The sequence below is a fragment of the Brevundimonas sp. NIBR10 genome (assembly GCF_027912515.1).
Classification (GTDB): domain Bacteria; phylum Pseudomonadota; class Alphaproteobacteria; order Caulobacterales; family Caulobacteraceae; genus Brevundimonas.
In genome coordinates this window covers 1683583-1792277 of sequence record NZ_CP115464.1, presented here as the reverse complement: position 1 = coordinate 1792277, position 108695 = coordinate 1683583, and the positions used below count along the sequence as shown (strand labels likewise).

The 108695-nt window shown below is 65.3% G+C and carries 116 protein-coding genes and 1 tRNA gene (2 of these 117 only partly in view); 60 read left to right on the top strand and 57 right to left on the bottom strand.

What is annotated here, in order from left to right; all coding sequences use genetic code 11:
- From rplB to O5K39_RS08760, 17 genes are all read right to left on the bottom strand, one after another.
- Positions 1-378, bottom strand: partial view of a 50S ribosomal protein L2 gene (gene rplB, locus O5K39_RS08840; protein ID WP_271146907.1) — the beginning only. It extends 456 nt beyond the left edge of the window; the window shows 378 of its 834 coding nt (coding positions 1-378); it begins with the start codon at positions 376-378; its stop codon lies beyond the left edge, outside the window.
- A 4-nt stretch (positions 379-382) separates the two neighbouring features.
- Positions 383-685, bottom strand: coding sequence for a 50S ribosomal protein L23 (locus O5K39_RS08835; RefSeq protein ID WP_271146906.1), 303 nt, complete (start codon positions 683-685; stop codon positions 383-385).
- Positions 685-1353 carry a 50S ribosomal protein L4 gene (rplD, locus tag O5K39_RS08830; RefSeq protein ID WP_271146905.1) on the bottom strand — a complete coding sequence of 223 codons (669 nt, stop codon included), beginning with the start codon at positions 1351-1353 and terminating at the stop codon, positions 685-687. The genes O5K39_RS08835 and rplD overlap by 1 nt, the downstream gene beginning before the upstream one ends.
- The gene (rplC, locus tag O5K39_RS08825) at positions 1353-2108 is read right to left on the bottom strand and encodes a 50S ribosomal protein L3 (RefSeq protein WP_271146904.1); all 756 of its coding nucleotides are present in this window, start codon (positions 2106-2108) and stop codon (positions 1353-1355) included. Before rplC ends, rplD begins: the two co-directional genes overlap by 1 nt.
- A 21-nt stretch (positions 2109-2129) precedes the next feature.
- Positions 2130-2435, bottom strand: a complete 306-nt coding sequence (gene rpsJ / locus O5K39_RS08820) for a 30S ribosomal protein S10 (RefSeq protein WP_003164367.1) — start codon at positions 2433-2435, stop codon at positions 2130-2132.
- A 317-nt stretch (positions 2436-2752) separates the two neighbouring features.
- Complete coding sequence (locus O5K39_RS08815) at positions 2753-3772, bottom strand: hypothetical protein (RefSeq protein ID WP_271146903.1); 1020 nt, start codon at positions 3770-3772, stop codon at positions 2753-2755.
- Positions 3773-3877: 105 nt separating this feature from the next.
- Entirely contained in the window at positions 3878-4765 is an 888-nt protein-coding gene (locus O5K39_RS08810) for a DUF2807 domain-containing protein (RefSeq protein ID WP_271146902.1), read from the bottom strand.
- A 68-nt stretch (positions 4766-4833) separates the two neighbouring features.
- Complete coding sequence (locus tag O5K39_RS08805; protein ID WP_271146901.1) at positions 4834-5232, bottom strand: TfoX/Sxy family protein; 399 nt, start codon at positions 5230-5232, stop codon at positions 4834-4836.
- A gap of 4 nt (positions 5233-5236) precedes the next feature.
- Positions 5237-5632: an iron-sulfur cluster assembly accessory protein gene (locus tag O5K39_RS08800; RefSeq protein ID WP_271146900.1), complete on the bottom strand. Its 396-nt coding sequence runs from the start codon at positions 5630-5632 to the stop codon at positions 5237-5239.
- Positions 5633-5642: 10 nt separating this feature from the next.
- A complete protein-coding gene (locus O5K39_RS08795; RefSeq protein ID WP_271146899.1) occupies positions 5643-6047 on the bottom strand; it encodes an SUF system Fe-S cluster assembly protein in 405 nt (134 codons plus the stop codon).
- Positions 6047-7291 carry a cysteine desulfurase gene (locus O5K39_RS08790; protein ID WP_271146898.1) on the bottom strand — a complete coding sequence of 415 codons (1245 nt, stop codon included), beginning with the start codon at positions 7289-7291 and terminating at the stop codon, positions 6047-6049. The genes O5K39_RS08795 and O5K39_RS08790 overlap by 1 nt, the downstream gene beginning before the upstream one ends.
- Positions 7270-8283 (bottom strand): Fe-S cluster assembly protein SufD, encoded by a 1014-nt coding sequence (sufD, locus tag O5K39_RS08785; RefSeq protein ID WP_271146897.1) that lies wholly within the window; start codon positions 8281-8283, stop codon positions 7270-7272. Before sufD ends, O5K39_RS08790 begins: the two co-directional genes overlap by 22 nt.
- Complete coding sequence (gene sufC, locus O5K39_RS08780) at positions 8280-9029, bottom strand: Fe-S cluster assembly ATPase SufC (RefSeq protein WP_271146896.1); 750 nt, start codon at positions 9027-9029, stop codon at positions 8280-8282. Before sufC ends, sufD begins: the two co-directional genes overlap by 4 nt.
- A gap of 376 nt (positions 9030-9405) precedes the next feature.
- Entirely contained in the window at positions 9406-10872 is a 1467-nt protein-coding gene (gene sufB / locus O5K39_RS08775; protein ID WP_271146895.1) for a Fe-S cluster assembly protein SufB, read from the bottom strand.
- Entirely contained in the window at positions 10872-12002 is a 1131-nt protein-coding gene (locus O5K39_RS08770; RefSeq protein WP_271146894.1) for a cysteine desulfurase family protein, read from the bottom strand. Before O5K39_RS08770 ends, sufB begins: the two co-directional genes overlap by 1 nt.
- Positions 11999-12397, bottom strand: a complete 399-nt coding sequence (locus tag O5K39_RS08765) for a hypothetical protein (protein ID WP_271146893.1) — start codon at positions 12395-12397, stop codon at positions 11999-12001. The genes O5K39_RS08770 and O5K39_RS08765 overlap by 4 nt, the downstream gene beginning before the upstream one ends.
- The gene (locus tag O5K39_RS08760; RefSeq protein ID WP_271146892.1) at positions 12394-12870 is read right to left on the bottom strand and encodes an Rrf2 family transcriptional regulator; all 477 of its coding nucleotides are present in this window, start codon (positions 12868-12870) and stop codon (positions 12394-12396) included. Before O5K39_RS08760 ends, O5K39_RS08765 begins: the two co-directional genes overlap by 4 nt.
- Before the next feature lie 159 nt (positions 12871-13029).
- Between O5K39_RS08760 and O5K39_RS08755 the strand changes: the two genes are divergently transcribed.
- On the top strand, positions 13030-13680 hold the full coding sequence (locus O5K39_RS08755; RefSeq protein ID WP_271146891.1) for an alpha/beta hydrolase: 651 nt from the start codon (positions 13030-13032) through the stop codon (positions 13678-13680).
- 284 nt (positions 13681-13964) lie between these two features.
- Here O5K39_RS08755 and O5K39_RS08750 read toward each other — a convergent pair whose 3' ends face one another.
- Both O5K39_RS08750 and O5K39_RS08745 read right to left on the bottom strand, forming a co-directional pair.
- On the bottom strand, positions 13965-15170 hold the full coding sequence (locus O5K39_RS08750; RefSeq protein ID WP_271146890.1) for a DUF1343 domain-containing protein: 1206 nt from the start codon (positions 15168-15170) through the stop codon (positions 13965-13967).
- On the bottom strand, positions 15167-15733 hold the full coding sequence (locus O5K39_RS08745; protein ID WP_271146889.1) for a DOMON-like domain-containing protein: 567 nt from the start codon (positions 15731-15733) through the stop codon (positions 15167-15169). Before O5K39_RS08745 ends, O5K39_RS08750 begins: the two co-directional genes overlap by 4 nt.
- A gap of 168 nt (positions 15734-15901) precedes the next feature.
- On the opposite strand from O5K39_RS08745, the gene tyrS reads away from it, so the two are divergent.
- From tyrS to O5K39_RS08715, 6 genes are all read left to right on the top strand, one after another.
- Complete coding sequence (gene tyrS, locus O5K39_RS08740) at positions 15902-17158, top strand: tyrosine--tRNA ligase (RefSeq protein WP_271146888.1); 1257 nt, start codon at positions 15902-15904, stop codon at positions 17156-17158.
- Between the two features lie 13 nt (positions 17159-17171).
- Positions 17172-17636, top strand: a complete 465-nt coding sequence (bcp, locus tag O5K39_RS08735) for a thioredoxin-dependent thiol peroxidase (protein WP_271146887.1) — start codon at positions 17172-17174, stop codon at positions 17634-17636.
- A 197-nt stretch (positions 17637-17833) separates the two neighbouring features.
- Positions 17834-18985 carry a M23 family metallopeptidase gene (locus O5K39_RS08730; protein ID WP_271146886.1) on the top strand — a complete coding sequence of 384 codons (1152 nt, stop codon included), beginning with the start codon at positions 17834-17836 and terminating at the stop codon, positions 18983-18985.
- Positions 18969-19493, top strand: a complete 525-nt coding sequence (locus tag O5K39_RS08725) for a polymer-forming cytoskeletal protein (protein WP_271146885.1) — start codon at positions 18969-18971, stop codon at positions 19491-19493. The genes O5K39_RS08730 and O5K39_RS08725 overlap by 17 nt, the downstream gene beginning before the upstream one ends.
- A 76-nt stretch (positions 19494-19569) precedes the next feature.
- Positions 19570-20055: a low affinity iron permease family protein gene (locus O5K39_RS08720; protein WP_271146884.1), complete on the top strand. Its 486-nt coding sequence runs from the start codon at positions 19570-19572 to the stop codon at positions 20053-20055.
- Positions 20052-20333 carry a SemiSWEET transporter gene (locus O5K39_RS08715; RefSeq protein ID WP_271146883.1) on the top strand — a complete coding sequence of 94 codons (282 nt, stop codon included), beginning with the start codon at positions 20052-20054 and terminating at the stop codon, positions 20331-20333. The genes O5K39_RS08720 and O5K39_RS08715 overlap by 4 nt, the downstream gene beginning before the upstream one ends.
- 214 nt (positions 20334-20547) lie before the next feature.
- Here O5K39_RS08715 and O5K39_RS08710 read toward each other — a convergent pair whose 3' ends face one another.
- Entirely contained in the window at positions 20548-21195 is a 648-nt protein-coding gene (locus O5K39_RS08710; protein ID WP_271146882.1) for a glutathione S-transferase family protein, read from the bottom strand.
- Between the two features lie 14 nt (positions 21196-21209).
- The gene (locus O5K39_RS08705; protein WP_271146881.1) at positions 21210-21788 is read right to left on the bottom strand and encodes an ATP-dependent Clp protease proteolytic subunit; all 579 of its coding nucleotides are present in this window, start codon (positions 21786-21788) and stop codon (positions 21210-21212) included.
- 473 nt (positions 21789-22261) lie between these two features.
- Here O5K39_RS08705 and O5K39_RS08700 point away from each other — a divergent pair, with 473 nt between their 5' ends.
- The 3 genes from O5K39_RS08700 to O5K39_RS08690 all read left to right on the top strand — a co-directional run bounded on the left by O5K39_RS08700 (position 22262) and on the right by O5K39_RS08690 (position 25002).
- Positions 22262-24175, top strand: coding sequence for a DUF3857 domain-containing transglutaminase family protein (locus tag O5K39_RS08700; protein ID WP_271146880.1), 1914 nt, complete (start codon positions 22262-22264; stop codon positions 24173-24175).
- Positions 24176-24360: 185 nt separating this feature from the next.
- Positions 24361-24576 carry a hypothetical protein gene (locus O5K39_RS08695; RefSeq protein WP_271146879.1) on the top strand — a complete coding sequence of 72 codons (216 nt, stop codon included), beginning with the start codon at positions 24361-24363 and terminating at the stop codon, positions 24574-24576.
- 78 nt (positions 24577-24654) lie between these two features.
- Positions 24655-25002 (top strand): arsenate reductase, encoded by a 348-nt coding sequence (locus O5K39_RS08690; RefSeq protein WP_271146878.1) that lies wholly within the window; start codon positions 24655-24657, stop codon positions 25000-25002.
- A gap of 30 nt (positions 25003-25032) precedes the next feature.
- On the opposite strand, the gene O5K39_RS08685 is transcribed toward O5K39_RS08690, so the two are convergent.
- Together O5K39_RS08685 and O5K39_RS08680 are read right to left on the bottom strand one after the other, a co-directional pair.
- Positions 25033-25542, bottom strand: a complete 510-nt coding sequence (locus O5K39_RS08685) for a DUF1465 family protein (RefSeq protein WP_271146877.1) — start codon at positions 25540-25542, stop codon at positions 25033-25035.
- A 119-nt stretch (positions 25543-25661) separates the two neighbouring features.
- Positions 25662-25868, bottom strand: a complete 207-nt coding sequence (locus tag O5K39_RS08680; RefSeq protein WP_271146876.1) for a DUF1192 domain-containing protein — start codon at positions 25866-25868, stop codon at positions 25662-25664.
- Between the two features lie 78 nt (positions 25869-25946).
- On the opposite strand from O5K39_RS08680, the gene O5K39_RS08675 reads away from it, so the two are divergent.
- Positions 25947-26933, top strand: coding sequence for an NAD(P)H-quinone oxidoreductase (locus O5K39_RS08675; protein WP_271146875.1), 987 nt, complete (start codon positions 25947-25949; stop codon positions 26931-26933).
- Between the two features lie 2 nt (positions 26934-26935).
- Here the strand turns inward: O5K39_RS08675 and O5K39_RS08670 are convergent, their stop codons facing one another.
- Entirely contained in the window at positions 26936-27643 is a 708-nt protein-coding gene (locus O5K39_RS08670; protein ID WP_271146874.1) for a beta/gamma crystallin-related protein, read from the bottom strand.
- Positions 27644-27869: 226 nt separating this feature from the next.
- On the opposite strand from O5K39_RS08670, the gene O5K39_RS08665 reads away from it, so the two are divergent.
- Positions 27870-28535 carry a cell cycle transcriptional regulator TrcR gene (locus O5K39_RS08665; RefSeq protein ID WP_271146873.1) on the top strand — a complete coding sequence of 222 codons (666 nt, stop codon included), beginning with the start codon at positions 27870-27872 and terminating at the stop codon, positions 28533-28535.
- A gap of 68 nt (positions 28536-28603) precedes the next feature.
- Here O5K39_RS08665 and O5K39_RS08660 read toward each other — a convergent pair whose 3' ends face one another.
- On the bottom strand, positions 28604-28777 hold the full coding sequence (locus O5K39_RS08660; protein ID WP_271146872.1) for a DUF465 domain-containing protein: 174 nt from the start codon (positions 28775-28777) through the stop codon (positions 28604-28606).
- Between the two features lie 125 nt (positions 28778-28902).
- On the opposite strand from O5K39_RS08660, the gene O5K39_RS08655 reads away from it, so the two are divergent.
- From O5K39_RS08655 to O5K39_RS08615, 9 genes are all read left to right on the top strand, one after another.
- On the top strand, positions 28903-29520 hold the full coding sequence (locus O5K39_RS08655) for a UbiX family flavin prenyltransferase (RefSeq protein WP_271146871.1): 618 nt from the start codon (positions 28903-28905) through the stop codon (positions 29518-29520).
- Positions 29517-29990: a TIGR02444 family protein gene (locus O5K39_RS08650; protein ID WP_271146870.1), complete on the top strand. Its 474-nt coding sequence runs from the start codon at positions 29517-29519 to the stop codon at positions 29988-29990. Before O5K39_RS08655 ends, O5K39_RS08650 begins: the two co-directional genes overlap by 4 nt.
- A 39-nt stretch (positions 29991-30029) precedes the next feature.
- A complete protein-coding gene (locus tag O5K39_RS08645; RefSeq protein ID WP_271146869.1) occupies positions 30030-30254 on the top strand; it encodes a DUF465 domain-containing protein in 225 nt (74 codons plus the stop codon).
- Between the two features lie 54 nt (positions 30255-30308).
- Positions 30309-30569, top strand: a complete 261-nt coding sequence (locus tag O5K39_RS08640) for a type II toxin-antitoxin system prevent-host-death family antitoxin (RefSeq protein WP_271146868.1) — start codon at positions 30309-30311, stop codon at positions 30567-30569.
- Entirely contained in the window at positions 30476-31006 is a 531-nt protein-coding gene (locus tag O5K39_RS08635) for a type II toxin-antitoxin system VapC family toxin (protein WP_271146867.1), read from the top strand. The genes O5K39_RS08640 and O5K39_RS08635 overlap by 94 nt, the downstream gene beginning before the upstream one ends.
- Positions 31007-31014: 8 nt before the next feature.
- Positions 31015-33360 (top strand): ribonuclease R, encoded by a 2346-nt coding sequence (gene rnr, locus O5K39_RS08630; RefSeq protein ID WP_271146866.1) that lies wholly within the window; start codon positions 31015-31017, stop codon positions 33358-33360.
- A 107-nt stretch (positions 33361-33467) separates the two neighbouring features.
- Positions 33468-33881, top strand: coding sequence for a hypothetical protein (locus tag O5K39_RS08625; RefSeq protein ID WP_271146865.1), 414 nt, complete (start codon positions 33468-33470; stop codon positions 33879-33881).
- A 64-nt stretch (positions 33882-33945) separates the two neighbouring features.
- Positions 33946-34662 (top strand): NUDIX hydrolase, encoded by a 717-nt coding sequence (locus tag O5K39_RS08620; RefSeq protein ID WP_271146864.1) that lies wholly within the window; start codon positions 33946-33948, stop codon positions 34660-34662.
- Between the two features lie 4 nt (positions 34663-34666).
- Positions 34667-35083 (top strand): DUF5990 family protein, encoded by a 417-nt coding sequence (locus O5K39_RS08615; RefSeq protein ID WP_271146863.1) that lies wholly within the window; start codon positions 34667-34669, stop codon positions 35081-35083.
- Here O5K39_RS08615 and O5K39_RS08610 read toward each other — a convergent pair.
- A complete protein-coding gene (locus O5K39_RS08610; protein ID WP_271146862.1) occupies positions 35073-35633 on the bottom strand; it encodes a hypothetical protein in 561 nt (186 codons plus the stop codon). The genes O5K39_RS08615 and O5K39_RS08610 overlap by 11 nt on opposite strands.
- A gap of 127 nt (positions 35634-35760) precedes the next feature.
- Here O5K39_RS08610 and rpmG point away from each other — a divergent pair, with 127 nt between their 5' ends.
- The 7 genes from rpmG (at position 35761) to O5K39_RS08575 (ending at position 42297) form a co-directional block, all read left to right on the top strand.
- A complete protein-coding gene (gene rpmG / locus O5K39_RS08605; protein WP_131252530.1) occupies positions 35761-35928 on the top strand; it encodes a 50S ribosomal protein L33 in 168 nt (55 codons plus the stop codon).
- 170 nt (positions 35929-36098) lie between these two features.
- Positions 36099-37106 (top strand): type I glyceraldehyde-3-phosphate dehydrogenase, encoded by a 1008-nt coding sequence (gene gap, locus O5K39_RS08600; RefSeq protein WP_271146861.1) that lies wholly within the window; start codon positions 36099-36101, stop codon positions 37104-37106.
- Positions 37106-37408 carry a hypothetical protein gene (locus O5K39_RS08595; RefSeq protein ID WP_271146860.1) on the top strand — a complete coding sequence of 101 codons (303 nt, stop codon included), beginning with the start codon at positions 37106-37108 and terminating at the stop codon, positions 37406-37408. Before gap ends, O5K39_RS08595 begins: the two co-directional genes overlap by 1 nt.
- Positions 37409-37439: 31 nt before the next feature.
- Complete coding sequence (locus O5K39_RS08590) at positions 37440-38636, top strand: phosphoglycerate kinase (protein WP_271146859.1); 1197 nt, start codon at positions 37440-37442, stop codon at positions 38634-38636.
- 45 nt (positions 38637-38681) lie between these two features.
- On the top strand, positions 38682-39854 hold the full coding sequence (gene crtY / locus O5K39_RS08585; RefSeq protein ID WP_271146858.1) for a lycopene beta-cyclase CrtY: 1173 nt from the start codon (positions 38682-38684) through the stop codon (positions 39852-39854).
- Positions 39851-41362: a phytoene desaturase gene (locus O5K39_RS08580; protein WP_271146857.1), complete on the top strand. Its 1512-nt coding sequence runs from the start codon at positions 39851-39853 to the stop codon at positions 41360-41362. The genes crtY and O5K39_RS08580 overlap by 4 nt, the downstream gene beginning before the upstream one ends.
- A complete protein-coding gene (locus tag O5K39_RS08575; RefSeq protein WP_271146856.1) occupies positions 41359-42297 on the top strand; it encodes a phytoene/squalene synthase family protein in 939 nt (312 codons plus the stop codon). The genes O5K39_RS08580 and O5K39_RS08575 overlap by 4 nt, the downstream gene beginning before the upstream one ends.
- Positions 42298-42301: 4 nt before the next feature.
- Here the strand turns inward: O5K39_RS08575 and O5K39_RS08570 are convergent, their stop codons facing one another.
- Both O5K39_RS08570 and O5K39_RS08565 read right to left on the bottom strand, forming a co-directional pair.
- Entirely contained in the window at positions 42302-43012 is a 711-nt protein-coding gene (locus O5K39_RS08570) for a fatty acid desaturase (RefSeq protein WP_271146855.1), read from the bottom strand.
- Positions 43009-43524: a sterol desaturase family protein gene (locus O5K39_RS08565; RefSeq protein ID WP_271146854.1), complete on the bottom strand. Its 516-nt coding sequence runs from the start codon at positions 43522-43524 to the stop codon at positions 43009-43011. Before O5K39_RS08565 ends, O5K39_RS08570 begins: the two co-directional genes overlap by 4 nt.
- Positions 43525-43589: 65 nt before the next feature.
- Here O5K39_RS08565 and fni point away from each other — a divergent pair, with 65 nt between their 5' ends.
- The 3 genes from fni to O5K39_RS08550 all read left to right on the top strand — a co-directional run bounded on the left by fni (position 43590) and on the right by O5K39_RS08550 (position 49674).
- Positions 43590-44615, top strand: coding sequence for a type 2 isopentenyl-diphosphate Delta-isomerase (fni, locus tag O5K39_RS08560; RefSeq protein WP_271146853.1), 1026 nt, complete (start codon positions 43590-43592; stop codon positions 44613-44615).
- A gap of 62 nt (positions 44616-44677) precedes the next feature.
- A complete protein-coding gene (locus O5K39_RS08555; RefSeq protein ID WP_271146852.1) occupies positions 44678-48037 on the top strand; it encodes a DNA methyltransferase in 3360 nt (1119 codons plus the stop codon).
- 38 nt (positions 48038-48075) lie between these two features.
- Positions 48076-49674, top strand: coding sequence for an NAD(P)/FAD-dependent oxidoreductase (locus O5K39_RS08550; RefSeq protein WP_271146851.1), 1599 nt, complete (start codon positions 48076-48078; stop codon positions 49672-49674).
- Here O5K39_RS08550 and O5K39_RS08545 read toward each other — a convergent pair.
- Both O5K39_RS08545 and O5K39_RS08540 read right to left on the bottom strand, forming a co-directional pair.
- Complete coding sequence (locus O5K39_RS08545; protein ID WP_271146850.1) at positions 49671-50054, bottom strand: response regulator; 384 nt, start codon at positions 50052-50054, stop codon at positions 49671-49673. The two genes, O5K39_RS08550 and O5K39_RS08545, sit on opposite strands and share 4 nt — an antisense overlap.
- Complete coding sequence (locus tag O5K39_RS08540) at positions 50051-51571, bottom strand: PAS domain-containing sensor histidine kinase (RefSeq protein WP_271146849.1); 1521 nt, start codon at positions 51569-51571, stop codon at positions 50051-50053. The genes O5K39_RS08545 and O5K39_RS08540 overlap by 4 nt, the downstream gene beginning before the upstream one ends.
- Before the next feature lie 119 nt (positions 51572-51690).
- Between O5K39_RS08540 and O5K39_RS08535 the strand changes: the two genes are divergently transcribed.
- Positions 51691-53220, top strand: a complete 1530-nt coding sequence (locus tag O5K39_RS08535; RefSeq protein WP_271146848.1) for a carboxylesterase family protein — start codon at positions 51691-51693, stop codon at positions 53218-53220.
- Positions 53221-53222: 2 nt separating this feature from the next.
- Here the strand turns inward: O5K39_RS08535 and O5K39_RS08530 are convergent, their stop codons facing one another.
- From O5K39_RS08530 to O5K39_RS08520, 3 genes are all read right to left on the bottom strand, one after another.
- Complete coding sequence (locus O5K39_RS08530) at positions 53223-54344, bottom strand: beta-ketoacyl-ACP synthase III (protein ID WP_271146847.1); 1122 nt, start codon at positions 54342-54344, stop codon at positions 53223-53225.
- A gap of 102 nt (positions 54345-54446) precedes the next feature.
- Entirely contained in the window at positions 54447-56450 is a 2004-nt protein-coding gene (locus O5K39_RS08525; protein ID WP_271146846.1) for a capsular polysaccharide biosynthesis protein, read from the bottom strand.
- Positions 56451-56732: 282 nt separating this feature from the next.
- On the bottom strand, positions 56733-57242 hold the full coding sequence (locus O5K39_RS08520) for a GAF domain-containing protein (protein WP_271146845.1): 510 nt from the start codon (positions 57240-57242) through the stop codon (positions 56733-56735).
- A gap of 244 nt (positions 57243-57486) precedes the next feature.
- On the opposite strand from O5K39_RS08520, the gene O5K39_RS08515 reads away from it, so the two are divergent.
- Entirely contained in the window at positions 57487-58992 is a 1506-nt protein-coding gene (locus tag O5K39_RS08515; RefSeq protein ID WP_271146844.1) for a tetratricopeptide repeat protein, read from the top strand.
- An 11-nt stretch (positions 58993-59003) separates the two neighbouring features.
- On the top strand, positions 59004-60587 hold the full coding sequence (locus tag O5K39_RS08510) for a hypothetical protein (protein ID WP_271146843.1): 1584 nt from the start codon (positions 59004-59006) through the stop codon (positions 60585-60587).
- 533 nt (positions 60588-61120) lie between these two features.
- On the opposite strand, the gene O5K39_RS08505 is transcribed toward O5K39_RS08510, so the two are convergent.
- The gene (locus tag O5K39_RS08505; protein WP_271146842.1) at positions 61121-61852 is read right to left on the bottom strand and encodes a hypothetical protein; all 732 of its coding nucleotides are present in this window, start codon (positions 61850-61852) and stop codon (positions 61121-61123) included.
- A gap of 77 nt (positions 61853-61929) precedes the next feature.
- On the opposite strand from O5K39_RS08505, the gene O5K39_RS08500 reads away from it, so the two are divergent.
- Together O5K39_RS08500 and O5K39_RS08495 are read left to right on the top strand one after the other, a co-directional pair.
- The gene (locus tag O5K39_RS08500) at positions 61930-62190 is read left to right on the top strand and encodes a helix-turn-helix transcriptional regulator (protein ID WP_271146841.1); all 261 of its coding nucleotides are present in this window, start codon (positions 61930-61932) and stop codon (positions 62188-62190) included.
- A 23-nt stretch (positions 62191-62213) separates the two neighbouring features.
- Complete coding sequence (locus O5K39_RS08495) at positions 62214-62420, top strand: helix-turn-helix transcriptional regulator (RefSeq protein ID WP_271146840.1); 207 nt, start codon at positions 62214-62216, stop codon at positions 62418-62420.
- A gap of 2181 nt (positions 62421-64601) precedes the next feature.
- Here O5K39_RS08495 and O5K39_RS08490 read toward each other — a convergent pair.
- Positions 64602-65186, bottom strand: coding sequence for a recombinase family protein (locus O5K39_RS08490; RefSeq protein ID WP_271146839.1), 585 nt, complete (start codon positions 65184-65186; stop codon positions 64602-64604).
- Between the two features lie 212 nt (positions 65187-65398).
- Here O5K39_RS08490 and O5K39_RS08485 point away from each other — a divergent pair, with 212 nt between their 5' ends.
- Both O5K39_RS08485 and O5K39_RS08480 read left to right on the top strand, forming a co-directional pair.
- A complete protein-coding gene (locus tag O5K39_RS08485) occupies positions 65399-65968 on the top strand; it encodes a hypothetical protein (protein WP_271146838.1) in 570 nt (189 codons plus the stop codon).
- Positions 65969-67094: 1126 nt separating this feature from the next.
- Positions 67095-67574 (top strand): MucR family transcriptional regulator, encoded by a 480-nt coding sequence (locus tag O5K39_RS08480; protein ID WP_271146837.1) that lies wholly within the window; start codon positions 67095-67097, stop codon positions 67572-67574.
- A 630-nt stretch (positions 67575-68204) separates the two neighbouring features.
- On the opposite strand, the gene O5K39_RS08475 is transcribed toward O5K39_RS08480, so the two are convergent.
- On the bottom strand, positions 68205-68399 hold the full coding sequence (locus tag O5K39_RS08475) for a hypothetical protein (protein WP_271146836.1): 195 nt from the start codon (positions 68397-68399) through the stop codon (positions 68205-68207).
- Positions 68400-69001: 602 nt separating this feature from the next.
- On the opposite strand from O5K39_RS08475, the gene O5K39_RS08470 reads away from it, so the two are divergent.
- The 5 genes from O5K39_RS08470 (at position 69002) to O5K39_RS08450 (ending at position 74215) form a co-directional block, all read left to right on the top strand.
- Positions 69002-69613 carry a hypothetical protein gene (locus O5K39_RS08470; RefSeq protein WP_271146835.1) on the top strand — a complete coding sequence of 204 codons (612 nt, stop codon included), beginning with the start codon at positions 69002-69004 and terminating at the stop codon, positions 69611-69613.
- A gap of 446 nt (positions 69614-70059) precedes the next feature.
- A complete protein-coding gene (locus tag O5K39_RS08465; protein WP_271146834.1) occupies positions 70060-70371 on the top strand; it encodes a hypothetical protein in 312 nt (103 codons plus the stop codon).
- 76 nt (positions 70372-70447) lie between these two features.
- Positions 70448-71959: an IS21 family transposase gene (gene istA, locus O5K39_RS08460; protein ID WP_271143525.1), complete on the top strand. Its 1512-nt coding sequence runs from the start codon at positions 70448-70450 to the stop codon at positions 71957-71959.
- Positions 71946-72674: an IS21-like element helper ATPase IstB gene (gene istB, locus O5K39_RS08455; RefSeq protein WP_271143524.1), complete on the top strand. Its 729-nt coding sequence runs from the start codon at positions 71946-71948 to the stop codon at positions 72672-72674. The genes istA and istB overlap by 14 nt, the downstream gene beginning before the upstream one ends.
- A 503-nt stretch (positions 72675-73177) precedes the next feature.
- The gene (locus tag O5K39_RS08450) at positions 73178-74215 is read left to right on the top strand and encodes a tyrosine-type recombinase/integrase (protein ID WP_271146833.1); all 1038 of its coding nucleotides are present in this window, start codon (positions 73178-73180) and stop codon (positions 74213-74215) included.
- Positions 74216-74328: 113 nt separating this feature from the next.
- On the opposite strand, the gene O5K39_RS08445 is transcribed toward O5K39_RS08450, so the two are convergent.
- A tRNA-Ile gene (locus O5K39_RS08445) sits at positions 74329-74404 on the bottom strand.
- Positions 74405-74609: 205 nt separating this feature from the next.
- On the opposite strand from O5K39_RS08445, the gene O5K39_RS08440 reads away from it, so the two are divergent.
- The 4 genes from O5K39_RS08440 (at position 74610) to O5K39_RS08425 (ending at position 77609) form a co-directional block, all read left to right on the top strand.
- On the top strand, positions 74610-75386 hold the full coding sequence (locus tag O5K39_RS08440) for an SIMPL domain-containing protein (RefSeq protein ID WP_271146832.1): 777 nt from the start codon (positions 74610-74612) through the stop codon (positions 75384-75386).
- A 94-nt stretch (positions 75387-75480) separates the two neighbouring features.
- Positions 75481-75648, top strand: coding sequence for a hypothetical protein (locus tag O5K39_RS08435; protein WP_271146831.1), 168 nt, complete (start codon positions 75481-75483; stop codon positions 75646-75648).
- A complete protein-coding gene (locus O5K39_RS08430) occupies positions 75645-76481 on the top strand; it encodes an SGNH/GDSL hydrolase family protein (RefSeq protein WP_271146830.1) in 837 nt (278 codons plus the stop codon). The genes O5K39_RS08435 and O5K39_RS08430 overlap by 4 nt, the downstream gene beginning before the upstream one ends.
- Before the next feature lie 39 nt (positions 76482-76520).
- Positions 76521-77609 carry a L,D-transpeptidase gene (locus O5K39_RS08425; protein ID WP_271146829.1) on the top strand — a complete coding sequence of 363 codons (1089 nt, stop codon included), beginning with the start codon at positions 76521-76523 and terminating at the stop codon, positions 77607-77609.
- Here the strand turns inward: O5K39_RS08425 and O5K39_RS08420 are convergent.
- Complete coding sequence (locus O5K39_RS08420; protein WP_271146828.1) at positions 77606-79132, bottom strand: carboxylesterase family protein; 1527 nt, start codon at positions 79130-79132, stop codon at positions 77606-77608. The two genes, O5K39_RS08425 and O5K39_RS08420, sit on opposite strands and share 4 nt — an antisense overlap.
- 278 nt (positions 79133-79410) lie before the next feature.
- Positions 79411-80688: a phosphoribosylamine--glycine ligase gene (gene purD / locus O5K39_RS08415; RefSeq protein ID WP_271146827.1), complete on the bottom strand. Its 1278-nt coding sequence runs from the start codon at positions 80686-80688 to the stop codon at positions 79411-79413.
- A 319-nt stretch (positions 80689-81007) separates the two neighbouring features.
- Between purD and O5K39_RS08410 the strand changes: the two genes are divergently transcribed.
- Positions 81008-81406, top strand: a complete 399-nt coding sequence (locus O5K39_RS08410; RefSeq protein WP_271146826.1) for a PAS domain-containing protein — start codon at positions 81008-81010, stop codon at positions 81404-81406.
- Positions 81403-82059, top strand: coding sequence for a DNA repair protein RadC (gene radC / locus O5K39_RS08405; RefSeq protein ID WP_271146825.1), 657 nt, complete (start codon positions 81403-81405; stop codon positions 82057-82059). Before O5K39_RS08410 ends, radC begins: the two co-directional genes overlap by 4 nt.
- 140 nt (positions 82060-82199) lie before the next feature.
- On the opposite strand, the gene O5K39_RS08400 is transcribed toward radC, so the two are convergent.
- Positions 82200-82349 (bottom strand): hypothetical protein, encoded by a 150-nt coding sequence (locus tag O5K39_RS08400; protein ID WP_271146824.1) that lies wholly within the window; start codon positions 82347-82349, stop codon positions 82200-82202.
- Positions 82350-82408: 59 nt separating this feature from the next.
- On the opposite strand from O5K39_RS08400, the gene xseA reads away from it, so the two are divergent.
- From xseA to O5K39_RS08380, 4 genes are all read left to right on the top strand, one after another.
- Entirely contained in the window at positions 82409-84025 is a 1617-nt protein-coding gene (gene xseA, locus O5K39_RS08395) for an exodeoxyribonuclease VII large subunit (RefSeq protein ID WP_271146823.1), read from the top strand.
- Between the two features lie 329 nt (positions 84026-84354).
- Positions 84355-84573 (top strand): DUF2093 domain-containing protein, encoded by a 219-nt coding sequence (locus O5K39_RS08390; protein WP_271146822.1) that lies wholly within the window; start codon positions 84355-84357, stop codon positions 84571-84573.
- Positions 84570-85460 carry a M23 family metallopeptidase gene (locus O5K39_RS08385; protein ID WP_271146821.1) on the top strand — a complete coding sequence of 297 codons (891 nt, stop codon included), beginning with the start codon at positions 84570-84572 and terminating at the stop codon, positions 85458-85460. Before O5K39_RS08390 ends, O5K39_RS08385 begins: the two co-directional genes overlap by 4 nt.
- A gap of 94 nt (positions 85461-85554) precedes the next feature.
- A complete protein-coding gene (locus O5K39_RS08380) occupies positions 85555-86073 on the top strand; it encodes a response regulator (protein ID WP_271146820.1) in 519 nt (172 codons plus the stop codon).
- Here the strand turns inward: O5K39_RS08380 and O5K39_RS08375 are convergent.
- Together O5K39_RS08375 and O5K39_RS08370 are read right to left on the bottom strand one after the other, a co-directional pair.
- Positions 86046-86888 (bottom strand): lipid A biosynthesis acyltransferase, encoded by an 843-nt coding sequence (locus O5K39_RS08375; protein ID WP_271147128.1) that lies wholly within the window; start codon positions 86886-86888, stop codon positions 86046-86048. The genes O5K39_RS08380 and O5K39_RS08375 overlap by 28 nt on opposite strands.
- A 70-nt stretch (positions 86889-86958) precedes the next feature.
- Positions 86959-87729: an SDR family oxidoreductase gene (locus tag O5K39_RS08370; protein ID WP_271146819.1), complete on the bottom strand. Its 771-nt coding sequence runs from the start codon at positions 87727-87729 to the stop codon at positions 86959-86961.
- Positions 87730-87921: 192 nt separating this feature from the next.
- On the opposite strand from O5K39_RS08370, the gene O5K39_RS08365 reads away from it, so the two are divergent.
- Entirely contained in the window at positions 87922-89196 is a 1275-nt protein-coding gene (locus tag O5K39_RS08365) for an EAL domain-containing protein (RefSeq protein WP_271146818.1), read from the top strand.
- A 222-nt stretch (positions 89197-89418) separates the two neighbouring features.
- On the opposite strand, the gene rpmB is transcribed toward O5K39_RS08365, so the two are convergent.
- Positions 89419-89715, bottom strand: coding sequence for a 50S ribosomal protein L28 (gene rpmB / locus O5K39_RS08360; protein ID WP_271146817.1), 297 nt, complete (start codon positions 89713-89715; stop codon positions 89419-89421).
- A 209-nt stretch (positions 89716-89924) separates the two neighbouring features.
- On the opposite strand from rpmB, the gene O5K39_RS08355 reads away from it, so the two are divergent.
- The gene (locus O5K39_RS08355) at positions 89925-90392 is read left to right on the top strand and encodes a DUF3617 family protein (protein ID WP_271146816.1); all 468 of its coding nucleotides are present in this window, start codon (positions 89925-89927) and stop codon (positions 90390-90392) included.
- Positions 90393-90397: 5 nt separating this feature from the next.
- Here O5K39_RS08355 and O5K39_RS08350 read toward each other — a convergent pair whose 3' ends face one another.
- The 4 genes from O5K39_RS08350 to fdxA form a co-directional block, all read right to left on the bottom strand.
- A complete protein-coding gene (locus tag O5K39_RS08350) occupies positions 90398-90952 on the bottom strand; it encodes a hypothetical protein (RefSeq protein WP_271146815.1) in 555 nt (184 codons plus the stop codon).
- Between the two features lie 226 nt (positions 90953-91178).
- On the bottom strand, positions 91179-93422 hold the full coding sequence (locus O5K39_RS08345) for a calcium-binding protein (protein ID WP_271146814.1): 2244 nt from the start codon (positions 93420-93422) through the stop codon (positions 91179-91181).
- A 209-nt stretch (positions 93423-93631) separates the two neighbouring features.
- Positions 93632-94186, bottom strand: coding sequence for a CarD family transcriptional regulator (locus O5K39_RS08340; RefSeq protein ID WP_271146813.1), 555 nt, complete (start codon positions 94184-94186; stop codon positions 93632-93634).
- Between the two features lie 299 nt (positions 94187-94485).
- Positions 94486-94827, bottom strand: a complete 342-nt coding sequence (fdxA, locus tag O5K39_RS08335) for a ferredoxin FdxA (protein WP_271146812.1) — start codon at positions 94825-94827, stop codon at positions 94486-94488.
- A 211-nt stretch (positions 94828-95038) separates the two neighbouring features.
- Between fdxA and O5K39_RS08330 the strand changes: the two genes are divergently transcribed.
- The gene (locus O5K39_RS08330) at positions 95039-95665 is read left to right on the top strand and encodes a YceI family protein (protein ID WP_271146811.1); all 627 of its coding nucleotides are present in this window, start codon (positions 95039-95041) and stop codon (positions 95663-95665) included.
- On the opposite strand, the gene O5K39_RS08325 is transcribed toward O5K39_RS08330, so the two are convergent.
- The 8 genes from O5K39_RS08325 to O5K39_RS08290 form a co-directional block, all read right to left on the bottom strand.
- Positions 95655-95948, bottom strand: coding sequence for an RNA-binding S4 domain-containing protein (locus tag O5K39_RS08325; protein ID WP_271146810.1), 294 nt, complete (start codon positions 95946-95948; stop codon positions 95655-95657). The two genes, O5K39_RS08330 and O5K39_RS08325, sit on opposite strands and share 11 nt — an antisense overlap.
- On the bottom strand, positions 95945-98431 hold the full coding sequence (locus O5K39_RS08320; RefSeq protein ID WP_271146809.1) for a helicase-related protein: 2487 nt from the start codon (positions 98429-98431) through the stop codon (positions 95945-95947). Before O5K39_RS08320 ends, O5K39_RS08325 begins: the two co-directional genes overlap by 4 nt.
- Positions 98432-98479: 48 nt before the next feature.
- Entirely contained in the window at positions 98480-99085 is a 606-nt protein-coding gene (locus O5K39_RS08315) for a 2-hydroxychromene-2-carboxylate isomerase (RefSeq protein WP_271146808.1), read from the bottom strand.
- The gene (locus O5K39_RS08310) at positions 99082-99816 is read right to left on the bottom strand and encodes an SDR family NAD(P)-dependent oxidoreductase (RefSeq protein WP_271146807.1); all 735 of its coding nucleotides are present in this window, start codon (positions 99814-99816) and stop codon (positions 99082-99084) included. Before O5K39_RS08310 ends, O5K39_RS08315 begins: the two co-directional genes overlap by 4 nt.
- A 39-nt stretch (positions 99817-99855) precedes the next feature.
- Positions 99856-100296, bottom strand: coding sequence for an ABA4-like family protein (locus O5K39_RS08305; RefSeq protein WP_271146806.1), 441 nt, complete (start codon positions 100294-100296; stop codon positions 99856-99858).
- A gap of 135 nt (positions 100297-100431) precedes the next feature.
- Positions 100432-100698, bottom strand: a complete 267-nt coding sequence (locus O5K39_RS08300) for a hypothetical protein (RefSeq protein WP_271146805.1) — start codon at positions 100696-100698, stop codon at positions 100432-100434.
- A 202-nt stretch (positions 100699-100900) separates the two neighbouring features.
- The gene (locus O5K39_RS08295; RefSeq protein ID WP_271146804.1) at positions 100901-101185 is read right to left on the bottom strand and encodes a transcriptional regulator; all 285 of its coding nucleotides are present in this window, start codon (positions 101183-101185) and stop codon (positions 100901-100903) included.
- Positions 101182-101838 (bottom strand): hypothetical protein, encoded by a 657-nt coding sequence (locus tag O5K39_RS08290; RefSeq protein WP_271146803.1) that lies wholly within the window; start codon positions 101836-101838, stop codon positions 101182-101184. The genes O5K39_RS08295 and O5K39_RS08290 overlap by 4 nt, the downstream gene beginning before the upstream one ends.
- Positions 101839-101947: 109 nt before the next feature.
- Between O5K39_RS08290 and dnaG the strand changes: the two genes are divergently transcribed.
- The 3 genes from dnaG (at position 101948) to rpoD (ending at position 107335) form a co-directional block, all read left to right on the top strand.
- On the top strand, positions 101948-103810 hold the full coding sequence (gene dnaG, locus O5K39_RS08285) for a DNA primase (protein WP_271146802.1): 1863 nt from the start codon (positions 101948-101950) through the stop codon (positions 103808-103810).
- Between the two features lie 135 nt (positions 103811-103945).
- Complete coding sequence (locus O5K39_RS08280; protein ID WP_271146801.1) at positions 103946-104983, top strand: FkbM family methyltransferase; 1038 nt, start codon at positions 103946-103948, stop codon at positions 104981-104983.
- 396 nt (positions 104984-105379) lie between these two features.
- On the top strand, positions 105380-107335 hold the full coding sequence (rpoD, locus tag O5K39_RS08275; protein WP_271146800.1) for an RNA polymerase sigma factor RpoD: 1956 nt from the start codon (positions 105380-105382) through the stop codon (positions 107333-107335).
- A gap of 97 nt (positions 107336-107432) precedes the next feature.
- Here the strand turns inward: rpoD and O5K39_RS08270 are convergent, their stop codons facing one another.
- Both O5K39_RS08270 and O5K39_RS08265 read right to left on the bottom strand, forming a co-directional pair.
- A complete protein-coding gene (locus tag O5K39_RS08270) occupies positions 107433-107780 on the bottom strand; it encodes a DUF1428 domain-containing protein (RefSeq protein ID WP_271146799.1) in 348 nt (115 codons plus the stop codon).
- 101 nt (positions 107781-107881) lie between these two features.
- A complete protein-coding gene (locus tag O5K39_RS08265) occupies positions 107882-108373 on the bottom strand; it encodes a VOC family protein (RefSeq protein WP_271146798.1) in 492 nt (163 codons plus the stop codon).
- A gap of 174 nt (positions 108374-108547) precedes the next feature.
- On the opposite strand from O5K39_RS08265, the gene O5K39_RS08260 reads away from it, so the two are divergent.
- Positions 108548-108695: the 5' end (the start) of a hypothetical protein gene (locus O5K39_RS08260; protein WP_271146797.1), read on the top strand. 380 nt of this gene lie beyond the right edge of the window; 148 of the gene's 528 nt are visible here — the first part of the coding sequence; it begins with the start codon at positions 108548-108550; its stop codon lies off the right edge, out of view.

Genomic DNA, 108695 nt, shown 5'->3' with positions numbered 1-108695 from the left:
GCCCGGCTTCACGTCGGTCTTCTCGCCGGCCACGATCGTGTCGCCCGCCTTCAGGCGTTGCGGCGCGACGATGTAGGCCTTTTCGCCGTCCTCATAGGTGATGAGGGCGATGAAGGCGGTCCGGTTCGGATCGTACTCCAGGCGCTCGACCGTCGCGGTCATGAACTTGCGACGCTTGAAGTCGATCTTGCGATACAGGCGCTTGGCGCCGCCGCCGCGGAAGCGGACGGCGATGCGACCGCCCTGACCACGTCCGCCCGACTTGGTCAGGCCTTCGGTCAGCGACTTCTCGGGACGGCCCTTGAAGAGCTCCGAGCGGTCGATCAGCACCAGGGCGCGACGGCCCGGCGATGTCGGATTGTATGTTTTCAAGGCCATCTGTTTAGAGCCCCGTCGTGACGTCGATCGACTGGCCTTCGGCCAGGGTCACGATCGCTTTTTTGATGTCGACCCGACGGCCCATGATGCCGCGGAAGCGCTTGGTCTTGCCCTTGGTCACCAGAGTGTTGACCTTCAGGACGTTGACCTTGAACAGGCTTTCGACCGCAGCGGCGATTTCGTCCTTGGTGGACGTGCCGGCGACGCGGAAGACGACCTTGTTCTGCTCCGACAGGATCGTGGCTTTCTCGGTGATCACCGGGGCCAGGATGGTGTCGTAGTGTTTGGCGGTGGGAGCGGCGGCCATTACGCGGCTTCCTTCTGGGCTTGCTCGCGACGCGAGGGCTTGTAGTCGGCGTAGGTCGCCTCGATCGCCTCGACGGCCGACTTCGACAACACCAGGGTGTCGGCGCGCAGGATGTCATAGACGTTCAGGCCGGCGTTCGGCAGGACGTTGATGTGCGGAATGTTCCGCGACGCCAGGGCGAAGTTGGTGTCGACTTCGGGGCCGGCGATGATCAGCGTCTTGGTCCAGCCGAGCTTGCCGAAGGTGTCGCGCAGGGCCGAGGTCTTGACCGCGTCCAGCGACAGGCTGTCGACGACGACGAGGCCGCCCGACTTCACCTTGGACGACAGGGCGTGACGCAGGGCCAAGGCGCGGACCTTCTTGGGAAGATCAAAGCCGTGATCGCGAACGACCGGGCCGAAAGCGCGCGAACCACCGACGAACTGCGGGGCACGGCGCGAACCGTGACGAGCGCCGCCGGTGCCCTTTTGCTTGTACATCTTCTTGCCGGTGCGAGAATTCTCGTTCCGGGTCTGGACCTTGTGGGTACCGGCGCGGCGTTTGGCCAGTTGCCAGTTGACGTAGCGGGCCAGCAGGTCGCCGCGGATGTCGGTGATGCCGAAAACGACATCGGACAGTTCCACGTCACCAGCGGCAGCGCCGTCGAGTTTGATGACTGAGAGTTTCATTACGCTTCACCGCCTTCGGCTGCTTCAGCGGCCGGAGCCTCTTCAGCGGGGGTTTCGGCGGCGGCCGGAGCAGCAGCGGCACCCTTGGTCTTGAACGAACCGGGGAACGGCAGGTCGGCGAACGGCTTCTTGTGCGCATCGCGGACCTTGACCCACGACCCTTCGTGGCCGGGGACAGCGCCCTTGACCAGGATCAGGCCGCGCTCGGCGTCGACACGGACGACCGTCAGGTTCTGGGTGGTGATCGTCTCGTTACCGAGCTGACCCGCCATCTTCTTGCCCTTGAAGGTCTTGCCGGGGTCTTGGCGTTGGCCGGTCGAACCCAGCGAACGGTGCGAGACCGAGACGCCGTGGGTGGCCCGCAGACCGCCGAAGTTCCAGCGCTTCATACCGCCGGCGAAGCCCTTGCCGATCGTCTCGCCCTGGATGTCGACCTTCTGGCCGGCGACGAAGTGGTCGGCCGTCAGGGTCGAACCGACGTCGATCATCGCGTTTTCCGACACGCGGAACTCGGTGACGACATGCTTGGGCTCGACTTCCGCGTTCGCGAAGGTCGTGCGTTGAGCCTTGTTGGTGTTCCTTGCCTTCTTGGCCCCGGCACCCAGCTGCAGGGCGACATAGCCGTCCCGCTCCTGAGTGCGTTGGCCGACGACCTGACAGTCGTCGAGCTGGAGCACAGTGACCGGAACGTGCGCGCCGTCATCGGCGAACACGCGGGTCATGCCCAGCTTCTTGGCGATCACGCCCGTGCGCATCGGATCCCGCCTCTTTCTTCGTTAAATCTTGATCTCGACGTCCACACCGGCGGACAGGTCGAGCTTCATGAGCGCGTCCACGGTCTGCGGGGTGGGGTCGACGATGTCGAGGACACGCTTGTGCGTGCGGATTTCAAACTGCTCGCGCGACTTCTTGTCGACGTGCGGCGAGCGGTTCACGGTGAACTTTTCGATCAGGGTGGGCAGCGGAATCGGACCGCGAACGGTCGCGCCGGTGCGCTTGGCCGTGTTGACGATTTCACGCGTCGAAAAGTCGAGGACGCGGTGATCGAAGGCCTTCAGCCTGATGCGGATGCTTTGATCCATATCGGTTGTATTTCCCAAGCAGGCGAACCTGCGTCCCTGTGAACCATTTCAAAGACCGAAGCCTTCAGGGGAAACCCCATCAGGGACGCACGTTTCGCAAAAACGATCGGCCCACGCAGTTCCCCGCGAAGGCCGTTGAAGTCCTAAGTCGCTACAAAGAACGGTAACTCAGGTCGTTCCTGCGAACCGCGTCTGCAGATTGCTCTGCACAGCCGGTCCAACAAGAGTTGGCGCTTATGACGATTGAGTCCCGTTTCGTCAAGCGGCGAAACTGAGGCGGGGTCGGGATTCTGACTCCTCCCCCTGCCCGGCTCTCCCTATCGCACCAGCCGCTTCGTCCCCGCGTCCCAGCGCAGGCTCACGCCCGTGCAGACCTTGCCGTACTCGCAGTCGGGCGCGTCGATCAGCCGGGCCGGCGTCGGCGCGACGTCGATGTTCACCCAGCGGCCGGGCGCGCCCTGATAGGCCATCACCGCGGGCCCTCCCCGCCCGTTCGGTCCATGACCCGGGCCGTCGGAGACCCAGACCTGGAAGCTGTATCCCTGTGAGTCGCCTGTGCAACTCGCGGGTGGTCCGATGACCCAGTCGCGGACGCCGTCACCGTTCAGGTCGGGAATTTCGCTGAGCGAGGGATAGACGAACATCGTCAGCGCCTCGTCCTCGGCGCTGGGGCAGACCTTCCGGCCCGCGGTGCGCAACTCCGACAGGGCTGCCGGAACCCAGTCCGGACCGTCCTCGCTGTCGTCCACGTCCACCGGCGACTGGCCGGCGCCGAGCAGGATGTGATTGCCGTCGCTTGACGGCCGCTCGACCAGCGCGCCCGCGCGCGGGTCCCAACCCCAGGCCAGGCGGCAGTCTTCGCGCGTGTCCTCGCAGTTCAGGTGGTGGAAGGACGATTCGACCCGGACCTCGCCGTTCACCTCGCGGATATCGAGGGTGCCGCCCTGGCGATCAAAGGCCCGGACGAAGCCATAGGCATGGACGCCGCCCTCGACATCGGTGACCGGGCCGTCCGCATACGCGGTGCTGACATAGAGGGTGCGCGCGCATCCCCCGGTCCCGCAGAACTGGCTCGAGTCGGGCCAGTTGATCAGCCAATCGGCATGGCCGTCCTTGCTGATGTCGACCGGGACCAGCACCCCCTCGGGCACCTCCGTTACCAGCGCGGGCCGATTCGTCGGGTCATCGCGGTCGAGGTAGAAGCTGTTGATCTCGTTCAGTACGAACCAGGTCAGGCCCTCCGGCGGCTTGGAAGGCGGTGCCTGGGTTGTGGCGGCGGCACCGGCGGCCGAGATCAGGGACACGGCGGCCAGCGAGGCCGCGAACAGTCGAGACATACGAAAAAGGTCCTGACCGGAAATGCCCAGTCAGGACCCATGGTGACGGTTTTGCCCGTCTTATCCACCTCTCCGATCCTGACGGATCGGCGGCGTGTGATTCCTTCAGGAGCCGACCCGGACCCGGCCCGAGCCGACCGAGTTCTGGGACACAGAACCGGCGACCGATCCGGCGCGGACGTCTCCCGATCCCATGATGCTGGAATCGATGCTGGCGACGCGGCCCCGCACGATGACACTGCCCGAGCCGGCGATACTGGCGTCCAGCCGACCGGCGTCGCCGCGAACGACCACGTCGCCCGATCCGGCGATGCTGGCGTCCACGGGCCCATCGACCTGGCGGGCCGTCACGCTGCCGGACCCGGCGATCGCCACCTCGAGCGAGCGCGTCGCCCCGGCCGAGACCCGTCCCGATCCGGCGAGCGAGACGTCAAGGCTGCCTGCGTCGCCTGCCCAGACGTCGCCCGATCCGGCGAGGGACACGTCGAGCTCACCGCTGGTGTTGGCCACGGTCCAATCGCCGCATCCCGAGTTGGACAGAGAGATGGATGTGGCACCCCGTCCGACGGCACCGAAGACGGCCGAACCATCACTGACCGACACCTCGACCTGGCGGGGCGTACGCACCACGATCAGCGGCGCTGCGCTGACCTGGACCCGTCCGTGGTTCCTGACCTCGACCGAAGACGTCTGGCCCGGCTGGCCACCGGGACCGCCGGCGCCGCCCTCGCAGTTCCGCACGGCATTTCTGCCCAGCTCGCCGTCGATACGGATCTCGTCGCCGCGGCGGGTCACGGTCGGGCGCGGCAGGCCTGCCGTGCCGCCCTCGATCTCGACCGCGACGTCGGTGCGGTCCTCGACGATGACGACCATCCGGGCCACGGCGTGGCGCACTTGGACCTCGGGAACTTCCTTGGCGCTGGCGGGCGGCGCGACGGCTATCAGCCCCAGGGCGGCGATGGATGCGGCGGTGGCGACGACGGCGAAATTCATGGCGGTTTCCTCTCCGGCTCTGAGGAGAAAATGCGCGCAGGCACCGCCCAAGTCATTTTAACTCGACGTCATGACCTCGATTTAATGTCGGCGTTCGCCGCGCCGCCCTTTCGCGATTTCGCAGTCTTTGCCGCCGCCTTGCGCAGCGCGACATCGATGGCCTCGCGGGCCCAGCGAACGGCCTCGTCCGGATCATCGACCGCGCTTTCAGGCAGGCTCCAGTAACCCAGGCCCATCACCGCCCCGTCCTTGCCGGGATAGGTGAACTGACGCGACCCTGCGGCCTCCAACGCCGGTACGGTCGTCTCGTCCGCCTTGAGCCAGATCAGGCCGTCGTCCAGCAGGGCGAAGATCAAGCCGTGCGAATAGACCGCCCCGGCCCCGAACATCCGCTTGAACTCCAGCGGACCGAGACCCGCCAGGTGCTCACGCACCCATTCCTCGAAATCGGGATCGCGCGCGGCCACGGGGTCAGGCGTCCAGCGCAGCGGCCGGGATGATCGTCACGCTCTCGCCGCAGCCGCAGGCGTCGGTCTGGTTCGGATTGCGGAACACGAATTTGGACGCCAGCTTGGTCGTCTCGTAGTCGATCTCGGACCCGATCAGGAACAGGATCGCCTTGGGGTCGATCAGGATGGTGACCCCCTTGTCCTCCACCACCTCGTCCATCGGCTCGATCGTCTCGGCATAGGCGAAGGTATATTCCTGACCCGCGCAGCCGCCGTTCTTCACCCCGACGCGCAGGGCGATGTAGGGCTTGTCCGCGTTGGTCATGATCTCCTGCACGCGCTCTGCGGCAGCGTCGGTCAGGGTCACGGCCTTGGGGCGGGGACGGCGGAGGCGGGTCGTGGTCTGGAGTTCGGTCATCGGCAGTGCCTCAGAACATGTTCAGGGCCAGCTTGGCCTCGTCGCTCATCTTGGAGGAGTCCCACGGCGGGTCGAACACCAGGTTGGCACGCGCCGACTTGACCGACGGCACCTTCATCACCGCGTCCTCGACCCAGCCCGGCATCTCGCCGGCGACGGGGCAACCGGGTGCCGTCAGAGTCATCTCGACGATCACGTCGCGGTCGTCGTTGACATCGACCTTGTAGATCAGGCCCAGCTCATAGATGTCGACCGGGATTTCCGGATCATAGACGGTCTTCAGCGCCTCGATCAGGTCGTCGGTCAGGGTATTGAGCTCGGCCTGCGACAGGGCGCTCGTCTGGGGCTCGTCCCAAGCGGCGGCGAAGGCGTCTGCGCCGGCAACGTCGGTCTTTGAAATCGTCTCGTCTGTCATCACACAAAGAACTCGCGCGCCCGGATCAGCGCATCCACGAAGGCGTCGGCGTCCTCCGTCGTATTATATAGGGCGAAGCTGGCGCGTGTGCTCGACGTCACGCCAAATCGCTTCGCCAGCGGCTCGCAGCAGTGGATCCCGGCCCGCACGGCGACACCATACCGGTCCATGATCTGGGCCAGGTCATGGGCGTGAACGCCCTCGACCGTAAAGGTGAACATCGCGCCCTTCCCATCCGCCGTGCCAAGCTCCCGCAACCAATTCAGGCCCTCGGTGCGGCTGCGGACGTGGTCGTACAAAGCGTGCTCATGCGCCGCGACCGCCACCCGGTCGAAGGCCGACAGCCACGTCAGCGCCGCCCCCAGACCGATCGCCTCCAGGATCGGTGGCGTCCCCGCCTCGAACCGGTGCGGCGGGGCGGCATAGGTGATCCGTTGCTTTTCGACAACGGCGATCATCTCGCCCCCGCCCTGATAGGGCGGCAGGCTCTCCAGCGCCTCGGCCGTGCCGTACAGCGCGCCGATCCCGGTCGGACCGAACAGCTTGTGCCCGGTCAAGACATACCAGTCGCAGCCGATCGCCTGCACGTCCGGCGAGGCGTGAACCGCCCCCTGGCACCCGTCGATCAGGACGCGGGCTCCGGCCGCATGGGCCAACCGCGTGATCTCCGCGACCGGATTGATTGTCCCCAGCACGTTCGACATATGGGTGACGGACACGACCCGGGTCTTCGGCCCCAGCATTTCGGCATAGGCCGCCATGTCCAGCGACCCGTCGTCCAGCACCGGGATCCATTTCAGCACTGCTCCATGCCGTTCGCGCAGGAAATGCCAGGGCACGATGTTGGAGTGGTGCTCCATCTCCGAGACGATGATCTCGTCGCCCGGCTGGATCGACAGGCCGATCCCGTTCGCGACCAGATTGATCGCCTCGGTGCCACCCTTGGTCCAGACGATGGTGTCGGGATGGGGCGCGTTCAGATACCGCGCCACGATTTCGCGCGCCGCCTCGAACGCCTCGGTCGCCTCGTTGGACAGGGTGTGCAGGCCGCGATGGACGTTGGCGTACGACCCCTCCATCTGCGCCACGAAGGCGTCGATCACCGCCTTCGGCTTCTGGGCCGAGGCGGCGTTGTCCAGATAGACCAGCGGCTTGCCGTTCACCGTCCGCGACAGGATCGGGAACTGGGCCCGCGCCGCATGGGGATCGAAGGTCTTGGTGATTAAAGCCGTTCCGTCAGCCATGACCGCACCACCTCCCGCGCCTGTTCGTGTTCGATCCGGTCGACGACCTCGATCAGGAAGGCCTGCGTCAGCAGGGCCCGCGCCTCGTCCACCGGAATGCCACGCTGCTGCATGTAGAACAGGGCGCTCTCGTCCAGATTGCCGACCGTATTGCCGTGCGCGCACTGGACGTCGTCGGCGTAGATGACCAGCTCAGGCTTGGCGTCCACCTCAGCCCGTTCGCCCAGGATCAGAGCGTGGTGCCCCATCCGCGCATCGGTCCCGTCCGCCCCGCGCTCGACCACGATCTTGCCCTGGAACACGCCGCGCGCGGCGTCGCGCACGACGCCCTTGGTCAGTTGCGAGGTCTCGCCGTTCAGCCCGCCGTGCGAGACCACACTGGTCAGGTCGGTGTGACGCGCGTCACCCAGCGCATAGAGGCCATCAAGGCGAACCTCGGCCGCCTCCCCGCCATGGGCCACGGTCGTCGCCTGACGCTGCAACTTGCCGCCCGTCGTCACCGTCGTCTGGCGATAGACCGCGCCCGGCGCGACCCTGACGTCGATGTCTGTGACCGAGATGGCCTCGGCCGGTTCCTCGACCAGCACGATGCGCGTGACCTCGGCCCCCGCCGCCACGTCGATGTCGATCCGGTTGTGGGCGACATAGTCCCCTGCGGCACCCTCATGGCTCTCCAGCAGCAGCAGCCTGGCCCCCGGCCGCGCGGCGATCTTCACCGAAGCGGTGTGGCCCGTTCCGACCGCCTCCGAAACGAACCTCAGCCGCAAGGTCTGCACCCCTGACGCGACGAAGGCCTCGGCCCCGACCGCTCGGCCGTTGCCGAACGCGATCTCGTCCCCGCCCAGCGCCTCGAACGGCCCGCCACCGGTGACGACCGCCTCGCCCGACGGCATCGGGGCTTCGCGCAGCACCCGGCGCAGGTCGGTGTATTTCCAAGCCTCGACCCGCCGCGACGGGAAGGTGGAAGCGTCGCGCAGGTTCAGTGCGGTCACGCCGCGACCGGCAGGTACTGATCGTACCCTTCCGCCTCCAGCTTCAGCGCCAGTTCAGGCCCGCCCGAGGCCACGATCCGGCCGGCGGCCAGCACATGGACCCGGTCGGGTTTGATGTAGTCCAGCAGCCGCTGATAGTGGGTGATCACCAGCATGGCGCGGTCGGGCGAGCGCAGGGCGTTCACCCCCTCCGACACGATCCGCAGGGCGTCGATATCGAGCCCGGAATCGGTCTCATCGAGGATCAGCAGCGACGGTTCCAGCAGGGCCATCTGCAGGATCTCCATCCGCTTCTTCTCACCGCCGGAGAAGCCGACGTTCAGCGGCCGCTTCAGCATGTCGAAGTCCATCTTCAGCGCGCTCGACGCCGCCTTGACCTGTTTCAGGAAGGCCGGAGCCGACACCTCCTCCTCCCCCCGCGCCCGCTTCTGCGCGTTCAGCGCCGTGCGCACGAAGGTCAGGGCCGGCACACCGGGAATCTCGATCGGATACTGGAACGACAGGAACACGCCCTTGGCCGCCCGCGCCGCCGGATCGAGGTCGAGCAGGCTCATCCCCCGCCACTCGACCGAACCCTCGATGGCCTCATAGCCAGGCCGCCCCGACAGGGCATAGCCCAGCGTCGACTTTCCGGCCCCGTTCGGCCCCATGATGGCGTGCACCTCGCCCGCCGGAACATCGAGCGTCAGCCCCTTGAGGATCGGCTTGTCGCCGACGGAGACGTGGAGGTTGGTGATGGAGAGCATGGTCAAATTTTCGGACTCGAATCTTCGGCTTCACACCGAAGAAGGACAAAGATGTTCTTGGGATTCAGATCGCCGAAGGGCTCTTCGCCGCATTCCCACTCACCGGCTCCGCTATGCCGATTGATGGTTGCTCGACATTCGCGACGCGCTTCGTTCGCCGGAAAGATCAGTCGATACTGGTGCTCGGACACCACTGAGTGACCCGCTGGCGCACTGGACCCGCTGGCAAAGATCGCTGAGCCAGCCGTTGGATCTAACCGGAACAGTAGGGCGCCTCCGCCTCGCTCCGGAACGCATCTCAATCCAACAACTGATGCCTCCTGCGCAGCGCAAGAGGACGTACTCATAAGCGCAACGGCAGCAATGAGAACGCCCCTCACCCCACGCTCCCTTCCAGCGAGATCGCCACCAGCTTCTGTGCCTCGACGGCGAACTCCATCGGCAGCTTCTGCATCACGTCGCGGACGAAGCCGTTGACCAGAAGGGCCACGGCCTCCTCCTGCGACAGCCCGCGCTGCTGGGCGTAGAACAGCTGGTCGTCCGACAGGCGCGTCGTCGTCGCCTCGTGCTCCAGCTGGGCCGAGCCATTGCGGGCCTCGATATAGGGGACGGTGTGAGAGCCGCACTCCGACCCGATCAGCAAGGAATCGCACTGTGTGAAGTTCCTCACCCCCGTCGCCTTCGGATGCACCGAGACCAGACCGCGATAGGTCGAGTCCGACTTGCCCGCCGAGACCGCCTTGGCGATGATCCGGCTCTTCGAGTTCTTGCCCAGATGGATCATCTTGGTGCCGGTGTCGGCCTGCTGATGTCCGTTGGTGATGGCGATCGAATAGAATTCGCCCGAGCTCTCCTCGCCGCGCAGGACGCAGGACGGGTATTTCCAGGTGACGGCCGAGCCGGTCTCGACCTGGGTCCACGACACCTTCGACCGATCGCCCCGGCAATCGGCGCGCTTGGTGACGAAGTTGTAGATGCCGCCCCGCCCTTCCGCGTCGCCGGGATACCAGTTCTGCACCGTCGAATATTTGATCTCGGCGTCGTCCAGCACGACCAGCTCGACCACCGCCGCATGCAGCTGGTTCTCGTCGCGCATCGGGGCGGTACAGCCCTCCAGATAGGAGCAATAGCTGCCCTTGTCGGCGATGATCAGGGTCCGCTCGAACTGACCCGTCTGGCTCGCGTTGATGCGGAAATAGGTCGACAGCTCCATCGGGCAGCGCACGCCCGGCGGGATGTAGACGAACGATCCGTCCGAAAACACCGCGCTGTTCAGCGCCGCGAAATAGTTGTCCGACACCGGCACCACCGACCCCAGATATTGCCGCACCAGATCGGGATATTCCCGCAGCGCCTCCGAGATCGGCATGAAGATCACGCCCACTTTCGCCAGCTCGGCCTTGAAGGTCGTGACCACCGACACGCTGTCGAACACCGCATCCACCGCGTATCGCGGCGCGCCCTCGACACCCGCCAGCACCGCCTGCTCACCCAGCGGAATGCCCAGCTTGGCATAGATGGCCAGGATCTCCGGATCGACCTCGTCCAGAGACTTCGGCCCATCCTTCTTCCTGGGCGCGGCGTAATAGAACAGCGACTGGTAATCGACCGGCTCGTATTTCACCGAGGCCCAGGTCGGCTCCTCCATCGCCAGCCAGCGTTCATAGGCGGCGAGGCGCCATTCCAGCATCCACTCCGGCTCGCCCTTCTTCTCCGAAATGAAACGCACGATATCGGCGTTCAGCCCGCGCGGCGCATATTCCGTGTCGATGTCGGACGTGAAGCCGTGCTCGTACTTTTCCAGCGCGGCGACGGCGTCGATGGTTTCCTGGACGGCGGCCATCAGGCGACCTGCCTTTCATTCTTACGCGCCCGCTGCGCGACATAGGCGGCGGCCCAGGCGTCGGCGAACCTGTGCCAGTCCTGTTCCGTCGTGCCCCAGCCCCCGGACGCCCTCAGCCCCCCGGACGCAAGGTCGATCCGCCCCGTCGCCAATATGGTCCGCGATGGCTTGGTCTTGCCCGAGTTACAGGCCGATCCGCCCGAAACCATCACGCCCGACAGATCGAGCGTGATCAGCTGACGCGGGCTGTCCCAGTCGCTGACAGCCAGAAACAGGGTGTTGGGCAGGCGCGGCGCGCCCTCCCCCACGATCGTCGCCCCGGCAGCCTTCACGACCGCCTCGGCAGCATCGCGCCAGACCCGATGCGCCTCGACGCCGGCCAGACCGCTGCGCGCGCTGTCCGCCGCCACGCCGAAGCCGACGATGCCGGGCGTGTTCTCGGTGCCGGCGCGCAGGCCGCGTTCCTGGCCGGCACCGTGCAGAATCTTCGCGGCCGCCAACCCCTCGCGCATCACCAGCGCGCCGACGCCTTGCGGTCCGCCCAGCTTGTGCGCGGACAGGGTCAGGCTATCGGCACCGAGCACGCGGATATCCACCGTGATCTTGCCCGCCGACTGGATCGCATCGACATGCAGCCAGCCCTTCGCCGCTCGGACCAGACGCGCCGCCTCGGCGATCGGCTGGATCACGCCGCTTTCGTTGTTCGCATGATGGATCGCCACCACAGCCCGGCCCGGTCTGGCCAGAAGCTCGGCCAGCGTCTTCAGGTCGATCACACCCCGCCCATCGACCGGCAGCACCTTGACCGGCTTGCCCGTGGCGATGGCCGCCTCGGCGATGCAGGGATGTTCGGTGGCGCAGACGATCATTCGCTCGCACCCGGCCGCCAGCGCACTGGCGAGGCCCTGCGCATTCGCTTCGGTCCCGCCGGAGGTAAAGACCACCGCCGTCGGATCGGCACCGACCAGATCGGCCACCAGCGCACGCGCCGTCTCGATCCGCGCCCGCGCCCGCCTGCCGGCCGCATGCACGGCCGACGGATTGCCGTTGTCGGCGAGGGCCTTGGCCATCACGTCCTGCACTTCAGGCCGGACGAGGGCGGAGGCGTTGTAGTCGAGATAGACGCTCATTGGCCGTGTCCTTCATCACCCGTGACGGCCAGCAGTTCTTCGACACGGATGAACGGCTGAGGCGGAAGCCCGAGATGCCCGTCGGCCTCCATTTCGAGCACCCCCTTAATTCGGAGGTTCACCCCGCCACTGTCTCTCCAAGGATAGGGTCGCTTCCGCCACGTCGCATCAAGGAACCGGTCAGCCAGAGGCCCCTCTGCCCTTGGCCCGAGCGCAATGGGCACCAAGCAATCAGGGGCGACTAAGCCTTCGCCGTGCATGAAATCAGTGAGGTATCGCCCCTCGACAATCACCGCTGTGCCGAGAGGAATTTCACGAAGATCATCGCACGGGGTGATGTTTCGGGCCGGGTCGCCCAACGCGGCCATAAGCATGAAGGTCAGGACCGCACTCACGCCGCCACTCCCACTTCAGCTTGAGTGGCCCGGCGGCGCGCGCCGGTGCGGTTCATCACCACGTCTTCCAGCGACACTCCCGCCAGATAGCGATGTATCTCGTCGCCCAGGTCTTCCCACAGATTGTGGGTGATGCACCGTTCGCCGGCCATCATGCAGCCCTTGGGCGAGGAGTGGGAAGCGCACCGCGTCGCCCGGATCGGCTCATCGACGGCCAGCACGATCTCGGACACCACGGTTTCCTGCGGCGCCTTGGCCAGACGGTAACCACCGCCCGGCCCGCGCACGCTCTTGACCAGCCCGCCCTTCCTCAGACGGGCAAAAAGCTGCTCCAGATAGCTCAGGGAAATCTCTTGGCGCGTGGCAATCTCGGCCAGCGACACCGCCCGTGCGGACCCGTCCGAGCCCAGCCCGTTCTTGGCCAGATCGGCCATCGCCATCACGGCGTATCGTCCCTTGGTCGACAGACGCATCGCACCTACTCAAAAATCTCGCGCTTTTCAGGGGCCCTGTGCTAAGAGCCGCGCCTTTAAGGAAGGCCGCTGTGCGCTGGCTGGACTTATAAAGTCCCACCGCCACGGTCAAGTATTGCCCGGCCGCGAAACGACGATTGAACGGATTATTCGAGCCCCATGCCTGAAGTCATCCTGCCCGGCGCCTCTGGTCGTATCGAGGGTCGCTACTCCCCCGGCAAGCGCGCCAACGCCCCCATCGCCCTGATCCTGCACCCCCACCCCAAGGCGGGCGGGCATATGAACAACCCGGTCGCGGTGACCCTGTACCAGCTGTTCCAGAAGCGCGGCTTCGCCACCCTGCGCTACAATTCGCGCGGTGTGGGCAAGTCCCAGGGTGAGTTCGACTCAGGAATCGGCGAGCTGGCCGACGCGGCCACCGCCCTGGACTGGCTCCAGTCCAACAACCCGGCGGCGACCCAGACCTGGGTCGGCGGCTATCAGTTCGGGGCCTATATCGGCATGCAGCTTCTGATGCGGCGCCCGGAAACGGACGGCTTCATCTCGGTCTCGCCACCGTCGAACATGTACGATTTCAGCTTCCTGGCCCCCTGCCCGGCCTCGGGCCTGTTCCTGCACGGCACCGCCGACACCATCGTCCCGCCGGTCGAGGTCGAGCGCGTCGTCAACAAGCTGCGGACCCAAAAAGGGATCGTCATCGATTACGAACTGGAAGAAGGTGCCAGCCACTTCTGGCAGAATCACATCGACGCCGTGGACCGCCGGGTCGGCCTGTATCTGGACAAGCGGCTGGAAGCCGAACCGGCCTGATTGGCGCGTTCGGCGCAAGGCTTGCGAGAAATAGGCTTATATTCCTCTCAACCCCCTGCGCTTGGGTGGCATCGCCACCAACTGCCCTTTCGAGTCTTTGAAAAGTGCAGGCTGCAACCCCGTGGTGTCGGCCAATGGAAACCACCGCGCTTGGCGGTGCCCGTTCCACCCCTGGCTCAAGTCATTGATTTTTCTTACACGGACTTGGCGGTTTGGCGGTTTGGCGGCCTGTTTTCAGAGCGTCACCGCCACGAAGCGGGAGCTGCGGCAACGGGCTGGGCGGCCTAATAGAGCAGGAAAGGCTTCCGGGTCTCGACCCATGCCGCCTCGTCAGGCGTCGCCAGCGCGTCCAGATCAGCCGCCGTTGCCGACCGGTCATCGACCCATTCCCGCAGGATCGGCGAGCCGTTGATCACGTCGATCGGCAGTTTCCCGAACGCATACTCATACGGAAAATCCCGCCACAGGTCGTAATCGGGATACAGGTTCCGGATCGCCTTGAACCCCGCCGCCTGCACCCGCCAGGGCCGGAAGGCGTCGTGGTCATAGAACGGCCCGTCCACATGGATCTGGACCCCGCTGCACAGCTGGCCGACGTGCTTGTGGAAGGTCGGCTGGAACCAGCAGTCGCGCAGGATACACCCTTTCAGCCAGTCCGGCGCGATCCGTTGCATCTCGGCGATCACGGCGCGGGCGTCGATGTCGGGGGCCCCGAACAGCTCCAGCGGCCGGGTCGTGCCCCGCCCCTCCGACAGGGTCGCCCCCTCCAGCATCACCGTTCCGGCATAGGCCCGCGTCATCGACACATTGGGGGCGTTCGGGCTGGGGTTGACCCAGGACCGTTCGTTCAACGGCCAGCCGAATCCCGGCCCGAAGTCGGGTGCCCAGCCCTCCATCTCGACGACCTTGTATTCGGGCACGTCCAGCTTGAAATGGTCGATGAACCAGTGCCCCAGCTCCCCCAGGGTCATCCCGTGCCGCATCGGCATCGGCCCCGCGCCGACGAAACTCTCCCAGCCGGGCCGCAGGGTCGTGCCCTCGACCGGTCGCCCCGCCGGATTGGGCCGGTCCAGCACCCAGACCGCCTTGTGGTGCTCGGCCGCCGCCTCCAGCACGTAAAGCAGGGTCGTGATGAAGGTGTAGATGCGGCAGCCCACGTCCTGGAGATCGATCAGGATGACGTCGAAGGTCTGCATCGAGGCGTCGGTCGGCCGACGCACCTCGCCGTACAGGCTGAAGACGGGGATGCCGTGAACCGGATCGGTTTCGTCGGGGCTCTCCATCATATTGTCCTGAAGGTCGCCCTTCATCCCGTGCTGGGGCCCGAAGGCGGCCGTGAGCCGGATGCCGGGAAGTGCCGCCAGCGCGTCCACGGCATGGGTCAGGTCCTCGGTCGCGGAGGCCGGATGGGCCAGCAAGGCGACGCGCCGTCCCTCGAGATCGGCGCGCAGGGCCGGGTCGGACAGCAGGCGATCGAGGCCGGTCTTCATGGAAGGTCCAGAACGAAGGAGTCGGGATGATGAAAGTCCGGCTTATCCGAAGGATGCGCCAACGCCCAATAGGTCTTCGCCCCGTCGATGGTTTCGATGACTGCCGAAAGGCCGATCCGATCGGCGGAGGGCGGCAGATCAACGACGAAGCCCAGATCTTGATAGCTGCCGCGACCTTCAAGGCAGACCAGCCAAGCCTCCTCTTTCGCCGGTATCATCCCCTGTCGATAGCCGCTGAAGCTGTAGGATGCCCACTGACCCGAAGTTGCGAAGTTGAATTCGCGATAGCCATCGTCGGTGCTGATGAACAGCTCGAAGCAGGTATGCTTCCAAAGCTCATCCCCTCGGCCCGCGCTGGACAAGCTCTCGATCATGACGGGGCCGACTTGACGGGGCCAACGGATCCGGGCCGTCTCGCCTCGGAGACGGTAGGTCAGCCGGAGCCGGTTGCCTTCGCGACGGAGATCTACGTCGATGTGCTCGACCGGAGACCCTGGCGTGCTGGGATGGTGGATCAAGGTAACGGCCATCCCCCTCGATACCCCGACCTTGACGCGGGTCAACGCCTGAAGCTACGCACTGACCATGATCGCAACCCGCGCCATCACCTGCCTGTACTACCGCTCGCTGAGCTAGCGAGCGGCTGCGAACTCACGCGCCGCCCACGCTGGCGGCGCGACCCACCCGGAAACGGATGACGCCCGCTGGCCTCCCTGCTAACGGAACGCCCCATGACCGACCCGACCTTCAAGTCCGACTTCCTGACAACGCTTCAGGCCCGCGGATACATCCACCAGATCACCCACCCGGCCGAGCTCGACGCGGCGGCCAAGGACGGGATCGTCTCGGGTTACGTCGGTTTCGACGCCACAGCGCCGAGCCTGCACGTCGGCAACCTGATTTCCGTGATGATGCTGCGCCGGCTCCAGCAGGCGGGCGGGCGGCCCGTCGTCATCATGGGCGGCGGCACGACCAAGGTCGGCGATCCGACCGGCAAGGACGCCTCGCGCCCCCAACTGACCGAGGAGACGATCCGGTCCAACATCGCCACCATCAGGACGGTGTTCGAGAAATTCCTGACCTTCGGCGACGGCCCGACAGACGCCATCCTGATCGACAACGACGAATGGCTGTCGAAATACGGCTACATCGAATTCCTGCGCGACTACGGCACTCATTTCACCGTGAATCGAATGCTGGCCTTCGACTCCGTCAAGCTGCGTCTGGAACGCGAACAGCCGATGAGCTTCCTCGAGTTCAACTACATGCTGATGCAGTCGGTGGACTTCCTGGAGCTCAACCGCCGCCAGAACGTGACCTTGCAGATGGGCGGCTCGGATCAGTGGGGCAATATCGTCTCGGGCGTCGACCTGGTCCGTCGCGTGGATCAGAAGGCCGCCTTCGGCCTGACCACCCCCCTGCTCACCACCGCGTCTGGCGGCAAGATGGGCAAGACCGCGCAAGGGGCCGTCTGGCTGAACGCCGAACAGCTGAGCCCCTACGACTACTGGCAGTTCTGGAGGAACGCCGAGGACGGCGACGTCGGCCGCTTCATGAAGCTGTTCACCGACCTGTCGCTGGACGAGATTGCCGTCTGGGAAGCGAAGCAGGGTGCCGAGATCAACGAGGCCAAGAAGGCGCTCGCCGACGCCGCGACCACGATGCTGCATGGCTCTGACGAGGCGGCCAAGGCCCGCGCGGCGGCGGAAGGCGCGTTCGAGCGCGGCACGGTATCCGCCGACCTGCCGACCGTCGAACTCCCGTCGGCCGAGGTCATCGGGGCCATGATCGCAGCCGTGACCACCAAAGCCGGCCTGACCGCCTCCAACGGCGAGGCCCGTCGTCTGGCTCAGGGCGGGGGCTTGCGCCTGAACGATGAGGCGATCTCCGACGGCGCACGGCTGATCGAGGCTGGCGACGTGAGCGCCGAGGGCGTCATCAAACTAGCCGCGGGCAAGAAGAAGATCGTACTCGTCAGGCCCGTCTGACCCGGAGGACAGAATGACCATCGTACCCGGCTCCCCAGCGCCCGCCTTCGACATGCCCACCGACGGCGGTGCGCGCATCAACAGCGCCGACCTGAAGGGCAAGACGGTCGTGCTCTATTTCTATCCCAAGGCCGACACCCCGGGCTGCACCACGGAAGCGCAGGATTTCACGGCACTGGCTGATGATTTCGCCGCCGCGAACACCGTCGTCATCGGCGTCTCCCGCGATGCGGTAAGGGCGCTGGACCGGTTCAAGACCAAACGCGAGCTGGGGGTGGTCCTCGCCTCCGACGACGAAGGCTCGGTCACCGAAGCCTTTGGAGTGTGGGGAGAAAAGAAGCTTTACGGTCGCGTCTATATGGGGATTGAGCGCGCCACCTTCCTGATCGATGCGACCGGGGTCGTTCGCGAAACCTGGCGCAAGGTCGCGGTCAAGGGCCACGCTCAGGCGGTGCTGGACGCCGCGCGAACGCTCTGACCACGCCGACCTCAGTATAAAGTTCGCCGGGATGCGACCTCGACAGACTTGTCATTACCCCTGTCAGGCGAAACTTTACCGTATCCAGATTCGTTTTTGGGTGTGCGGCGCACAATCATGATTAACAAAGCGTGAACGCCATTGCCGTAAGCGTCAGCGTACGGTTTAGTGCCTCTGGAACGTGGGGGCGTGTTCATATGCAAGACGAACAAGGGGCGGTCAGGCGGTCCCTTCTGGATCGCTTTTTTCCGGAGCGTCATCTCTATTTGCGTAGCCACGGCGAGGTCCGGGGCTATGTTTTGACCGGCGGCCGTCAGGCCCTGATCGCGGCTGTGGCCGTGGTTTTTGCGGCGTGGACCCTTGTGGCATCCGGCGGCTTCCTGTTCGATGTGATCGCCCGCAGCCAGGCCGACAGTGACGTCGCCCGCGCTCGCGCCGCGTCGGAACGCGTCAACGCAGACCTTCAGGCCCGCCTCGAAACCGCTGTCGTTCGGATGTCGGCCACCAACGGCTCACTCGACGAAATGGCCGAGATGGTCGAGCGCCGACATGCGGCCCTCACCGGGGTGATGAGCACCTTCCAGGGCGTCCCAGGTTCACAGGCGGCGCTGCGTCCTGCCAGGGCCCTGAATCCGGCGACCACCACTCCCGTTCAACGCATCATGGCCGTGCGGCTGGATCAGGACCGGCTGATCGCCCGGGCCCAGACTTTCGCCCAGAACCGCGCAGAACGGCTGCGCCTGGCCTTCCGGCTCGCGGGGCTGAACCCGGCGGCCTATGTCTCGCGCGGATCGTCCTTGGGGGGGCCGCTGGTCGAGGCCAAGGATCCCAGTGCCCTGGCCGCCATCCTGGACGTCGATGAGCCCTTCGCCATCCGCATCCGCAACGCCGCCGACAACCTCAGCGAAATGCGCCAGCTGGCCGATGTCGCGCAGAGCATGCCGTTCAACAAGCCGACCGGTGCGCGGACCACCTCGGGTTTCGGCGTACGGTTCGATCCGTTCAACGGCCGGCCCGCCCTGCATCAGGGTCAGGACTTTGCTGCGCCCTTGAACACGCCGATTTCGGCGACAGCACCGGGCGTCGTGTCTTTTACCGGCGTACGTTCAGGGTATGGCAACACCGTTGAAATAGACCACGGTCACGGCTTCAAGACCCGCTTCGCCCATCTGAACTCCATCGCCGTCGCCACCGGCCAGCCGATCGCGCTCGGCCAACGGATCGGCGGCATGGGGACCACGGGCCGTTCCACCGGCGTGCATCTGCACTATGAAGTGTGGGTGGACGGCCGCCCCCAGAATCCCGCCCGCTTCCTCAGAGCAGGAGACCAGCTTGTTCAACAAAACTAACACCCCCCGCCCCGCCGCCCAACCGATCCCGCCCCTGCCCGACCTGCCGAGCGCCGGCCGTTCGGCCAGCGCGCCGACCCCGGCCCCGTCGCCGGTGGCGTCGTCGCGCGGTCTGTCGACCCTGTCGTCGGACCTCAGCTTCGAGGGTGTCATTTCGGGTGCCGGCGATCTCCAGGTCGACGGCGCCATCAAGGGTGACGTCCGCGTCGGCCGTCTGATCGTCGGCGAGACCGGCGCGATCGAGGGCAATGTCTCGGCCGACTATCTCGAAGTCCGTGGCCGCATCGTCGGCGCTGTCACCGGCAAACAGGTCAAGCTGATCTCGACGGCCTATCTGGACGGCGACATCACGGCGGAGCAGCTGTCGATCGACGTCGGTGCCTATTTCCAGGGCCGCGTCCTGCAAAGCCGCCGCGACGTCCCCGCCTCGGCCCCGCCGGCCCGACCCGCACCGGCTCCCGTCGCGCCGGAGCCTGCGCCGCAGGTCATCGAGATGAAGCCGGTCTGAAACGAGGATCCTTGTCCCGCTCCGGGATAGGGAATTTCGGTCCGGAACCGTCGGCAAGCGGTGCCGTTAGGGCCGCATGGAAAAGCTGTTCGTCCGTTTCGCCACCCTGACGGCCAAGATCGCGGGCAAGCCGTGGACCTTCATCGCCTGTCTGGGGATCGTGGTGGTCTGGGCGGTGTCGGGGCCGATCTTCAAGTTCAGCGAGACCTGGCAACTGGTCATCAACACCGGCACGACCATAATCACCTTCCTGATGGTGTTCCTGATCCAGAACACCCAGAACCGCGACGGCGCGGCCATGCAGGCCAAGCTGGATGAGCTGGTCTATGCGGTGACGAAGGCCGACGCGCGGTTCATCGGCATCGAGCACCTGACCGAGCGCGAGCTCGACAAGATTCTGGAGGAGGTCGAGAAGCGCGGCCTGGACGTCCAGGCGGGCAAGCCGGCCCGGCCGATCAAGGGCAGGCCCGCCGTCCGCGCCGAGGACATCGAGGCGGCCCAGCCCAGGGCCGCGACCCCGGCCGCCGAACGCAAGACCCGCAAGCCCTCGGCCGCGAAATGAGCGACCTGATCGCCAACGTCGTCGGCACGGCCGCCGCCCTGTGCTCCATCGTCAGCTTCGCACCCCAGATGATCAAGATCTGGAAGGAGCGGGATGCATCCTCGGTCAGCTTGCGGACCTATTCCCTGACCGTGACCTGTTTCGTGCTGTGGGTGGCCTACGGGGTTCTGACCTCGGCCTGGCCGATCGTAGTCTCCAACGCCTGTGCCTTCGTCATGGCCCTGGGGGTGCTGATCATGAAGTGGCGGTTCAGGGACGGGGAACCGGACCCGAGTTGATCGGTGGCGGTAGCGGTCGAAAAACAGGCCGCCAAAGCTCCAAACCGCCAATCGCCGTACGTGAATTCAACAGCTTAGGTGACCTGCGCCGGACCGACCGCCAGGCTGCGCGGTTGCCGGGGCCAAGTGTGCTCATCTCGACATGTCAAAGACCGTGCGAGAGGTGGTGCGCCGGAACGCTTTGACAAGGCCCACTGAGGAATAAATTCCTTCCTCAATCCCGATCGGGCGCGCCGAGCGGAAAATAGTCGCGATAGGGCCGAGCTTCGTCCACCGCCCGCGCCATGGAAGGTCGGGCCAGCAACCGCGCGCGATAGGTCTTCAGGTGGATCAGATCGTCGGGGATCGCATGGGTCCAGTCGGCGTAGAACAGGGCCGGTGCCGCCGCGCAGTCGGCCAGGCTGAAACCGTAATCCGTCGCCCATTCCCGGCCCGCCACACGGGCGTCCAGCCAGGGATAGATCTGGTCCAGCGCCGTGCGGGCCTCGCTGTCGATCCGGGCGTCGCGCTCGGCCTCGGGGCGAATGGCGTTGTAGATGATCCGCTGCTGGGCGCTGGACACGTGGTTGTCGAAGATCCGGTCCATCATCCGCACCTCGACGGCGGCAGCCGGATCGGACGGGATCAGGGCCACCGGCCCCGGATGATGCACGGCCAGATGTTCGATGATCGAGGTGGCCTCGGGGATCACGCGCCCGCCGTCCTCGAGCACCGGAAACTGCCGACGCGGCCAGATCGCCTCCAGCGCCGCCATGGACTCCCCGTCCGACAGCAGCCGCGCCTCGTACGGGGTGTCGTTCTCGTACAGGGCGATGATCGCCTTCTGGCAGTAGGACGAGAAGGGGTGGGAATACAGGATCATGCGGCCGTCCGGGATCAGATGACGCCGTGGATGATCCCCAGCGCCTTGGCTTCCTGAGCCTCCAGATACCAGTTCGCCGGCGCGCGTTCGAGGACCTCGTCCATCGTGATCTGGGAGCCCCGCACCAGGTTCTCGAACCCCTCGTTCTGGATGGTGATCGAATGCTCGATCTCATGCAGTACGGCCTTGATGGAGGCGATGCAGGTGGTCAGGGGGCCCTGGACCTGGAGCGTCCGGTTCATCTTGCGCTCGTGAATCATCAGCCGGGTGCCACGCGTCAGATAGCGGTTCGGCGTGGCGAAGAAGCTCATGAAGGTCGCGCCCGCAGAATAGATCGCCGCCTTGCCCAGGAAGACCAGCCGGCGGCCGGGCGTGATCTCGGTATGGAACCGCACGTCCTCGCCCATCATCCGCGCCACCTCGGGATCGCCGCCCAGGGTCGACAGCTCGATGATCACCAGCCCCTCGTTGGGGACCATGGCGAACTGGCGGCGGAAGCTGTCGTACATGGCGTAGTCGACGGTGCCCGCCAGCTGGATCCGGGGCGCGTCAAAGGCCTTGGACGGGAGAGTCTCGGGATAGGGATAAGACATGATGGGCCGCTCGTGGACCCGCCAAAGCGCGGACGGGGTCGTTCGGTTCCCGAGCAGGAGCGTGGAGGCGGATTTGGACGTGGCCTTCGGAAACGGCCAATCCCTTCCCGGGGTGTCGAAAGACGCGTTCGTCTCCCGAAAGCGGACGCTCGAAAGGCCCGCTCTGGGGGGGGGGTAGCGGAAACCAGGTCGCCAGCCGAAACCAGTTATTCGACCTTAGGCTGGACAGCGGATATCGCGAGCGATCTGCGTCTCATCGAACCTACGCAACTACTTTTGCTTGCGCAGGCGGCAAGCGCCATTTGAAAGTGGTGGCGCTTGCGCCACAATGGCGCGAAGCGGAGCGGGGAAAAGCGGTGCGTGTTTCAGCAACAATCTTGGCGTCTATTTTTGTCGCAAGTTCTGCATACGCGCAGTCCGAACAAGTTCTTCGAGGCCCCGCTCCCGCATGGGCTACACCGTCGACACCCCTCTTGATACCAGAAAACGTCAGCGGCCCGGTGTTCATCCGTCGCCAGGACATGGAAATACACCTGAGCCAGCAAGGTCAGGCGCAGTACTTTGGATATCACGTCAAAATATTACAAGCGAGCGCGCTTCAGCTTGGTAACATATCGATAGCATGGAACCCTAGTTCCGATGCGCCGATCGTTCACGAGATCAAGCTGTTCCGCGATAATCAGGTCATCGATGTTCTGAAGGACTCATCCTTCGAGATATTACGACGCGAAGACCAGTTGGAAATGGCGAAGCTCGATGGGACGCTGACGGCGATCCTTCGCATCCCCGACCTTCGAGTGGGCGACGAGTTGGAGGTGAACCTCACCAGTTTCGCGAACGACCCCACGCTAGGGCGCTACGAAGCAGGTCTTCTAGCGCTCACGCCCAATCCGTCGCCGGGCCGGTACCGCCTTGGATTAAGCTGGGACCAGGGTCACGAGCCCAACTTGAAAATGACCGACGACATGACGGCGGCGATGACGGCGGGCGAACGCGCAATCGACTTTCGCTTCGACAATCCGGCCGGCCTGTCGCCGCCGAGAGACGCACCGGCGCGCTATCACTGGCAACGCGCTGTCGAATATACGGACTTCGCCGACTGGCCGGCTCTTTCGCGGCATTTCGCGCCCCTCTACGGGAGAGCCGCAACGCTTGACGCCGATTCTCCGATCAAGCGTGAGGCCGGCCGCATCGCTACCGCGCAAACGAGTCCTCTTGATCGCGCCGGCGCCGCACTGAAGTTGGTTCAGCAGGACGTGAGATACATCTATGTGGGTCTTGATGGCCGAAATCTGACACCGGCCCCGGCCGATGAAACCTGGCACCGCCGCTATGGTGACTGCAAGGGCAAGACCGCACTGCTGCTGGCGCTACTTCGCGAGTTGGGAATTGATGCGGAGCCCGTGCTTGTGAACTCGAGCGGTGCCGATGATGGCCTCGATCAGCGTCTCCCGGTCCCACAATACTTCGATCATGTGCTTGTGCGCGCGCACATCGAGGGGGTTGATTACTGGCTGGACGGCACGCTCCCGCCGGTGGCCTCGCCTAGCGCCCGACCGGTGTTCCCTGTTAGCTGGGTCCTGCCGCTCACTGAGCGGGGCAGTGAACTTCAGAACATTGCATGGCAACCTGCGACTACGCCCGACCAGATAAACCTGTACGAGATCGACGCGCGCTCCGGCTTTGATGAGCCGGCAAGGGTTGTGTCGACAGAAATCGTCCGTGGCGTGAAAGGCTTGCAAACCTACATGCAACTTTCCGCAGTATCGACCGGACAGTTGTTGGATGTTTTCCGTCAGCAGGCCGGCGGCGATGCCTGGGAGACGATCGAGGATGTTCAGTGGCGCTATGATCAAGGAGCGGGTGCCAGCATCCTCACGATCAGCGGCACCAGAACGATCGATTGGGACGATGACGGCAGTGGGGCGAAGTCGCTGTCGCTTCCAGGTGGCGGGTTCAGCCCACCAGAGCGAAGGGTGCGGGCGGCGGATCAGGACCAGACAGCGCCTTTTTATACGGCGCCGGAGTACACCTGCCACGTGACGACAGTTCGACTGCCAGACTCAACCCGGGCAAATCAGTGGTCATCGACAGAGAGCTTTAATACTCGTCTCTTCGGGCGAAACTACTACCGCGCATGGGAACTGCGCGATGGATCCATACGCATGGTCCGGGGATCGCGCATCGAACGGCCAGAGATCGATGCGAGCACCGCGCGGCGTGACAACGAACGGATTGCTGCGTTTGACAACAGCATGGGCTGGATCTCGTTCAATCCCTCTGCGCGAAGGGCGTCCGTTGGCAGCGGGGAGACCGTGCCGGCCACCTATGATTTCGACTGGACGGCCAGCGAAGTGCCTTGTGTGTCTCTAGCGAAGAACAGCTAAAGCAAAGCGAGCAAAGGTGCCCACCTCGGTCGTACCTTAGCGGTTCGTTCGCAGCTACGAGGAAGAACGGACCTTCTCTGCGTCCCCTCATGGTCGGAGTTCGTCAAAGACATCGGGCCGGATAGCGGAAATGCTGCTTGGCCGTCTGCGTTGGAAGTAGGACCCGCTGTGGGTTAAGCTAGGCCATGGCCGTTCGGGATTTCTTCGCCTACCTCCGGGCTCTTGGTTGGAAGGTGTGGATCAGCGCCGCAATCACCGTGACGGGCATCTTGGTGTTCTTCTGGCCGTTCGGCCCTCTGATTCTGGTCGTCGCCTGTCTTGCCATGGTCCCTGCGGTTCAAGTGGGAATGCGGATCGAGGCCGAGAAGCGGAGACGGGCTGAGGAGGACAAGGTCTCCTAGCCCCAGCGAAGCTCGAATAGACTGTGGGTCGAAAGCCGCTATGGGTGCATCCGCGCAAAGCAGACATTCGAGACTTCCATGACCCACACCCTCTACGGCATCCCCAACTGCGACACCGTCAAGAAGGCACGTGTCTGGCTGGACGGGCGCGGGGTGGCGTTCGTCTTCCATGACTACAAGAAGGCGGGCGTCGATCGGGCGGCGATCGAGGGTTGGGTGGCCGAGCATGGGTGGGAGACGGTGCTCAACCGGTCGGGCACGACATTTCGGGCGCTGCCGGAGGCGGACAAGGCGGGGATCGATGCGGCCAAGGCCGTCGATCTGATGCTGGCCCAGCCGTCGATGATCAAGCGGCCGATCCTGGACCTGGGCGACCGGCGGATCGTGGGGTTCAAGCCGGAAATCTACGAGGCGGCGCTGGGGTGAACGCCCTTCGCCCTTGCGGAAAAACGGGCGTTAAAGTCTGAACGCCGCTTCCAGCATGCCGTGCTGGCTCAGGACCGGGTTCACCGGCTCCTCCACCGGCGCGTCCAGATACATCCGGCGATCGAGGTAAAGCACCCGGTCGTGAAGCTTCTCGGCGCGGACCACATATTCGACCAGGGCGATCGGCAGGTCGGCATGGCTGGGCTCGGCATCCGCCGAGCGGGGGGTCAGGCGGTAGCGCGGATCACAGGCGGCGTCGGGCTCCATGTCGCCTTCGCGCACCGCGCGCTGGACCAGAAGCCAGGACGCGACCTGCATCAGCCGGGTCGTCAACTTCATGCTCTCGGCCGCATAGGCCAGGGCCGCCGCGCGCGACAGGAGCTTGGACTCGCGCCGCCCGTCACCGTCCAGATAGGCGGCGATATCCTCGACCAGCTCCATCCCCTCGGCAAAGGTGCGGTCGAACAGCTCCGAGCGCGCGAAGTCGCGGATCTCGGCCGCGCGGGACCGCATGTCGGGCAGGGCAGCGTCAGTCGTCATAAAGGCCATAATACTCATGAAACCGCGCGCGCGTCCGTATCGATTTTCGGCCCGTGACGGCCCCTGAGGTCCTGGGCTGCAACCCCCGTGCCAGCGTACCGGCGGTGTGCGAAGCTTCGTCAGGCACCGAAGTTGAACAGGGCGTCGGCGGCGCTCTTCTTGGCCTGCTTGCCCGCAATGGCCGACCGGGCCCGTTCGATCTCGGTGTTCAGGGCCTCGATCCGTTCGTCCAGTTCCTGAACCGAATACAGGTCGAGGTCTTCGCGGCCCAGCGCCGTCAGGGTCGCGCCGCGGCCGACGCGGGGCTCCAGATCTTCAAACGTCATCACCGGCTCCTGTGGCCATGCTCCGTGTGAGCCCCTATTTCAGCGCCTGTCGCGGCATGAATGCAAGGTAGCTCGCCCATGAAGGTCATCGAGATCAAGGGCGGCTCCGGCCCCGCCGAGGCGCTGACGCTCGCCGAACGTCCCGATCCGGAGCCCGGTCCGGGTCAGGTTCGCATCAGGGTTCGCGCCGCCGGGGTCAACCGCCCCGACCTGTTGCAGCGCCAGGGCCGTTACCCGCCGCCGGCCGGCGCACCGGACATCCTGGGTCTCGAGGTCGCCGGGGAGATCGACCGGATCGGCGCCGATGACGGCTCTGGCGGCGTGGGGTGCTGGCGGCTTGGCGACCGGGTCTGCGCGTTGCTGGGCGGAGGTGGCTATGCGGAGTATGCTGTCGTCGATGCCCGGCACGTCCTGCCGATCCCCGACGGCATGGATTTCGTCCAGGCCGCCGCCCTGCCGGAAACCGTCTTCACCGTCTTCGCCAATGTGTTCGAGGCGGGCGGGCTGAAGGCCGGCGAGACCCTGCTGATCCATGGGGCGACCAGCGGCATCGGGGTGACGGCGATCCAGATGGCCAGGGCCGCCGGTGCCCGGGTGATCGCCACCTCTCGGGGCCCGGACAAGACGGCCGCCGCTTTGGCCTTGGGGGCCGACATCAGCCTTGACGCCTCGGTCGACGACGTCGCGGCGGCGCTGGCCGAGGCCGGCGGGGTCGATGTGGTTCTAGACATGGTCGGAGCCGACTATGCGCGGATCAATCTCGACGCGCTCAAGCCCCTCGGTCGATGGGTCGTCATCGGCACGCTTTCGGGCGCGCGGTCGGAGATCGATCTGTCGAAGGTGATGATGAAGCGGATCGTGCTGACCGGCTCCACCCTGCGGGCGCGTCCTGCCGACGAAAAGGCGCGGCTGGCGGCGGCGGTCGAGGCGACGGTCTGGCCGTGGGTGGCGTCAGGCGCTGTCAGGCCGCCGGTGGAGGCGATCTTTCCGCTGGCCAAGGCCGCTGCGGCCCACCTCCATCTGGAAGCGGGCCGCCATGTCGGCAAGGTGGTTCTGGAGGTCTAGGCTTACCAGCCCCCTCCGCCGCGCCGCACCGGGCGGATCGACGAGATTCTGTCGTTCAGGCCCCAACGGTCCAGGTTGGAGACCGAACCGTCGAACTGCTGGCACTGACCGCGGAAGTTGGAGTCGGTGCAGGCTTCCCACGTGCCCCGGAACTGCATCGAGCTGATGGCGTCGTTGAAGCCGGAGTTGCCGAGATTGTAGATCTCACCCGAGAAGGTCTGGGACTGTCCACGGAAGTTGGCGTCGCGATAGACGGTCACCGAGTCGCGGCCGTTGTTGTTGCCGCCGCCCCAACCGCCGCCATTGTTGCCGCCGTTGCCACCCCAGCCACCGCCGTTGTTGCCACCGTTGTTGCCGCCCCAGCCGCCGCCGTTATTGCCTCCACCACCGGGGCGACCGCCGCCGCCGTTGTTGCCGCCGCCGTTGCCCCGCTCGTAGTCGCCACGGAAGCTGCCGCAGACCAGCAGACCATCGATGTTGCCGATTTCGCTGTTGGCGCAGCGGGCCAGCTCGATCGAGGTGCCGCGCAGATTGCCGCGGGTGTCCTGGCAGTCGGCGTACAGGCGGCCCTGGTTGACGTACTCGCCCGAGCAGGTCTGGGCATAGCTGCCGCGCGGTGCGACCCGCTGTTGCCCGCCCTCGGGTGCCGCGAACTGCTGGGGGGCCAGCAGGGCCATGGCGGCAGCCGCCGCGCTCATTTGAATCAACATCGCGTTCCCTCCAGAACAATCCCTAAAGACGCACAACGCGCCTGGACGACCAGTGTTCATCCCCGAACATGAACCTGTGCTGTATGTCCGTTTCAGACGCGTGACGGTCAACGTTTTCTTTTCTGACGAAACGGCCTATACCTCGACCATCGCGCCCGGCCGAAAGGTCGGGCGCCGTCGTATCCAGCGCCCGCGAACGGGCCGAAATTCACCGGGACAAACGCCCATGACCGACATCCTCATGCCCAAGGCCACCGCGGTCTGGATGGTGGACAATACCTCCCTGACCTTCGAGCAGATCGCCGCCTTCTGTGGCCTGCATCCGCTCGAAGTGCGCGGCATCGCCGACGGCGACGTGGCCCGCGACATTCGCGGCGTCGATCCGATCACCGGCGGTCAGCTGACCCGCGAAGAGCTCGACAAGGCCCAGAACAACGCAGACTACCGCATGAAGGCGATCGTCAGCCGCCACGCCGAACTTCTCAAGGCCCACAAGGCGCCGCCAAAATACACCCCGGTCTCGCGTCGCCAGGACCGCCCGGACGCCATCGCCTGGTTCGTGCGCAACCACCCTGAGGTGACCGACGCCCAGATCGCCAAGCTGCTGGGCACCACCAAATCCACGATCGAGAGCGTGCGCAATCGCACCCACTGGAACAGCCCCCAGATCAAGCCGGTCGACCCGGTGACCCTGGGCCTGGTCGGCCAGCTGGCGCTCGACGACCTGGTCTCCAAGGCCGCCGCCAAGAAGAACAAGGACGACGCCAAAAAGGGCGGCGACACGATCCAGCCCGTCGAGGCCGAACCCGCCGAGCCCGAGTTCGTCCCCGAGGCTGCCGAGCGCCGCACCGCCGAGCCGACGGCGGCCTCGGTGTTCGGTACGCGTAACTAGACTGAAAATGGCAACGGCCCCGGTGTCTCCACCGGGGCCGTCCATTCATTCGACGCGGGTGGCCCCGGCTAACCTGCCCGGGCCTCGAGACTGGTGATTTCCTCCTTGAGCCGGAGCTTCCTTCGCTTCAGCTCCCTGACCTGCAACGGATCCACGGCGGGGTGATGCACCTCCCGCTGGATGGTCTCATCCAGCAGACGGTGACGGTTTCCCAGTTCGCGGATACGAGCTTCGATGGTCATGGCTTGCGCCTCCATGTCTAAGGGACCAGGTAGTGAGCGCCCGGAACGCCGGTCTGTGGAATCACGAGTCCGTGACGACAACAGGGTGTTAACGGGCTCCGGACCGGGACAGGCTGAGCGCCAATATGGACCATGATGTGAACGGAGCCGTACGGAACCTTCCGCCCCGCCTTGTCGTGGGAATTTCGGGTGCGTCCGGCGTGACTTACGGCGTGCGGGTGCTGGACGCTCTGAACGATCTGGGCGTCGAGAGCCACCTGGTCGTCACCCGTGCGGCCCTGCTGACCCTGTCCCAGGAAACCGATCTGACCCCGGACGACCTTATGGGCCGCGCCACCGTGTCGCACCGGCTGAACGACGTCGGCGCGACCATCGCCTCGGGCTCGTTCCGGTCGCTGGGCATGATCGTGGCACCCTGTTCGGTCCGGACCATGAGCGAGATCGCCACCGGCGTGACCTCGACCCTGCTGACCCGCGCCGCTGATGTGGTCTTGAAGGAGCGACGGCCGCTGGTTCTGATGGTGCGCGAGACCCCTCTGCACCTTGGTCATCTGCGGACCATGACGGCCCTGGCCGAGATGGGCGCGGTGATTGCGCCACCGGTGCCAGCCTTCTACGCCAATCCCACCTCGATCGCCGAGATGGTGGACCAGTCGGTGGGCCGCGCGCTGGACCTGTTCGGGCTGGACTGGTCGGCTGTGCGTCGGTGGGGCGGGCTGAAGCCCTCGGCCGACGCGGAATGAACGACACGGGCCTGTGGGACTGGGCCGTTGCTGCCTATGCGACACCGGGCGTCGCAGCGGCTTGCCTTCAGCTTCAGGACGTCAACGGCCAGAACGTGCCCCTGCTGCTCTGGGCTGCCTGGTGCGCCGGAACGGGGCGACGCCCGGACGCAGACGCGCTGGAAGCCGCCTGCGACACCGCCCGCGCCTGGGACCATGCCGCCATAAGCCCGCTGCGCAAGGTGCGGGTCACGCTGAAAGCCCAAATCCTCGACATGAATTCGGTGGCCCGCCTGGCCTTGCGCGAACAGGTCAAGGCGCTCGAGCTTGAGGCCGAAAGAGGCCTGCTGGCCGATCTGGAAGCCCTCGCTCCGCCGACGACCGGGACCGCCGGGCCCGCGTTGGACGGCATGGCCGAGGTCGCGCGCGTCTGGGACCGCGTCGTGCCGCGCCAGGCGCTGATCGCGCTCGCCGAACGCCTTCCGGCCTGAGGCCGCCTCGGCTATGATCGCGCGAGTCAGGGCCTGCGCATGAACGACGACGAACCTTTCCTGTCCGAAGACGAGCTGGCGCTCCACGCGGAGGTCAAGCTGCTGCGCCAGGAGCACGCCGATCTCGACGCCTCCATCGAGGCGCTGAACCATATGCCGATCCCCGACCAGCTGATGATCGCCCGGTTGAAACGCAAGAAGCTGCTGCTGCGCGACGAGATCGTGAAGATCGAAAGCCGCATCCTGCCCGACATCATCGCCTGACTGGCGAAGCGCGGCAAAAATGGCTATACTTATGGCCATAATCGGAGAGCGATCATGGCCAGCTACGGCGTCGCCGAAGCCAAGAACAACTTCACCCACCTGCTCGACCGGGTCGAAGCGGGCGAAAGCATCACCATTACGCGCCACGGCAAACCGATCGCCGAGTTGAAGGCGATGACGCCGATACGACCGAAACTGACGTTGGAAGAGCGCCAGGCGAAATGGGCAGAGTTCATGGCTCGCCCAATCGAGGTGCCGCCCGAGGGCTGGTCGGGGGTGGAAGTGGTCCGCAGAATGCGCGATGGCGACCTTTAGTGCCTGTCTATTTGGACGCTAGCATCCTGGTGGCGATCGTCCGAAACGAACCGACCCGGGCGCTCCTAACTCATTTCCTGGATCCCGCGAGAAACGTCTCCTGCGTCAGCGACCTCGCCATCGCCGAAGCCTCTGCAGCCATTGCTGCAAAAGGCCGGGCGAGCAATCGTAGCGCCGTCCTGCTGGCGAGTGACTTCGCCCGACTGGATGAATGGGCGGCGGAATTCGCCGAATCGGTCGGAACTGTTCCGAACGACATCTCCACAGCGGGTCAACTCGTCCGCAACCCTGACATAGTTTTGCGCGCGCCTGACGCAATCCACATTGCCGCTGCCGACCGACTTGGGATGACCCTCCTGACATTTGATCGCGGCATGGCCCGCGCGGCGGCAACTATGGGAGTTGCCTGCATCAATCCCGCCGAGACCTCGGCATGAAAGTCTAAATGACAAAGACCCCCAAGAAGCCCGCCTCTGGCCTTCCCGACAAGGAAGCCCTGCTCGCCTTCCTGCGCGAGGCCGGAGAGGCGGACAAGTCCGACCTGGCCCGCGCCTTCGGGCTGAAAGGCAACGAGCGTCGGCTGTTGCGCGAGATGCTGCGCGAACTGGAGGCCGAGGGAAAACTCGGCAAGCGGGGCCGAAAGGGCTTTTCCGAGACCGGCACCCTCCCCCCGGTCGGCGTGGTCGATGTGGTCGAGCGGGACGCCGACGGCGAGATGTACGTCCGCCTGGTAGAGGCTTCCAAGGACGCGCCCCGGGCTCTTCTGGTCCCCGACAAGACCGGCAAGGTCGGGCCGGCGCCGGGCATGGGCGACCGGCTGCTGGTCAAGTTCGAGCGGGCCGCCGAGGGCTGGGAAGCCCGGATGGTCAAGAAACTCGACGGCGACAACAACCGCGTCCTGGGCGTCATTCGCAAGTCCAACCGCGAGACCCGCGTCGAGCCTGTCGATCGTCGCTCCAAGGACGTGCTGATCATCCCGCAACTGCTGGCGGAAGACCTGCGTGACGGCGATCTGGTGCTGGCCGCCATCGAGAAATCCGAACAGCGTTACGGCCCCAAGCGTGGCAAGATCCTGGAACATATCGGCAAGGAGGACGACCCCCGCGCCGCCTCCCTGATCGCCATCCACGCGCATGGCGTCCCGACCGGCTTCTCCGACACGGTCGAGAAGGAGGCGGAGAATCAGGACCTGCCGACGCTCAAGGGCCGCGATGACCTGCGCGACATTCCCTTCGTCACCATCGACCCGGCCGACGCCCGCGACCACGATGACGCCGTCTATGCCCAGCGCGACGAAGACGAGAAGAACCCCGGCGGCTGGATCGTCTGGGTCGCCATCGCCGACGTTGCCGCCTATGTCCGCCCCGGCACGGCTCTGGACCGCGAGGCCCGCGCCAAAGGCAACTCGACCTATTTCCCCGACCGCGTCGAGCCCATGCTGCCCGAGCGGCTGTCCAACGGCCTGTGCAGTCTGAAGCAGGGCGAGAACCGCGCGACCCTGGCCGTCCGCATGGTCTTCGATGCGCAGGGCAGGAAGATCGGCCACAAATTCCACCGCGGCCTGATGCGCAGCCACGCCAAGCTTAGCTACGAGCAGGCGCAGTCGGCCATCGACGGCGTCGAGAACGGCGGCGGGACCGACGACACCACCGGCCCGATCATGGAAGCGATCCTTTATCCGCTATGGAACGCCTATCACACGATGCTGAAAGGGCGGCTCAAGCGCAGTCCCTTGCAGATTGAGTCCGCCGAACGCCGCATCCTGATGGCTCCGGACGGCGGCATCGCCGCCATCGTGCCGCGCAAGTCGCTGGAGGCCCACCGGCTGATCGAGGAGATGATGGTCCAGGCCAACGTCTGCGCCGCCGAGACCCTGGAACAGAAGAAGACGCCCCTGATCTTCCGCGTCCACGAGACGCCCAGCCAGGAAAAGGTCTTCAACCTGGCCGACTTCCTGACCACGATCGGCAAGACCTGGAACAAGGGCGAGGCCCCGACCACCAAGCGGTTCAACAAGCTGCTGGACGAGACCCGCGACACCCCCCACGCCGACGTCGTCAACGAGGTTGTCCTGCGCAGTCAGATGCAGGCCCACTATTCGCCCGACAATCTGGGCCATTTCGGCCTGAACCTGGACCGCTACGCCCACTTCACCTCGCCGATCCGCAGGTATTCCGACCTGATCGTGCACCGGGGCCTGATCCGAGCGTTGGGCCTTGGCTCCGACGGCCTGACCGACAAGGAAATCGCCGAGCTCCAGTCGATCGCCGAACAGGTCACCCTGACCGAGCGCCGCTCCATGGCCGCCGAGCGCGACGCCATGGACCGGTACGTCGCCGCCTTCCTGGAGGACCGCGTCGGCGCGACCTTCACCGGCCGGATTACCGGCGTCACTCGCTTCGGCCTGTTCATCCGACTGGACGAGACGGGGGCTGACGGCCTGGTGCCGGTGTCCTCTCTCGGCAACGAGTATTTCACCCACGACGACCGCGCCCACGCCCTGGTCGGTGAACGCTCGGGCCAGCGGTTCACCTTGGGCCGGATGGTCGAGGTCAGGCTGAAGGAGGCCACGCCCATCACCGGCGGCCTGCTGTTCGAGATGCTTTCCGACCCAGAACCGCGCGACCCGAACGCGGCGGCACCCCGCCTGGGCGTCCGCGCCCGCGACCGGGGCCCCGGCGGGACGTCCTTCCCCAAGCGCGGTAAGGCGAGGCCGGGCGGCCCCAAGCCGCCGTCGGGCGGGCGGCCCTCCGGCGGGCTGAAGGGCGTCCGCAAAGGCAAGCGGCGTTGATCGTCACTAAGTTCGCTCGCCCGTCCGCGAACGGAGGCAAAGGGTCGCGCTTTCGCAAGCGGTTCGTGCGCGTTAGCCCGGCATCGTTCGTTCAAGGGAGCTTCATCATGCATTCTTTCATCGTCCTCCCCGTGATCGGCCTCCTCGCCACAGCTGCATGCGGCGAGCTCGATGTTCAGAAGGCCGGCCGCAACGCCGCGCTGGCCGCTCTGGAGGCCAGCAACCCCGAGGTCGTCCAGGGCATCCGCGCCGCACAGACCCTGAAGCAGGCGGCCGCCACCTGCGGATGGCAGGATGTCGATGCCGCCGGCCTCGCCAGGAGCGCGGTCAGCGGGATCGAGGAGCCGCCGCTGCGGGCCGCTGCATCCAGCCTCGTCGAGGACCTGATCGTTTCGAACGCTCCGTTGCCGCAGGATGCACCCGCCGTTTCGCCTGGCGAATGTTCGCCGGAAGTTCGGCAGGCGCTTCAGAACCAGATCGCCGCAATCGCTCAAGGTTCCTCGGAGGACGCGGGCGGCTGACCCGGATCGGTCCGCGCCAAACACCACTCTTGGGACGAGCGCGAAAACGGGCTAGCTGAAAGAGGTGAACCCCGCCGCCCAACCGTTCGACGCAGCCCAGGACCTTGCCGACGCGCCACGCGTTGCCGGACCCCGCCTGCGCCCCAAGGATGCCGCAACCCTGATCCTGTTTCGCGGCGCGGCAAAGGCACCTGAGGTGCTGATGGGCCGGCGCGCTCAGGGCCATGTCTTCATGGCCTCCAAATGGGTCTTTCCCGGCGGGCGCATCGACCGGTCGGACTTCACCGCCGCCTCAGCCACCGACCCGTCGTCCGAGGCCCTCACCCGCCTCCAGCGCGAGGTCCCTGCCCGTCGCGCCCGCGCTCTGACCCTGACCGCTGTGCGCGAGACTTTCGAGGAGACCGGCCTGATGCTGGCCGAGCCGGCGCCGCCCGCCGCCGTCGCCGGACCGTGGCGGGAATTCCGGGCCATCGGTGCCCTGCCCGATCTCGCCGCCCTGACCTATGCCGGGCGGGCCATCACCCCGCCCGGCCGGACGCGCCGTTTCGACGCGCGGTTCTTCATGGCCGACGTCTCGGCCCTCCTGAAGCCCGAGCCGACAGCGGGTTCCGGTGAGCTGGACGAGATCGCATGGTTGTCCCTGCCCGAGGCGCTGGCGCTGCCCCTGCCCGCCATCACCCGGCTGATCCTGGGCGAGGCGGCCGAGCGGCGCGCGCAACCTGATCGGATCCCGCCCTTCGTCCGCATGATCAAGGGTCAGCACATCATCACCCGGGAATAGGCCGATGCCTGCCGAGATCATCCTGCGCCTGACCACCGCCGACCCGGTCGCGGGCCTGCACTACAGTCTGCAGGATCAGAAATCCGCTCCGGTGAACGCCTGTATCGCGACCGACGCGCCCCTGACCTTCGATGTGCCGGTCAAGCTGTCGGAGGACGGCCGCCTGACCGGGCCGTTCGTGCGGCGCGAGGGGCCGACGCGGCGCTTCATCTATATCGCCATCGGTGGCCAGGCCGGTGACGGCCAGACTTGCGTCTCGCGCCGGGCCAAGATCGACGTCCACGACATCCCGGCCGACATGTTGGCTCAGGCCCGATCCGGCGCGATCCTGGGCGTCACCCTGCCGGGTCGGGCGAAGGACGGCGGACCGGCCTGCGCCACCGTAAGGCCGCTGACGAATTGGGCCGTGGTTAGTTCGTGACAGGCTTGGTCAGGTCGAACTCGACCCGGAAGTTGCGGTTCGCGCGGCGCAGTTCATAGGCGAACATCCGCCCCGGATGAACCTCGACCGCCCAGACATTGGTCGTCGAGACCGGAGCGTCCCAGGCGTTGAACAGCTCGACCGACCACGCATCGACCGGGAATTCCTGCCGTTCGGCGGTCCCCGGCGCAGTCGTCATCCCGCCGTACCAGTGCAGGCCGTCGGGCTTTCCGTCGGTGCCGCGATGATCGTGTTTCAGCCGCAGGGCGTCGCCCATCCGCGTGATGACCCAGGTGCGCGATCGGTCCTCACCCACGGCGAAGGGGACGCGGATCTCGTCGGCGGAACAGTCCCGGACGTGCATCGTCAGGCGCTGGCTGGCGAAGTCGGCGTCGGCGGCGTCGGTCGTCACCACCCGCCCCTCGAACCTCTGGCCGCACAGGGTCGACAGGTTGGCGAAGAAGGCGTCGCGCGTCGGCGTCTGGGCGCTTGCGAGGCTCGGCACCATGAGGGCAAGGAGGGTGACGGCCAGTGCGATCGCGGTTTTCATCCGCCCAGACTGGGCCGCGAACCGCGCCGGTTCAAGACGGTGCAGTGCCCGTTGACTTCCGGGCGTTCCTGAGTATGTTCCGCCGCTCTCATTTTTAGCGGCTTTCGCCGTCGCAAAGGTAATTCCGATGGCCAAGCCAGCTTCAATCAAGATTCGCCTGAACTCGACCGCCGACACCGGCTTCTTCTACGTCACCAAGAAGAACGCCCGTACCAAGACCGAGAAGATGGTCGTCAACAAGTACGACCCGGTCATCCGCAAGCACGTCGAATTCAAGGAAGGCAAGATCAAGTAGGATCTCGCCTAGCGCCCGAACTTGACGCCCGGTTGGTTCGCCAGCCGGGCGTTTTGCTGTCTGGCGACACAATCGATCACGCCTTGTTACGCTTGCGGGGTTGATCCCGACGCGCGCTCGCTCCATTGAAGCGCCCAACGAAAAAATCCCAACCTCAGGAGCACCCGCCCATGACCGTCCGCGTCGCCATCAACGGCTTTGGCCGCATCGGCCGTCTCGTCCTGCGCTCGATCGTCGAGCATGGTCGCACGGACATCGAGGTGGTGGCGATCAACGACCTGGGCCCGGTGGAGACCAACGCCCATCTGTTCCGCTTCGATTCCGTCCACGGCCGCTTTCCCGGCACGGTGACGACCGGCGAGGACTGGATCGACGTCGGCACCGGCAAGATCAAGGTCACGGCCGAACGCGACCCGGCCAAACTGCCTCATGCCGAACTGAACGTGGACATCGCGTTTGAATGCACAGGCATCTTCACCACCAAGGAAAAGGCCTCGGCCCACCTGACCGCCGGTGCCAAGCGCGTCCTGGTCTCGGCCCCCTGCGACGGTGCCGACAAGACCATCGTCTACAAGGTCAACCATGACGTCCTGACCGGTGAAGACATCGTCGTCTCCAACGGATCCTGCACCACCAACGCCCTGGCCCCCGTCGCCAAGGTTCTGCATGACCTGTTCGGCATCGAGCGCGGCTATATGACCACGATCCACTCCTACACCGGCGACCAGCCGACGCTGGATACGATGCACAAGGACCTGTACCGCGCCCGCGCCGCCGCCCTGTCGATGATCCCGACCTCGACCGGCGCCGCCAAGGCGCTCGGCCTGGTTCTGCCGGAACTGAAGGGCAAGCTGGACGGCTCGTCGATCCGCGTACCGACGCCGAACGTCTCGGTGGTCGATCTGAAGGTCGTCGCCGGTCGCGAAGTCACCGTCGAGGAAATCAACGCCGCTCTGCAAGCCGCCGCCGATGGCCCCATGAAGGGCGTCCTGGCCGTGACCACCGATCCCCTGGTGTCCACCGACCTGAACCACATCGCCGCCTCCTCCACCGCCGCCCTGCCCCAGACGCAAGTGGTTGATGGAAAGTTGGCCCGCGTCCTGACCTGGTACGACAACGAATGGGGCTTCGCCACGCGGATGGCCGACACGGCGCTGGTGATGAGCAAGCTGATCTGATGACAGTCGAGGCGCCGATCCATCTGCGCCTCGCCGCTCAACAGGCGCTACTCGGGCACGTCACACCCAATCTACGGGCCTTCTCTGTTGAAGAGGACGGCAAGACCATCCGGGGCCTTGCCGTCTTCGAACAACCGCCAAGCGACCATGAGATCGAACTCATCCAACTCGCGGGAACTGAGCTGATTTCTCACTACGTGGATTCAATGATCGACGACCGCATTGAGGTCACCAGCGCTCCTCGACCGCCGCTCCTCGCTCATCTTGTTTACCGCCGATACGAACCCGGCGACGGCATCTGATTTTTCAACCATCATCGCTTCCGAGACTGGCATGACCTTCCGCACCCTCGACGACGCCGGTTCCCTCGCGGGAAAGACCGCCCTGGTCCGCGTGGATTTCAACGTGCCGATGGAAGATGGGAAGATCACCGACGACACCCGCCTGCGCGTCGCTCTGCCCACGATCGCCAAACTGCGCGACGCCGGGGCCAGGGTCGCCCTGCTGGCCCATTTCGACCGCCCCAAGGGCAAGGTCGTGCCGTCGATGAGCCTGAAGCCCGTGGTCGATGACCTGGAGCATCTGCTGGGCGCCCCCGTCCGATTCGCCGACGACTGTGTGGGCGATGAGGCCAAGGCGGCCATCGCCGATCTGGACGCCGGCGGCGTCATCCTGCTGGAGAACGTCCGCTTCCACGCCGGTGAGGAAAAGAACGACCCGGCCTTCGCCGCCCAGCTGGCCGACATCGCCGACATCTACGTCAACGACGCCTTTTCCGCCGCCCACCGCGCCCACGCCTCGACCGAAGGCGTCGCCCACCTGATCCCGGCCTATGCCGGTGAATCCATGCGGCGCGAGCTCGAGGCGCTGGACGCCGCGCTCGGCAATCCGAAGAAGCCCGTCATCGGCATCGTCGGAGGATCGAAAGTCTCGACCAAGCTCGACCTGCTCAAGAACCTGGTCGGCAAGCTGGACCGGCTGGCCATCGGCGGTGGCATGGCCAACACCTTCCTGTTTGCGCAAGGCGTCGACATCGGCGGCTCGCTGGCCGAACGCGACATGGCCGAGACCGCGCTGGAAATCCTGACCGAGGCGAAAGCCCGGGGTTGCGAAATCCTGCTGCCTGTCGACTTCATCGTCGCCACCGAGGTCAAGCCGGGTGCCGACAGCCGCCCCGTCACTGCGGGCCAGCCACTGTCGGCCGATGACAAGATCCTGGACGCCGGCCCCGCCACCGTCGCCCGCCTGGTCGATGCCATGACGGCGTCAAAGACCTTGATCTGGAACGGGCCGCTGGGCGTGTTCGAGGTCCCTCCGTTCGACGTCGCCACGGTCGCGGTCGCCCATCATGCCGCGGCCTTGGCCAAGGCCGGGGTCCTGATCGCGGTCGGCGGCGGCGGCGACACGGTCGCGGCCCTGCATCACGCCGGTGTCGTGGACGACATGACCTTCGTCTCCACCGCCGGCGGGGCCTTCCTGGAATGGATGGAAGGCAAGCCCCTGCCCGGCGTCGAGGCGCTGAACGTCTGAGTGATCGGGCGGCGCGAACGGCCGGCGACGTGCTAGACCGTCCCCATGTCCGTCCCCGATCCGGCTTTTGATCTGATCCTCGTCGGCGGCGGCCTGTCCGCCGCCCTGATCGCCTGGCGGCTGGCGCTGGACCGTCCCGAGGTTGGTCTCGCCGTGATCGAGCGCGATGGGCAGCTGGGCGGGAACCACACATGGTCCTTCTTCGACGGCGACCTGTCCGAGGCCGACCGCGCCTGGCTGGCCCCGGCCACCCCGCATCGCTGGCCCGAAGGCTATGACGTCTATTTCCCGGGCCTAAGCCGCTCGCTGAAGACGCCTTACAACAGCCTGACCTCGGAACGCCTCCACGCCGTCGTCGCCCCCCTGCTCGGCGACCGGCTGATCGCGGGCGAAGCGGTCGAGATCGCGCCTGGCCACGTCACCCTCGCTGACGGCCGGACCCTGCGAGCGCCCGGCGTCATCGATGCGCGGGGCCCAACGGCGACGCCCCACCTCGACCTGGGCTGGCAGGTCTTCGTAGGATGCACCCTTCGTCTTGCCCGGCCCCACGGCCTGACCCGGCCCACGATCATGGACGCCACCGTGGGTCAGGGCGACGCCTATCGCTTCGTCTATCTGCTGCCGTTCGACGCCCATACTGTGATGGTCGAGGACACCTATTACGCCGACACGCCCGCACTCGACCCCGCCCTGATCGGTCGCCGCATCGACGCCTATGCCCGTTCGCGCGGCTGGACCATCGAGGCGGTGATGGCCGAGGAACAGGGCGTCCTGCCCATCGCCCTGGGCGGCGACATCGACGCCTTCTGGGCAGAGGGATCGCCCGTCGCCCGCACGGGCCTGGCCGCCGCCCTGTTTCATCCGACGACCGGCTATTCCCTGCCCGACGCGGTCGCCATGGCCCGGATGATCGCCGCCCTGCCCGATCTGAGTTCGGCCGCCCTGCGCAAGGCGACCGAGGCGCGGTCCAAGGCGCTGTGGGCCGATCGCGCCTTTTACCGTCTGTTGAACCGGATGCTGTTCCGCGCCGCCGAACCGTCACAGAGGTGGCGGGTCCTGCGCCGCTTCTACGGTCTGTCGGAGGGTGTGGTGCGGCGCTTCTACGCAGGGCACAGCACGACGCTGGACAAGGCCCGCATTCTGGCCGGAAAACCGCCTGTGCCGATCGGAAAAGCCATGCGACAACTCAGAGACACCCACGCCGGAGCCTCATTGTGAGAGACGTCGCAGCCAAGCGTGCGGTTGTGGTCGGCGCCGGGTTCGGCGGCATCGCCCTGGCCATTCGTCTGCAACGCGCTGGCATCCAGACCACCCTGGTCGAGAAGCGCGACAAGCCCGGCGGCCGCGCCTACGTCTGGCACGAGCACGGCTTCACCTTCGACGCGGGCCCCACGGTCATCACCGACCCCGACTGCCTGACCGACCTGTTCGAGGGCACAGGCAAGACCTTGGCTGACTATGTCGAGCTTCTCCCGGTCGATCCCTTCTATCGCCTGTGCTGGGAAGACGGCGCGGCGTTCGACTACAACGACGATCAGGTCGCGATGGAGCGTCAGATCGCGGCCTTCAACCCGGCCGACGTCGCGGGCTACGATCGTTTTCACAAATATTCGGAGGACCTCTATCAGGAGGGCTACCTCCGGCTCGGTGCCGTGCCCTTCCAGTCCTTCTGGTCGATGATCAAGGCCGCGCCCGAACTGGCCCGACTGGAAAGCTGGAACAGCGTCCACGCCATGGTCGCCCGCTACATCCAGGACCCGCACCTGCGTCAGGCCTTCAGCTTCCACACCCTCCTGGTCGGCGGCGATCCGTTCAAGACCAGTTCGGTCTACGCCCTGATCCATGCGCTGGAACGGCGCGGCGGCGTCTGGTTCGCCAGAGGCGGCACCGGGGCCCTGATCGCCGGATTGGTCAAGGGGTTCGAGGACCTCGGCGGCCGGGTCCTGCTGAACGCCCCGGTCGAGCGCATCGAGATCTCGGACGGTCGCGCCACTGGCGTCGTGCTGGAGGACGGCCAGGCCATCTCGGCCGACATGGTCGCCTCCAACGCCGACGTGGTCGCGACCTACGACCGCCTGCTGGGCGACACCCCGCGCGGCAAGGCCAAGGCGAAATCGCTGAAGTCGAAGCGGTTCTCGATGTCACTGTTCGTGCTGCATTTCGGGCTTAGCACGCCCCAGCCGCAGCTGGCCCACCACACCATCTGCTTCGGCGCCCGCTACCGTGAACTGATCGCCGAGATCTTCGGCGGACCGACCCTGCCCGAAGATTTCTCGCTCTATCTGCACAACCCGTGCGCCACCGACCCCGGCATGGCACCCGAAGGCATGTCGAGCCATTACGTCCTGTCGCCCGTGCCGCACCTGGGGGCCGCCGACATCGACTGGGAGGTCCAGGGGCCGCTCTATCGCGAGAAGATCCTCGACTATCTCGAGGAACGTTACATCCCCAACCTGCGGCGCGACCTGGTGACGACCCGCATCTACACCCCCTTCGATTTCCGCGACGACCTGAACGCCCACCTGGGCAGCGCCTTCTCGCTGGAACCGATCCTGACCCAGAGCGCCTGGTTCCGGCCGCACAATCGCGATGACGTCATCGACAACCTCTATATCGTGGGCGCAGGGACCCATCCCGGTGCCGGCATCCCCGGCGTGGTCGGATCGGCCAAGGCGACGGCGGGGCTGATGCTGGAACAGGCGGGATTGGCAGGGGCGAAGGCATGACCGACGCCGTCCTCGCCGCGTCCAAGGCCTCGATCGTCAAGGGGTCCAAGAGCTTTCGCTCGGCCTCTCGCCTGTTCGACGCCGAGGTCCGCGAGGACGCCTGGCTGCTCTATGCCTGGTGCCGCCGCTGCGACGACGAGATCGACGGCCAGGACCACGGCTTCGGCCACGAGAACCTGTTGCCCGAGGAGCAGCAGCGCCGCCTCGCCCGCCTCTATGACCAGACCCGCCGCGCCCTGGCCGGCGAGGCCATGGATGACCAGACCTTCGCAGCGTTTCAGCGCGTGGCCCTGCGTCACCGCCTGCCGGAACGCTGGCCGCTGGACCTGCTCGACGGCTTCGCCATGGACGTCGAGCATCGCGAGTATCGGACCATCGACGATGTCCTGACCTATTGCTGGCACGTCGCGGGCGTCGTGGGGGTGATGATGGCGAGGGTGATGCACGTCACCGACACGGCCGTGCTGCGCCGCGCCCAGGACCTGGGTCTGGCCTTCCAGCTGACCAACATCTCGCGCGACGTCATCGAGGACGCTCAGGATGGGCGGGTCTATCTGCCGGCGGACTGGCTTATCGAGGCCGGGCTCGAACCGACCGCCGCCGCCGTCGCCGATCCCGCCAACCGCGCCGCCGTGCATGGCGTCACCCAGCGCCTGCTGGCCGTGGCCGAACCCTATTACGACAGCGCCCGCGACGGCCTGCGCGGCCTGCCCTTCCGCTCATCCATGGCGATCGCGGCGGCGCGCGGCGTCTATCGCGAGATCGGTCGCAAGGTCGTCCGGCGGGGCCCCGACGCCTGGGACAAGCGCGTTTCGGTGGGCAAGGCGATGAAGCTGTGGCTGTTCGGTCGCGGTGCCCTGATCGCCATCTGGACCCAGACGCTGGACCGCGGCCATCCCGCTCCCGCCCGGCCCGACCTCTGGACCCGCGTCTGAGCCGTCAGACCTTCACTTGAGGCAGCCGCCACCACGGCGTCGAGGGCGACAGGTGGTGCTCGTGGTGCCGCCCGAAATGGAAACAGGTCAGCAGCGACAGGATCCACGGCATGGGCAGGGTGCGCGCATTGTGGTGGTCCGGAAAGACGCCCTCCCGCTGATGCCGATGCGGGATCCACGTCCCGAACACGAACAGCTGCAGCGCGCTCAGGATCGCCGGCACCGCCCAGAACAGGATCAGGTTCGCCGACCTCGCCCCCAGCCACAGATAGGCCAGCAGCACAGCCGTCACGATCGCGAACTCCCGCCACCCGAAATAGCGCAGGAAGAAGCCCAGGAACCACGGCCCGAACCGCGTGGGATCCGCGGCATGGAAATCCGGATCGCCCTCAACCCCCGGCGTCCGGTGGTGCTGGTGGTGACAGACGTTCAGCTTGCGGAACGAAAACGCCGCATAGGCCCCGACGCAGGCCTGGCCCACGACCGCGTTCACGCGCGGCCGGCCCGGCGCCAGGGCGCCGTGCATGGCGTCGTGCGCCACGATGAACATCCCGGCCCCAAGCCAGCTCTGAACCGCGATAAGCACAGGCGCCGCGGCCACGCCCCAGCCTTCGAGGCGATGAAAGAAAACGGCCCAGACGTGCAGGCTGACCCATCCGCCGACGATCAGAGCGGCCAGACCCAGCCCGATCGCCGTCTGGCGCGCCGCGCTCACGACCCTTCGGTGTCCGAAACCATCCCGGGCAGATTCGCCCGCTCGGCCCGCCGGGCCTTCAGGATCGCGCTAAGCCGCTGAGGGTCGGGCGCGAACACGAACCCGAACGACACCGCTCCCTCGCGCGTCTGGACCGCGTGATGCAGCTTGTGCGCCTGGACCAGCCGCCGCGCATAGCCATTGGCCGGCATCCAGTGAAACGGCCACCGCTGATGCACCAGCCCGTCGTGCACGAACAGATAGACGGCCCCATAAAGCGTCACCCCCGTCGCCACCGCCCGCACCGGCCAGGATCCCGTGAACATCGCCACGAAGAACAGCCCCATCCCGAGCACGCACCCGACGACGGCATAGAGGTCGTTCTTCTCCCAAGCCTTGTCATGCGGCTCGTGGTGGTCGCGGTGCCAGCCCCAGCCCCAGCCGTGCATGACATAGCGATGCGTCCACCAAGCCGCCCCCTCCATGAAGAAGAAGACGGCCAGAACGATCAGGGTGAACCAGAGGGCGACCATGCTCGCGACACTACGCGCCGTCGCGCCCCGTTCCAACCGTGACCACAGGTCGCTAAGGTCATCGGATGAGCGACGACGCCACCACCCATCGCAAGGACCAGCATCTCGACGTCGTCCTGTCCGGACGGGGTCGCCACGCCAGTGATGCGGGCTTCGACGCCATCCGCTTTGTGCATGAGGCGCTGCCGGACCTGGACCACGCCGCGATCGACCTCGGGGCCGACTTCCTCGGCTATCGGCTGAAGGCCCCCCTGCTGATCAGCTCCATGACCGGCGGCCCCTCCCGCGCCGAGGCGATCAACGCCCGTCTGGCCGAGGCCGCCCAGCACCTCGGCATCGCGCTCGCCGTAGGCTCCCAGCGCAGCGCCCTCGAGAACGGCGGGGCCTCCGGCCTGGACGCCGGTCTCCGTCGCCGCGCCCCCGACGTCCCCCTGCTGGCCAATATCGGCGCGGCCCAGCTGGTCCGGGGCTTCGGCCTCGACCAAGCCCGTCGCGCCATCGAGATGATCGGCGCGGACGCCCTGATCGTGCATCTGAACCCGCTTCAGGAAGCCTGTCAGCCCGAGGGCGATCGCGACTGGCGCGGTGTGGGCGCGGCCCTGTCGGCCCTCATCGCCGGTCTGGATGCGCCCGTCGTGGTCAAGGAAACCGGCGCCGGTATCTCGGCCGCGACCGCCCGACGCCTGATCGACATGGGCGTCGCCGCCCTCGACGTCGCCGGGGCGGGCGGCGCCAATTGGGGCCTGATCGAGGGCGAACGCGCCACCGAGCCGTCCGACAAGGCACACGCCCTGGCCTTCGCCGACTGGGGCATACCGACTGCCCGTGCCATCGCCGAAGTGCGCGCCGCCTGCCCCGACACCGTCATCATCGGCTCCGGCGGCGTTCGCAACGGCCTCGACGCCGCCAAGGCTATTCGCCTGGGCGCCGACATCGTGGGTCAGGCGGCAGGGGTTCTGGACGCCGCCACCGTCTCGACCGAAGCCGTCGTCGCCCATTTCCAGACCGTTATCCGACAGTTGAGCACGGCCTGCTTTTGCACCGGCTCGGCCGATCTGGCGAAGCTGAGACGGGTACCGCTTCAAGTCTAATCTATCTAAGATTGTATAGTACCGCCTAAGGTGTAATTCTGGTCCCTCACGAGGGATCAGTCATGAACGCCGACGCCTTCATCGCGAACTGGAGCACAGCTTCAGTCAGCGAACGCGCTCAGTATCAGAGCTTCGTGTCCCAGCTATGCCGCGTTCTCGGCGTTCCCGCTCCAGACGACGACAGGCCAGGCGACCGGGACTACGGCTACGAGCGCGCGGTGCGGTTTCGACATGACGACGGCAACTCCCACACCGGCTTCATCGACTGCTACCGGCGCGGCAGTTTTGTCCTTGAGGCAAAGCAGTCTGACAAGCGGATGGGCGGCGGAGCGCTGGATCCTGAACCTCAACTGCGGATGATGCGCCGCGGTCGGTGCGCACCCACTTCGCCAGCCTCGGTTGATCGCCTCATGCGTCATGCCAAAAAGCAGGCGGAGGGCTACGCCAAGGCGCTCGACGAATGGCCGCCGTTCCTCGTCATCGTCGATGTCGGCCGCTCGATCGAGCTGTGGTCGGACTTCGCTCGGCAGGGCAAGACCTATGTGCCTTTCCCGGATCGGACCCATCATCGGATCGGACTCAACGAACTCGCTGATCCCGAGGTTCGCAAGTGGCTCGCTGCAGTATGGACCGATCCCTTGTCGCTCGATCCGGCCCGCAAGGCTGCCAGGGTCACGACCGCGATTTCGACGCCTTTGGCCGCGCTCATCCGATCGATCGGCGCTCGGGCACCCAGAGGGGCCGACGGTCGCGTCGATCCGATCCATCAGGCGGCCTGGGATGACAAGGTCGCGACCTTCATGATGCAATGCCTGTTCGCCATGTTCGCCGACAGTGTCGGCCTGATCGAGGAACGGGGCTTCCTGCGACTGATGGAGGCGTATCGTGACCGTCCTCACCAGTTCCATCACGGTGCCCAGATCTTCTTCCGAACCATGGATCAGGGAGGACACTGCCCTGCGATCCGGCGCGATCTTCGACGCTTTAACGGCGGACTGTTTCGCAAGGACGCCGTTGTCGAGATCACGGGACCCGAACTGGAACAGTTGATCCAGGCAGGGCAGCGTGACTGGCGGTCGGTCGAACCGGCGATCTTCGGCTCGCTGTTGGAGCAGGCGCTCGAGCCCGGCCAGCGGGCCGAACTCGGAGCCCACTATACGCCCCGTCCCTTCGTGGAAGCTCTGGTCGAGCCTACGGTCATGGAACCGCTGCGTCGTGAGTGGGAAGGGGTGGAGGCCCTGGCGATCGCCGACTACCAGAAGGGAAATGTGCGCGCCGCTCGTGCCGGCGTTCGACGGTTCCACCAGTCACTCTGTGCAACCCGCGTCCTGGACCCGGCGTGCGGGACGGGTAATTTTCTCTATGTCGCCATGGACCTGATGAAGGCGCTGGAGACCGAGGTCTTGTCCGTTCTGGCCGAACTGGGAGACGACAGACAAGCTCTGGACCTCGACGGCGTCATGGTCGGCCCGGGCCAGTTCCTGGGCCTCGAGAAAAACCGCAGAGCCGCCGCCATCGCGGAAATGGTCAGGTGGATCGGTCACCTCCAGTGGCAGTTCCGGCCCCATGGACGAGCCCAGCCCTCCGACCCGGTTCTGAGGAATTTCGGGGCCATTCGCACCCGTGACGCCCTGATCGCCTGTGACCCCGACAAGCCCGCGCGCGATCTCCAGCCTGGACGGCACGGCCGTTCTGCCTGGCCGGAAGCGGACTTCATCATCGGCAATCCTCCGTTCATGGGGGCCAAGGCCCAGCGACGTGAACTGGGTGACGTCTACGTCCATACCCTGAGGGCGCTCAGTCCGGGCCGCTTTCGATCTGCAGACCTGGTGATGCGGTGGTGGGACAGGGCAGCCGAAATCCTGGTCACCCCGAACTCACGGCTGCGGCGCTTCGGGTTCATCACCACAAACTCGGTCACGCAGACGTTCTCGCGGCGTGTGGTCGAGCATCACCTCAATGGCCCGGTGCCAATGCGTCTGGCTTTCGCCGTTCCGGACCATCCCTGGCTCAGGGGGCCTGACGCCGCTGCGGTCCGGGTCGCCATGACGGTAGTCGAGAAGGGCAGGCCGACAGGCCGTGGACGGCTGCGAACCGTCATCGCCGAACCCGATGCGGGTCCTGTCTACCAGGAGCGCGAGGGGCTGATCCGGTCCGACCTGGGCATCGGGGCGGATGTGACGACGGCGGTCGCACTTCGGGCCAACGAAGGCCTGGCCTCGCGCGGGGTTCAGTTGATGGGCACCGGCTTCATCGTCGAGGCTGCCAAGGCGCGACAGTTGCTGGAGTCATCTGATGCCGGCACCGAAAGTCCGATGCGACAGTACCGGAACGGCCGCGACCTCACCGATCGACCGCGTGCCGTAGAAGTCATCGACCTGTTCGGCTGGGACGAAGCGGCCGTCAGGCGACGCCATTCGGGCATCTATCAGCACCTGCTTGAGACAGTGAAGCCGGACAGGGACCGAAACGCGAGGTCCGGATATCGGGATGCCTGGTGGATTCTCGGTGAACCACGCCGGGAGCTGAGGCTCGCTCTGGAGGGGCTCGAGCGCTACATCGTGACGGTCGAGACCGGCAAGCATCGCTGGTTCCGGTTCCTCGACAAGCAGGTTCTGCCGGACAACCGGCTCGTTTGCGTGGCGTCCGACGACCCTTTCGTTCTGGGGGTGCTGTCGTCCAGCGTACACCTCGCCTGGGCACGGGCGACGGGAGGCCTGCTGGAAGACCGACCCGTCTACGCCAAGACCGCCTGCTTCGAGCGGTTCGCCTTCCCTAGCCCGTCAGTAAAGGCGCGCGAAGATATCGCGGTCCTGGCCAAAGATCTGGATCGCCTGCGGGCGGAGGTCCTGGACCGGCACGGCGACCTGACGATGACGGGCCTCTACAATGCCAGAGGCCTCGTCGGCCAGGCAGGCACGATGTCGGCGGCGCAGCGTGATGTCCATCAACGCGGGTGTGTCGGCCTGATCGACCATCTGCATACCCGGCTCGACGCGGCCGTGCTCGCAGCCTACGGCTGGCCTCAGGATATCGGGGAAGAAGCGATCGTCACCCGGCTCGCGGCCCTCAATCAGGCTGCTGCGGCGGATGAGCGGGAGGGACGGGTCAACTGGCTTAGGCCGGCCTATCAGCGTGGTCGGACGGGCTCGCCTGAGCCTCTGGAGGTCAGCACCACCCTTTCGCTCAGCGAGGTCGGCCCGCCCCTGCCCGCCGCCGACGACGCCATGGCCACCGCTCTTCTCGAGATGCTGCGTCAAGCGGGTCGACCGATGCAGCCCAGGTCGCTGGCCCGCGGGTTCGTCGTTCGATCGACAAATCGGGCCGCTCTCCGGATCGAACGCGTTCTGGCCGTTCTGGCCGTCGCAGGCTCGGTCCAGAAGACCGACGACGGCTGGTTCGCGCCGCGCCGGATCAACTGACGCTTCCCGATCCCTTGCCGTCGGTCTAGTTCGGAGCCATGGCGCATACCGATACTGACATCGTCATCCTGGGCGGCGGCCATAACGGGCTGGTCTGCGCCTTCTATCTGGCGCGGGCAGGCCTGAAGGTCACTGTGCTGGAGGGGCGCGGTGTCGTCGGCGGGGCGGCGGTAACGGAGGAGTTCCATCCCGGCTTTCGCAACTCCACCGCCAGCTACACCGTCAGCCTGCTGAACCCGAAGATCATCGCCGACCTGGAGCTGGCCCGGCACGGCCTGACCGTGGTCGAGCGCCGGATGTCGAACTTCCTGCCGCTGCCGGACGGTCGCCATCTTTCTGCCGGAGAGGGTCGGACCGCCGGCGAGGTGGCGAAATTCTCTGCCCGCGACGCCGAACGACTGCCCGACTATGAGGCGCGGCTGGAGGCCGTGGCGGCCGTGCTGCGCGCCCTGGTTCTCGAAATCCCGCCCAACTTGCCGCCAGATTCTCAGGGCCTGGGCGGCTGGCTGGCGGCCATCCCCGAGATGCTGAAGTCGGCATCCGTGGCCCGGCGGATGGGCGGGCTGGACCTGACGGCGCGGCGCGACGTGCTGGACCTGTTCGCCAAGTCGGCGGGCGACTGGCTGGACGGCTGGTTCGAAAGCGATCCGATCAAGGCCCTGTTCGGCTTCGACAGCGTCGTGGGCAATTATGCCAGCCCCTATACGCCCGGCTCGGCCTATGTCCTGCTGCACCACGTCTTCGGCGAGGTGAACGGTCGCAAGGGTGTCTGGGGTCACGCCATCGGCGGCATGGGGGCGATCACCCAGGCGATGGCGGCGGCCTGTGTCGAACAGGGGGTCGAGATACGGCTGGACACCGCCGTCGCCTCCGTCCTGACCGAGAAGGGCCGCACCGTCGGGGCGGTCACGGAGGCCGGCGACGTCATACTCGCCCGCGCCGTCGTGTCGAACCTGCATCCGCGCCTGCTGTTCGATCGGCTGGTCGATCCGGCCTTGGTCCCGGCCGACTTCACCGAGCGGATGAGTCGTTATGCCTCGGGCTCGGGCACCTTCCGCATGAATGTCGCGCTCAGCGAACTGCCCGATTTCACCGCCCTGCCTGGCGACGGGGATCATCTGACGGCGGGGATCATCCTCGCCCCCAGCCTGGCCTATATGGATCGGGCCCACGCTCAGGCCCGGCTGAACAGCTGGTCCTCCGAGCCGATCGTGGAGATGCTGATCCCCTCGACCCTGGACGACAGCCTCGCCCCACCCGGAGCGCACGTCGCCAGCCTGTTCTGCCAGCACGTATCGCCCGATCTCGACGACGCCCATCGCGACACCGTCGCCGACCTGATGATCGAGACCGTCGACAAGGCCGCCCCGGGCTTCAAGGCCTCGGTGATCGGCCGGCTGGCGCTGGGGCCCCGCGATCTGGAACGGCGCTTCGGACTGATCGGCGGCGACATCTTCCATGGCCGACTGACCCTGGACCAGCTGTTCAGCGCCCGCCCGGTGCTGGGCCACGCCGATCACCGGATGCCGGTTCCGGGTCTGTATCTGTGCGGTTCCGGCAGCCATCCGGGCGGCGGCGTGACCGGTGCGCCGGGACATAATGCCGCCCGCGCCGTCCTCAAGGACGTTCGTCGCTAGACGTTAGCCACCCCAACCGCGTCCATCAGGGCCTGCTGCACCGCCGCCTCGGTGAAGGGCTTCTGGATCGTCGAATGATTGCGCCACCGGTCCGGCAGTCCGCCCTGGCCATATCCGGTGGAGAACACGAAGGGCGTACCCCGCGTCGCCAAGGCCTCCGCGACCGGGAAGACCTCGTGGCCCGCCACATTGACGTCCAGCAGAGCCGCATCGATCCCTTCGAGTTCGGGATCGGACAGCAGGGCCAGGGCCTCGGCCACGCTCGCGATCGGCCCGACCGGGGTGCAGCCCATATCCTCCAGTATCGTCTCCAGCAGCATGGCCACCAGACTCTCGTCCTCGACGATCAGGATGCGGCGGCCGTTCAGGGGGTGGGTCATGGGACGGCGCGATCCAGCGGAACAGTGATGCGGGCGTTGAGGCCGCTTTCGAGGTAGCGGAGTTCCACCTCGCCCGCCAGATCATGACGCACATTGCGCTCGATCATCCGGGTGCCGAAGCCGCGCCGTTCCGGTGTCGCCACGGTGGGCCCGCCGGTTTCGCGCCATTCGACGACCAGACGCCGGTCGGTCTGGTCGGCGATCGACCAGTCGACCAGCACGCGCCCACCCGGTGCCGACAAGGCACCGTACTTGGCCGCATTGGTCGCCAGCTCGTGAAAGATCATCCCCAGCGACAGGGCGAATGCCGGGCCCAGCGGCACAGGCGGCCCATTGGCCGATATCCGGTGCGTCTCGTGTGCCTCGGTCTCGTGCCGCAGGATGTCGCCCAGGTCGGCACCTTCCCAGTGACTGCGGGTCAACAGGTCGTGGGTGTGCGACAGCGACAGAAGCCGGGCCTGGAAAGACTCGGCAAAGGCGCGCGGATCGGTATGGGAGCGCGCCGTCTGCATGGCGATGGACTGGACGGTGGCAAGGGTATTCTTCACCCTGTGGTTCAGCTCGTCGATCATCAGTTTCTGGCGCTGGGCGGCCAAGACGTTGTCAGTGACATCGTGGCCCTGCACGAAGATGCCCACCACCTTGCCGCCGTCCTCCCGGATCGGCTGGTAGATGAAATCGACATAGGCGTCCTCGAAGGGACCGTCCCGCACGGCCTGAAGCCGCAACAGGCTACCGCGCCCCTCCACCGGCTCACCGGTCTCGAACACCGTGTCCAGCATGTCGATATAGCCCTGCTCGACTACCTCAGGCAGGGCCTCGGCCACAGTCTTGCCCGCCAGCTCGCGATGGTCCGTCAGGCGGCGATAGGCCTCATTGAACAGCTCGAACCGGTGATCAGGTCCTGACAGCACGGCGATGAACCCCGGCGCCTGCATGAACATCTCGGTCAGTCGGTTGCGCTCGATCGAGAGGCGACGGTTGTCCTCCTGAACATGCCGGGCCCGCGCCAGAAGGCCTCCGCCAACCATCGCGTCCAGGGCGCTGACGGCTCCATCCGTGCCGGCGGCCGACATCTGTCGCAGCCGTTCCAACTCGGTGATGTCGGTCGTATGCTGCAACAGCATGACGACCTCGCCGTCCCTGTTCAGGACCGGCGTATGGGTTGCACTCCAGAACCGGTCCTCGAAGACGCGGCCGCCCTCGGGCAGGTCGCGCGCGATGGAGAACTTCACCACAGCCAGATGGTCGGGTCGTCGGGTGGCGATCGCCTTTTCCATCGAGGTGCGGACCTGGCGCACATTCTCCGGAGCCTCGTCGCTCGGCCCCGAATCGAAGGACCCGAAGATCGGCTGGCCGAGGATGTCCTCACGCCGGCTGTGGGTGATGTCCAGATAGGCCTGGTTCATCCCCGCGACGCAAAGGTCCGGGTAGAGCAGCACATAGGGATTCGGCGACGCATCGAACGCCGTCGCCAGATCGATCGCGAGATCGCTCGATTTGACCAGTTCTTTCAATGCAATCCCCGCCGAACGCGCCGACTAACGCTCAAGCCCGTGAATGGTTCATCGGATTGTCGTCGATCGTACACAGGCGGGATTTGGGCGAAGTGGGCCATCGCGTCTAGAGACAGATCATGCTCATCTCTTCCCTTCTCGGTGCCGTGCTCCTGATGACGACCCCGCCTGCCTCCTCCGACCCGACGGCCCAGACCCGACAGGGCGTTCTGGTCGGGCGTGAAGTCGGGGGTGTCGAGAGCTTCAGGGGCATTCGGTATGCTGCGCCGCCCGTCGGCCCCTTGCGCTGGCGTCCGCCCCAGGTGCCCGAGCCATGGTCCGGACCTCGCGACGCAGGCTCGGTCGGCGCCATCTGCATCCAGCCGCCCGCCAACGGCGACAACGGCGTCGGCCCCCTGCCGATGAGCGAAGACTGCCTGACCCTGAATGTCTGGGCACCTCAGGGTCGCAGCGGCCCCCTGCCCGTCATGGTCTGGATCCACGGCGGCGGTTACATCAACGGCTCGGGCACGGCGGCGCTCTACGACGGATCGAACCTTGCGAAGCGCGGCGTGGTCGTCGTGACCTTGAACTATCGCCTCGGCCGACTGGGCTTTTTCGACCATCCGGCCCTGGCGGCCGAGCGGGCGGCGGGCGAGCCTGCGGGCAACTACGGCGTCATGGACATGATAGCGGCCCTGGAATGGGTGCGCGACAACATCGCGTCATTCGGCGGTCATCCGGCCCAGGTCACGATCTTCGGCGAGTCGGCCGGCGGCGTCGCGGTGACCCAGTTGATGGTCGCAGAGCGCGCGCGGGGTCTGTTCGCGCGCGCGGTGGTCGAATCGGGCCTCGGCCGCCAGCAGGGTGCCCCCCTGATCGAGGTGCCGGACGGGACCCTGCGCCCGACCCGCGCGCGTGGCGCGGCCTGGGCCTATGACGCCGGGATCACACCCACGGCCGAGGCCCTGCGCGCCGTCCCCGCCGAACGCCTGCTGACCCCGGCACCCAGCTTCTATGACGGCGACCTGATCCTCACCGACGGTGCCATCCTCGCCACCGACGTCGAAACCGCCTTCGCCAATGGCTCCCAGGCCCCCGTGCCTCTGATCATCGGAACCAACTCGGCGGAGTTCTGGCGCGCGAGCCCGTCCTATGTGCCGCCCTACCGCGACCGTCTCGACGGCCAGACGCCCGACCAGAAAGCAGCGCTGCTCGCCGTCTATGGCGATCAGGCCGGCTATGACGACCATATCGTCAGTGATCTGGTCTTCAATGAGCCGGCGAGGCGCCTCGCGCGACTGCACGCCGGACGGGGCTACCCGACCTGGCTTTATCGGTTCGATGTCGTTTCGGAGGGCATGACCATGCCCCACGGCGGCGCGCCCCACGCCTCGGAACGCCAGTATGTGTTCGACACACTGACCGCCTCGCCCTGGCCCACCGACACCCGAGACCAGCGCGTCGCCGACGTCATGGCCGGCTACTGGACCGACTTCGCCAAGGCAGGGGATCCCAACAGCGCAAGCGCTCCCGTCCGCTGGCCCGACCTAGGCTCCTCACCCGACCAGCTCCTGGAGTTCACGAACGACGGCCCCGTGGTCAAACCCATCCCCTTCGCAGACCGCCTCGATCTGATCGAAGCGCTCTATCCGACCAGGCCGAAGTGACGTCAGGCCCGCTTCCGCACGAACACCGTACCTGCCGAATAGCCCGCGCCGAATGAGCAGATCAGGCCGGTGTCGCCGGGCTCGAACCCGTCGTGCCTGAGGTGGAAGGCAATGATCGATCCGGCGGATGACGTGTTGGCGTACTCGTCCAGGATGATGACGTTCTCTTCCGGCGTCGGGTCACGACCCAGCACCTTGCGACCGATGAAGTCGTTCATGTTGATGTTGGCCTGGTGCAGCCACAGTCGCTTGAGCCCGTGCGGATCAAGCCCGAGCTCACCGGCGTGCTCGACGATCATGTCCGATACAAGCGGCACCACATCCTTGAACACCTTGCGTCCCTGCTGGATGAACAGCTTGTCCGGTGCGCCGATGCCTTCGGGCGCGGCGTTGTTCAGGAAGCCGAAATTGTTGCGGATATTGTTGGAGAAGACGGTCTTCAGCTTTGTGCCCAGAATGTCCCAGCCCCCGGGGCCCGCCTGATCGGCGGCTTCCACGATCACGGCGGTGGCGACGTCACCGAAGATGAAGTGGCTGTCGCGATCCTTGAAGTTCAGGTGGGCGGAACAGACCTCGGGGTTGACCATCAGCACGGCCTTGACCGACCCCGAGCCGATGAAGTCTGCGGCGGTCTTGATGCCGAACGTCGCCGAGGAACAGGCGACGTTCATGTCGAAGCCGAAGCCCTCGATGCCCAGCGCCTGCTGGACCTCGACCGCCAGGGCCGGATAGGGGCGCGGCATGTTGGAGGCGGCGCACAGGACCGCGCCGATCTCACTGACCGGCTTGCCCCAGGCGGCGATGGCCTGCCGTGCGGCGGCGACGGCCATCTCGGCCATGATCGACAGCTCGTCATTGCCACGCTCGGGGATGTTCGGGGCCATCCGCTTCGGGTCGACGATACCGGTCTTGTCGAGGACATAGCGTGACTTGATGCCCGAGGCCTTCTCGATGAAGGCGACCGAGGACGGGGTCAGGGCGGCGACGTCACCTTCCTGAATCTGGAGCGCGTGGTCGATGTTCCACTGCTCGGCCCAGGCGTTGTAGGCCTCGACCAGTTCCTCGTTGGAGATCGACTGTTCGGGGGTGAACAGGCCGGTGGCGGCGATGACTGACGCTTGCACTTCGTGGTCCCTATCGTTCGGCGCGCGGCGCCTCACTGCTTGAGGGACGTCGGTCCGTGAGTTCCAGGCGCGCGCAGAGCGACCTGATGCTTTTCTAAGGCTTCAATAGGACGGTGGCGGCGTCCGGTCGAGAGACGCCATGATGCCTCGCCACCAGCGGGGTATGACGCCACGCGGTCCGGGCGGGACCGGATGGTCGCGGGCGGCGATCAGGGCCTCGACCAGATCCTCCGCCTCGCAGGGCCAGCCGGAGGGGCTGACGTAGATCGGATAGTCGATCAGGGCCGCGTGGATCAGGGCATCCAGACTGGCGCGTTCCGTGCGTCTCGGGAAAGGACCGGTGCGGTCGTCGGTCAGGCCCCAGCCGGCATAGAAGGGCCGGCCATAGGTGGTCACCGCCTTGCCCCGCATCAGGGTCTCGAACCCCGACAGGGACGTCAGGGTGACCAGCCGGTCGCAGGCGTTCAGACAGTCGATGATGTCCAGGTCGTCGGCCACCGCATCGACGGCGTCCAGCGCATGGGCCTCCAGCAGGCCGGGCCGGTTTCCGGCCATGACGTCGGGATGGTTGCGGTAGATCAGGAAGGCGTCAGGGAAATCCCGTCGCGCCGCCTCGACCAGGCCGGAGTTGGTACGGATATCGGTGCAGCCCAGTGCGATCGACTTGTCGTTCTCGACCTGGCCGACGACGAGAACGCGTTCCCTGTCGGAAGGCCAGCCGGCCGGTGCCTCGCCCCGGATATTGTATTTGGACAGCCCCGCCTCGACGATCCGGACGCGCAAGGCTGCGGCACGGGCGAGCGCCCTGTCGTCCAGCCCACCCGCCTGGATCAGGCTTTCGAGTCGGCTGGGGCGGTGCGCGTCATAATAGACCCCCTGGTCGTCGAGGGCGACCGACAGAGCGCCGTGAAAATCGGACCCCAGGCCGCGCGAGCGGATGAAGCCGTCCTCCATCCGCACGGTCGGTGCGGTCGTCGCGGCGGCAGCAGCGCGGATCGGATCACTCTCCTTGCCCGCCCACCAGATCAGGCGACCGTTCTGCTCTTCCGCCTGTTTCGCGGCGTTGCGGGCGAACCAGTGATAGCGGACAGAGCCCTTGGGCGAGTTCAGCAGGCGGCGGATCGGGGGGCGCTTGGCCGGTGCGAACCCGGCGGCGGCCCAGACGCCCGACAGCCGGTCTGCGCGGTTCCGTAGCGCGATCAACCGCTCCAGTGCCTGTTCCGCCTCGCAGCGTTGGCCGGTGACCGGATCGACATAGCGGGTGCCTACGATCAGGGCGGCGACGGCGATCTGTTCGACCGAGCGGGGTCCGCCCCGACGGCCGGTCTCGATCGCATCGGTCGTCGCACCCCACCCCGAATAGAAGGGTGCCCCGAAACACCGCACGGGCAGCCCGCGCAGCAGGGCCTCGAATCCCAGAGCCGAAGTGACGACATAGACTGCGTCCACCACCGCCAGCAGGTCGGCAGGTCGCACGTCCGTGTCGATCAGAGTAACGCCGGTCAGGTCGGCCGTGGCGATACAGCCCTGTTTGCGCCCGGCAGCGACGGCCGGGTGCCGTTTGACGATCAGTTGCGCATCAGGCTCGTCGCGCCGGGCCGCCGCGATCATCTCGGCGAACGACTGGGGCGAGGCCAGGCCATAGCCGATCGAGGCGTCGCCCAGGGTCTGATCCACCACCAGGACCCGCCGGCCGGGTTTCAGGACTGCACGGTCCAGCGGCTGGCCCATATTGGTCTTGGACACGCCCGACGCAACGATGCGGTCGATCAGGACGCGCGCGCGGGCGATCATGGCGGCGTCGCACCAGTCGGGCGCGGTGCGGATCAGGTCTTCCATCCGCGAGGGACGGTGCGCGTCATAGTAGACGCCGAGGTCGTCCGCGATGACGCTGAGCGAGGTCGCCCCCGCTTCGCCCAAGCCGACCGAGCGCAGAAACCCGTCCTCCAGCGCGACATAGGGCAGGCCGCGCTTCGCCGCATACTTCCGCCCCGCCGCCGCCGTCGGTTTCATCCCCCAGCCGATGACGGCCCGGATGTCGGGGCCGGGCAGAGCGCGCAGGTCGTACTCCGGCAGGAACTCGGCCAGGAACGGGACCTTCAGCACGCCAGGCGCGCAGACCCAGGCGGGGATTTTGGGCGATGGCGGATGGGAAGGGGGCAAGCTGAGCGATCCGGAAACGTCTCGATGCTTTAGGGCGTCGTCCGCACTTTGCGAACCCTCTCCCAGAGGGAGAGGGCTTGAGCGCACACGAGCGCTGCGAGTGTCCTTGCGCGAAAGGGTGAGGGGTTATGCCCTCGCCGTTTCGCACCGTAACCCCTCACCCTTTCGCCTTGCCGATCGCTACGCTCCCGGAGGCTCAAGCCCTCTCCCTCTGGGAGAGGGAGTTCAAGTGCCGAACACCTTCCCCAGAAGCCGTTCCAGCGCCGCCCGATCCACGCCATCGAAGGCCGCCTTTTCCGTGGAGTCCACGTCGAACACCGCGATCAGAACGCCGTCCGCCCCGAACACCGGCACCACGATCTCCGACGCCGAGCGGCTGTCGCAGGCGATATGGCCGGGGAAGGCGTGGACGTCCTCGACCACCTGGGTCAGTCCGGTCGCGGCTGCGGCCCCGCAGACGCCCCGGCCGAAGGGGATGCGCAAACAGCCCAGGGTGCCCTGATACGGGCCGACGACCAGTTCCCCTGCCCCATCCGCCCCAGCCTTGTCCGGATCGACGACATAGAAGCCCGTCCAGAAATAACTGTCGAAGGCATCGGCCAGCATCGAGGCGACCGTCGCCATGCGGGCCACGCGGTTCGGCTCGCCGTCGAGAACGGCCAGGATCTCGCCCTCGACCTCGGCATAGCAGGCGGCCTTGTCGGCGGGGCGGTCGGTGCGGGGAACATAGGACATGGCGCGGGCGATTCTGTGGGCGGTCGGCGCATATAGGGGGTCATGGGGCACAGGGCGAGATGCGCCGGATTCCCCTTTCGGGCGAGCGGCTCAAACCCTGATTTCACCCGCGATATCAAGCTGTGCGGTAAAGTCGCGCCTTTGCGGCAACGCTTTGTCGCAAAACAACGTTAACCATGAGGCGAAGTCACTGGACCCGAACGCCGTATTGCGAAATGGTTGACGCGATACCCGGGGTCGCCGGATGTCCAGTACGGGGTTCGAGGGGTTGGTGATGGGTGATCGGGAGGATCGAGGCGATCACGCGCGCGGTGTTGCACGCAGGCCCGCAACCGTCGTCGTGGCCCTGGTCGCATCCGCCGTCGCCCTGACCGGCCTGACCAGCTGCGGCGAAGGTGGCCCTTCGCTGTGGCGCAAGGATGGGGCTGCCGCCGTCAACGCCTGTCCGCGCCCCGCCTCCCTGACCGGGTCCGAGTTCAATGCCCAAGAACAGGGTTTGAGGGCGCTGCGCCGCGCCGCCTTCCGCGGCGACTTCTTCGCGCAACTGGAGCTCGGCACCCGCTATGCGGCGGTGCGCGCCACCGACAAGAACATCGAGGACCCGATCGAAAGCGCCGTGTGGACCGGCCTCGCCCTCGCCAACGAGGAGGGCTACGCCCCGATCAACCGCGTCGAGCGCGGCGGCCTGTTCGGCGGCGGCCTCAGGGCCCTGTCGCGCTATGACGACTGCCGGGCGTGGGAACGCCACAACGCCTATCAGAAGCTGGACGAGCAGCTGTCCCGGATGTCGCGCGACGAACAGGAGCAGGTCCGCGACCGGATGATCTATGTCTTGTCGACCCAGGACGCCAAGGGCTTCCGCACCCTGGCCCGGCTTCACGACGGCCTGTTCGGTCCGTTCGGCGAGCCCGAGGACAACCCTCAGGGGCGCGAGGCCTATGGCCGCAAGGACGGAGCCAATCGCGAGGAACGCTGGCGCGCGTCGCGCAACGCCGCCGTCAACCTGTTCCAGCGTAACGACGTGGACGCCTACCTCTATAACTATCTGGCGGTGCAGACCGGCGACGTCGGGGCCTATGTCCTGCTCAAGGATTTCGAACGGTCGTCACCGACGCGGGCCCGGTCCGGCTCCTTCGTCGAGGCCAAGGCGCGTCAGTGGGTGCCGCCGTACGAATTCTATCCCAACGAGGCTCCTCCGTCGGGCGTGCCCTTCTCCGACGAGAGCCGGCCACGCGGCGACGCCTATGAATACGCCCTGTCGCGGATGCAGGGCGAGATGCCATTCGTCCATGTCGGCCGGGCGCTCAAGTTCCTGGGCGTGACCGAGGACGTGGCGCGCGAACCCAACGGCCTGTCCAAACGCCAGGTCGAGACCCTGGAGGCCATGCTGGGCCATCCGATGGACGGCTTCCTGTCACCGCTGGAGAAGGTCCGCGCGATCCAGCTGGCCGCCACCAACGGATCGTCCGACGCCCAGATGGTGCTGGCGGTGATGTATTCCGAGGGGATAGGCGTTCCCGCCGACTACGCCCGCGCCTTCCACTGGTATTCGATGGCCGACAAACAGGGGAACGGCGAGGCCAAGTTCGCCATGTCCACCTTCTTCGCCCTCGGCGTCGCCGGAGTGTCCGATCAGGACAAGGCCCAGGCCGTCGCCTACCGGATCGATTCGGCCTTCGAGGGTTTCGGCCCCTCGGCCTCGCGCCTGCAGGCGGTCCTCGCCCAGGTTTCCCGTTCGCAGCGCCGCTAGGAGGGCGAGCCATGAAGACGTCATCGACCGCCCTCGCCATCTCCACTGGACTGCTGGCCGGGGCCGCCGTCGCCGCTGCCGTGTTTCTGGCCGTTGCCAGTCCGACGCCGGCCCAGGCGCAGGTCGCTGCGCGGGTCGAGAGCCAGACCCGACCGAACTTCGGCCTGCTGCTGAGCCCCCAGACCAGCAGCCGGCCCCGGCGTGAGCATCGCCGCTTCAACTATCGCGACCACCGCCCGGATTACTATGCGCCGCCACGTCCCGGTTACGGACCCGGCTACCCGCCCAACCCCGGTGGGCTTCAGAACGAGGTCGTCGTCGACTGTGGCGGCAATCCCGGCAGCGGCGGTGTCGAGGCGGCGGCCCGGCGCGTAGCCCCCGGCGGCACATTGACCATCCGCGCCTCGGGCGGCCCCTGCGTCGGCTGGATCAACATCGACAAGGCCATGACCATTCGCGGCTCGGGCAGCTATGCCGGATCGGTGACGCTCCAGGCGCCGCAGGGCCTGCCCTGTATCACCGTGGCACCCGGCGTTCGCGCCGTGATCCAGGACATCGCCCTGGCCTCGCCCACGGCCGGCGACGCCCCCTGCATCTCGGGGGAGGAGGCCACGATCGCGCTGGACCGCGTCTCGCTGCGCCACGTCGGCGACGAGGCGGCCATCCTGGTGCGCGGCGGGGTGCTCGACATCCGCTCCAGCTCGATCAACGCCCAGACCACCGGCCCCGCCATCCTGGTCGATGCCGGGACGCTGACCGCCGTGGGCCTGAATGTGGTCAACGCCCAGTCCGGTGTCGAAATCTCGCCTGGACCCGGCGGACCGTCCAGCCTGACCAACGTCTTCCTGACCGGCGAACACAACCCGTCCAATTTCGGCCCGCGGGCCATCGGGGTGAACGTCCGCTCGCGCCGAGAACTGGGCGAACTGTCGATCGTCAACAGCCGCATCTGCGGCTATGGCGAGGGCGTCGCCGTGGACGGGGTCCGCGTCACCATCCAGGGCTCGAAACTGTGCCTCGCCGACAAGGGTGTCGTCGTCTATGGCGGCGAGCTGACCCTGACCGGCTCTCGGGTTCGCGCCCGATACGTCGGCGTGGTGGCACAGGCCGGCCGCGCCGTGGTGACCAACACCGCCTTCTCCGGCGTCGAGCAGATCTTCTTCGAGGACGCGCGCGGCGACATCGATGCGCGTGGCAACTCCCTGTGGTCGCGCGGCCGGGAATGCTCGCCCGAGTTCCGACCCGAGTATCGCGGCCGGTTCGTCCCCTTCTGGCGGCGCGGCGAACAGGGCTTCGAGTGCCAGCAACGCCCCTATCCGCAGTCGTGGTGGGCCGAGGAAGAGGGTGCCCTGGGCATCGCCTACGTCAACGACGCCTATGTCGTGCCCGGGCTGAACCGCTTCAACGCCGGCTGCGGCTGGTACGACCAGCGCGGCGGCTTCATCGACGACACCCGCTACTGGGGCGAGGCCCGCTTCGGCCGCCGCAACCCGCCCCTCCCCTTCGCCAGCGATCCCCGCTACGACCGCCGTTGGGTGAGGGAGCAAGAGCGCCTTCGTGAGCGCTCCTGCGAGGCAACGCCGAGACCGTACTGACGGGCGTGGTAGGCGAGGAGGCCCTAGGCTAACTCATAAACTTCAGAGGCTTAGCCTGTAAAACGTGCAGTTTCGTCGTCCAATGATATCAACGGCTTGCTAGCGGGTGTAAAACCTCGCATGCGCCATCAACCCCTCCTAGCATTCCTGTGTCTGACCGGATTGGTCTCCTGTGGCGCACAGGATCAATGGACCGGTTTCGTCTATCCCGACGCCGACAATCTCACTGTCTCAGCCGAAATCGGGAGGTTCAAAACCTTCGAGCAGTGCCGCGTGGCTGCATCGGAGACGCTTGCCACATTTGGTCGACAACAAACGGGCACCTTCGAATGCGGTCTGCGATGCAAGCCGAGTGACGCGACCGGCCTCAACATTTGTGCCGAGACTCGGGACTAACCCACGGTTGGTGAAGCGGCGCATGAATGCGGGCACCGCTCCTAGCCGCCGCATCGGCACAGTAAGCCAGAGGCGATCTGCGCCCATAACGATACGCGCGAGCCGGCAAGACACAAGCGTTGCGTGGAAGCTATCCGCTAGCGACCTGAACCATTGCGGTGAGCGTCTATCCACGCCACCAAGGCATGAGCATCTGACTCGAAGGCGAAATCCATCACTAGCGGCCTTGATGCCATATCGGACATATGCAGGATCACGCGGCTATCGCCCTTGGACTTCGTTGTCTCGTAGCGGACCGATGCGACCCGCTCGGTGGTGACGGTAGGTGTCAACGCGGACACCGCTCCTACGATTGCGCCTACAGGCCCGGCAACAACCGCTCCAGCCACACCTCTGCCGATTGCGCTTTTGTTTTTCCTCGTTTCCACCGTCTGATAGTCGACGATTTTCCTATCGTAGGACTTGAATAGTTGGTCTGCTTGAACAGAAAGCACGTCGGAGGCGTCGTATTCAGCCTGACTAAGGATGTTGATCGTGCGGTAGTCCTTGTAGTGAACCACTACAAACGTTGACCCTCGCGGTTCGAACGCAATCGCCGCTCTTGTTTCTCCCATTTTGCATTTCTTGAACGGCCAGCCTCGTAGCGCATCATGCTCAAACGCCTGCACTGACGCGGCTCTGGCCTCTAGGAACTCGGCCTCACGCTCTTTGGCTTCACGATCCTGCTCAAGCTGGACCTCTTTCCTGCTTTCGCGTCGACGCCGCAGCGCTCTCTCGTCTTCAGTCTCAGCGGCAGTGCCATTGGCAGCCGAGAGTCCCAGAATCGCGATCACAACTAGCGCAAGCGCTCCCAAGACCCACCAGAGCATGAACCCTCCGCGATAACCCGTACTGGGATATCCGAAATCGGGTTTTAGGCAAAGCGTCGTTCAACGGGACGGCGCATATGACCAAGTCGCTACACAGCGACCGCTATGAAGAACTGCTCGTCATCCTCAGGGCATGCCGCAGAACGGCGGGCTTGACGCAAACGGAAATGGCCAACCGGCTAGGTAAGCCCCAATCCTACGTTTCGAAGCTGGAGCGCGGTGAACGGCGGATCGACGTGATCGAGTTCGTCGACTTCATCGGTGCCACAGGTTGCAAGCCGACAGCCATGCTGGACGCCCTTCAGAAAGTCATCGCTGGTATGCGCACTGAGACCTAAGCCCGATCCTGCTCTCTCCGCAAATGGATTGGCGGGCCATCGTGGGGGGAAACGTCAGACGGCTTCGCCTTGAGCGTGGCCTGTCACAGGAGCAGCTTGCACACGACTCCGAGATTGACCTCACCTATCTAGGTAGGATCGAAAGAGGCCGAAGAAATCCGAGTCTTTTGGTGCTGGTTCGGCTCGCTCAGGCCTTGGGAACGGCCCCGAGCTTCTTGCTATCTGAGTAGGTGATCGGCCGTAGATCGAAAGGAGGGCCTGCCTGCTTTTCAGCAGCATGCAGACATTCCTTGTCAGCCATACAGCTTACGGCAGTTTCGGGCGTCTCTTGTGCACCCTCCGGCAATGGAGGGGCTCATAATGAAAGCTTTGAGTGCGGTTCCCGCCACATGCCTCCGGCGCTGGCCACGGGTCTGAGAATGGTGTTCGTCGATTCAGAACGCGACAGGCATCAGAGCGAGGCGATCTAAGATTTACCGAACACGACGTCGATTTGTTCCAAGGTGAATTCGTCGTCTCCGCGCATCTCATTGACCATAAGCTTCTGACCGTGATGCTTCATTCGGATAAATTCGACAACATGGTCAATATCCGATGTTGGCATATAATCCTTTGAGTCCCTCACAATCGCCGCAAGTGCGTTTCTATAATATTCAAAAACATTTATCGTAAGAGAATCAAGGTACGCCGGAACTCTACCAGAATGCACCAAATTGTTTCTTGCTCTATATATTCGGTGTGTCTGCCACATCAGCTTTGACTCATGCTTTTCTATAGAATCACTGTACTTTTTTGGAGTTGACCACTTATCTCTCAGTTCATGCAGCCTAAAACAGGCCAAAGGATTCTGAGATATACGACGATTGAAATCTCGAAAGTGTTCATGGAAATCATGAAGTATTATGCCCCGTACAAATGATTGGTACCTATTGTATCGACCGCCTTCGCTGGCAAATTCCGTGAACCACGATGTGTCTGTTCGATGATTTACAAGGAGGCCGTTATAGGTAGCCGCAAATGTACGCCGTGCGTAGTTGCGGGCGATACATGGCGCTATTAACTCAGCGTAGTGAACGATTCTTGGCGTCCCAGCAGACGGTTCTCGTAAGAGTATTTCAAACGCTGACCACAAGGATATAAGCCTTGACTCAGGATCGTCTGAAGCGGCTGCTGTAAAGGTAGTACTTAGAGAATTTAGAATTCGGTCTCTAGACGCGATGTTAAACTGAGAGTCAATCGATTCTGTTAACGATTTTGAGTCCCTAGCTGAGTTTCCAGCTAGACGGGGGTTAAATGTCTTTCGGCTAAGACGAACCGATGCTTTCTGTACCATATCTCCCGAATCTGATGAACCTCGTATTACATAAACGTCGTCCATCCAGCTGGCTTCAAATGTCCGGCTAACTAGAATTGTGACAGAGCGTAGCCTAGAAAGCTCCTCTATGAGCTTAAATGAAGCAATGTATCGGTCTCTAGCCTTTGTCTGGAACTTTACGTATCGAAACTCTTCGTCATACTCCCAGTGATCTGTGAATGATTCTGAGACTGCTACAGGCAGATCTGACAGTTGTAGTATGTTTCCAGATACGATTCCGTCTAGATACGTTGCAAAGTGCGGAGATACCGCCGCATAGCATGTAAACTTATACTCAAGGCCATCAAATAAGCTAAAAAATCCCTTTAGCTTTCTAGCGCCAGCGCGCTCAACTCGTTCGGTAAAAAAGTATCTCTTGGCCGAATTCAGAACATATTCTCTCGAATATCCTAGATTTATTATATGGGTGCAATAAAATGATACAGCACTTAGTGTTTGTTTTCGACGACTAATTTCGTTATAATTTTCAATTATTATTCTCTCTAACCGTTCCTTATATCCCGGAGTTACGCGGTTAGACGTAACTTGGATTTGCGTCGACAGCCTTCGAATGTCGAACTTTTCGAGGGATTGAATTGACCTCAGGCTGCGCAGCAGCATTGACGGTTCGTCGTGAACCTTATGATTTATTGCTGGATCGAACTCGATTGACCACGCTAGTTCATCTTTCACGGGACCGAATGTGGCTCTAGGTAGCTGGCCTGACTCAATGTCTCTTAACAGCGCAATGGCTTCTCCAAGCCGGGCGGGCGTGTCCAATGTCATCATTCGAAAACTTTCGAACGTGTCGGTCGCAACCAAGGATGAGATCGCTTGCGCTACAAAAAGAACGCTTCTTGCTCGCTCAGTCTCCGGCCACTCGTTCGCGGGCTTCTGCACGTGTACCCCTCCTGCTTAGGCAAGCTTTACCGCTAGAAGTTGAGGAACGCCAATGCACGGGAGGAGCCCCCCTTGAACGACGGGGCATGAGACGCTCTGACCGTCCCGTATGGTAGCTCCAGTTCCCAGTATACCTGCAAAATGGACGGGCCAGACGCTAGCGTGAAAGCACCCGTCTTGTTGCCCGTTGGATCATCGAACGGTCCACACCATAGGTCTTGGCCAGCGCGCCAAGCGTCATCCCCTCCGCTCGCTTGGCGACGATATCTGCTTGTTGCGAAGCTGTGAGTTTCGAAGGCCTTCCCAGAACCTTCCCCTGTTCCTTGGCTCGTTTCAGCCCCGATTGGGTGCGCTCGATCAACAAGTCACGCTCAAACTCAGCGACGGCAGCGATCACTCCCATGGTCATTTTTCCGGCAGGGCTGCACAGGTCCACTCCCCCTAAGGCCAGACAGTGAACGCGGACACCGGACGCGGCCAACCTCTCGACAGTGGCTCTCACGTCCATAGCGTTTCGCCCAAGCCGGTCGAGTTTGGTGACGACCAATACGTCCCCTTTTTCGAGCCGGTCCGCTAGCTTGGAAAAAGCAGTTCGCTCCATCGCAGCGACAGAGCCCGAGACTGTCTCGCAGATGATGCGATGCGTCTCGACAGCGAACCCCGCACCGGAAATCTCCTGAACCTGATTGTCGGTGGTTTGGTCAGCCGTACTCACACGGCAGTAGGCAAATACCCGGCTCATAGACCCGTTCCTGTATCCAAAACCTGTAGCGGAATTCTACATGTATCTAAATGCGGAGCAAGCTATTTTTCGATCCGGCCCACGGTGGTGAATTGAAAAGGGTCGTTTGCGATACAGACGAGGGCCCGCTTCGTTCACCGGCGGGAAACCAAACTCGCTAACGCAAGGTCAGGATGTATTGCCCATGCTCTCCTGAGTGAGGGGAGTCATTTATGAGCTACGCCGGTACGTGTCCTGTTTGCAGCGAAACCATCAGGTCCAGCACAGCGAGACTTTGTGGGCATTGCAGAACCCTCGTTAGGCACACCGCGTTTTTTGGCTTCAAGGAAGATACCCCAGAGGCCAATGCCTATTATCAGGATGGTGTTCTAGGCAAATCGAAGAATGGCTGGCGGTACAGCAAATGGTCGTGGATCGCTCTCGGCTGTGTTGTCGTCTACGGCATGTTCACAGGTGCCTATGACGAAGTTCCCGAAGAAGAAGAACCGGTGGCCGTGGCTTCAATGTATGAGCAAGGCGGGACTGCCGGCCTTTCTCACCAAACAGATGACTATCCTACTGCCGTCTATGCGTCCGACCAATCTTACGATGTACAAGCGGAACTGGCAGCCGAGATTGCACGCCAGAGAACCCTTCAGGCAGAATTGAGAGAGGTCAACTCTCAACTGCTCGCTGCGCAGCAGGAGGCCGAGCTTATCGCGTCTGCTGACGCCTCAGAGATTGTCTCGGGACCGGGAGTCGTTGATGCGGCTGAGGTACAGGCAAGCCCGACCCTGCCCTAAGTCATAGCCACGTCCGCGTTGGCACCGTGCGGTCGGACCCAGAACATGACGCGACCGGGACAACCCATGCGGCGACAGGTGGTTGATCGGCCCCACAGATCGAAGTTCGCACCGCGTTCACGGGCAATGCGCTTTAGGTCAGCCTTGATCCGCAGTTCGCAGAGGTCGCATTCGGTATAGACCATCCACCGATTGGCGATGATCGCCCCTACTGTCCGTCCGGCAAACTTCCATTCGTCAGCGGTGTAGCGGTCAGGGTTCTTTCGCCCCATCCCGTCACCGGGCCGTGGTGAGGCCCAAGCTTTGAAGCTGTATCCTCGCTGCCTGTTGCAGGATCGAGCCGGGGGCCCGGCGTTCTATCTCGGCTAGCAGTGTGCCGATCCCAGCCCTGCCGTCTGCACTCGTCAGGTCAAGCTTGCTCAGGGCATCCACAAGCGCGCTGGTTCTGTCTTCCATGACCATCCTCCATTGCGCCGACCGAGTCCGATCTAGGCGTCCTTCACGGAACTAGGCAATGGTATGTTCCCTCTCTGTTCTGGTTTTCAACAGGAAGGTTGGAGAGGCTAGCTTAGCGGACCGGCTCACACGCCAAGCCGTCGCTGTCCCTATCCAGTTCGGAGCGGTACGCCAGATCACCACGGCGGATGCTCTCCCTTCCCTCTGCCCTAGCCATGGAGCAGTTCGCGAAGTGCTGCTGAGAGACCGCTCGGTGAGTGACGCGGAACAGGAAGGCCTTGGCCGGTAGATTGGGCGCTAGCGCGTATGTCGTCAGTGCAAGAGTTGCGACGAACGTCGCCGCCACCACTGGCCTGAGTGAGCTACGCCGCTTGGCTTTTGGCCTGAAGGGAATGACGACCATGCCCGATCAGAGCATCGGCACCTTGCCACCCGGTGACTATGAGTGGTGAACGGTGACGTTCAGACCCAGCAATCTTGATGGCGGCCCCAAACCGCATACGAAGCTTAAGCGCGACAAAAGTTGTGGCCAAAAAGGAGTGCGACCATTTCCCTGTTGAAGTCAGCGCTAAGAACTTTTTGAACTGTTAGTCATCTTGCCCAGTGATCCGGTCTTTCATTGTCAGCGAATGCCATTTAGTTTCCACACCATCAACTCAGGAGAGCAACATTGGCTGACGAAACCTACGATACGTCCAACGACATTTTCAGCGCGACGATTGAGCTAGCATCCTCATATGCTTCGAACGCGAACAATCGCCTGTCTCCTGATGACTTTCAAGCTCTGATCAAGGACACGTTTGCCACGCTCAAAGGCTTAGACGACGGAGCTCCTGCCCCGGTTGAAGAGACAGAAGACCTCACCAAAACCAAGGCTGAAATCAAGAAGTCCATTCAGCCTGACATGCTGATCAGTTTTGTTGATGGCAAATCGTACAAGAGCCTGAAACGCCACCTAGCCCGGCACGGCTACACGCCTGAGAGCTATCGCAACACTTTCGGGCTCGGCAAAGACTATCCAATGGTCTCTCCTAGCTACTCCGCTGCACGTAGCGCATTGGCCAAGTCCATGGGGCTAGGAGTTGGAGGGCGGAAGCCAAAGGGTCCCGCGAAAAAGCCCAGAGCGACCAAGGCTCCAGCAGCCGAATAGGCAGCGCAACAAGACGATGATCAGCCCGGCCTCTGCGCCGGGTTTTTCATGCCTCCCAAGGATGACCTTTGTCAGGTTGAACCACTCGCCCCCTTGCGCATTAATTTTGGGCAGATCGCCTCTGGCTTACTGTACCGACGCGGCGGTATGGAACGGTTGCCCGCTATCAGCGCCGTTCCGCTATTCTAACCCCACAACCAGCAAGCCGTCATAATGGTGCGGCCCCGCTGGTACCGGAAAGGCTACGTATTCCTCACCAGCCTTGGCAGTGATGGTCCGGACTAAGTCGTCAAAGTCTATTTCGTGACCGGGGATAGGATACAGGTTCAGCCCGTCAGGGTCGTAAACCCGACGAACCGGCGCACCAGTCAACAGACTGTCTAGCAACTTCCCCATAGCGCGTAGAGAAACACTGATTTCTCAGATCGGCAACGAAAAGTTTACGTAGGGTTAAGGTGTACGGTTCCGTACAAAGGCTCTTGTGGTGGTTGCTATCCCACTCACCCGGCGACCGAGCAAAAGCTGGTTCAATGTTTGGGCCGGGAGGTCCGCCTTCAGACAAGGAGCCAATATCCTAGAACGACCCAAAGCGGACCCTGCCTACTGCGGTCGTCGTAGATGACCTCAGTGTTAGCGCGACCGTTTTTTGGACAAGCGATCCACCAGCAGAGCACCGGCAAAAGTAGCCATGCACATAGGAAAAATCCATGGCTGGAAGCGGTCGCCGTTACTGCCGAAATGATAAAACAAGCCAACTGCGGCTGTAGCGACAACCAATAGCATGAGGGCTGCGTAGGCAGCGATGGTGATGGGATCGCGCGTCATGTTCGCTCCTTTGCTAAGCCAGCATATATTTCCGACGTCACAGATGTCGAGACGTCCGCTGTGCGACCGGAACCAGCCCCATATAGCCTTGGCGGCTTGAGCCGCTGTCACAACGATCAACAGGGCGATCAAAGCTAGCTCTTTCCTGTCCCGTTTCATGATCCAGCGACCTGCACCGACGCCTCAGCGACCCTGATTGGTTCTAACCCTCTAGAATGACTCTGGATGGCCCCTAGGGGCGCGGTAATGGCTGTCCGGCATCAGAGGGCACCTGCGGCGACTTGAGTCTGCACGGGCTACTGAGGGGCAAATGGCCGGCGGCGCGGTCCTGCGAGCGAAACCCTTCTTATTTCCTAGCCTCGGGCGTAAGCCCTCAGCTTAACAGAGAAGAGAGCTTGACTTTTCTCCCTGTTTATGATATTTTTCTTCCTGTTCATTCAGATTAATTCTCCTTCTGATTTTCTTTCTCATTTTGTTGCTGTCTTAGAACCAACAGAGAGAAGATAAGAACTAATGTAAAAGCTCAATCATATCTCATATTAAGCCCCGCAGTGGGGCTTTAATGCGTTTGATGAGAGGAGATATTTATTAAGAGTTAAATAATGCAAGACGTACTTATCCCTCAGGATGTGTATGACAGATTACTGATGCGCCTACTACAGAACCATGTGGGGCATAAAAAGCTAAGCGATTTTGCTCTCGTTAAGCAGATGGTCGAGAAACACACTAGAACTACATTGGATGGTCCTTACGTGAGGGCCGATATCCTCGAAATCGCCGAAGACTCCCTTCAAAAGAACATCAAGCTCGCTGGGGACCGATACCAGACAGCCCCTGACAGGCTTCTCCTGTTCTCTATCAAAGAGGCTAGAGAGGCGACCGCTTCGCCTTCGGCTCCCGAGCCAGTGCAATCATTGCAACAGCATGACGTTGGAGAGCCCTCCAGCCCAGAGCCAGACGCAACGCCCGATGTAGCCCAGACTGCTGAGGCAGAGGAAACGGTCAAGTCGCATACCTACAAAGGGCATGGCCGGATCGCTGATCGCATCAATGGGGCCTCGCCTAGCGCCCCCAAGCCCGATCCTCGAAATACAGAGATTGCCGCACTCAAGGAAAGCCTTGGACCTCCGCCCGAAGGGACGATGTGGATGTTCGATGGGTTCGACAGCTTCGACGCTGTGCCAATCTTGCTCGAACTCCCTGACCTAAACTGAGCGACAGAGACTGCCCGCCTGACCAGCGGGCGGGTCTTTCTCCGGTTCCCGTGCACACCCGCAACTGCGAGCTATCCGCAAAAAAAAGGAAGCATTGGACCACCTTTGCGGGAGTAAAATCGGTCCAACTATCTAAGCGATAATGGTCGCATGCAACGCGGTCGGGGTGGAACGAAAAAATCTAAATGCTGAGACCTACGTCAGACCGCATCCCGCTCGGCCGGCATAACAGCGGTTCGTAAATCGAGAGCAGCGAAATTCGTTTGCGTTGCGGCCCTTAAGTAGTCGCAACATTAATACGCGCGGTCTCTAATATAATAGACATCATGTCTGCCATTTTCCCCGTCGAAATCCCAGTCATTTTAGCTAATGCCGCCTGATTTTCGCCTCTTGACGCCCAATTGGGCCTAACCTCTAGATCATTCTCCCAAGCAACGGAGGCTCCTATGCCCAACTACATTTACTACGTGAACCCGGATTACGGACAGAAGGCTTATACTGCTTTCACAGTCCTTGCAGATTATGTGATCGATCATTCCGAATACGTTTGGTCCATTCGAAAAGCCAACTATGAAAGGTTCTCCGAGACTGGTCTGCTTATTGGCCCGGAACGCGCTTTCAGGTCGCTGCATCGGCAGATCGAACTGGCCAACCTGTTGAAAGCAGGCGAGGCCACCAATCCTCTCGCCGAGTTCGTAGCCCTCATGGACGACTGCGGTGTGGATCGGCGTGGAAAAGGGACCCCGTTAGCGGTGTGATCGGCGTCGAATAAGGACCCCTCATCCCTGAGGTCTAACGGTGGCGGCTTGGCGGATGTCAGGCGGCGAGTTCGGGATGTTGGTGTTGGAGACGGTGTTGAGGATCCGGCGCGAGTTTGCGTCCGGGAAGGCGATCAAGGCGATCGCGCGTGACCTTCGATTGTCGCGCAAGGTGGTGCGCAAGGCGATCCGGGAGCCTGATGCGGAGTTCGCCTATCGGCGGGCGGTGCAGCCGTTGCCGAGGCTGGCGCCGTTCCAGGCCAGGCTCGATGAACTGCTGGAAGAGGACGAGGCGCGGCCGCGGCGCGAGAAGCTGCGGATGACGCGGGTCCATGACCTGCTGGTGCGCGAGGGGTTCGACGGGTCGTACGACGCGGTCCGGCGCTACGCGGCGGGGTGGCGGCTGAAGCGACGCCGGGGCGTAGCCGATGCGCCGACGTTCATCCCGCTGATGTTCCAGCCGGGCGAAGCCTACCAGTTCGACTGGAGCCACGAGGACGTGGAGATCGCGGGCAAGCCGATGCGGGTGAAGGTGGCGCACATGCGACTGTGCGCGTCACGCGCGATCTATGTTCGGGCCTACCCGCGCGAGACCCAGGAGATGCTGTTCGACGCGCATGCGCGGGCGTTCGCCTTCTTCGGCGGGGTGCCGACGCGCGGGATCTACGACAACATGAAGACGGCGGTGACGACGGTGTTCACGGGCAAGGACCGGCTGTTCAACCGGCGCTTCCTGGTCATGGCGAGCCACTACATGGTCGAACCGACGGCCTGTTCGCCAGCGGCCGGCTGGGAGAAGGGCCAGGTCGAGCACCAGGTCCAGACGGCGCGGGGACGGTTCTTCCAGCCGCGCCTGCGCTTCACCAGCCTGGAGGAGCTGAACGGCTGGCTGGAGGCAGAATGCCGTCGCTGGGGCGAGCTGCGCCAGCATCCCGAGCAGAAGGACCTGACGGTCGCTCAGGCCCTGGCCGCCGAGCGTCCGGCGCTGCAGCCCATGCTGGGCCCGTTCGACGGCTTCCACGAGAGCGAACACGCGGTGACGGGGACCTGCCTGATCAGCTTCGACCGCAACCGCTACTCGGTGATGGCCAGAGCCGGGCGACGCACGGTGCAGGTCCGCGCCTATGCCGACCGGATCGTCGTGCGCTGCGAGGGAGAGGTCATCGCCGACCATCGTCGGTTCTTCGGTCGCGACCGGACCCTCTACGATCCCTGGCATTACCTGCCGGTGCTGGCGACCAAGCCCGGGGCCCTGCGCAATGGCGCGCCGTTCCAGGACTGGGAGTTGCCGCCCGCGCTGGCGCGCCTGCGCCGCAAGCTGGGCTCAGGCGACGAGGCCGATCGCCGGTTCGTGCGGGTGCTGGCGGCGGTGCTGGAAGACGGCCTGGAGCCGGTCGAGGCTGCCGCGCGCGAGGCGCTCGCCGCCGGGACCGTCAGCGACGACGTCATCCTCAACATCCTGGCGCGCCGGCGCGAACCGCCCCGGCCGCTGAGCATCGTCACACCGGACGACCTGGCGCTGCGGCATCCGCCTCTGGCGGACTGCGACCGCTACGACAGCTTGCGAGGCCTGCATGCAGCGGCATGAGATGATGGCGGCCCTGACCGGCCTGGGCCTCAAGGGCATGGCCGGCGCCTTCGACGAAGCGGTCACCACGGGCCTGCAGCGCAAGCGTACGACCATGGAGATCCTCGCCGACCTGCTCCGCGCCGAGACGACCCACCGGCATGCGGCTTCCATCCGGTACCGGATGGCGGCAGCCAAGCTGCCGGCCGTGAAGGACCTCGACGCCTTCGTGTTCGACGGCACGCCGATCAACGAGGGACTGGTGCGCTCGCTTCACAGCGGCTCCTTCCTGGCGAACCGGCGCAACATCGTGCTGGTCGGCGGGACCGGCACGGGCAAGACCCACTTGGCCACGGCCATCATCGCCAACGTCGTGCGCGCCGGGGCGCGTGGCCGCTACTTCAACACCGTCGACCTGGTGAACCGCCTCGAGGAGGAGACCCGCCTGGGCAAGGCCGGTGCGCTGGCTGCTCACCTCTGCCGCCTCGACGTCGTGGTCCTCGACGAGCTCGGCTACCTGCCGTTCGCCCGCTCGGGCGGTCAGTTGCTGTTCCACCTGATCAGCAAGCTCTACGAGCGGACCTCGGTGATCGTCACGACCAACCTCGCCTTCGGCGAATGGCCGACCGTGTTCGGCGATCCCAAGATGACCACGGCCCTGCTCGACCGCATCACCCACCACTGCGACATCGTCGAGACCGGCAACGACAGCTGGCGCTTCAAACACCGCAGCTGACCCACCACGAAGAACGCCAAGCGAGGGTTGAGCCTCCGGTCGGGCTACGCCCTCCCTACGCCCCAACCCTCGCAAGCGGTGCGCTCGTGACGTCCATCACGAACCCCAAAAGGGGGTCCCTATTGCACGCCGATAAGGGGTCCCTTTTAGACGCCGATTGACACGACTGCGGAGTGACCTACACGAAAGGGGACTTTGACGGTGGTCGTCTGTTTATCCGCTACGAACTGAACGACGATCAGGACGCTTAAGCGTCAGCTTCGCCATGACCGACAAACCTGTTCATGACAGCGCTAAGAGCCCCGTAGGGCGCAAGCCTCGCGGGCGCACGAAGGTGAGTCAGACCGACCTCGCTCGCGTGTTCCGCGCGGCTAAGCAGGAACGTGTCTCTGCTCAGGTCATCTATGATGGCTTCCGCGTTGTCGTGAACGGGTCGTCGGAGCCAGACACCGAGCCCAACGAGTGGGATTCAGTCCTCTAGAATTCAGTGGTATGCCGGTTTTATGGCTCAGATCAATTTCCGCTATCTGCACTCGGTCCACAACAAGAAGACAGGCAAGACCTACCACTATTTCCGACGAGGGCACTCCCGGATAACGCTGCCCGGCGAGCCACTTTCAGATGAATTTATGGCTGCGTATAATACCGCTGCACTAGGTGCCGGTACGCGGCGGACTCCAGTCCCGATTGATGCGGACGACCGAACAGTATCCGCCTTAATACGACTCTACTTCGATTCGGCAGAGTTCGCAAATCTGAAGCCTGTTACTCAAGCCAATTACCGAAATATCTTGGATCGTTTCAGAAAGAAGTATGGAAAGCTATCGGCGCTTACAATCCAAGCGAAGCACCTGAACGCGATCTTTATGAAGATGGTGCGGACGCCCGTCGCGGCCGCGAATCTTCGGCTAAGGCTGAGCCGGGTCTTTCGTCTCGCCGTGAAACTTGGCTGGCGAGCATCCAACCCTGTGCAACACAGCGAAGCCGAGCGCCCGCGTTCGACAGGGTTCGTCCCTTGGACTGAGGAAGACATTCAGCAGTTCAAGACTCGCTGGCCGGTCGGTACCAAAGAATGGCTTGCTCTGTCGCTGCTCTTGCACACCGGGGTTCGGCGTTCCGATGTGATCAAGCTTGGCTGGCAGCACATTTCGGACGGTCGTGTATCGGTCATCCAGAAGAAAGGCGGAAAGCGTGTCACCGTACCCCTGCACCCCGAGCTTGAAACCGTCCTCCGGGGGCAGACTGGGCTGACCTTCCTGCGGACTGAGTATGGGCGATCCTTCACCGAAGCGGGCTTCACCAAATGGTTTGTCTCTAAGGCAAAGCTAGCTGGTCTGGCTAATCGAACCCCCCACGGCCTGCGGAAGGCTGCCGGGAGGCGGTTGGCCGAGTGTGGCTGCACAGAGCATGAAATCGCAGCGATGCTCGGTCAGGATTCACTACGTCAGGTCGAAGTCTACACCCGAGATGCGAACCGGGTCCGCCTCGCAGACAGGGCCGGAGAACGCTTGCTGAAATCCCAATCCAATCCTCGTCGCTAGGCCTAACTTGAAGCGTTGAGTACGACTACCGTGATCAAACAGAGTACACCTAGTGTAAAATCCGATCTGTAAAACGGTCTAAATATCTGAAATTCAACAGAAAATTCACGGGGTGGTAGGCGAGGAGGGACTCGAACCCCCAACCAGACCGTTATGAGCGGTCGGCTCTAACCATTGAGCTACTCGCCCCCGTGTCCGCGCGCGGGAGAGGCGACGGCCTAGCAGGACACGCGTCTCGCTGCAAAGGCGCCGCGATCCTGTCGGCGATGTCACGGCGATGAACGCTCCCTGACAGAGGCACAGTCACGGCGTTCAGGCGCGATCGGCCAAGGTTCGGACATGGCGGCGGGCGACAAGCGCGCCGTCCGGACCACGTCTCTTTCAGGAGCCCCCCATGACCCGAACCCTCGCCCTCACCGCGCCCGGCCTGCGCGCAATCGCCCTCAGCGGCGCGCTGATGGCCGCGACCGCCATAGCCGCGCCGGCCCACGCCCAGTCTACGGGTTCGCAACCCGTCCAGAGCACCATCCAGATGATCCAGACCCAGCCCTCGCTGAACCTGTCGGCCACCGGCGAGGTCAAGGTCGCACCCGACATGGCGACTATCACCTTCGGCGTCGTGACCGAGGCCGCGACCGCGCGCGAGGCCATGGCCCTGAACGCCGCCCGGATGACCGAGGTGGCGACGGCGATGCGTCGCGCCGGCCTGGCCGAACGCGACATCCAGACCTCGGGCCTGAACCTTCAGGCCCAGTACGACTATGTCGAGAACCAGCCGCCCAAGCTGCGCGGCTATCAGGCGACGAACCGCGTCACTGTGACCATCCGCGACCTGACCAAGGTCGGCGCGACCGCCGACGCCGTGGTCGCGGCCGGGGTCAATCAGATCGACGGCATCGCCTTCGGCCTCCAGGATCCCAAGGCGGCCGAGGACGAGGCGCGGCGCATGGCGGTGACGGCCCTGCAGTCCAAGGCACGACTCTATGCCGAGGCCCTGGGCGTGACGCTCGGCGGCATCCGCTCGCTGAACGAGGGCGGAGGCTATCAGCCGCCCCAGCCCATGCCGATGATGTACGCCCGCGCCGCCATGGCCGAAAGCGACTCGACGCCTATCTCGGGGGGCGAACTGTCGGTGAAGATCGACATCACCGGCGTCTATGATCTGAGATAGGCATCGGACGACAAAGTCGGCTCCCGGGCGGAGCCGACAGCGTCTGTCGAACGTTGCCGTCTGCGGCCTGGCCGTGATTAATCAGGAGACGATGATGACCGACGCCCAACGCCCCAAGGACCGCACCACCGAGACCGAGAACCAGCGCCCTGCCGGTGACGGCGAACCGCCGCGTCCCGCGACCGAGCCGCGCGGTTCCGAGGGCAGTTCGAACTCGGGCGAGACCGCTACCGACCCGGCGACAGGAGAAGAGAACGGGTGAGACTGACGACCATCCTGCTGGCCGCCGCCGGGCTCGGCGCCCTCGTGGCGCTGACCATGGCCTCGACGGCGCGTGCGCAGACACCCAAGGCGGCCGAGCCATCCCTGCCCTCGGCGGCCGAACAGCCGGCGACCAACTCTGCCGCATGTCCGGTCAGCGCCGATAGCCTGACCCTGGCCGGCGACGGCCTTGTGCGCAGCCGGGCGGCTGTGTCGAGGAATCGGCTGTCGATACTGGCCGTAGGGTCGTCGAGCATCGAGGGGATTGGGGCAAGCCGGGTCGAGCTCGGGTTCGTGCCCCTGCTTCAATCCGACCTGCGGGCACGGTTGCCGACCGTGGCGATCAATGTCTGGAACCGGGGTGTCGGCGGCGAGACCGCGCGCGAGACGGTCGACCGGCTCGAGGCCGAGATCCAGCGCTATCAGCCCGATCTGGTGATCTGGCAGTTGGGAACCAACGACGTCCTGCGAGCGCGGCCGTGGAACGACATGATGGCCGACATCCAGCGTGGCGAGGCGATCCTGGCGCGCTACAACGTCGATGTCCTGCTAGTCGATCCTCAGCGCCTACCTGAGAACGCGGTCAACTTTCCGGGCCGGAACCCCCAACTCGACGAGACTGCAAGACTGATCGCGGTCGAGGGCAGCCGGATCGGATATGCCGTCCAGCGCAGGTTCGAGGCCATGCGCGACTGGGGCCGGTTGAACCGGGGCGGAATCGGCCCGGACGACATCCACATGAACGACGACGGCTATGCCTGCTGGGCCGCGATCACCGCCGAGGGTCTGGCACAGGCCGTGGCAGAACCGACGACGGAACGCTCGACGCGTTGAGACCTTGATAGGGCCAGTCCGGCCTATTTCGAGTGTTCCATGCGTCTGCGCCCCCACCACCTCGCCCTCCTGCTGACCGTCGCCCTGCCTCTGGCGGCCTGCGGGGCCAACGATCCGAGCGAGGGTACCAAGGCCGGTGGAAATGCACCGGTTGCGTCCGCCCAGGTTCGGGCCGCGCCGGGCCTTTTCACCCACGACCAGATCGAACAGGCGATGCCGAGCGCGCAACCGGCGTCGGCCTCGACGACACCGGCCCCGGCGTCGCCGAACGGCCAGCCCGCAGCGACACCGCCCGACCCCGCCATGATCCGCTTGCAGGTGCTGCTGGACCGCTCGTCCTTCTCGCCCGGGGTCATCGACGGCCTGCACGGCGAGAACGTCCGACAGGCCATCGCCGCCTATCGGGAGGCGAAGGCACTGGGGACAGGCGACGCGGTCGATGCGGCCCTGATCCAGTCCCTGGCCACCGCCGACGCCCAGCCCGTGATGACCGAATACGTCCTGACCCCGGCCGACGTCGGCGGCCCCTTCAGCCCGTCCCCTGCGGGGGAAGACCTGTCGGTCCAGGCCGCCCAGGGCACCAACTTCTCGACCGCCCGCGAACGGATCGCCGAGCGGTTCCATATGTCTGAAGACCTGCTCCAGGCCCTGAATCCGTCGGTGGACTTCGCACGCGCCGGGGTGGCGATCCTGATCCCCGCCCTGATCGACCGCCCCCTGCCCCAGGTCGCCCGGATCGAGGTCGACAAGGCCGAGAAGGCGGTCAAGGCCTATGACGCCGCCGGAACCCTGATCGCCTTCTATCCGGCGACGATCGGCAGCGGCGACAACCTCTCGCCGTCGGGCAATCTGACCGTCGTCGGCGTGGCGCCAGAGCCCGACTATCTCTACGACCCGTCGCGCCTCACCTTCGGCAAGGGCGAGCGGGTGATCGTGCCCGCCGGGCCGAACAATCCGGTCGGCAGCGTCTGGATCGACCTGTCTCGCGACACCTACGGCATCCACGGCACCCCAGACCCGTCCAAGATCGGCAAGACCGCCAGCCATGGCTGCGTCCGCTTGACCAACTGGGACGCCGAACAGCTGGCGGCGGCGGTCAAGCCGGGGGTGCCCGTCCGGTTCGTCTAGACCGGCGCCCCCAGCGCGGTACCACCCCAGAAGTCGCAGTGGTGGCGGGCGAAGAACCCGTCGTCCATACGGTCCCCGGCCGGGTCGAAGACCTTGACGGGGTCGCCACCGGTCGAGACGCGGGGCCAATCCGCCTCGAAGCCGTCGTGCCCGAAGCCGGCCCACAGTGCCATCATTCGCTCCGACAGGGCGCGTTGGTCCGCCGTCCACGCGCGGGTGTCGGCGAATAGCCACGACGTCCCGAACACATAGGTCGCCTCCGACGCATGATAGGCCCCCATGTCCAGGCCGCTGATCCAGCTCGGCAACCGGATCGGGGCGCGGCGGTCGGCGAACTCGTACCCGTACGTGGGCACCCACTGCGACAGCACCCGGCGGAGCGCATCGGACGGACAGGCGAAGCGGCTGTCGGTGAAGCTCTGGGCGATGGCGACGGCCGGCCCCTCTGGGCCGACCGGATAGCGTTCCAGAACGCGCGGGCCGGCGTCGCCATACAGCCACAGGGTCTCGTCGGCATAGCGCTCCATGTCCCGCACCTCGACCGCGAACAGCCGACCTTCGTCCAGGTTCGTGCCGACAATGACCGGCGTGCGGACGAACCGCCCGGTGGCGAAGGCCTCGGCCGGGCTGATCGGGACCAGCGCGTCGCCATACACCGGCCCCCACGATCCGGGGCCGTTGATGCCGGACCGCGTCGAGGCCGCGCTGGCCAGGGTGCGGGCGGGCAGTCGGCGCAAGCAGTCGGCGGCGTCGTTTCCTGTGCAACCCAGCCGTTCAGCAAAGACGACGCCCGGCTGCACCTGATCGGCGACAGCGTTCAGCGACGACGGCTCCAGGCACGGCCCGGACTGCAGGATCACCCGGCTGTAGAGCCCCTGCGACGACGGCGCGGCCATCAGATAACAGGCGCTCCAGGCCCCGGAGCTCTCCGAGAACAGGGTCACGTCGCCGGGATCTCCGCCGAAGTTGGCAATGTTGGCCTGGACCCAGCGCAGGGCCGCCTGCTGGTCCATGAGGCCATAGTTGCCGCCGGGGCCGTCCGCGAACCCCGGATGGGCCAGCCAGCCCAGGGCACCGAGCCGAAAGTTGACGGTGACCACCACCCGGCCCTGCTCGCGCGCCAGGCGGCTGGGGTCATAGTTGGCCCCGGCTCCGATCGTGAAGGCCCCGCCGTGCAGATAGACCATCACCGGATAGGGCTCCGGGCTGGCCTCGGCCGGGGCATAGACGTTGACGAACAGACAGTCCTCGGACCCGACCACGACCCCGCCGCCCCCACCGAGCACCGCCTCGCGCCCCAGGGCCTGGGTACAGTCGGCCCCGATCCTCTGGGCATCGCGGATGCCGGTCCACGGCTCGGGCGGACGGGGCGCGCGCCAACGGTATTCCTCCGTCGGCGGCGCGGCATAGGGCAGGCCGAGAAAGGCGCGGACGGCGCTGCCCTCGACCCCACGCAGGATCCCGGCATCTGTTGTCGCCAGCACCGGTCGGGCGTCGGCGGCGAAACGGACGTGATGCGCCATCCCCGGATGCGCGATGCAGCCGCCGAGCAGGAGGAGGAGAAGTAACGCGCCCCCTCTCCCATAGGGAGAGGGCTTGAGCCTCCGGGAGCGCAGCGATCGGCCAGGCGAAAGGGTGAGGGGATCAGGTCTCAAAGGGGAGTTCCGAACTCTTGGCGCTATGACTGATGGCAACGGCATGGCCGTGACCCACTGCCACCGACACGCCCCTCACCCTTTCGCGCAAGAACGATCGCTGCGCTCTCGTGCGCTCAAGCCCTCTCCCAATGGGAGAGGGAACCCTATGCCCGATCCATCGCCCGCCAGCCGATGTCCGAACGGCTGAAGCCGCCGGGGAAGTCGATCTTGCGGATGGCGGCATAGGCGCGGTCTCTTGCCTCGGCGATATCCGCCCCCTCTGCGCAGACGTTCAACACACGCCCCCCCGCCGCCGCCAGCTGGCCATCCGCGCGGCGCTTTGTGCCCGCATGGAAGACCTGCACATGGGGCCCGAAATCCTGCTCGGCGCCACGAATGATCGATCCCTCCAGCGGGCTGTCGGGATAGCCTCGCGCGGCGATGACCACGCAGATCACCGTGCCGGGCTTGAACGCCGGTGCCGGCAATCCCGACACGTCCCCGCGCGCGCAGGCCAGCAGGTACGGCACGATATCCCCCGCCATTCGCATCATCAGCACCTGGCATTCCGGGTCGCCGAAACGGGCGTTGAACTCGACCACCTTGGGGCCCTCGGCCGTGGCCATCAGCCCGACGTAGAGCACCCCGCGATAGGGCGCGCCCTCCGCCGCCATGTGCGCCATCGTCGGCTGGACGACCAGACGGTCCGCCGCCTCGACCAGTTCGGGCGTGAAGACGGGCGCGGGGGAATAGGCACCCATGCCGCCGGTGTTGGGGCCGGTGTCGCCGTCGAAGGCGCGCTTGTGGTCCTGGGCGCCGCCGAACAGCACCGCGCGCTGGCCGTCGCACAGGGCGAACAGCGAGCCCTCCTCCCCGTCCATGAACTCCTCGATCACGACGCGGGCCCCGGCCGTGCCGAACCGGCCGCCCAGCATCCGTTCGATCTCGGCCTCGGCATCGGCCTTGTCGGGGCTGATCGCCACGCCCTTGCCGGCGGCCAGACCGTCGGCCTTGATCACATAGGGTGGCTTGAACACCGACAGCGCCGCCCTGGCGTCGGCGACCCGGTCATAGACGCCGTAGCCGGCCGTGGGGATCTCGTGGCGTTCCAGGAACGCCTTGGAAAACGCCTTGGAGCTTTCCAGCTGGGCGGCCCTCTGGGTCGGGCCGAAACAGGGAATGCCCGCCGCCGCCAGCCGATCGGCCAGCCCCGCCGCCAGCGCCGTCTCGGGCCCCACGACGACCAGGTCGGCCTTGATCTCTCGCGCCAGCGCCGCCAGCCCATCGGCGTCGTCGGCCTTCAGACCGGGCCGCAGTTCGCCCAGCTTCTCCATGCCCGGATTGCCGGGCGCGATGACCAGCCGCTTCGTCAGGGGCGACGCGGCGATTTTCCAGGCCAGGGCGTGCTCACGCCCCCCCGATCCGACCAGCAGGATGTTCATGCCCGGCCAATGGCGGCGATGACGCGCGGGGTCAAGCGGGGGTTGGGTTCAGGACAGATAGCGGCGCTTTGATAGGCGGGGACAATACCCGGTTTCAGGTCAGAGCCGCATGTCTGCTTTCGACAATTTTGCGGACACCAGCGCATCGGCCAAGGCTTCAGCGTCGCGGTCAGGTCAGGTCAGGTCAGGTCAGGTCAGGTCAGGTCAGGGGACGAATTCGATACGGCCCAAGGTAGAGAAAATCGATGTTTCAGCCGTGACGCGCACAGAAAGGAGTGGCAGCTTCTCCTAGTCGAATCGCGACTCTGGAGTTCTTTGAATGGGATCGTTCGCTCGACCGAAACGGGAAACACCTTCGAATGTCGAGCGTGCTCCATGGTTTGTCGCGACCCTCAAGGGGGCTAACCATGCGTTCGAGTTCGTCAACGATAGCTACACGACCACCTTTGGGGCGCGAGGATACGAAGGGCACACCGTCCATGAGCTGTTCCCTGAAGTCCGAGGCCAGGCTTATCCGGCCATGCTCGATGAGGTGTTCAACACGGGACGTCGGATCAGTTTGACGGGAAGTCCAATTCTGATCCAACCCGAGAGCGGGGGCGCGCTTGTCGAGCGCTTCGTCGATTTCAATTACATTCCGACCTTCGGCCCCTCGGGGTCCATCAACGGAATCTATTGCGAGGGGTTCGTCTCGTCTTCCAACACGATGATGATTTGACGCGTCGCGCTCTGGACGTTGGGTTAAAGGGGTTCACCGATCCCGAGCTCTTGGCTCTTCTCGTCTATCAGCAAAGCCAGGACATAACCGCGCTCACTACCGCTAACCAACTCATCGATCGCTTCCGATGCTTGAGCGGGGTGCTGATGGCGTCCCGGGCAGATCTGGAACATATCGCGCCCGCTCATGCGCCCGACGGACTGAGAGCACTCAAGTCGTCGACCGCACTGCATTTGAACCTCATCCGAGAGCTAAGCCGTCGAGTGCTGCGCCAGAAAGTGGGGCGTCGGCCACTGCTAGCATCAAGCGTACTCGTGCGAACATTCCTGGCCGCCTCGCTGCGCCATGAGCCTCGCGAAGAATTTCATGTCCTGTTTCTTGATCACGGCAACGGCCTTATCGCCGACGAAGTGCTCGCGCGGGGATCAATCTCACGCGTTGCCGTTTACAGCAGGGAAGTCATGCGCCGAGCGCTTGAACTTTCTGCAACGGCACTAATTCTGGTGCACAATCACCCCAGCGGAAGTCGGAAAATTTCGGCCGATGACAGAGCGATAACGCTTGAGATTGTGCGTGCGGGCCAGACCCTCGGAATCGAGGTGCATGACCATTTGATCGTCGCGGGCGACGATGTCATCAGCCTCCGGGCGTAGGGGCTGTTGAAATAGGCCACCGGGAAGACGAACTGGCATGCTGATACGTTCAGCGGATCGTTGTAGACCTGTACAATCGACTACCATCTATGCCCGCTTTCTTTCCTCTTAAGACATTGAGGCAGTCCGCTTTCTGACGCCTACATCATCGCCATCACCGCATAGACCCCCACCCCCAGCATCGCGATCAGCCCGATCACCAGCCACGGGCTGATCGCCGGGCCGGCGCTGCGGCGCTGGAGGTCGGTTTCGCGGGGGTCGCGGTCGTCGGGGTCGGAGGGGTCGGCCATTTCCCGACGATAGCGAAAGCCCCCGTTTCCGCCAGTGCCGACGCGCGTTACGGTGCCGCATGAGCCCAAACCCTTCTGACGATTCCTATATCTTCGAGGGACCGGCCGACCCGCCCGAACCCGCCCGCGACAACAACCCGCCCCAGACCATCTCCGAGCTCGCCTTCGCGCTGAAGCGGACGCTGGAAGACCGGTTCGGCCATGTGCGGTTGCGGGGCGAGATTTCCAAGGTCAATCACCACGCGTCGGGCCACGTCTATCTGACGCTCAAGGACGACAAGGCGGCGATCGACGGGGTGGTCTGGAAGGGATCGGTGCGGGGCCTGGGCGTGCGGCCCGAGACGGGGCTGGAGGTCATCGTCACCGGCAAGATCACCTCCTATCCCGCGCGATCGTCCTACCAGATCGTGATCGAATCGATGGAGGCGGCCGGCGCCGGCGCCCTGCTGGCCCAGCTGGAGCGGCTGAAGGGCAGGCTCGCGGCCGAGGGGCTGTTCGAGGTCTCGCGCAAGAAGGCGATCCCGCTCTATCCCCGCACCATCGGAGTGATCACCAGCCCGACCGGCGCCGTGATCCGCGACATCCTGCACCGGATCGCCGAACGGTGGCCCTGCCGGGTCATCGTCTGGCCCGTGGTGGTCCAGGGCGACGTCGCCAGCGGTCAGGTCGCCAACGCCATCCGGGGCTTCGATGCGATGACGCCGGACGGCCCCATCCCCCGGCCCGACCTGCTGATCGTGGCGCGCGGCGGCGGGTCAGTCGAGGACCTGTGGTGCTTCAATGACGAGGGTCTGGCGCGAACGGTGGCGGCGGCGCGCATCCCGATCATCTCGGCCGTGGGGCACGAGACGGACACCACCCTGATCGACTTCGTCTCCGACCGCCGGGCACCGACTCCGACAGGCGCCGCCGAGATCGCCACGCCGGTTCTGGCCGACCTGCGCTTCGGCCTGTCCGATCTGGAGCGGCGGCTGGACCGGGCGGGGTCGCGGCTGCTGGATGACCGGCGCACCCGGCTGCGAGCCGTCGCGCGTGGTCTGCCCGCGCGCCCCGAGGAACTGGTCGCCATGGCCCAGCAGCGGCTGGATCACGCGTCGAGCCGGCTGGCCTCGGGGCTACGGCGAAACAACGACCATCACGCAAGACGGCTGACCATCGTAGGAGCGCGGCTGTCGCCAACTCTTCTGCACCGAGCCACCGAGCAGAGAGCGGCACGGCTGGAAGGTTGGGCTGCGCGGCTGATGGCAGGACTGAGGGCCAAGGCAGTGGCCGATGAGCGGCGGCTGAACGTCGTGGCAGGCAGGCTGAGCCCGCCGCTCATCCAGCGCCCGCTGGATCAGAGGGCCGCACGGCTCGACGCCGCCGCTCACCGTCTCGCGCGCCCCCTGCCCCTGAAGCTGGAGCAGTCGGTGGATCGTCTCGCGGCCCTGAGCCGGGCGCTGACCAGCCTCGACCCCAAACGCCCCAAGCCCGGCTTCGCCCGGATCGACGATGTCGCCGGGCGGATGGTGACACGCGCCGCAGACCTGACCCCCGGCCAGGCCGTGACCCTGACCTTCCCCGATGGGGCCAAAGGCGCGCGGATCGACGGGGGAGACGGCCCCCATGCCCCCGCACCCCGTCCTGCGTCCCCCAAAGCCAAGGCTGCCCCGGTGGATCAGGGCAGCCTGTTCTGATCGGGTCGGGGGCCTCGATCCAGTCGCAAGCCGAATTCAGGATGATTTTCCTATTCTCCTCTTGCGCACTGGTTCCGGCACCCCTACCTCCGTGCCTGTGGTCTTTGAAAACATGATGGCTGACGCGCGATGATGGGCCCGTTCAACCCCCACCGCTCTGGCGGTCCGCGCCATCCCGGCGACGCAAGTCATTGATTTCGCACAGACAGAACTGGCGGTTTGGCGGTTTGGCGCTGTGTTTTTCAGACCGCCACCGCCAGTTCGACCCGCGACGAAGCAGGACGTGAAAGCCCCTCGCGAAACCTCGGGACCCGCGCTATCTTCATCCCATGAACGCGATGGACCTCAACCCCGGCCCGGCCACCCTTCACTATGGCGACGGCGAATTCGCCGTGCTGAAGCCCGGCCCCTATGTGGTCTGCGCGGTGTCGGGGCGGACCATTCCGCTGGAGGCCCTGCGCTACTGGTCGGCCGAGCTTCAGGAGCCCTATGCCGGTCCGGCCGAGGCCCTGACCCGCATCGGCCCCAAGGCTCCGTCCGGGACGTGATCCCCAACCGGCGGGCCCTGTTGCTGGGTGCCGGCGCCAGTTTGGTCGCCACGCCGATCATCGCCGACCCGGAAACCCCACCCGTCCGCCGGCCCTCCGAAGCGATGCCCCTGTCCGGCAAACTCGTCCAGGGCGGCTTCATCTTCGGCCGGACGACGCCCGGCGCCGCGATCGAGGTGGACGGCACGGCCCTGACCCAGGCGTCCGCGACCGGCCTGTTCGTCGTCGGCTTCGACCGCGACAGCCCGGCCTCCACCAGCATCGCCACCGTCATGCCGGACACCGCCACCGGCCAGATGCAGGTGACGACCACGCCCGTCGCCGTCGCGCCCGGCAGCTTCCCCTCCAGCCGGGTCGACGGCCTGCCGCCCTCCACCATCGCGCCCTCGGACCCCGAACTGCTGGCCCGGATCCAGCGCGAACTGGCCCTCAAGACCGCCGCCTTCCAGAGCCGCGCCGAGACCGAGGATTTCGCCGGGGGCTTCATCTGGCCGCTGGAGGCCTATCGCATCTCCAGCGCCTGGGGTGCCCAGCGGATCCTGAACGGCACGCCCGCCCGGCCCCACTATGGCATCGACCTGGCCGCGCCTCAGGGCACGCCGATCCACGCACCGGCACCGGGCCTGGTCGTCCTGGCCGAACCCGACATGCATTTCGAGGGTGGCCTGACCCTGATCGACCATGGCCAGGGCCTGATCAGCGTCTATCTGCACCAGTCGCGGCTGGACGTCGCGGCGGGTCAGAGAGTCCTGCGCGGCCAGCCGATCGGCATTGTGGGCATGAAGGGCCGGGCGACCGGCCCCCACCTGTGCTGGCGGATGAAGTGGCGCGACCGGAACCTCGACCCGTCCCTCATGGTCGGAGCCCGCGCACCGGATTTCGCCTGACGGGTGAACCCCGTTCGCCCTGTGGACGTTCGGCTCAATCATTCGTAATGATACGTGATGCCTGCCGGATTCGGCACTACGGTCAGAACACTGCATGTCCGCACTTCAGTCGCTCAGCATCCTGCTGGTTGACGACAATCAGCATATGCGGGCGATCACGTCCGCCATCCTCCAGTCCGCCGGCATTCGCAAGATTCGCGAGGTCTCGGATGGGTCGATGGCGCTTGAGGCCCTGCGAGAGGCCCCGGTCGACCTGGCCATCGTCGACTTCAACATGTTTCCTCTGGACGGGGTCGAGTTCACCCGGCTGGTCCGCAACAGCCCCGACAGCGCCAACCCCTATCTGCCCATCATCATGATGACCGGTCATTCCGAAAAGAGCCGGGTCTACGAGGCGCGCGACGCCGGCGTCACCGAATTCGTGGTCAAGCCGATCACAGCCAAGGCCATCTTCGACCGCATCCAGGCCGTGATCATCCGCCCCCGCGCCTTCGTGAAGACCGACGGCTATTTCGGCCCGGACCGGCGACGGAACAACGCCGCCTATCGCGGCCCCATGCGGCGCTCGACCGATCCAAAGGACGCTCAGGTCTCGGGCGGCAACGCGGCATAGACCCGGTCGGGCCACCGCTTGTGGACCCAGAACCAGTCCACCGGATTCTCTCTCACCCTCTCCTCGATGAAGCTGGTGATGGCCTGGACGCCCCGCGCGATGTCGGCCTGACGATCGCCGGTCTTCTGGATCTCGATCGGCTCATGCGCCGTGACCCGGAACCGGACCCCCGGCAGTCGGGTGACCGACAGGGGTTGCAGCACCGTGCCGTATCTCAGGGCCAGGCGGCTGGGGCCGGGCGCGGCGTTGACAGGCTGGCCGAAGAAGGTGACCTCGGGCCCTTCAGAGAATTTCTGGTCGTTCATCAGGGCCACGCTCTCGCCCCGTGCCATCCCGGCCAGGAGTTCCCGGGCGCCGTCGCCGCCCTTGGGCGCGAACAGCTTGATCCCGTAGTCGGCCCTAAGCCTGACGATCCGGGCGTCCACATAGGGGTTGTTGGCCGCACGATAGGTGATCTGGCACGGCACCCCCGAACCCACGATGGTCACCGCCAGGGTCTCGATATTGGCCAGGTGCCCACCGACGAAGACCACCGGCCGACCTTCGTCGCGGATGGCGTGCATCCGCTCCAGCCCGACGACCTCGATCCGGCCCGAGGCCAGGGTCAGTTGATCCATCACCGCCGTCTCGGCGAAGGCCCGGCCGGTCTGTTCCCACTGATCGACGGCGAGCTGTTCGCGGGCGGCCGGGTCCATGTCGGGAAAGGCGATGCGCAGGTTGCGGATCACGGTGCGGTGGGTGCCCGTCTTCGGTCCCAGCCAGCGCAGCAACCCACCGCCGAACGCCGAGGCCCGTTCCAGCCCAAGTAGCCGCATCAGGCCGATGAAGGCGTCGAACCCCGCCGCCTCCAGTCGCCAGATCAGGTCTTGCTTCAGGGAAGGTCTATCACCAGGCAATCGTTATCCCGCCGTCCACCACCAGGGTCTGGCCCGTCATATAGGCCGAGGCGGGGGATGCGAGATAGACGGCGGCGCCGGCGATTTCGTCGGGCTGGCCGATCCGCTTCAGCGGGGCGGGGCCGGTGACCTCCTTCAGCAGGTCGGGGTTCTCCCACAGGTAGCGGGCGAAGTCGGTCTGGACCAGGCCCGGCGCGATGCAGTTGACCCGGATGTTGGACGGCCCCCACTCCACCGCGAGGTTCCGCGCCAGCTGCATGTCGGCGGCCTTGGAGATGTTGTAGGCGCCGATCAGGGCGTTTCCGCGCAGGCCCCCGATCGACGAGACGATGATGATGGAGCCCTCCTTCCGCTCCAGCATCTGGGGGGCGACCATCTGGATCAGCCAGTGGTTGGAGACGACGTTATTCTGGAGGATCTTGCCGAACTGCTCGTCGTTGATCCCCGCCATCGGCCCGGCATAGGGGTTGGTCGCGGCGTTGCAGACCAGGATATCGATGCGGCCGAAGGCGGCATTGGTCTCGTCCACGAGCCGTTGCAGGTCTTCCTTCGAGGCGATGTTGGCCGGCACGGCGATGGCGCGACCCTCTCCGTATTTCGCGTTGATCGCCGAAGCCGCCTCGTCGCAGGGCCCGGCCTTGCGCGAGGAGATGACGACCCGGGCCCCGTGTTCGGCCAGCCGCTGGGCGATGGCCAGGCCGATGCCTTTGGACGAGCCGGTGATGACGGCGACCTTGCCCGTCAGGTCGAACAGTTCCATGCGCTTGCTCCGTCGCGGTCATGACGCCGCCTGAGGGATGGTTACGATGCCCGGGCGGGCCCGCCAACCGTGACGTCGCGGAAGGGGACGCGGAATCATTCTGCGCGCCCCCTAGCGGCGGCGCTGCAATCGCCTGATACTCGGTCGATTCCACCCGGGACCGGCGCAAGCCCTTCCCACAGTCTGGCGACCATGCGCGCACTGACCACCGCCTTCCTGTTCTTCGCCTACGCCTTCGTGGCGATGACGGTCGGTGCCTTCCTGTGGCGGGCGGGACTGGGCGGAGGCGCGGGATTCGCGGCGGCGGTGGGCAGCTTCGCCCTGCTGGGGGTGGTCCACCTGCTGGCGACCGGCGGGGGGCAGCGCAAGGCCCTGCGCGCCGAGATCGGTCAGGTCCGCGAGGCGCACCGGCTGTTGGCCGACGCCATGGAGCAGCAGCAAAACGCCCTGGCCGAGCTGGCCCAGGCCATCGAGGCGGGTGCCCTGAACACCGCCGAGGAGCTGACCGGCGAGGTGCGGATGCTGGAGACCCTGATCCAGCAGATGAGCGAATCGATCGACGAGCGGTTGAAGGTCGCCCCGATGATCGCCCCCGACAGCCCCGACGCGCGTCGCCGCCAGCAGGGCAATATCCTGCTCAAGACCGTCCACGACGCGCTGAGCGAGAACCGGGTGGATCTGTACCTCCAGCCTGTGGTCAGCCTGCCCCAGCGCCGGACTATCTTTTACGAGAGCTTCACCCGGCTGAGGGACGCGACGGACCGGGTGATGATGCCGGCCGAGTATCTGTCGATCGCCGAGGGCGAGGGGCTGGTGCCGGCCATCGACAACCTGCTGCTGTTCCGCTGTGCCCAGATCGTGCGGCGGCTGGCGCGTCAGGATCGCAAGGTCGGCGTCTTCTGCAACGTGGCCCTGTCGTCCCTGGGCGACGAGACCTTCTTTCCGCAGTTCCTGGACTTCCTGAGCGAGAACCGCGACCTGAACCAGGCCCTGATCTTCGAACTGGGTCAGGCGACCTTCGATGCGCGGGGCGCGGTCGAGGCCCGCAACATGGCCAAGCTGGCCGATCTGGGCTTCCGGTTCTCGCTGGACAAGGTCCAGACGCTGGACCTGAACTTCTCGGACCTGCAGCGGTCGGACGTGCGGTTCATCAAGGTGGCGGCGGACCTGCTGATCGAACAGTTACTGGACCTGGACGGCGGTGCCCCCCTGCGGTCGATGCCCGACATCCAGGCCTCGGACTTTGCCCAGCTGACCCGGCGCTACGGCATCGAGGTGATCGCCGAGAAGTGCGAGAACGAGCGCCAGATCATCGACATCCTCGAGCTCGACGTCTCGATGGGCCAGGGCCACCTGTTCGGGGAGCCGAGGGCCATCAAGGAGGCCGTCCTGGCCGAGACCGATCCCCCCGCCGACTTCGTCCGCTCGACCCTGCTCAGCGCGGAGCGGCGTCGGCGCTACGCCTGACACCCTTCATTCCGTCATCCTCGGGCTTGTCCCGAGGATCCAGAAACACCGTCGATAGTATGGCTCACGGCCGTCACCGGGAGTCTGGATCCTGGGCACAAGGCCCAGGATGACGGTGGGTTGAGGGTTGGAGACGTTCAATGAACGATCCGCCACAGACAGCCACAAAACAAAAAGGCCGCCCCGGGGGGCGGCCTTTTCGATATCAGCGCGGCGCCCGAATCAGGCGGCGGCGAGTTCGGCGATCTTGGCCTTGACCTGGCGCTTGATCTTCTGGGCGGTGGGCGAGAGCTGCTCGTCGCCGGCCTTGACGATGAAGGCGTCCAGGCCACCCTTGTAGTCCAGGGTGCGCAGGGCGGCGTTGGAGATGCGCAGGGTGTAGGACTGGCCCAGGGCCTCCGACGCCAGCTTGACCTTCTTCAGCGACGGCAGGAACCGGCGCTTGGTCTTCACATTCGAGTGGCTCACGCTGTGGCCGACCATCGGGCCGATACCGGTGAGTTCGCAACGACGCGACATCGCGTAATCCTTGAAAGCGGGCCTTCGCGAGCGTCGCGCCGGCATGAAACGGGAAGCGCGCAAGAGTTGCCCCTTGCGCGAGAGGGGGCCGTATAGAGGAACCGGAGCCGCCGCGTCAAGGCTTTGCAGGCACCCGCAGCCATTCAGCGCCGGTTCAAATCCCGCCATATAGTCGTGTCAGCGTCGAAGTCTGTGACTACAAGGGCTGTATGATGACCTTCACCGCGCTCGCTCTCCGTCTGGTCGCCGTGGCGGCCCCTGCCCTGGCCGCCGGGGCCCTGCTGGCCGCGCCGGCGAGCCTGGCCCAGTCGGGCGGGGCCGACACCGTCCTGCCCGGCTATTGGGAATACACGACCTCGGCCGTAGGCATCCGCGACACCGAACAGAAATGCGTGCGGCCGTCCGAGATCAACCGCTTCGTCGGCGGCCTGTCGACGCGGCGCTGGCGCTGCACCTATCCGGTGCGCCAGTTCGCCGGCGGCAATGCCCGATTCGAGGGCACCTGCACCGATCGCAAGGGTCGCCGGGTCAATGTGCGGCTGAGCGGCACCTATCGCACCGAAAGCTTCCGCTTCAGCGGCGGAGCCCAGCTGGCGCGCGGCACCCCCTATCTGCCGGCCAGCATCACGGCGCGGCGGATCGCGGCGGTGTGCCCGGCCAACGCCGAGTATTTCTGAGGGCGTCACCCGGATGCGGCCATGAGCCGGTCGAGGGCTCTTGAGACATCGTCGACCGTTTCAACCGTTTCAGCCGTTTGGGCTTGCTGGGCGAGGCGAGCACGAACCGGCTGCATTTCGCGTTCCAGGGCCTCGAAATTGCGGTCGATCTCGGCCAGGTCCGCCTCGAGCGCCAGCCGAATGCGCCGCCAGCGCAAGGCCCCGTTCGCATCGCCGCGCAGCACGGCACGCTTCATCCGCTGGTCGGCGACCTCGATCATCAGAGGGTGATCGACCTGATCGAGATCGCCGTCGATCGCCATATCCAGCGCGGCACCCTCGTCGGCGGGATCGAGCTCGAACCCCGGGGCCCAGGGCAGGTCCGCGCGCCGCCAGCCCTCGGCGCGGGCGCGTTCATACAGGGCCGTCAGCCCGACGCCGTGCCGACGCCGACAGTCGGAGGCGGACAGTCCCCCAACATAGTCCTCGCGCACCCGCGCCCAGACAGCCTCCGGCGCCGCAGGCCGTCCACCGCCCCGGCGACGCGACGTCTCGCCCGACTCATCTTCCAATCGGTCCACGACCCCCTCCTTACGCTCATCGTCCACAGAGGCGGCGAGGATGACACAGGCTCTGACCTGGGCGCGTTCGAGGGGGTCATCGCAGGAGCAATCCCTTTGTTTCATTGGGATTGGACGGTTGAAGTTTGAAACCTGGAGCGGTTGGACAAGCCGGGATAGGCGCTGAAACGTGCCGAAAGCGGTCTCTCGTGAGGTCTGCTATGGGGGGTTAGCGGACCTCTCTGCGCTATAGATACCAGTCGTGCCCGCGCGCCGACGCCGCCTCGCCGAGGAAGGCCATGACGTCGCTGTCTGAGGGGATGGCGACGCCGGGACCGCCGATGTCGTCCGAGACCGATAGAACTTCCGGCCCCGCGTCCTTGATCGACGGCTCCAGCTCGCCCGCGCCGGCGCTCCAGCGGATGTCCGAGGCCGCCAGCGTCGTGCCGGCCAGCTGGATCAGCATATCGTTCGTGCCGTTTCCGCCCAGGTCGACGAACAGGAAGCTGCCGCCGTTGGCATATGCGATGCCGAACGTATCCGATCCGCCCGTCCGCACCGCGCTGAGGTCGAGCCGGTCCTGGCCAGACACAAATCCAAAGATCGTGTCAGCGGCGGCGACCGTCGAATCCGACGCCGCCCGATAGACGAAGGTGTCCGCTCCGCCGTCTCCGAACAGCACGTCCGCTCCGCCGCCGCCAGTGATGCTGTCGTTCCCCGCCCCGCCCTGGATCGGATCGGCCAGGCTGGAGCCTATCAGAACGTCGGCCTGGCTGGAGCCGATCAGATAAACGCCGAAAGTGGTCCCGGCGACAGCGGACCCATACAAGACATCATTGCCATTGACGGCCCGTCCGGCTGCGGAGATCAGCAGGCTCCCGCCTGCCGCGTCCGCAAAAATGAAGCTGGAGCCATTGTCGGTGCGGACGATGCTTACGGCCGTCAACCCGCCCCGGATATTGAGCCAGATCTTGTCGATGCCGGTCTCGAAATCATAAATATTGTCAGTGGCGCTAGCAGTCGATTCGGTAACGGCCAAATAGTTGAAGATGTCGGCACCCAAGCCCCCGGCTAGGGCGTCCGCGCCCCGACCCCCGGTTATCGTGTCGTTCGAAGCGGCGCCCACGATCCAGTCCGCACCTGATGAGCCATTAAAGTCGATCGGGATGTCGGTGCGACTGGCCAGAATGAAATCGGAGCCTTGCAATGTCCTCTGGACATAGATCGGTATGCTGCCGTTGAACTGGGCGTTGTAGTTCGCGAGAACATAACTGTCCCCGTTCGAGAGACGCTGAATTCTGATGCTTTCGGGCTGCAGCGCAGTCAGGTTGATCGCGTCGATCCCGGTCTGGAAATCTGTAATGGTGTCTGCCCCGGCGGTGCTGAAGGCCCCGTAGATGAACTGGTCCGCCCCCGCACCTCCGGTCATGAGGTCAACGCCGTCACCTCCGGTCAGCACATCGTCGCCCGCGCCCCCGTTCAGCACGTCATCGCCCGCGCCGCCGTTCAAGGTGTCACTCCAGTCGGATCCGATCAGCAGATCCGCCCCGTCGAACCCAATCATGTTGAAACGTGGAGCCTGGCTGGTCGGGTCGGAAACATCGCCGGCCTGGATCAGGCCATTGACGCCGATCACCGTCTGGGGCCCCGTCGCATGCCTGGCGAAGACCAAGGTGGATGTGCTGCTTACCCGAACCAAGCTGACGCTGCCGTTGACCACACCGACAGCCAACAAGCGGTCTACCCCGGTCTGGAAATCGACGATCGAGTCGATGGCAGACTCTGTTGAATCACCGGCTGCGAACTGGAATGAATCGACGCCTTCACCGCCGGTCAACGTGTCGAGCCCCAGCCCGCCAGCCAGCTGGTCCGAACCCGCGCCACCCTCGATCAGATCGTTGCCTTCCCAGCCGACAAGTAAGTCGTTCCCGTCGTCGCCGCTGACGAGATCGTCGCCGGCACCTCCGTTGATGAAATCATGGCCTGCCCTGCCCGAAAGGATATCGTCGCCGCTCTGGCCGTATAGAAACTCTCGGTTGGCCGTGCCGATCAGGCGGTCACCTCGACTAGTGCCCCGGATGGAAATTTCGCTCGTAGCGACCACGTCTGCCAAGTTCACCAGGGTGTTGACCGTCAGTGACATCCCCGGCGGCGACGTCCTGATCAGACTAGTCCCGTCTTCCCGCCAAAGGATTTCGATCGGGCCGAAATCGAGCACTTCGATGCGGTCCACGCCGCTCTCGAAGTCTGTGACCACCCCGCCGCCGGACTCGTTGGCGCGGATGTAACGAATGATGTCCGCCCCGGCACCGCCGTAGAATACGTCGCCACCCGATCCGCCAATTAGGATGTCGTCGCCAATCCCGCCGTGCAGAAAGTCGTTCCCCTCGCCCCCCGACAGCACGTCGTCGCCGTCGAAGCCATAGACTTGATCGTCACCTGACGATCCGGTCAGGGTGTCGGCGCTGCTCGTTCCGGTGAAAAAAGGCATGTCGTACTCCTGGGCCAAGGTCACGTAACCCGTCTCCTTTCCGATCGCTACTGCAGATTGCAGGCCCAAAATGGTGATCGCCAAGGTCCGCTTCGGGTCGAGAGCTGTCAGAAACATGGCACCGGAAAGCAGACCTTCGGCCGCGGCTCGCCCAAAAAAAGGCCCGGTGTTTCCACCGGGCCTTTCTGCATTCGGCGATCCGGGAGGGATCAAGCGGCTTCGGCCTCGGCGTCTTCCTCGACGGCGACGGGGGCGTTGGCCTTCTTGGCGCTGAGGGACTTGGCCAGCAGCTGGACGGCGGCGTCCTTGTCGATGCGGTTGGCGGCGGCGACCTCGCGGGCCATCCGGTCCAGGGCCGATTCATAGAGCTGGCGCTCGGAATAGGACTGTTCCGGCTGCGAATCCGCGCGGTGCAGGTCGCGGACCACCTCGGCGATCGAGATCAGGTCGCCCGAGTTGATCTTGGCTTCGTATTCCTGGGCGCGACGCGACCACATGGTGCGCTTGATGCGGGCGCGGCCCTTCAGCGTGGTCAGGGCCTTGGTCACGACGTCGTCGGAGGCCAGCGAACGCAGGCCGGCGGTCTTGGCCTTCTTCGTGGGGACGCGCAGGGTCATCTTCTCGTGGTCGAAGGTCACGACATAGACTTCCAGCGACATGCCGGCGACTTCCTGGGTCTCGACCGCAGCGACCTTGCCGACGCCGTGCGCCGGATAGACGACCGCGTCGCCAACCTTGAATTCCAGAACGCTCTTGGTGGTCATGTCATTCCTTTCCCGGACGCAGGGGCCGAAGACACGAAGGCGCATGACGCAGACAGGTTCTCGTCCGCCAGCGAAGCTGTCGGAGGAAACGTGCAGGCGTCAAATGCGGAAACGGATCACCCAACCTCTGGCCGATCCCGTCTTCATGGACGGGATTCTGTCGCAAACTCGGGCGGAGCACGAAAACATGCGGCCGCCCGATCCAATGATTGAGAACCTATCACAAAACTGGGGATTTTCAAAGCGGGACGTCGGGTAAGGCCCGCGACGGCGCATTATGGCGGCTTTGCGGCAGGCGATCAGGAGCCCTTGCCCGGGTTCGGGCTGAAGTGGGTCTCGAACTTGTTCTCGACGCGCTCCCAGTCCTCGCGGTCGGCGGGGGGCGTGCCCTTGACGGTGATGTTGGGCCAGACCTTGGCGTAGGAGGCGTTGATCTGGAGCCACTTGCCGTCGGGCTCGTCTTCGGTGTCGGGCTTGATGGCGTCGATCGGGCATTCGGGCTCGCAGACGCCGCAGTCGATGCATTCGTCCGGCGCGATGACCAGGAAGTTCTCGCCCTCGTAGAAGCAGTCCACCGGACAGACCTCGACACAGTCCATGAACTTACATTTCACGCAGGCGTCGGTGACGATGTAGGTCATGGGCGGGAATAGGCGCTGTCGGTTGGGAAGGTCGGGTTGCGCAGATGACCCCGACGGGGCTCACTGTCAACCGAACGGGGCTGAATGCGTTGAACAGCAAATCTGTCGCCACTTGCGCCCCCGGCCCTCTTGCGGTGACGTGAAACACGGCTATTTGCATCAGTACCGATTACAGTTCTCCCGTCATTGCCGTCCCAACCCAGGAGTTTCCATGTCGAACCGCCGCCTCTTCATCCGTTCCGCCGCCCTGGCCGGGGCCGCCGCCGTCCTGATTTCGGGCGGGGTCGTCGCCCAGGCCGCCCTGACCAAGAACCCGGCCGAGGTCCAGGCCGGGACCTACAAGCTGGATTCGTCTCACGGCAAGATCACGTGGTCGCTGAACCATCTGGGCTTTTCGACCTATACGGGCCAGTTCACGGGCGTGACGGCCGACCTGACCATCGATCCGGCCAATCCGTCGGCGGCGACCCTGACGGCGACCGTGCCGATCTCTGGCCTCGACGACACCTCGCCGGGCCTGAAGACCCACCTGCAGACGCCCGACTTCTTCGATGCGGCCCAGTTCCCGACCGCCACCTTCGTCGCGAAGACGATCACGGTCGACAGCGACGACGCGACCGAGGCCGATGTGGTCGGCGACCTGACCCTGCACGGCGTGACCAAGCCGGTGACCCTGGAGGTCAAGTTCAACCAGGCGGGCGCGATGCGCGGTGCCTATCGCCTCGGCTTCGACGGCGAGACCACGATCAAGCGGTCCGAGTTCGGCATGTCCTATGGTCTTCCGGCCATCGGCGACGAGGTCGAACTCCACATCGAGGGCGAGTTCGTCAAGCAGTAGGGTCCAGCCCTTCAAGACTGGAATACAGGGCGCGGGCCTCCAGTGGGGGTCCGCGCCGTTCGCCGAGCGCCTCGACGCGCAGGGCGGTGACACGGCCGTCGATCGCGAAGGTGATCTCGTCGCCGGGGTGGACGACACGGCTGGGCTTGTCGAGGCGAGTCTGGCGGCCCTGACGGGTGAGGCGGACGGCCCCGCGCTCGACGAGGGCGGCGGCCAGCGACCGCGTCTTCACGAACCGCGCGCGCCACAGCCAGATGTCGATGCGGACCGAGCCTTCGCTCATGCGGAGGGTGATGCCTTCTTCCGCCTCGGCCGCTTGCGGCGGGCGGGCGGTGCGGGGGCGGTGAGTTCGGCCAGTCTGGCGAAGGGCGAATCCTTGACCACCAGGGGCTTGCCGGGCCGGTCCGGCTGCTGGGCGCGGGTGGATTTCAGGGCGGCGAGGAGGGCACCGGCCTCGCCGGACTTCAGGCCGAGACCGGTCAGGGTGTCGACGGGTATGTCGCCCTTGCCCGCCGCCTGTTTGAGGTCGGCGAGGCGTTCCAGCAGTTCGACCGGGGCCGACCAGCGGCCGACCGTACGCCGCCCGAAGGCCGACAGGGCGCGAATCGACGGCACCGGGAGCGGCAACAGGGTCAGCCCCTCCCCCGACGCGCGGAAAGGTTCGGTCGCTGCGAAGGCCTGGGCAAGCACCCGCCCGCGCGGTTTGAGCACGCTAGGCAGCCAGACCGAATGGGTGCCGACCCGGATGGCGAAGGTCTTGATCGTGCGGCGCTCGACCTGGCTGAGGGCGGCGAGGTCGCGCTCGACGTCACGGCGGTCGATGACCCCGCCGGCCTCCAGCAGGCGAAAGGCGATGCCGCGCGGCAGGCCCTTGAGGACGCCGGTTTCGATGGCCTGTTTCAGACGGCGCAGATCGCGGAGGGCCCGCCCCGCCTCGGCCGCCAGCCAGGCCTCGATGCGGCGCTGGGCCCGGTCGCGCGCGGCCTGCGGGCCCAGATCGCCGATCAGCCGGACGCGCGGCGAGAAGGGTTCGGTGTTGACGATTTTCGCGGCCAGAGCACCCGACCAGAGCACGTCGCCCTCGGGCGTCACGCTGAACGCTTCATCGGCGTCGGCGGCGAGGCGGCCGAGGCGGCGGGTGATCTCGGGCGTGACGGCGCGCAGGGCGGCGGTCTTCAGCGTGCGGTCGGCCAGGGCGGAGCCACCCCTGTCGCCGGCGAATCGAACCCCCTCCAGATGGCCGACCGCCTCGCCGTCCACGGTGACGACGCCGTCGGAGGCGACCTCGGCCAGGGTGTCGGCGCGGTCGTGCAGGGAGCGCATCAGGGCGGTGGTCTTGCGATCGACGAACCGGGCGGTCAGGCGGTCGTGCAGAACGTCCGACAGCCGGTCCTCCAGTGCGCGGGTGCGGTCGCGCCAGCCTTGCGCCTGATCCAGCCAGTCGGGGCGGGCGGCGATGTAGGACAGGGTGCGCACGCCGCTGAGCCGCGCCGAAAGCTGGTCGATCTGGCCGTCGTCGCGATCCAGTTCCGCGAACCGGGGCCCCATCCAGTCGTCGGTCAGCCGGCCGCGTTTGCCGGTCAGGGCGTGGAAGATGTCGCGCGACAGTCGGGCGTGTTCGTCCAGGGTCGTCTTCTGGAAATCCGGCAGCTGGCAGCATTCCCACAGCCGCATGATGGTCCCGCGCGAGCGGCTGATCGCCTTGATGTCGTCGTCCTGCATGGCCCGGCGCAGCAAGGTTTCGTCCAGGGCGGGCAGGGTCAGTTTCAGGCCGCCCCGCTGAGGTGTCTGCACCAGCGAACGCAACAGGTCCGGCAGGGTGTCGAAGTCTAGCCGAGCGTTGCGCCATTCCGCGTTCTGGACCGGATCGAACTGGTGGTTGACGACCTGTTCGACCAGATCCTCATCGAGTTCCTCGCATTCGCCGGTGACGCCGAAGGTGCCGTCGCGGATGTGGCGGCCGGCACGGCCGGCGATCTGGGCGATCTCGTGGGCGTGGAGCCAGCGGGTGCGACGGCCGTCGAACTTGCGCATCCCGGCGAAGGCGACATGGTCGACGTCCATGTTCAGACCCATGCCGATGGCGTCGGTGGCGACCAGGAAGTCCACCTCGCCCGACTGGAACAAGGCGACCTGGGCGTTGCGGGTGCGGGGCGAAAGACTGCCCATGACCACGGCCGCCCCGCCCCGTTGCCTGCGGATCAGCTCGGCGATGGCGTAGACCTGCTCTGTGCTGAAGGCGACGATGGCCGAGCGGCGCGGCAGGCGGGTCAGCTTCTTGGACCCGGCATAGCTGAGGTTAGACAGCCGCTCGCGCGTGACGATCTCGATGTCGGGGATCAGGCGGCGCATCAAGGGGGCCATGGTCCCGGCCCCCAGGAACATGGTCTCGAACCGACCCCGGGCGTGCAGCATCCGGTTGGTGAAGACGTGGCCGCGTTCGGGATCGGCGACTAGCTGGATCTCGTCCACGGCCAGGAACTCGACCTCCCGCTCCAGCGGCATGGCCTCGACGGTGCAGACCCAGAAATGCGGACGCGGCGGGATGATCTTTTCCTCGCCCGTGATCAGGGCCACCGCATTGGCCCCGCGCAGCCTGACCACCCGCTCATAGATCTCGCGGGCCAGCAGCCGCAGCGGCAGGCCGATCATGCCCGAGGCGTGGCCCAGCATCCGCTCGACCGCAAGATGGGTCTTGCCGGTGTTGGTGGGGCCCAGCACCGCGACGACGCGGGACGGAGCCTGGCCTGTGGAGCGGTCGCTCATGATCGCCATAAGGTGGCGATTCGCTGTGGGTTCCTCAACCTCGCCCGATCACTTTGCGGCGACCATCTCCTCGACTTGCCCCAAGCGTTCCTTGCCGAAGAACATCTCGTCGCCGACAAAGAAGGTGGGCACGCCAAAGGCTCCGCGCTCGACGGCCGCAGCGGTGTTGTCCGCCAGCTTCGCCTTGACCGGATCGGTCTGGGCCGCCGTCAGGATCGCCTCGGCGTCCAGACCCGCCTCGCTCAGGACCGAGGCGAGCACAGCCGGGTCGCCCATTGCCAGACGACGTTCCCAGAAGCCCACCGACACCGCCTCGACATAGGCATCGAAATCCATGCCGGGCGCGACGGCGCACAGCCCGCGCATGGCCAGCAGGCTGTTGATCGGAAAGTGCGGGTTCATCCGGAATGCGGTCAGCCCGTGTCGGGCGATAAAGCGCCGGATTTCCAGCATCTCGTAGTCCATCTTGCCCTTGATGCCGCCGAACGCGACCATCGGCGCCTGATTGCCCGTCGCCTTGAACAAGCCGCCCAGCAGGCAGGGGATCAGGTTGACGGTTGCGCCCGTTCGTTCCGCGACGCCCGACAAAGCCCGGAGCGCGAAATAGCCGTTCGGGCTGGCGAAATCGAAGATGAAGTCGATCGTCTTGCTCACCAGGTTTCCTTCCACGGGCGCAGATCCAGTTCGAACGTCCAGGCGCTGCGCTGTTGGTTGTGCAGCCAGACGTAATTTTTGGCGATCTCGTCGGGCTTCAGGATGGCGTCTTCGTCCAGCAGGGTTTGGATGTCAGACGCGATGGAGCGGGCGAAGACGCCATCGATCATCCCGTCGACCACGACGTGGGCGACATGGATGCCTTGCGGGCCCATCTCTCTCGCCAGGCTCTGGGCCAGCTGACGCAGCGCCGCCTTTGCCCCCGCAAAGGCCGAGAAACCCGCGCCGCCCCGCGTCGAGGCGGTCGCCCCCGTGAACAGGATCGTGCCCTTGCCGCGCGGGGCCATGACGCGCGCGGCCTCGCGTCCCGTGAAGAAGCCGGACAGGGCCGCCATCTCCCAGACCTTGGAATAGACCTGGGCCGTCGTGTCGATGACCGAGAACCGCACGTTCGCGCCGATGTTGAACACCACGACCTGCAACGGGCCGATTTCGGCCTCGATCTTGTCTACCAAGGCGATCATCTCGGCCTCGACGCGGGCATCGACGCCGAACGCATGGGCCTCGCCGCCCTCGGCGCGGATGGAGGCGGCCACAGCCTCAAGCTGATCCAGGTTGCGCGGGCGCCGGGTGATGCAGACCGCCAGATCCTCGCGCGCAAAGGCGCGGGCGATCGCGGACCCGACCCCGTCTCCGGCACCGACGATCAGGCAGGATGGCTTCAGTGACATTGGCGGTCTCCCTGGATGAGAGACCGTTTCATATCGAAACTAACTCGTCAATGCGGGCGGCTGACGACGCACCAGCGCCGCCCGCGCCCCCAGGTAGGCCAGCAGCCCGACCGGACCCGCCATCAGCGTCAGGAACAGTACAGGCAGCATGGCCCAGTGGGGCACGCCGCGCTTGCCGGCGTCCTCGATCGCCCATGATCCGACCCACAGGTCGAAGGCCAGATAGTGGACCCAGCCGACCAGGACCGCCTTCGGCTGGCTGAAGCCTTGGGTGAGGCCTGACAGAGTGGTCAAGTCGCCGCCGAGGCCGCCGCTCGCGACCGCCTGGACCAGCAATACCGTGTAGGTGACGGACAGGCCGACGGCGATGCAGCGCGCCGCCGCGATCGCCAGTTGGCGTCGCAGCGGGGCCAGCGCCAGGATGATCCACCCGACCAGGGCGACGGTGTTGGCGATGTTGAACAGGGTGTCGAGGCTCACGGGAGGCTCCCTCCACGGCTCGAAGACCCCCGATGGGTTCAACCGGCCTGGCCTTGCCGAGCCTATATCCCTTGCTGGAGCCCGCAAGACGCAGGCCGTCCTTGAAGCTTCACCATGTGGCGAAGCCTCGTGAGATCAGGGAAGCGGCGCGAAGCTCTTGTCTTCGCGCAGGGCCGAGGCCTTGCGGACCGCCATCGGGGCGGCGCTAAACCAGTAGCCGGCGTCGTCGTCGCGGTGCGCCTGTTTGCGCTCCACGCCGCGCAGGCGGCGCAGGGCGGCGTTCTCGAGCAGGCGCGCGTGCATCGCGCGGGGCGACAGTTCGGCGATGGCGGGAGAGCCGGGAACGGCGACGGTGTCGGGTCCGATGGGCTCCACCGCCGGGCGGGCGATAGAGATGAACATGGCGAGCCTTCGTAACGCAGGTATCGAGATTGCGACGCCGATCGCGTCCTGGCCCCGGCGGCCCATCGCCTTCTGTGACGGGTCGTATGGTTAATCCACAGATCCTGTGGACAGTTCCATGCATGGGCAGAAAATATGTGCGTATTCAGGCAGTTATGGTCACGCTTTGAGCGTATTGGTAAACAGAAGGTTAACGAACCCCTCAGGCCGGGTCGGTGATCCGGGACAGGTGGGCCAGCCAGGCCCTGCGCCCGACGGGCGTCAGAACGATCCGTGTACGGGGTTTTCTGCCGAGAAATCCGCGACGTAGCTCGATATAGGCCGCCCCTTCCAGCCTTTGCAGGTGGCTGGACAGGCTGTTGTTAGGCAGTGCCAGCACGGCGGCCAGTTCGGTGAAGTCGGCCGCCCCGCGATCGGACAGAAAGTCGAGAATACCCGCCCGGACACGGCTGGACAGCAGCGGATCGACCGGAAACGGCGCGTTCAACGGGCCCTCTGACGCATCAGGATGACCGCCGGGACGAAGGCGAGCAGCAGCAGACAGGCGCAGATCAATGGCATCATGCTCGGGGTGTTGGCGGTGATCGCCATTCCGATCGCCGCCGCATAGGAGCCGATGGCCACGACCAGTAGCCATTTCCGTTCGCTGGTCACACCCGTGACCCACCAGGCGCAGCCCCACAGTGTCAGCAGCACCGGCCAGAGGAAGTTGGCGGCGTAGGCATGGTCAAGATGAGTGTCGCCCTGCGTAAACAGCCGCATCGACGCGACGATGGTCACCAGACCGATGAAGGCCGCGCTCCAGGTCGCGACGGCCGCGCGGCTGAGCCTGATCCGATTGGGGCCGAAGGTGCGCCAGACCGTCCAACCAAGGGCCAACACAAACGCGATCGGCGCCGCGACGAAGGCCCAGCGGCCCAGGAATTCGGAGATCGGTCCAACGTCGCCGCCCGGTTGGGGAAGACCTTCGATCAGGAAGGCAATCATGACAGCCAAGATCGCGAACCCGTAGCCCCCGCCGAACACCGCCATGAGCAACAGGAACGGTGCCGGCTCGCCGCGGCCGGCCACGGCCAGCCGCTTCAGATAGGCGATGTCGCTTTCGTCGGTGGACGGCGTCGGGGTCGTGGCGTCGGACATGGCAGGGCTCCGGTTTCGGTGTGACTACTTTCAATTTCAAAGTTGTCGAGTCAAGAGCCTTCGTGTGGAGAGAGTCGCTAGTCGGCTCAGCCCGCGTTAAGGATCGACGGTGCGTTTCGATGACCGTTTCCTGGAAGAACTGAAGGCCCGCCTTCGCCCGTCCGACGTGATCGGGCGGTCGGTGAAGCTCAAGCGTCAGGGACGGGAATGGGTCGGCCTGAGTCCCTTTTCGAAGGAGAAGTCGCCGTCGTTCTTCGTCAACGACGACAAGGGGTTCTTTCACGACTTCAGCTCGGGCAAGCACGGCGACGTCATCAGCTTCCTGCAGGAAACGGAGCGGCTGTCGTTTCCGGAGGCGGTCGAACGCCTCGCCGCCGAGGCCGGGATGCAGATGCCGGCAGAAGACCCGGAGGCGGCCGAGCGGGAGCAGAAACGTCAGGGCCTGTCGGACTGGATGGACCTGTCCCAGAAATGGTTCGCGGCCAATCTGCGCCGGTCGGTGGGCAAGGCGGCGCGCGAATATCTGGAGCGGCGCGGCCTGCCTGAGGATCAGTGGGCACGGTTCGGCCTGGGCTATGCGCCCAATGATCGCGAGGGGCTGAAAGGCGCGCTGGTGCAGCGGGGGGCCAAGCCCGGCGACCTGGTCGAGATGGGGATGCTGATCTCACCCGAGGGCGGGGGCCAGCCCTATGACCGGTTCCGCGACCGACTGATGTTCCCGATACTGGACGCGCGCGGGCGGATCGTCAGCTTCGGCGGTCGGGCGATGAACCCCGACGACCGGGCCAAATACCTGAACGGCCCCGAGAGCCCGCTGTTTCACAAGGGGGCGACACTCTACGGCCTGCCCGAGGCGCGGCGCATCCTGGGGGCCGAGAGCAAGGGCAAGGCGGCGATCATTGTCGTCGAAGGATACATGGACGTCATCGCCTGTCAGCGGGCGGGCCTGCCGGCTGTGGCGCCCATGGGCACGGCCCTGACCGAAGACCAGATGGCCCTGCTGTGGCGGACATCGTCCGAGCCGGTGCTGTGTTTCGACGGCGACGGGGCGGGTCAGAGGGCGGCGTTTCGGTCCATCGAACGCGCCCTGCCCCTGTTGAAGCCCGGCCGGTCGTTCCGGTTCGCCCTGCTGGAGGGGGGGCAGGACCCGGATGACATCCTGAGGGACAAGGGGGCACCCGCCTTGCGCCAGGCGATGAGCGAGACCCGGCCGTTCGCCGAGATGCTGTTCCGGCGCGAGGTCGAGGTCGAGCCGCTGGATACGCCCGAACGGCGCGCGGGCCTCAAGGGTCGGCTGCGTCAGGCAGCGGCCCTGATCCAGGACAAGGATCTGGCCGAACAATACCGGCGCGAGATGTTCGAGCGGTTCGACGGCCTGTTTCCCAGCCGGGCTGCACCCCAGGAGCGGCCTCAACAAACAGGCGGACGCTGGCGACCAGGTCCGCCGCCCAAGCTGGGCCAAACCTCGGAAGGCGCGCAGGCGATGCAGTCGTTGTCGCGCTCGATCGAGCCGGTGGCGGCGGCGTTGGCACACGGAGTCATCGAGGATCCCGAGCGGATGGACGACCATCTGGAGGCCATTTCCTCGCACGGGTTCGGCGATGCGGCGCTGGACGGGCTGGCGCATGAGCTGGTGCGGCTGAGGTTCTCCGATGCGGCGATGGATTCGGCTCTGTTGCGGCGGCGGTTGTCGGCCACGGGCCACGACGACCTGCTGCGCGAGGTCGAGAAGGCGGCGGCCAAGTCGGGAGCGCCGTTCCTTGACGCCACGTCCAGCACCGCCGACGCTCGCCTGCGCTGGGCCCAGGGGTTCGAGGCCCTGACCCGGGTCGCGGCGCTGGAACAGGCCCTGGCCTCGGCCAAGTCGGGTGCCGACCAGGCCTTCGACGCCCCGGCCTTCAGCCGCCTGAAGGCCGAACGCGATGCCCTGCGCCGGGCGGTAAGGACGGGGGAGATCTGGAGCGCGGGCTGAGGATGCTTCTCGGGCGCGATGATCTCGGTCCTTGTGGAACCAGACGACATTTACGGTAGCTCGCAACCCGCGCGGGATTGTAAGGAAGACGCGCCGGTCTCGCCTTTTCGACCGTCGTCCAGACTGGATTTCCGGATGTTTCGCCGCCTTCGCAGACACCTTACCGCCGAGACGCCCGTGACACCGGCCGAACCGGTGCCGCAGGCCGTGACGGAAGTCCCCGGGACCAGCCCGCTGTCCCCTCGCGTCCAGTCGGCCGTTCAATTCCGGCGCGAGCATCCGAACGACTTCTACGGCGGGTGGGAAGAGGAGGACATTGCCCTGTTCCAGAGCGCGCGCCGGTCCTCAACGGCTCAGCCCGGCACGATCACCGATTTCCTGGGCACCCGGACCGCAACGGGCCTGCATCCCTGGGCGGCGTGGCATGACGGTGCTGTTTTCGACGACCTGCCCATCCCCGACGATCAGCTGCGCGCCGAGGCGATCGAGTATTTCGCTCTGCTGCACGCTTTCGATCGGGCCGGACCCGACAGCTTCACGATCGCTGAACTGGGCGCCTCGTTCGGACCCTGGGTCTGCGCCGCGGCGGTGGAGGCCCGACATCGCGGGGTGCCGCAGGTTCGTTTGACGGCGGTCGAGGCCAGCCACCTGCATTTCGAGCAGATCCAGTACCACCTGGCCACGAACGGCGTGTCGATCGAGAACGCCGAGCTGAATTTGGTCCACGGCGCCATCGCGACCGAGGCGGGGACGCTGTACTTCCCCAAGGTCCACAGCCTGAACGACAACGGCAGCCAGGCCGTCGAGACAGCGCGCGATCACGACTACATCGGCCGCGAAGTCGAGCACGAGGCGGTCACCGCCTATACCCTGGACCAGGTGCTGGCCGAGGGGATCACCGATCTGCTGCACGTCGACATTCAGGGCACCGAGGGCCGGCTGCTGAGCGCCAACATCGACCTGCTGGACGCCCGGGTGCGGACGATGTTCATCGGCACCCATTCCCGCCGAATCGAGGGCGAACTGCTGGACCTGCTGCATGGCCGGGGCTGGACCCTGGTGCGCGAGCGGCCCTGCCAGTTCAGCTATCGGACCGAGATCGCCGACATCACCGGCTGGACCACGCGCGACGGCGGACAGGTCTGGACCAATCCGCGCCTCGACCGGGTCTGACGCCCGCAACCCTTGACAGGACGGCGGTCGCTCGCCATCTGGCGCATTCGGATCATCCTGCATTCGTGCGCGAGGTCGAGAAGGCGGCGGCTCAGTCCGGCGCGCCTTTCCTGGCCGCAGCAGCGCCCCTCGCCGATGGCTGAGGTCCGAACCGTCACGGCGGCCCTGATGGGCGCGACCGTCACCGCTCGCAGCACGCTGGGGGCGGATTGCGGCAGGCTGTGACGAACCCGACCAAGGAAGCGAATGAGGCCGATCCGGACGGTCGCCGTAACAAAACGGTGGCCGGGCGCGTTGTCTTTTTCGCAGGCGTTGCAATTTTGCCAGGGGTCAGCCCTTGGCATTCAGGTCCGGATCGGTCGCCAGATCGCCACGGACGCGGAGATTTGAGACTTCATGACGGATACGCAGGAACAGACCGAAGCCACGACGGACGGGCCGCTGCTCGACCTGACCGATGCCGGGGTCAAGAAGTTCATCAAGCAGGCCAAGGCGCGCGGCTATGTGACGATGGAGGAGCTGAACAAGGTCCTGCCGTCCGAGGAAGTCACGCCCGACGCTATCGAAGACACCCTGGCCATGCTGTCGGAGATGGGCGTCAACGTCGTCGAGGCGGAAGAGGACGCGGCCGAGAGCGGCGGCGAGGTCACGACCCGGGCCGAGACCGAGATTTCGGCCGAGAACGCCAAGCCGACCTATGACCGCACCGACGACCCCGTGCGGATGTATCTGCGCGAAATGGGCTCGGTCGAGCTGCTGAGCCGCGAGGGCGAGATCGCCATCGCCAAGCGGATCGAGGCCGGTCGCGACGCCATGATCAGCGGCCTGTGCGAAAGCGCCCTGACGTTCGAAGCCATCATGGTGTGGCGCGACGAACTGGCCAACAACCGCATCCTGCTGCGCGAGGTCATCGACCTGGACGCCACCTACGGCGTGATCAACCCCGCCTCCCTGCCCCACAACCAGCCGCAACAGCCCATTCCGGGCCAGCCCCAGCCGGTCGTGGTCGCCCCCGAACCTGTCGAGGGCGCCGAGCCCAAGCCCGAGACGGACGACGAAGAGGACGAGGACTTCGACGACGGCGGCGGGATGTCGATCTCGGCGCTGGAAGCCGAGCTGCGCGATGGGGTCATGGAGATCCTGGACGCGATCGCCAACGATTTCGATGCCTTCAGGAAGCTGCAGGAGCGGCTGGTCGAGACGCGTCTGAAGGGCGAGGAGCTGAGCGCCAAGGACCGCAAGGCCTATGAGACCCTGTCGGTCGGGATCTCGGACCGGCTGAAGACGGTCAAGCTGAACAACAACCGCATCGAGGCCCTGGTCGAACAGCTGTACGCGATCAACAAACGCCTGATCGGGCTGGAAGGGCGTCTGCTCCGCCTGGCCGACAGCTACGGCATCTCGCGCCCCGAGTTCCTGAAGGCCTATTTCAGCTCGGAACTGGACCCCAACTGGTCCGAGCGGGTCAAGGAAATGGGCGTGCGCTGGACCAAGTTCAGCGACAACGAAGCCGTCCAGATCGCCAAGATCCGCGCCGATGTCGCCGCCGTGGCCATCGAGGCCGGCCTGCCCATCGACGACTATCGCCGCATCGTCCAGACGGTCCAGAAGGGCGAGCGCGAGGCCCGTCAGGCCAAGAAGGAAATGGTCGAGGCGAACCTGAGACTCGTGATCTCCATTGCGAAAAAGTACACGAACCGCGGCCTGCAGTTCCTGGACCTGATCCAGGAGGGCAACATCGGCCTGATGAAGGCGGTCGACAAGTTCGAGTACCGTCGCGGCTACAAGTTCTCGACCTACGCCACTTGGTGGATCCGTCAGGCGATCACCCGCTCGATCGCCGACCAGGCTCGGACCATCCGCATTCCGGTGCACATGATCGAGACGATCAACAAGATCGTGCGGACCAGCCGCCAGATGCTGCACGAGATCGGCCGCGAGCCGACCCCGGAAGAGCTGGCCGAAAAGCTGGCCATGCCGCTGGAGAAGGTCCGCAAGGTCCTCAAGATCGCCAAGGAGCCGATCTCACTCGAAACGCCGATCGGCGACGAGGAAGACAGCCACCTGGGCGACTTCATCGAGGACAAGAACGCCATCCTGCCCATCGACGCTGCTATCCAGTCGAACCTGCGCGAGACCACGACGCGCGTGCTGGCGTCCCTGACGCCGCGCGAGGAACGCGTCCTGCGCATGCGTTTCGGCATCGGCATGAACACCGACCACACTCTGGAAGAGGTCGGCCAGCAGTTCAGCGTCACCCGCGAACGCATCCGCCAGATCGAGGCCAAGGCCCTGCGCAAGCTGAAGCACCCCTCGCGGTCGCGGAAGCTGCGCAGCTTCCTGGACAGCTGAGGCGCGAAAGCACCGGAGACGACAAGGGGCCGCTTTCCGGAAGGGAGGTGGCCCTTTTTCTGGGCCTCTCCCAATGGGAGAGGGACAGGATGGCGACTCAGCTCGCGAAGATCGTCCCGAATCCGCCCCACATCATGCGCTTGCCGTCGAAGGGCATGTCCATGTTGGCCCAGGCGGGGTCGCTTTCCATGGTGGCGAAACAGGCGTCGGCGGTCGCCTTGTCGGGCCATTTGATCCAGGAGAAGACCACGGCCTCGCCCTCTTCAAGCTTCACGGCCAGGTCGAAGCCGGTGACCTTGCCGGGCGGGATGTCTTCGCCCCAGGTCTCGACCTGTTCGAGGGCGCCGTATTTCTGGAAGATCGGCCAGCTGGCCTCGGCCGAGGCGATGTATTTGGCCTTGTCGGCGATCTTCACGGGAATGAGGAAGCCGGAGACGTAGGACATTCTGGTGCTCCTTCGGAAGCGCTGACGCTCGGCTTGCGGAGCCTCGCTGCTTGAGCGCCTATGGTGGATGATGCGGCAGGCAGGCGTCTTGTACGAAGGCGTCAGGATACCGCGTCGGCGGCGGCTTCCAAGGTGGCGATGTCGATCTTTTTCATGGTCATCATGGCCTCGAAGGCGGCCTTGGCGCGGGCGGGGTTGGGGTCGGAGTGGAACTGCATCAGGCGTCTGGGCGTGATCTGCCAGTTGACGCCCCAGCGGTCCTTGCACCAGCCGCACATGCTCTCGGCGCCGCCGTTACCGACGATGGCGTTCCACAGACGGTCGGTCTCGGCCTGGTCGTCGGTATAGACCATGAAGGACACGGCCTCGGTCTGGGGGAACATCGGGCCGCCGTTCAGGCCCATGAAGGTGCGGCCGGCCATGGTGAACTCGACGACCAGCTCCTCGCCCGCAGGGGTCGAGGGGTTGTCTACGGGACTGTCGTGGACCGTGTCGACGCGGCTGTCGGGCAGGCCGAGCGAGACATAGAATTCGGCGGCGGCGCGGGCCTGGCCCAGGTCGTACCAGATGCAGGGGGTGATCTTGTCAGGCATGGCAGGGTCTCCAGACTGTATTTAACCATGCAGTTATTTAAGCGGGTCGTCAAGCCTGTCCCGGTGCCCGCCGACGGTCCGGCCGCCACAGACCCGCGTTCGCCCGGTCGACAGCGGCCCTGTCAGGAGGCATGGTGAGACCGGACGGCGGGGGCGGTCGGGGATCAGGCGGCCATGTTCAACATCGGGTTTCTGAAGACGCGTCTGGGCCAGTACGGGGCGCTGTGGGTCGCGGCCTTCGTGCTGACGGGGGCGGCAATCGGGGTCGGGGTCTTCTTCGACGACCTGATTTTCATCATCGACAAGGTGCTGCCCGTCGGCC

What these genes read in the sequence shown, in the direction of transcription:
- O5K39_RS08835 (WP_271146906.1), bottom strand. Translation starts at nt 685, where the DNA reads ATGGCCGCCGCTCCCACCGCCAAACACTACGACACCATCCTGGCCCCG.
- rplD (WP_271146905.1), bottom strand. Translation starts at nt 1,353, where the DNA reads ATGAAACTCTCAGTCATCAAACTCGACGGCGCTGCCGCTGGTGACGTG.
- rplC (WP_271146904.1), bottom strand. Translation starts at nt 2,108, where the DNA reads ATGCGCACGGGCGTGATCGCCAAGAAGCTGGGCATGACCCGCGTGTTC.
- rpsJ (WP_003164367.1), bottom strand. Translation starts at nt 2,435, where the DNA reads ATGGATCAAAGCATCCGCATCAGGCTGAAGGCCTTCGATCACCGCGTC.
- O5K39_RS08815 (WP_271146903.1), bottom strand. Translation starts at nt 3,772, where the DNA reads ATGTCTCGACTGTTCGCGGCCTCGCTGGCCGCCGTGTCCCTGATCTCG.
- O5K39_RS08810 (WP_271146902.1), bottom strand. Translation starts at nt 4,765, where the DNA reads ATGAATTTCGCCGTCGTCGCCACCGCCGCATCCATCGCCGCCCTGGGG.
- O5K39_RS08800 (WP_271146900.1), bottom strand. Translation starts at nt 5,632, where the DNA reads ATGACCGAACTCCAGACCACGACCCGCCTCCGCCGTCCCCGCCCCAAG.
- O5K39_RS08795 (WP_271146899.1), bottom strand. Translation starts at nt 6,047, where the DNA reads ATGACAGACGAGACGATTTCAAAGACCGACGTTGCCGGCGCAGACGCC.
- O5K39_RS08790 (WP_271146898.1), bottom strand. Translation starts at nt 7,291, where the DNA reads ATGGCTGACGGAACGGCTTTAATCACCAAGACCTTCGATCCCCATGCG.
- sufC (WP_271146896.1), bottom strand. Translation starts at nt 9,029, where the DNA reads ATGCTCTCCATCACCAACCTCCACGTCTCCGTCGGCGACAAGCCGATC.
- sufB (WP_271146895.1), bottom strand. Translation starts at nt 10,872, where the DNA reads ATGGCCGCCGTCCAGGAAACCATCGACGCCGTCGCCGCGCTGGAAAAG.
- O5K39_RS08770 (WP_271146894.1), bottom strand. Translation starts at nt 12,002, where the DNA reads ATGAGCGTCTATCTCGACTACAACGCCTCCGCCCTCGTCCGGCCTGAA.
- O5K39_RS08760 (WP_271146892.1), bottom strand. Translation starts at nt 12,870, where the DNA reads ATGCGTCTGTCGACCAAGGGACGATACGCCGTGATGGCGATGGCCGAT.
- O5K39_RS08755 (WP_271146891.1), top strand. Translation starts at nt 13,030, where the DNA reads ATGCCTGAAGTCATCCTGCCCGGCGCCTCTGGTCGTATCGAGGGTCGC.
- O5K39_RS08750 (WP_271146890.1), bottom strand. Translation starts at nt 15,170, where the DNA reads ATGAAGACCGGCCTCGATCGCCTGCTGTCCGACCCGGCCCTGCGCGCC.
- tyrS (WP_271146888.1), top strand. Translation starts at nt 15,902, where the DNA reads ATGACCGACCCGACCTTCAAGTCCGACTTCCTGACAACGCTTCAGGCC.
- bcp (WP_271146887.1), top strand. Translation starts at nt 17,172, where the DNA reads ATGACCATCGTACCCGGCTCCCCAGCGCCCGCCTTCGACATGCCCACC.
- O5K39_RS08730 (WP_271146886.1), top strand. Translation starts at nt 17,834, where the DNA reads ATGCAAGACGAACAAGGGGCGGTCAGGCGGTCCCTTCTGGATCGCTTT.
- O5K39_RS08720 (WP_271146884.1), top strand. Translation starts at nt 19,570, where the DNA reads ATGGAAAAGCTGTTCGTCCGTTTCGCCACCCTGACGGCCAAGATCGCG.
- O5K39_RS08715 (WP_271146883.1), top strand. Translation starts at nt 20,052, where the DNA reads ATGAGCGACCTGATCGCCAACGTCGTCGGCACGGCCGCCGCCCTGTGC.
- O5K39_RS08710 (WP_271146882.1), bottom strand. Translation starts at nt 21,195, where the DNA reads ATGATCCTGTATTCCCACCCCTTCTCGTCCTACTGCCAGAAGGCGATC.
- O5K39_RS08705 (WP_271146881.1), bottom strand. Translation starts at nt 21,788, where the DNA reads ATGTCTTATCCCTATCCCGAGACTCTCCCGTCCAAGGCCTTTGACGCG.
- O5K39_RS08695 (WP_271146879.1), top strand. Translation starts at nt 24,361, where the DNA reads ATGGCCGTTCGGGATTTCTTCGCCTACCTCCGGGCTCTTGGTTGGAAG.
- O5K39_RS08690 (WP_271146878.1), top strand. Translation starts at nt 24,655, where the DNA reads ATGACCCACACCCTCTACGGCATCCCCAACTGCGACACCGTCAAGAAG.
- O5K39_RS08685 (WP_271146877.1), bottom strand. Translation starts at nt 25,542, where the DNA reads ATGACGACTGACGCTGCCCTGCCCGACATGCGGTCCCGCGCGGCCGAG.
- O5K39_RS08680 (WP_271146876.1), bottom strand. Translation starts at nt 25,868, where the DNA reads ATGACGTTTGAAGATCTGGAGCCCCGCGTCGGCCGCGGCGCGACCCTG.
- O5K39_RS08675 (WP_271146875.1), top strand. Translation starts at nt 25,947, where the DNA reads ATGAAGGTCATCGAGATCAAGGGCGGCTCCGGCCCCGCCGAGGCGCTG.
- O5K39_RS08670 (WP_271146874.1), bottom strand. Translation starts at nt 27,643, where the DNA reads ATGTTGATTCAAATGAGCGCGGCGGCTGCCGCCATGGCCCTGCTGGCC.
- O5K39_RS08665 (WP_271146873.1), top strand. Translation starts at nt 27,870, where the DNA reads ATGACCGACATCCTCATGCCCAAGGCCACCGCGGTCTGGATGGTGGAC.
- O5K39_RS08660 (WP_271146872.1), bottom strand. Translation starts at nt 28,777, where the DNA reads ATGACCATCGAAGCTCGTATCCGCGAACTGGGAAACCGTCACCGTCTG.
- O5K39_RS08655 (WP_271146871.1), top strand. Translation starts at nt 28,903, where the DNA reads ATGGACCATGATGTGAACGGAGCCGTACGGAACCTTCCGCCCCGCCTT.
- O5K39_RS08650 (WP_271146870.1), top strand. Translation starts at nt 29,517, where the DNA reads ATGAACGACACGGGCCTGTGGGACTGGGCCGTTGCTGCCTATGCGACA.
- O5K39_RS08645 (WP_271146869.1), top strand. Translation starts at nt 30,030, where the DNA reads ATGAACGACGACGAACCTTTCCTGTCCGAAGACGAGCTGGCGCTCCAC.
- O5K39_RS08640 (WP_271146868.1), top strand. Translation starts at nt 30,309, where the DNA reads ATGGCCAGCTACGGCGTCGCCGAAGCCAAGAACAACTTCACCCACCTG.
- O5K39_RS08635 (WP_271146867.1), top strand. Translation starts at nt 30,476, where the DNA reads ATGGGCAGAGTTCATGGCTCGCCCAATCGAGGTGCCGCCCGAGGGCTG.
- rnr (WP_271146866.1), top strand. Translation starts at nt 31,015, where the DNA reads ATGACAAAGACCCCCAAGAAGCCCGCCTCTGGCCTTCCCGACAAGGAA.
- O5K39_RS08625 (WP_271146865.1), top strand. Translation starts at nt 33,468, where the DNA reads ATGCATTCTTTCATCGTCCTCCCCGTGATCGGCCTCCTCGCCACAGCT.
- O5K39_RS08615 (WP_271146863.1), top strand. Translation starts at nt 34,667, where the DNA reads ATGCCTGCCGAGATCATCCTGCGCCTGACCACCGCCGACCCGGTCGCG.
- O5K39_RS08610 (WP_271146862.1), bottom strand. Translation starts at nt 35,633, where the DNA reads ATGAAAACCGCGATCGCACTGGCCGTCACCCTCCTTGCCCTCATGGTG.
- rpmG (WP_131252530.1), top strand. Translation starts at nt 35,761, where the DNA reads ATGGCCAAGCCAGCTTCAATCAAGATTCGCCTGAACTCGACCGCCGAC.
- gap (WP_271146861.1), top strand. Translation starts at nt 36,099, where the DNA reads ATGACCGTCCGCGTCGCCATCAACGGCTTTGGCCGCATCGGCCGTCTC.
- O5K39_RS08595 (WP_271146860.1), top strand. Translation starts at nt 37,106, where the DNA reads ATGACAGTCGAGGCGCCGATCCATCTGCGCCTCGCCGCTCAACAGGCG.
- O5K39_RS08590 (WP_271146859.1), top strand. Translation starts at nt 37,440, where the DNA reads ATGACCTTCCGCACCCTCGACGACGCCGGTTCCCTCGCGGGAAAGACC.
- crtY (WP_271146858.1), top strand. Translation starts at nt 38,682, where the DNA reads ATGTCCGTCCCCGATCCGGCTTTTGATCTGATCCTCGTCGGCGGCGGC.
- O5K39_RS08575 (WP_271146856.1), top strand. Translation starts at nt 41,359, where the DNA reads ATGACCGACGCCGTCCTCGCCGCGTCCAAGGCCTCGATCGTCAAGGGG.
- O5K39_RS08565 (WP_271146854.1), bottom strand. Translation starts at nt 43,524, where the DNA reads ATGGTCGCCCTCTGGTTCACCCTGATCGTTCTGGCCGTCTTCTTCTTC.
- fni (WP_271146853.1), top strand. Translation starts at nt 43,590, where the DNA reads ATGAGCGACGACGCCACCACCCATCGCAAGGACCAGCATCTCGACGTC.
- O5K39_RS08555 (WP_271146852.1), top strand. Translation starts at nt 44,678, where the DNA reads ATGAACGCCGACGCCTTCATCGCGAACTGGAGCACAGCTTCAGTCAGC.
- O5K39_RS08550 (WP_271146851.1), top strand. Translation starts at nt 48,076, where the DNA reads ATGGCGCATACCGATACTGACATCGTCATCCTGGGCGGCGGCCATAAC.
- O5K39_RS08545 (WP_271146850.1), bottom strand. Translation starts at nt 50,054, where the DNA reads ATGACCCACCCCCTGAACGGCCGCCGCATCCTGATCGTCGAGGACGAG.
- O5K39_RS08535 (WP_271146848.1), top strand. Translation starts at nt 51,691, where the DNA reads ATGCTCATCTCTTCCCTTCTCGGTGCCGTGCTCCTGATGACGACCCCG.
- O5K39_RS08520 (WP_271146845.1), bottom strand. Translation starts at nt 57,242, where the DNA reads ATGTCCTATGTTCCCCGCACCGACCGCCCCGCCGACAAGGCCGCCTGC.
- O5K39_RS08515 (WP_271146844.1), top strand. Translation starts at nt 57,487, where the DNA reads ATGTCCAGTACGGGGTTCGAGGGGTTGGTGATGGGTGATCGGGAGGAT.
- O5K39_RS08510 (WP_271146843.1), top strand. Translation starts at nt 59,004, where the DNA reads ATGAAGACGTCATCGACCGCCCTCGCCATCTCCACTGGACTGCTGGCC.
- O5K39_RS08505 (WP_271146842.1), bottom strand. Translation starts at nt 61,852, where the DNA reads ATGCTCTGGTGGGTCTTGGGAGCGCTTGCGCTAGTTGTGATCGCGATT.
- O5K39_RS08500 (WP_271146841.1), top strand. Translation starts at nt 61,930, where the DNA reads ATGACCAAGTCGCTACACAGCGACCGCTATGAAGAACTGCTCGTCATC.
- O5K39_RS08495 (WP_271146840.1), top strand. Translation starts at nt 62,214, where the DNA reads ATGGATTGGCGGGCCATCGTGGGGGGAAACGTCAGACGGCTTCGCCTT.
- O5K39_RS08490 (WP_271146839.1), bottom strand. Translation starts at nt 65,186, where the DNA reads ATGAGCCGGGTATTTGCCTACTGCCGTGTGAGTACGGCTGACCAAACC.
- O5K39_RS08485 (WP_271146838.1), top strand. Translation starts at nt 65,399, where the DNA reads ATGAGCTACGCCGGTACGTGTCCTGTTTGCAGCGAAACCATCAGGTCC.
- O5K39_RS08475 (WP_271146836.1), bottom strand. Translation starts at nt 68,399, where the DNA reads ATGACGCGCGATCCCATCACCATCGCTGCCTACGCAGCCCTCATGCTA.
- O5K39_RS08470 (WP_271146835.1), top strand. Translation starts at nt 69,002, where the DNA reads ATGCAAGACGTACTTATCCCTCAGGATGTGTATGACAGATTACTGATG.
- O5K39_RS08465 (WP_271146834.1), top strand. Translation starts at nt 70,060, where the DNA reads ATGCCCAACTACATTTACTACGTGAACCCGGATTACGGACAGAAGGCT.
- istA (WP_271143525.1), top strand. Translation starts at nt 70,448, where the DNA reads ATGTTGGTGTTGGAGACGGTGTTGAGGATCCGGCGCGAGTTTGCGTCC.
- istB (WP_271143524.1), top strand. Translation starts at nt 71,946, where the DNA reads ATGCAGCGGCATGAGATGATGGCGGCCCTGACCGGCCTGGGCCTCAAG.
- O5K39_RS08450 (WP_271146833.1), top strand. Translation starts at nt 73,178, where the DNA reads ATGGCTCAGATCAATTTCCGCTATCTGCACTCGGTCCACAACAAGAAG.
- O5K39_RS08440 (WP_271146832.1), top strand. Translation starts at nt 74,610, where the DNA reads ATGACCCGAACCCTCGCCCTCACCGCGCCCGGCCTGCGCGCAATCGCC.
- O5K39_RS08435 (WP_271146831.1), top strand. Translation starts at nt 75,481, where the DNA reads ATGACCGACGCCCAACGCCCCAAGGACCGCACCACCGAGACCGAGAAC.
- O5K39_RS08425 (WP_271146829.1), top strand. Translation starts at nt 76,521, where the DNA reads ATGCGTCTGCGCCCCCACCACCTCGCCCTCCTGCTGACCGTCGCCCTG.
- O5K39_RS08420 (WP_271146828.1), bottom strand. Translation starts at nt 79,132, where the DNA reads ATGGCGCATCACGTCCGTTTCGCCGCCGACGCCCGACCGGTGCTGGCG.
- purD (WP_271146827.1), bottom strand. Translation starts at nt 80,688, where the DNA reads ATGAACATCCTGCTGGTCGGATCGGGGGGGCGTGAGCACGCCCTGGCC.
- O5K39_RS08410 (WP_271146826.1), top strand. Translation starts at nt 81,008, where the DNA reads ATGGGATCGTTCGCTCGACCGAAACGGGAAACACCTTCGAATGTCGAG.
- O5K39_RS08400 (WP_271146824.1), bottom strand. Translation starts at nt 82,349, where the DNA reads ATGGCCGACCCCTCCGACCCCGACGACCGCGACCCCCGCGAAACCGAC.
- xseA (WP_271146823.1), top strand. Translation starts at nt 82,409, where the DNA reads ATGAGCCCAAACCCTTCTGACGATTCCTATATCTTCGAGGGACCGGCC.
- O5K39_RS08390 (WP_271146822.1), top strand. Translation starts at nt 84,355, where the DNA reads ATGAACGCGATGGACCTCAACCCCGGCCCGGCCACCCTTCACTATGGC.
- O5K39_RS08380 (WP_271146820.1), top strand. Translation starts at nt 85,555, where the DNA reads ATGTCCGCACTTCAGTCGCTCAGCATCCTGCTGGTTGACGACAATCAG.
- O5K39_RS08375 (WP_271147128.1), bottom strand. Translation starts at nt 86,888, where the DNA reads ATGCGGCTACTTGGGCTGGAACGGGCCTCGGCGTTCGGCGGTGGGTTG.
- O5K39_RS08370 (WP_271146819.1), bottom strand. Translation starts at nt 87,729, where the DNA reads ATGGAACTGTTCGACCTGACGGGCAAGGTCGCCGTCATCACCGGCTCG.
- O5K39_RS08365 (WP_271146818.1), top strand. Translation starts at nt 87,922, where the DNA reads ATGCGCGCACTGACCACCGCCTTCCTGTTCTTCGCCTACGCCTTCGTG.
- rpmB (WP_271146817.1), bottom strand. Translation starts at nt 89,715, where the DNA reads ATGTCGCGTCGTTGCGAACTCACCGGTATCGGCCCGATGGTCGGCCAC.
- O5K39_RS08355 (WP_271146816.1), top strand. Translation starts at nt 89,925, where the DNA reads ATGATGACCTTCACCGCGCTCGCTCTCCGTCTGGTCGCCGTGGCGGCC.
- O5K39_RS08345 (WP_271146814.1), bottom strand. Translation starts at nt 93,422, where the DNA reads ATGCCTTTTTTCACCGGAACGAGCAGCGCCGACACCCTGACCGGATCG.
- O5K39_RS08340 (WP_271146813.1), bottom strand. Translation starts at nt 94,186, where the DNA reads ATGACCACCAAGAGCGTTCTGGAATTCAAGGTTGGCGACGCGGTCGTC.
- fdxA (WP_271146812.1), bottom strand. Translation starts at nt 94,827, where the DNA reads ATGACCTACATCGTCACCGACGCCTGCGTGAAATGTAAGTTCATGGAC.
- O5K39_RS08330 (WP_271146811.1), top strand. Translation starts at nt 95,039, where the DNA reads ATGTCGAACCGCCGCCTCTTCATCCGTTCCGCCGCCCTGGCCGGGGCC.
- O5K39_RS08325 (WP_271146810.1), bottom strand. Translation starts at nt 95,948, where the DNA reads ATGAGCGAAGGCTCGGTCCGCATCGACATCTGGCTGTGGCGCGCGCGG.
- O5K39_RS08320 (WP_271146809.1), bottom strand. Translation starts at nt 98,431, where the DNA reads ATGAGCGACCGCTCCACAGGCCAGGCTCCGTCCCGCGTCGTCGCGGTG.
- O5K39_RS08310 (WP_271146807.1), bottom strand. Translation starts at nt 99,816, where the DNA reads ATGTCACTGAAGCCATCCTGCCTGATCGTCGGTGCCGGAGACGGGGTC.
- O5K39_RS08300 (WP_271146805.1), bottom strand. Translation starts at nt 100,698, where the DNA reads ATGTTCATCTCTATCGCCCGCCCGGCGGTGGAGCCCATCGGACCCGAC.
- O5K39_RS08290 (WP_271146803.1), bottom strand. Translation starts at nt 101,838, where the DNA reads ATGTCCGACGCCACGACCCCGACGCCGTCCACCGACGAAAGCGACATC.
- O5K39_RS08280 (WP_271146801.1), top strand. Translation starts at nt 103,946, where the DNA reads ATGTTTCGCCGCCTTCGCAGACACCTTACCGCCGAGACGCCCGTGACA.
- rpoD (WP_271146800.1), top strand. Translation starts at nt 105,380, where the DNA reads ATGACGGATACGCAGGAACAGACCGAAGCCACGACGGACGGGCCGCTG.
- O5K39_RS08270 (WP_271146799.1), bottom strand. Translation starts at nt 107,780, where the DNA reads ATGTCCTACGTCTCCGGCTTCCTCATTCCCGTGAAGATCGCCGACAAG.
- O5K39_RS08265 (WP_271146798.1), bottom strand. Translation starts at nt 108,373, where the DNA reads ATGCCTGACAAGATCACCCCCTGCATCTGGTACGACCTGGGCCAGGCC.